This is a genomic window from Streptomyces sp. NPDC012466 (genome assembly GCF_042955215.1).
Taxonomy (GTDB): domain Bacteria; phylum Actinomycetota; class Actinomycetes; order Streptomycetales; family Streptomycetaceae; genus Streptomyces.
In genome coordinates this window covers 1-115,343 of the sequence record NZ_JBIBEQ010000009.1, presented here as the reverse complement: position 1 = coordinate 115,343, position 115,343 = coordinate 1, and the positions used below count along the sequence as shown (strand labels likewise).

General features: G+C 71.6%; 97 protein-coding genes and 1 riboswitch (1 of these 98 running past the window's edge). Of the genes, 67 read left to right on the top strand and 30 right to left on the bottom strand.

What is annotated here, in order from left to right; all coding sequences use genetic code 11:
- The 9 genes from lepB (ACFY9E_RS30485) to ACFY9E_RS30445 form a co-directional block, all read left to right on the top strand.
- On the top strand, positions 1 to 139 hold the final stretch of the coding sequence (lepB, locus tag ACFY9E_RS30485; RefSeq protein WP_390989342.1) for a signal peptidase I. 824 nt of this gene lie to the left of the window's left edge; 139 of the gene's 963 nt are visible here — the last part of the coding sequence; the start codon falls outside the window, past its left edge; the stop codon is at positions 137 to 139.
- Between the two features lie 51 nt (positions 140 to 190).
- Positions 191 to 970 (top strand): signal peptidase I, encoded by a 780-nt coding sequence (gene lepB / locus ACFY9E_RS30480; RefSeq protein WP_390989340.1) that lies wholly within the window; start codon positions 191 to 193, stop codon positions 968 to 970.
- Positions 960 to 1,484 carry an NUDIX domain-containing protein gene (locus ACFY9E_RS30475; RefSeq protein ID WP_390989338.1) on the top strand — a complete coding sequence of 175 codons (525 nt, stop codon included), beginning with the start codon at positions 960 to 962 and terminating at the stop codon, positions 1,482 to 1,484. Before lepB (ACFY9E_RS30480) ends, ACFY9E_RS30475 begins: the two co-directional genes overlap by 11 nt.
- 56 nt (positions 1,485 to 1,540) lie before the next feature.
- Positions 1,541 to 1,849, top strand: coding sequence for a DUF2469 domain-containing protein (locus ACFY9E_RS30470; protein WP_003993268.1), 309 nt, complete (start codon positions 1,541 to 1,543; stop codon positions 1,847 to 1,849).
- Between the two features lie 100 nt (positions 1,850 to 1,949).
- Complete coding sequence (locus tag ACFY9E_RS30465; RefSeq protein ID WP_390989336.1) at positions 1,950 to 2,351, top strand: YraN family protein; 402 nt, start codon at positions 1,950 to 1,952, stop codon at positions 2,349 to 2,351.
- Entirely contained in the window at positions 2,352 to 3,977 is a 1,626-nt protein-coding gene (locus ACFY9E_RS30460; RefSeq protein ID WP_390989334.1) for a YifB family Mg chelatase-like AAA ATPase, read from the top strand.
- Entirely contained in the window at positions 3,974 to 5,134 is a 1,161-nt protein-coding gene (gene dprA / locus ACFY9E_RS30455) for a DNA-processing protein DprA (protein WP_390989332.1), read from the top strand. Before ACFY9E_RS30460 ends, dprA begins: the two co-directional genes overlap by 4 nt.
- 272 nt (positions 5,135 to 5,406) lie before the next feature.
- A complete protein-coding gene (whiG, locus tag ACFY9E_RS30450; protein ID WP_283970281.1) occupies positions 5,407 to 6,249 on the top strand; it encodes an RNA polymerase sigma factor WhiG in 843 nt (280 codons plus the stop codon).
- A 93-nt stretch (positions 6,250 to 6,342) separates the two neighbouring features.
- Complete coding sequence (locus tag ACFY9E_RS30445; protein ID WP_390989609.1) at positions 6,343 to 6,900, top strand: TetR family transcriptional regulator; 558 nt, start codon at positions 6,343 to 6,345, stop codon at positions 6,898 to 6,900.
- Between the two features lie 96 nt (positions 6,901 to 6,996).
- Here the strand turns inward: ACFY9E_RS30445 and ACFY9E_RS30440 are convergent, their stop codons facing one another.
- On the bottom strand, positions 6,997 to 7,566 hold the full coding sequence (locus ACFY9E_RS30440) for a peptidoglycan DD-metalloendopeptidase family protein (protein WP_390989331.1): 570 nt from the start codon (positions 7,564 to 7,566) through the stop codon (positions 6,997 to 6,999).
- Between the two features lie 273 nt (positions 7,567 to 7,839).
- Between ACFY9E_RS30440 and rpsB the strand changes: the two genes are divergently transcribed.
- From rpsB to ACFY9E_RS30410, 6 genes are all read left to right on the top strand, one after another.
- Positions 7,840 to 8,760, top strand: coding sequence for a 30S ribosomal protein S2 (gene rpsB, locus ACFY9E_RS30435; RefSeq protein ID WP_390989330.1), 921 nt, complete (start codon positions 7,840 to 7,842; stop codon positions 8,758 to 8,760).
- 181 nt (positions 8,761 to 8,941) lie between these two features.
- Positions 8,942 to 9,778: a translation elongation factor Ts gene (tsf, locus tag ACFY9E_RS30430; protein ID WP_390989328.1), complete on the top strand. Its 837-nt coding sequence runs from the start codon at positions 8,942 to 8,944 to the stop codon at positions 9,776 to 9,778.
- 184 nt (positions 9,779 to 9,962) lie between these two features.
- Positions 9,963 to 10,721 (top strand): UMP kinase, encoded by a 759-nt coding sequence (gene pyrH / locus ACFY9E_RS30425; protein ID WP_003993277.1) that lies wholly within the window; start codon positions 9,963 to 9,965, stop codon positions 10,719 to 10,721.
- A gap of 166 nt (positions 10,722 to 10,887) precedes the next feature.
- The gene (gene frr / locus ACFY9E_RS30420) at positions 10,888 to 11,445 is read left to right on the top strand and encodes a ribosome recycling factor (RefSeq protein WP_031120910.1); all 558 of its coding nucleotides are present in this window, start codon (positions 10,888 to 10,890) and stop codon (positions 11,443 to 11,445) included.
- The gene (locus tag ACFY9E_RS30415) at positions 11,445 to 12,572 is read left to right on the top strand and encodes a phosphatidate cytidylyltransferase (RefSeq protein WP_390989326.1); all 1,128 of its coding nucleotides are present in this window, start codon (positions 11,445 to 11,447) and stop codon (positions 12,570 to 12,572) included. Before frr ends, ACFY9E_RS30415 begins: the two co-directional genes overlap by 1 nt.
- Before the next feature lie 116 nt (positions 12,573 to 12,688).
- On the top strand, positions 12,689 to 13,138 hold the full coding sequence (locus tag ACFY9E_RS30410; RefSeq protein ID WP_390989324.1) for an SRPBCC family protein: 450 nt from the start codon (positions 12,689 to 12,691) through the stop codon (positions 13,136 to 13,138).
- 34 nt (positions 13,139 to 13,172) lie between these two features.
- On the opposite strand, the gene ACFY9E_RS30405 is transcribed toward ACFY9E_RS30410, so the two are convergent.
- Positions 13,173 to 13,328, bottom strand: a complete 156-nt coding sequence (locus ACFY9E_RS30405; protein ID WP_390989322.1) for a hypothetical protein — start codon at positions 13,326 to 13,328, stop codon at positions 13,173 to 13,175.
- Positions 13,329 to 13,422: 94 nt separating this feature from the next.
- On the opposite strand from ACFY9E_RS30405, the gene rlmN reads away from it, so the two are divergent.
- The 5 genes from rlmN to ACFY9E_RS30380 all read left to right on the top strand — a co-directional run bounded on the left by rlmN (position 13,423) and on the right by ACFY9E_RS30380 (position 19,319).
- Positions 13,423 to 14,529 (top strand): 23S rRNA (adenine(2503)-C(2))-methyltransferase RlmN, encoded by a 1,107-nt coding sequence (rlmN, locus tag ACFY9E_RS30400; protein ID WP_390989320.1) that lies wholly within the window; start codon positions 13,423 to 13,425, stop codon positions 14,527 to 14,529.
- Positions 14,530 to 14,568: 39 nt separating this feature from the next.
- Positions 14,569 to 14,675: riboswitch (TPP riboswitch) on the top strand.
- Positions 14,676 to 14,799: 124 nt separating this feature from the next.
- Complete coding sequence (locus ACFY9E_RS30395; RefSeq protein ID WP_390989607.1) at positions 14,800 to 15,837, top strand: thiamine ABC transporter substrate-binding protein; 1,038 nt, start codon at positions 14,800 to 14,802, stop codon at positions 15,835 to 15,837.
- Between the two features lie 38 nt (positions 15,838 to 15,875).
- Positions 15,876 to 17,477: an ABC transporter permease subunit gene (locus tag ACFY9E_RS30390; RefSeq protein ID WP_390989606.1), complete on the top strand. Its 1,602-nt coding sequence runs from the start codon at positions 15,876 to 15,878 to the stop codon at positions 17,475 to 17,477.
- Positions 17,477 to 18,496: an ATP-binding cassette domain-containing protein gene (locus ACFY9E_RS30385; RefSeq protein ID WP_390989318.1), complete on the top strand. Its 1,020-nt coding sequence runs from the start codon at positions 17,477 to 17,479 to the stop codon at positions 18,494 to 18,496. Before ACFY9E_RS30390 ends, ACFY9E_RS30385 begins: the two co-directional genes overlap by 1 nt.
- Positions 18,497 to 18,521: 25 nt before the next feature.
- A complete protein-coding gene (locus ACFY9E_RS30380) occupies positions 18,522 to 19,319 on the top strand; it encodes a maleylpyruvate isomerase N-terminal domain-containing protein (RefSeq protein WP_390989316.1) in 798 nt (265 codons plus the stop codon).
- A 60-nt stretch (positions 19,320 to 19,379) separates the two neighbouring features.
- On the opposite strand, the gene ACFY9E_RS30375 is transcribed toward ACFY9E_RS30380, so the two are convergent.
- The 7 genes from ACFY9E_RS30375 to ACFY9E_RS30345 all read right to left on the bottom strand — a co-directional run bounded on the left by ACFY9E_RS30375 (position 19,380) and on the right by ACFY9E_RS30345 (position 26,363).
- Complete coding sequence (locus tag ACFY9E_RS30375) at positions 19,380 to 20,060, bottom strand: LAETG motif-containing sortase-dependent surface protein (protein ID WP_390989604.1); 681 nt, start codon at positions 20,058 to 20,060, stop codon at positions 19,380 to 19,382.
- A 155-nt stretch (positions 20,061 to 20,215) separates the two neighbouring features.
- Complete coding sequence (locus ACFY9E_RS30370) at positions 20,216 to 21,337, bottom strand: LOG family protein (protein ID WP_390989314.1); 1,122 nt, start codon at positions 21,335 to 21,337, stop codon at positions 20,216 to 20,218.
- Between the two features lie 24 nt (positions 21,338 to 21,361).
- Positions 21,362 to 21,769 (bottom strand): VOC family protein, encoded by a 408-nt coding sequence (locus tag ACFY9E_RS30365; RefSeq protein ID WP_390989312.1) that lies wholly within the window; start codon positions 21,767 to 21,769, stop codon positions 21,362 to 21,364.
- Between the two features lie 117 nt (positions 21,770 to 21,886).
- A complete protein-coding gene (locus ACFY9E_RS30360) occupies positions 21,887 to 23,503 on the bottom strand; it encodes a hypothetical protein (RefSeq protein WP_390989310.1) in 1,617 nt (538 codons plus the stop codon).
- Complete coding sequence (locus ACFY9E_RS30355) at positions 23,485 to 24,234, bottom strand: ATP-binding cassette domain-containing protein (RefSeq protein WP_390989308.1); 750 nt, start codon at positions 24,232 to 24,234, stop codon at positions 23,485 to 23,487. Before ACFY9E_RS30355 ends, ACFY9E_RS30360 begins: the two co-directional genes overlap by 19 nt.
- Positions 24,235 to 24,442: 208 nt before the next feature.
- Positions 24,443 to 25,804 (bottom strand): aspartate aminotransferase family protein, encoded by a 1,362-nt coding sequence (locus ACFY9E_RS30350; RefSeq protein ID WP_390989306.1) that lies wholly within the window; start codon positions 25,802 to 25,804, stop codon positions 24,443 to 24,445.
- A gap of 19 nt (positions 25,805 to 25,823) precedes the next feature.
- Entirely contained in the window at positions 25,824 to 26,363 is a 540-nt protein-coding gene (locus tag ACFY9E_RS30345) for an Lrp/AsnC ligand binding domain-containing protein (protein WP_390989304.1), read from the bottom strand.
- Between the two features lie 164 nt (positions 26,364 to 26,527).
- Here ACFY9E_RS30345 and ACFY9E_RS30340 point away from each other — a divergent pair, with 164 nt between their 5' ends.
- From ACFY9E_RS30340 to ACFY9E_RS30330, 3 genes are all read left to right on the top strand, one after another.
- Positions 26,528 to 27,967 carry an aminobutyraldehyde dehydrogenase gene (locus ACFY9E_RS30340; RefSeq protein ID WP_390989302.1) on the top strand — a complete coding sequence of 480 codons (1,440 nt, stop codon included), beginning with the start codon at positions 26,528 to 26,530 and terminating at the stop codon, positions 27,965 to 27,967.
- 111 nt (positions 27,968 to 28,078) lie between these two features.
- A complete protein-coding gene (locus ACFY9E_RS30335) occupies positions 28,079 to 28,603 on the top strand; it encodes a hypothetical protein (protein WP_390989301.1) in 525 nt (174 codons plus the stop codon).
- A gap of 128 nt (positions 28,604 to 28,731) precedes the next feature.
- Positions 28,732 to 30,378: a sigma-70 family RNA polymerase sigma factor gene (locus ACFY9E_RS30330; RefSeq protein ID WP_390989299.1), complete on the top strand. Its 1,647-nt coding sequence runs from the start codon at positions 28,732 to 28,734 to the stop codon at positions 30,376 to 30,378.
- Here the strand turns inward: ACFY9E_RS30330 and ACFY9E_RS30325 are convergent.
- Both ACFY9E_RS30325 and ACFY9E_RS30320 read right to left on the bottom strand, forming a co-directional pair.
- Positions 30,323 to 31,048, bottom strand: coding sequence for a glycerophosphodiester phosphodiesterase family protein (locus ACFY9E_RS30325; RefSeq protein ID WP_390989297.1), 726 nt, complete (start codon positions 31,046 to 31,048; stop codon positions 30,323 to 30,325). The genes ACFY9E_RS30330 and ACFY9E_RS30325 overlap by 56 nt on opposite strands.
- On the bottom strand, positions 31,045 to 32,106 hold the full coding sequence (locus ACFY9E_RS30320; RefSeq protein WP_390989295.1) for an adenosine deaminase: 1,062 nt from the start codon (positions 32,104 to 32,106) through the stop codon (positions 31,045 to 31,047). Before ACFY9E_RS30320 ends, ACFY9E_RS30325 begins: the two co-directional genes overlap by 4 nt.
- Before the next feature lie 231 nt (positions 32,107 to 32,337).
- On the opposite strand from ACFY9E_RS30320, the gene ACFY9E_RS30315 reads away from it, so the two are divergent.
- Positions 32,338 to 32,967, top strand: a complete 630-nt coding sequence (locus ACFY9E_RS30315; RefSeq protein WP_390989293.1) for a DUF4190 domain-containing protein — start codon at positions 32,338 to 32,340, stop codon at positions 32,965 to 32,967.
- Between the two features lie 68 nt (positions 32,968 to 33,035).
- On the top strand, positions 33,036 to 33,500 hold the full coding sequence (locus tag ACFY9E_RS30310; protein WP_030852235.1) for a DUF4190 domain-containing protein: 465 nt from the start codon (positions 33,036 to 33,038) through the stop codon (positions 33,498 to 33,500).
- 51 nt (positions 33,501 to 33,551) lie between these two features.
- On the opposite strand, the gene ACFY9E_RS30305 is transcribed toward ACFY9E_RS30310, so the two are convergent.
- Positions 33,552 to 34,127 carry an NADAR domain-containing protein gene (locus ACFY9E_RS30305; RefSeq protein WP_390989291.1) on the bottom strand — a complete coding sequence of 192 codons (576 nt, stop codon included), beginning with the start codon at positions 34,125 to 34,127 and terminating at the stop codon, positions 33,552 to 33,554.
- A 199-nt stretch (positions 34,128 to 34,326) separates the two neighbouring features.
- On the opposite strand from ACFY9E_RS30305, the gene ACFY9E_RS30300 reads away from it, so the two are divergent.
- The 7 genes from ACFY9E_RS30300 to ACFY9E_RS30270 all read left to right on the top strand — a co-directional run bounded on the left by ACFY9E_RS30300 (position 34,327) and on the right by ACFY9E_RS30270 (position 42,243).
- Entirely contained in the window at positions 34,327 to 35,871 is a 1,545-nt protein-coding gene (locus ACFY9E_RS30300) for an aminobutyraldehyde dehydrogenase (RefSeq protein ID WP_390989289.1), read from the top strand.
- 210 nt (positions 35,872 to 36,081) lie between these two features.
- Positions 36,082 to 37,329 carry an extracellular solute-binding protein gene (locus tag ACFY9E_RS30295; RefSeq protein WP_390989287.1) on the top strand — a complete coding sequence of 416 codons (1,248 nt, stop codon included), beginning with the start codon at positions 36,082 to 36,084 and terminating at the stop codon, positions 37,327 to 37,329.
- Positions 37,330 to 37,334: 5 nt separating this feature from the next.
- Positions 37,335 to 38,480, top strand: coding sequence for a polyamine ABC transporter ATP-binding protein (locus ACFY9E_RS30290; RefSeq protein ID WP_390989286.1), 1,146 nt, complete (start codon positions 37,335 to 37,337; stop codon positions 38,478 to 38,480).
- Positions 38,480 to 39,409: an ABC transporter permease subunit gene (locus ACFY9E_RS30285; RefSeq protein WP_390989284.1), complete on the top strand. Its 930-nt coding sequence runs from the start codon at positions 38,480 to 38,482 to the stop codon at positions 39,407 to 39,409. Before ACFY9E_RS30290 ends, ACFY9E_RS30285 begins: the two co-directional genes overlap by 1 nt.
- Entirely contained in the window at positions 39,410 to 40,210 is an 801-nt protein-coding gene (locus tag ACFY9E_RS30280; protein WP_390989282.1) for an ABC transporter permease subunit, read from the top strand.
- 18 nt (positions 40,211 to 40,228) lie between these two features.
- On the top strand, positions 40,229 to 41,647 hold the full coding sequence (locus ACFY9E_RS30275; protein ID WP_390989280.1) for an FAD-dependent oxidoreductase: 1,419 nt from the start codon (positions 40,229 to 40,231) through the stop codon (positions 41,645 to 41,647).
- A gap of 140 nt (positions 41,648 to 41,787) precedes the next feature.
- Positions 41,788 to 42,243: a hypothetical protein gene (locus ACFY9E_RS30270; protein ID WP_390989278.1), complete on the top strand. Its 456-nt coding sequence runs from the start codon at positions 41,788 to 41,790 to the stop codon at positions 42,241 to 42,243.
- 4 nt (positions 42,244 to 42,247) lie between these two features.
- Here the strand turns inward: ACFY9E_RS30270 and ACFY9E_RS30265 are convergent, their stop codons facing one another.
- Positions 42,248 to 42,910 (bottom strand): phosphatase PAP2 family protein, encoded by a 663-nt coding sequence (locus ACFY9E_RS30265; protein ID WP_390989276.1) that lies wholly within the window; start codon positions 42,908 to 42,910, stop codon positions 42,248 to 42,250.
- 55 nt (positions 42,911 to 42,965) lie between these two features.
- On the opposite strand from ACFY9E_RS30265, the gene ACFY9E_RS30260 reads away from it, so the two are divergent.
- Complete coding sequence (locus ACFY9E_RS30260) at positions 42,966 to 43,712, top strand: acyltransferase (RefSeq protein ID WP_390989275.1); 747 nt, start codon at positions 42,966 to 42,968, stop codon at positions 43,710 to 43,712.
- Between the two features lie 279 nt (positions 43,713 to 43,991).
- Here the strand turns inward: ACFY9E_RS30260 and gabT are convergent, their stop codons facing one another.
- Positions 43,992 to 45,326, bottom strand: a complete 1,335-nt coding sequence (gene gabT / locus ACFY9E_RS30255) for a 4-aminobutyrate--2-oxoglutarate transaminase (RefSeq protein ID WP_390989273.1) — start codon at positions 45,324 to 45,326, stop codon at positions 43,992 to 43,994.
- Positions 45,327 to 45,578: 252 nt separating this feature from the next.
- Between gabT and ACFY9E_RS30250 the strand changes: the two genes are divergently transcribed.
- The 3 genes from ACFY9E_RS30250 to ACFY9E_RS30240 all read left to right on the top strand — a co-directional run bounded on the left by ACFY9E_RS30250 (position 45,579) and on the right by ACFY9E_RS30240 (position 51,067).
- Positions 45,579 to 47,711: an ATP-binding protein gene (locus ACFY9E_RS30250; RefSeq protein WP_390989271.1), complete on the top strand. Its 2,133-nt coding sequence runs from the start codon at positions 45,579 to 45,581 to the stop codon at positions 47,709 to 47,711.
- Positions 47,712 to 47,825: 114 nt separating this feature from the next.
- A complete protein-coding gene (locus tag ACFY9E_RS30245; RefSeq protein ID WP_390989270.1) occupies positions 47,826 to 49,499 on the top strand; it encodes a PucR family transcriptional regulator ligand-binding domain-containing protein in 1,674 nt (557 codons plus the stop codon).
- Positions 49,500 to 49,621: 122 nt separating this feature from the next.
- Entirely contained in the window at positions 49,622 to 51,067 is a 1,446-nt protein-coding gene (locus ACFY9E_RS30240) for an aldehyde dehydrogenase family protein (RefSeq protein ID WP_390989268.1), read from the top strand.
- A gap of 119 nt (positions 51,068 to 51,186) precedes the next feature.
- Here the strand turns inward: ACFY9E_RS30240 and ACFY9E_RS30235 are convergent, their stop codons facing one another.
- Entirely contained in the window at positions 51,187 to 54,024 is a 2,838-nt protein-coding gene (locus tag ACFY9E_RS30235; protein WP_390989267.1) for a glycoside hydrolase family 3 C-terminal domain-containing protein, read from the bottom strand.
- A gap of 326 nt (positions 54,025 to 54,350) precedes the next feature.
- On the opposite strand from ACFY9E_RS30235, the gene ACFY9E_RS30230 reads away from it, so the two are divergent.
- The 7 genes from ACFY9E_RS30230 to ACFY9E_RS30200 all read left to right on the top strand — a co-directional run bounded on the left by ACFY9E_RS30230 (position 54,351) and on the right by ACFY9E_RS30200 (position 65,292).
- Positions 54,351 to 56,042, top strand: coding sequence for an extracellular solute-binding protein (locus tag ACFY9E_RS30230; protein WP_390989265.1), 1,692 nt, complete (start codon positions 54,351 to 54,353; stop codon positions 56,040 to 56,042).
- A 26-nt stretch (positions 56,043 to 56,068) separates the two neighbouring features.
- On the top strand, positions 56,069 to 57,112 hold the full coding sequence (locus ACFY9E_RS30225; RefSeq protein WP_390989263.1) for an ABC transporter permease subunit: 1,044 nt from the start codon (positions 56,069 to 56,071) through the stop codon (positions 57,110 to 57,112).
- Positions 57,109 to 58,044 carry an ABC transporter permease subunit gene (locus tag ACFY9E_RS30220; protein WP_390989261.1) on the top strand — a complete coding sequence of 312 codons (936 nt, stop codon included), beginning with the start codon at positions 57,109 to 57,111 and terminating at the stop codon, positions 58,042 to 58,044. The genes ACFY9E_RS30225 and ACFY9E_RS30220 overlap by 4 nt, the downstream gene beginning before the upstream one ends.
- Before the next feature lie 127 nt (positions 58,045 to 58,171).
- On the top strand, positions 58,172 to 60,376 hold the full coding sequence (locus ACFY9E_RS30215; RefSeq protein ID WP_390989260.1) for a WD40/YVTN/BNR-like repeat-containing protein: 2,205 nt from the start codon (positions 58,172 to 58,174) through the stop codon (positions 60,374 to 60,376).
- Positions 60,376 to 62,358, top strand: a complete 1,983-nt coding sequence (locus ACFY9E_RS30210) for a beta-galactosidase (protein WP_390989258.1) — start codon at positions 60,376 to 60,378, stop codon at positions 62,356 to 62,358. The genes ACFY9E_RS30215 and ACFY9E_RS30210 overlap by 1 nt, the downstream gene beginning before the upstream one ends.
- Positions 62,355 to 64,544, top strand: coding sequence for a glycoside hydrolase N-terminal domain-containing protein (locus ACFY9E_RS30205; protein ID WP_390989256.1), 2,190 nt, complete (start codon positions 62,355 to 62,357; stop codon positions 64,542 to 64,544). Before ACFY9E_RS30210 ends, ACFY9E_RS30205 begins: the two co-directional genes overlap by 4 nt.
- 34 nt (positions 64,545 to 64,578) lie before the next feature.
- Positions 64,579 to 65,292 carry a hypothetical protein gene (locus tag ACFY9E_RS30200; RefSeq protein WP_390989254.1) on the top strand — a complete coding sequence of 238 codons (714 nt, stop codon included), beginning with the start codon at positions 64,579 to 64,581 and terminating at the stop codon, positions 65,290 to 65,292.
- A 31-nt stretch (positions 65,293 to 65,323) separates the two neighbouring features.
- Here the strand turns inward: ACFY9E_RS30200 and ACFY9E_RS30195 are convergent, their stop codons facing one another.
- The 3 genes from ACFY9E_RS30195 to ACFY9E_RS30185 form a co-directional block, all read right to left on the bottom strand.
- Positions 65,324 to 66,511, bottom strand: coding sequence for a sulfotransferase (locus ACFY9E_RS30195; RefSeq protein WP_390989252.1), 1,188 nt, complete (start codon positions 66,509 to 66,511; stop codon positions 65,324 to 65,326).
- A 110-nt stretch (positions 66,512 to 66,621) separates the two neighbouring features.
- Complete coding sequence (locus ACFY9E_RS30190) at positions 66,622 to 68,664, bottom strand: TIM-barrel domain-containing protein (RefSeq protein WP_390989251.1); 2,043 nt, start codon at positions 68,662 to 68,664, stop codon at positions 66,622 to 66,624.
- An 87-nt stretch (positions 68,665 to 68,751) separates the two neighbouring features.
- Positions 68,752 to 69,765: a substrate-binding domain-containing protein gene (locus ACFY9E_RS30185; RefSeq protein WP_390989249.1), complete on the bottom strand. Its 1,014-nt coding sequence runs from the start codon at positions 69,763 to 69,765 to the stop codon at positions 68,752 to 68,754.
- Between the two features lie 348 nt (positions 69,766 to 70,113).
- On the opposite strand from ACFY9E_RS30185, the gene ACFY9E_RS30180 reads away from it, so the two are divergent.
- The 7 genes from ACFY9E_RS30180 (at position 70,114) to ACFY9E_RS30150 (ending at position 79,522) form a co-directional block, all read left to right on the top strand.
- Positions 70,114 to 72,054: an acyl-CoA dehydrogenase family protein gene (locus ACFY9E_RS30180; RefSeq protein WP_390989247.1), complete on the top strand. Its 1,941-nt coding sequence runs from the start codon at positions 70,114 to 70,116 to the stop codon at positions 72,052 to 72,054.
- A 95-nt stretch (positions 72,055 to 72,149) separates the two neighbouring features.
- The gene (gene dxr, locus ACFY9E_RS30175; RefSeq protein ID WP_390989245.1) at positions 72,150 to 73,406 is read left to right on the top strand and encodes a 1-deoxy-D-xylulose-5-phosphate reductoisomerase; all 1,257 of its coding nucleotides are present in this window, start codon (positions 72,150 to 72,152) and stop codon (positions 73,404 to 73,406) included.
- 8 nt (positions 73,407 to 73,414) lie between these two features.
- On the top strand, positions 73,415 to 74,707 hold the full coding sequence (locus ACFY9E_RS30170; protein WP_390989603.1) for a site-2 protease family protein: 1,293 nt from the start codon (positions 73,415 to 73,417) through the stop codon (positions 74,705 to 74,707).
- Between the two features lie 168 nt (positions 74,708 to 74,875).
- On the top strand, positions 74,876 to 76,033 hold the full coding sequence (ispG, locus tag ACFY9E_RS30165; protein ID WP_352114685.1) for a flavodoxin-dependent (E)-4-hydroxy-3-methylbut-2-enyl-diphosphate synthase: 1,158 nt from the start codon (positions 74,876 to 74,878) through the stop codon (positions 76,031 to 76,033).
- 182 nt (positions 76,034 to 76,215) lie between these two features.
- Positions 76,216 to 77,064 (top strand): GNAT family N-acetyltransferase, encoded by an 849-nt coding sequence (locus ACFY9E_RS30160; protein WP_390989243.1) that lies wholly within the window; start codon positions 76,216 to 76,218, stop codon positions 77,062 to 77,064.
- A 118-nt stretch (positions 77,065 to 77,182) separates the two neighbouring features.
- Positions 77,183 to 77,713: a GNAT family N-acetyltransferase gene (locus ACFY9E_RS30155; protein WP_390989241.1), complete on the top strand. Its 531-nt coding sequence runs from the start codon at positions 77,183 to 77,185 to the stop codon at positions 77,711 to 77,713.
- Between the two features lie 108 nt (positions 77,714 to 77,821).
- Positions 77,822 to 79,522 carry a proline--tRNA ligase gene (locus ACFY9E_RS30150; protein WP_390989239.1) on the top strand — a complete coding sequence of 567 codons (1,701 nt, stop codon included), beginning with the start codon at positions 77,822 to 77,824 and terminating at the stop codon, positions 79,520 to 79,522.
- Positions 79,523 to 79,633: 111 nt separating this feature from the next.
- Here ACFY9E_RS30150 and ACFY9E_RS30145 read toward each other — a convergent pair whose 3' ends face one another.
- Genes ACFY9E_RS30145 through ACFY9E_RS30135 form a run of 3 tightly spaced genes read right to left on the bottom strand, consistent with a single transcriptional unit; the run spans position 79,634 to position 81,606 of the window.
- Positions 79,634 to 80,533, bottom strand: coding sequence for an aminoglycoside phosphotransferase family protein (locus ACFY9E_RS30145; RefSeq protein WP_390989238.1), 900 nt, complete (start codon positions 80,531 to 80,533; stop codon positions 79,634 to 79,636).
- A gap of 48 nt (positions 80,534 to 80,581) precedes the next feature.
- Positions 80,582 to 81,046, bottom strand: coding sequence for a DUF4439 domain-containing protein (locus ACFY9E_RS30140; protein ID WP_390989236.1), 465 nt, complete (start codon positions 81,044 to 81,046; stop codon positions 80,582 to 80,584).
- Complete coding sequence (locus ACFY9E_RS30135; protein ID WP_390989235.1) at positions 81,043 to 81,606, bottom strand: hypothetical protein; 564 nt, start codon at positions 81,604 to 81,606, stop codon at positions 81,043 to 81,045. Before ACFY9E_RS30135 ends, ACFY9E_RS30140 begins: the two co-directional genes overlap by 4 nt.
- A 217-nt stretch (positions 81,607 to 81,823) precedes the next feature.
- On the opposite strand from ACFY9E_RS30135, the gene rimP reads away from it, so the two are divergent.
- The 9 genes from rimP to ACFY9E_RS30090 all read left to right on the top strand — a co-directional run bounded on the left by rimP (position 81,824) and on the right by ACFY9E_RS30090 (position 93,621).
- Complete coding sequence (gene rimP, locus ACFY9E_RS30130) at positions 81,824 to 82,321, top strand: ribosome maturation factor RimP (protein WP_390989233.1); 498 nt, start codon at positions 81,824 to 81,826, stop codon at positions 82,319 to 82,321.
- 2 nt (positions 82,322 to 82,323) lie between these two features.
- Positions 82,324 to 83,322, top strand: a complete 999-nt coding sequence (gene nusA / locus ACFY9E_RS30125) for a transcription termination factor NusA (RefSeq protein ID WP_306930432.1) — start codon at positions 82,324 to 82,326, stop codon at positions 83,320 to 83,322.
- Positions 83,323 to 83,424: 102 nt separating this feature from the next.
- Complete coding sequence (locus tag ACFY9E_RS30120; RefSeq protein WP_390989232.1) at positions 83,425 to 83,721, top strand: DUF448 domain-containing protein; 297 nt, start codon at positions 83,425 to 83,427, stop codon at positions 83,719 to 83,721.
- A gap of 145 nt (positions 83,722 to 83,866) precedes the next feature.
- The gene (infB, locus tag ACFY9E_RS30115) at positions 83,867 to 86,986 is read left to right on the top strand and encodes a translation initiation factor IF-2 (protein ID WP_390989230.1); all 3,120 of its coding nucleotides are present in this window, start codon (positions 83,867 to 83,869) and stop codon (positions 86,984 to 86,986) included.
- A gap of 131 nt (positions 86,987 to 87,117) precedes the next feature.
- Positions 87,118 to 87,411 carry a DUF503 domain-containing protein gene (locus tag ACFY9E_RS30110; RefSeq protein ID WP_030853207.1) on the top strand — a complete coding sequence of 98 codons (294 nt, stop codon included), beginning with the start codon at positions 87,118 to 87,120 and terminating at the stop codon, positions 87,409 to 87,411.
- Between the two features lie 32 nt (positions 87,412 to 87,443).
- Positions 87,444 to 87,896 carry a 30S ribosome-binding factor RbfA gene (gene rbfA / locus ACFY9E_RS30105; protein WP_390989229.1) on the top strand — a complete coding sequence of 151 codons (453 nt, stop codon included), beginning with the start codon at positions 87,444 to 87,446 and terminating at the stop codon, positions 87,894 to 87,896.
- Positions 87,893 to 88,798: a tRNA pseudouridine(55) synthase TruB gene (gene truB, locus ACFY9E_RS30100; RefSeq protein WP_390989228.1), complete on the top strand. Its 906-nt coding sequence runs from the start codon at positions 87,893 to 87,895 to the stop codon at positions 88,796 to 88,798. Before rbfA ends, truB begins: the two co-directional genes overlap by 4 nt.
- 262 nt (positions 88,799 to 89,060) lie before the next feature.
- On the top strand, positions 89,061 to 92,498 hold the full coding sequence (locus ACFY9E_RS30095; protein WP_390989227.1) for a trypsin-like peptidase domain-containing protein: 3,438 nt from the start codon (positions 89,061 to 89,063) through the stop codon (positions 92,496 to 92,498).
- Between the two features lie 169 nt (positions 92,499 to 92,667).
- Positions 92,668 to 93,621, top strand: a complete 954-nt coding sequence (locus ACFY9E_RS30090; RefSeq protein WP_390989225.1) for a bifunctional riboflavin kinase/FAD synthetase — start codon at positions 92,668 to 92,670, stop codon at positions 93,619 to 93,621.
- A gap of 57 nt (positions 93,622 to 93,678) precedes the next feature.
- On the opposite strand, the gene ACFY9E_RS30085 is transcribed toward ACFY9E_RS30090, so the two are convergent.
- The 7 genes from ACFY9E_RS30085 to ACFY9E_RS30055 all read right to left on the bottom strand — a co-directional run bounded on the left by ACFY9E_RS30085 (position 93,679) and on the right by ACFY9E_RS30055 (position 104,649).
- Positions 93,679 to 94,689, bottom strand: coding sequence for an oligopeptide/dipeptide ABC transporter ATP-binding protein (locus ACFY9E_RS30085; protein ID WP_390989223.1), 1,011 nt, complete (start codon positions 94,687 to 94,689; stop codon positions 93,679 to 93,681).
- Positions 94,686 to 95,771, bottom strand: a complete 1,086-nt coding sequence (locus ACFY9E_RS30080; RefSeq protein ID WP_390989221.1) for an oligopeptide/dipeptide ABC transporter ATP-binding protein — start codon at positions 95,769 to 95,771, stop codon at positions 94,686 to 94,688. Before ACFY9E_RS30080 ends, ACFY9E_RS30085 begins: the two co-directional genes overlap by 4 nt.
- Complete coding sequence (locus ACFY9E_RS30075; protein WP_390989219.1) at positions 95,768 to 96,679, bottom strand: ABC transporter permease subunit; 912 nt, start codon at positions 96,677 to 96,679, stop codon at positions 95,768 to 95,770. Before ACFY9E_RS30075 ends, ACFY9E_RS30080 begins: the two co-directional genes overlap by 4 nt.
- A complete protein-coding gene (locus ACFY9E_RS30070; RefSeq protein ID WP_390989217.1) occupies positions 96,676 to 97,725 on the bottom strand; it encodes an ABC transporter permease subunit in 1,050 nt (349 codons plus the stop codon). Before ACFY9E_RS30070 ends, ACFY9E_RS30075 begins: the two co-directional genes overlap by 4 nt.
- Positions 97,726 to 97,743: 18 nt before the next feature.
- Positions 97,744 to 99,597, bottom strand: coding sequence for an ABC transporter substrate-binding protein (locus ACFY9E_RS30065; RefSeq protein WP_390989216.1), 1,854 nt, complete (start codon positions 99,595 to 99,597; stop codon positions 97,744 to 97,746).
- A 296-nt stretch (positions 99,598 to 99,893) separates the two neighbouring features.
- On the bottom strand, positions 99,894 to 103,883 hold the full coding sequence (locus ACFY9E_RS30060; protein WP_390989215.1) for an SCO5717 family growth-regulating ATPase: 3,990 nt from the start codon (positions 103,881 to 103,883) through the stop codon (positions 99,894 to 99,896).
- A 469-nt stretch (positions 103,884 to 104,352) separates the two neighbouring features.
- Positions 104,353 to 104,649, bottom strand: coding sequence for a DUF397 domain-containing protein (locus ACFY9E_RS30055; RefSeq protein WP_390989213.1), 297 nt, complete (start codon positions 104,647 to 104,649; stop codon positions 104,353 to 104,355).
- Between the two features lie 267 nt (positions 104,650 to 104,916).
- Here ACFY9E_RS30055 and rpsO point away from each other — a divergent pair, with 267 nt between their 5' ends.
- The 5 genes from rpsO (at position 104,917) to ACFY9E_RS30030 (ending at position 110,337) form a co-directional block, all read left to right on the top strand.
- On the top strand, positions 104,917 to 105,204 hold the full coding sequence (gene rpsO, locus ACFY9E_RS30050; protein WP_003993372.1) for a 30S ribosomal protein S15: 288 nt from the start codon (positions 104,917 to 104,919) through the stop codon (positions 105,202 to 105,204).
- A gap of 287 nt (positions 105,205 to 105,491) precedes the next feature.
- Entirely contained in the window at positions 105,492 to 107,711 is a 2,220-nt protein-coding gene (locus tag ACFY9E_RS30045; RefSeq protein ID WP_390989211.1) for a polyribonucleotide nucleotidyltransferase, read from the top strand.
- Entirely contained in the window at positions 107,708 to 109,087 is a 1,380-nt protein-coding gene (locus tag ACFY9E_RS30040; RefSeq protein ID WP_390989209.1) for an insulinase family protein, read from the top strand. Before ACFY9E_RS30045 ends, ACFY9E_RS30040 begins: the two co-directional genes overlap by 4 nt.
- Positions 109,088 to 109,115: 28 nt before the next feature.
- A complete protein-coding gene (dapB, locus tag ACFY9E_RS30035) occupies positions 109,116 to 109,868 on the top strand; it encodes a 4-hydroxy-tetrahydrodipicolinate reductase (RefSeq protein WP_390989207.1) in 753 nt (250 codons plus the stop codon).
- A gap of 13 nt (positions 109,869 to 109,881) precedes the next feature.
- On the top strand, positions 109,882 to 110,337 hold the full coding sequence (locus tag ACFY9E_RS30030) for a hypothetical protein (protein WP_390989205.1): 456 nt from the start codon (positions 109,882 to 109,884) through the stop codon (positions 110,335 to 110,337).
- 73 nt (positions 110,338 to 110,410) lie between these two features.
- On the opposite strand, the gene ACFY9E_RS30025 is transcribed toward ACFY9E_RS30030, so the two are convergent.
- Positions 110,411 to 110,962, bottom strand: coding sequence for a hypothetical protein (locus ACFY9E_RS30025; RefSeq protein WP_390989203.1), 552 nt, complete (start codon positions 110,960 to 110,962; stop codon positions 110,411 to 110,413).
- 112 nt (positions 110,963 to 111,074) lie between these two features.
- On the bottom strand, positions 111,075 to 111,314 hold the full coding sequence (locus ACFY9E_RS30020; RefSeq protein ID WP_390989201.1) for a hypothetical protein: 240 nt from the start codon (positions 111,312 to 111,314) through the stop codon (positions 111,075 to 111,077).
- Between the two features lie 173 nt (positions 111,315 to 111,487).
- Here ACFY9E_RS30020 and thyX point away from each other — a divergent pair, with 173 nt between their 5' ends.
- From thyX to ACFY9E_RS30005, 3 genes are all read left to right on the top strand, one after another.
- Positions 111,488 to 112,228: an FAD-dependent thymidylate synthase gene (thyX, locus tag ACFY9E_RS30015; protein ID WP_033313015.1), complete on the top strand. Its 741-nt coding sequence runs from the start codon at positions 111,488 to 111,490 to the stop codon at positions 112,226 to 112,228.
- Positions 112,229 to 112,439: 211 nt separating this feature from the next.
- The gene (dapA, locus tag ACFY9E_RS30010) at positions 112,440 to 113,339 is read left to right on the top strand and encodes a 4-hydroxy-tetrahydrodipicolinate synthase (protein ID WP_390989199.1); all 900 of its coding nucleotides are present in this window, start codon (positions 112,440 to 112,442) and stop codon (positions 113,337 to 113,339) included.
- Between the two features lie 152 nt (positions 113,340 to 113,491).
- Positions 113,492 to 115,177: an RNase J family beta-CASP ribonuclease gene (locus tag ACFY9E_RS30005; protein ID WP_390989198.1), complete on the top strand. Its 1,686-nt coding sequence runs from the start codon at positions 113,492 to 113,494 to the stop codon at positions 115,175 to 115,177.
- Positions 115,178 to 115,343: the final 166 nt, after the last annotated feature.

Sequence of the window (115,343 nt, the reverse complement as noted above, 5' to 3'; positions counted from 1 at the left end):
CACCCTGCCGGTCCCGGACACCTTCGACCAGGCCGGCCTCAACGCCCAGCCGGCCGCCGGTGGCCTTCCGGTCGCGCCGCAGGGGATCGCGCTCCTGGGTGTGGTGCCGGTGGTGCTCTGGCGTCGCCGGAAGCAGTGATCCCGGCCATGGGCTGACCCCGGCCGGTACCCCCGGGTAGGGTGCGGACCCATGGGTGGCGAGAGCATGACGCACACGGCCCCGCGCAGCGGTGGCCCGAGCACGGGCCCGGTGGGCAGCCGGACCGGACAGCGGTTGTCCGGGCTGGCCGTCGCGCTGGGCCTCGTGCTGTTCCTCGGCGGTTTCGCCTGGGGAGCGGTGGTCTACCGGCCGTACACGGTTCCCACCAGCTCCATGACCCCGACGATCGACGCCGGCGACCGGATCCTGGCGCAGCGCGTCGACGGCTCCGAGGTGCGCCGCGGTGACGTCGTCGTCTTCAAGGACGCGACCTGGGCCAACGCTCCGATGGTCAAGCGCGTGGTCGCCGTCGGCGGTGACACGGTCTCCTGCTGCCAGGACGGCAAGCTGAAGGTCAACGGCAAGGAGATCGACGAGACGTACCTGCCCGAGGGCACCCCGGCCGAGATGAGCAACTTCCCGACCGTGACCGTCCCCAAGGGCCGTCTCTTCCTGCTCGGCGACGAGCGCGGCAACTCCGTGGACTCCACCGCCCACCTGACCGACGCCGCCAGCGGCACGGTGGCCCGCTCCGCCGTGGACGCCCGCGTCGACACCGTCGTCTGGCCCATGAAGGGCATGCTGGAGCGGCCCACCGGCTTCGAGCCGCTCGGCGCCCTCTCCTCGCCCGGCCCGCTGCGCACCATCACTCTGCTCGTGATCGCGGGCGCCGTGCTCGTCCTGGGCGGAGGCGCCTACGGGCCCATCGCCAAGCGCACCGCGGCCGCCCGGGCCCGGCGGGCGAGCTCGGAGCCCGCAGGTGTCCGCTGAGGCCGTGACGCCGGGCCAGGACACCTACCGGGGCGGACTGCGCAGGGTCGCCCGGGTCGTGCTGCTCGACCCGCAGGACCGCATCCTCCTGCTGCACGGACACGAGCCCGACGATCCGGCCGACGACTGGTGGTTCACGCCCGGCGGGGGAGTGGAGGGCGACGAGACCCGTGAACAGGCCGCCCTGCGGGAACTCGCCGAGGAGACGGGCATCACCGAGGTGGAGCTCGGGCCGGTGCTGTGGCGGCGGAGGTGCTCCTTCCCGTTCGCGGGCCGCCGCTGGGACCAGGACGAGTGGTACTACCTGGCTCGCACGGACCGCACGACGGTCGCCGCCGCCGGGCTGACCGAGCTGGAACGGCGCAGTGTCGCCGGAGCGCGCTGGTGGACGTGTCCGGAACTGAGCCGGGCACATGAGACGGTGTATCCGACCAGACTCGCCGGGCTGCTGCGCACGCTGCTCGACGAAGGTCCCCCGGCCAGGCCTGTGATCCTTGACCCGGAAATCGTCTAGGGGCTCACGGGACTGGCGCACAATGGGGGGATCGCACGGCTGAAGGGGAACATGCCATGAGCGCCGAGGACCTCGAGAAGTACGAGACCGAGATGGAGCTGAAGCTCTACCGGGAGTACCGCGATGTCGTCGGTCTGTTCAAATACGTGATCGAGACCGAGCGGCGCTTCTACCTCACCAACGACTACGAGATGCAGGTGCACTCGGTCCAGGGTGAGGTGTTCTTCGAGGTCTCCATGGCGGACGCCTGGGTGTGGGACATGTACCGGCCGGCGCGGTTCGTGAAGCAGGTCCGGGTCCTCACGTTCAAGGACGTGAACATCGAGGAGCTGAACAAGAGCGATCTGGAGCTGCCGAGCGGGTGAGCCCGCCCCGTCATCGCGGCATCCGGTCACCCGGGTGGGTGGCGAGGTTGTCCACAGCCGCCGAGCTGTCCACCAAGATCCACTTCGGGGTGGCGGGTGCGTGATCGTTGGCGCCGGAGGTGGTGCCGACATGAACGCACATCTGGCCCGCAGCGCCATGGGCAGGTACGGGGAGAGCCTGGCCGCACGGCGGCTGGCCGAGGCCGGTCTGACGGTCCTGGAGCGCAACTGGCGCTCCGGCCGCGCCGGCGAGATCGACATCGTGGCCAGGGACGGGGACGTCCTGGTCGTCTGCGAGGTGAAGACCCGCAGGGAGAGCCCCTTCGAGCACCCGATGGCGGCCGTGACCCCGCAGAAGGCGGAGCGGCTGCGGGATCTGGCGGAGCGGTGGATCCAGACACACGGGGGCGCCCCGCCCGGCGGGGTCCGCATCGACGTGGTCGGTGTGCTGCTGCCCGCCCGCGGCGCCGCCGTGGTCGAGCACGTGCGGGGGGTGGCCTGAATGGCATTCGCCCGTACGTGTTCGGTCGCCCTGGTGGGTGTCGAGGGCGTCGTCGTCGAGGTCCAGGCCGACCTCGAACCCGGCGTCGCGGCGTTCACGCTGGTGGGGCTGCCCGACAAGAGCCTCACGGAGAGCCGGGACCGGGTGCGCGCCGCGGTCGTCAACTCGGGCGCGGCCTGGCCCCAGAAGAAGCTCACGGTCGGCCTGAGTCCGGCCTCGGTGCCGAAGTCCGGCAGCGGCTTCGACCTGGCCGTCGCGGCGGCGGTCCTCGGTGCGGCGGAGCGAATCGACCCGCGGGTCCTCGCCGACATCGTGATGATCGGCGAGCTCGGGCTGGACGGGCGGGTGCGGCCGGTGCGGGGAGTGCTGCCGGCGGTGCTGGCGGCGGCCGACGCGGGGTATGAGCAGGTGGTGGTGCCGGAGTGTGCCGCCGCCGAGGCCTCCCTCGTGCCCGGGGTGTCGGTGCTGGGCGTGCGCAGTCTGCGGCAGCTGATCGCCGTCCTGGCGGACGAACCCCTGCCCGACGAGGAACAGGACGAGCTGGGCCGCCCGGACCCGCTCCTCGCCGGTCTCCGGGTCCCGGGCACGGGCGCGGCCACGGGCATGCACAGCCTCGGTGCGGCCCAGCACGACCACGGTCACGACTTGGCGGACGTCGTCGGGCAGACGTCGGCGCGCACGGCGGTGGAGGTGGCCGCGGCGGGTGGGCACCACCTCTTCCTCGAAGGGCCGCCCGGCGCCGGCAAGACGATGCTCGCGGAGCGGCTGCCGGCCATCCTGCCCCGGCTCGGCCGGCAGGAGTCACTGGAGGTCACCGCGGTCCACTCGGTGGCCGGGCTGCTGCCGCCGGGCAAGCCGTTGATCGACGTCGCCCCCTACTGCGCCCCCCACCACTCGGCCACGATGCAGGCACTCGTCGGCGGCGGCCCGGGCATCGCCCGGCCCGGGGCGGTGTCGCTGTCTCACCGCGGCGTGTTGTTCCTGGACGAGACGCCGGAATTCAGCAGCCATGCGCTGGACGCCCTGCGACAGCCGCTGGAGGCGGGCCATGTCGTGATCGCGCGCAGTGCGGGTGTCGTGCGCTTCCCGGCGAAGTTCCTGATGGTCCTCGCGGCCAACCCCTGCCCGTGCGGCCGGTTCTCGCAGCGGGACGACCTGTGCGAGTGTCCACCCTCGGCGATCCGCCGCTACCAGGCCAGGCTGTCCGGCCCGCTGCTCGACCGGGTCGATCTGCGCGTCGAGGTGGACCGCGTCACCCGCACCGAGCTGACCGCCTCCGGCGCCAGGGGCGAGTCGACCGCGACGGTCGCCGACCGGGTGCGGGCGGCCCGGCAACGGGCTGCCGAGCGCCTCGCCGGGACCCCTTGGTGCACGAACAGCGAGGTGCCCGGCCGTGAGCTGCGCAGCCGCTGGTACGCGGTGCCCGGCGCGATGGACGAGGCCGAGCGGAGCCTGGAACGCGGCGTCCTGACCGCCCGCGGACTCGACCGCGTCCTGCGCGTGGCCTGGACCGTCGCCGACCTCGTCGGCCACGACCGGCCCGACGCGACGGACGTCGCCCTCGCGCTCCAGCTGCGCACCGGAGTACCGCGAGGCGTCCCCATGGCCATCGGGGCGCTGACGTGAACGCCGCCGGCGAACCGGACGACGACCTGCTCGGCCGTGTCCTGCTCACCCGGGTCATCGAGCCCGGTGACGAGATCGGCGGGCGGTGGGTGCGGGAGTCCGGGGTCGGGGGAGTGGTGCGGCGGCTGAGGGAGGGCGGGGCCACGCCTCCGGGGGTGAGCGCCAAGCGGTGGGCCGGGATGGTGGCCAGGGCCGAGGCCGCCCGGCCGCACCGGGACCTGGAGGCCGCCCGGGCCGCCGGGGTGCGGTTCGTGTGTCCCGGAGGAGCGGAGTGGCCGGGGCAGCTCGACGATCTCGGGGATGCCCGGCCCCTGGGGCTCTGGGTGCGCGGGCGGCCCAGTCTGCGCATGTGGGCGCTGAAGTCCGTCGCCGTGGTCGGCGCCCGGGCCTGCACCGAGTACGGGGCCCACATGGCCGCGACCCTCGCCGCCGGCCTCGCCGAACAGGGCTGGGTGGTGGTGTCCGGCGGCGCCTATGGAGTCGACGGCGCAGCCCACCGCGGAGCGCTGGGGGCCGGTGGCGCCACCGTCGCCGTCCTCGCCTGCGGCGTCGACCGGCCCTACCCCCGCGGCCACACCCAGTTGATCAGCAGGATCGCGGAACAGGGACTGGTCGTCGGCGAGTTGCCGCCCGGCGACCACCCGACGCCGAGCCGGTTCATCCTGCGGAACAGAGTGATCGCGGCGCTCACCCGCGGCACCGTGGTCGTCGAGGCCGCCCACCGCAGCGGCTCCCTGGTCACCGCGCGGGCGGCGCAGCGCCTCGGCCGGCACACGATGGGCGTCCCGGGCCCGGCCACCAGCGGACTCTCCGCCGGAGTGCACGAGCTGCTGCGGGGGGAGGCCGCCCTGGTCACCGACGTCGCGGACGTCGTCGAACTGGTCGGTGACATCGGGGAGCTGGCGCCCGACCGGCGCGGCCCGGTCCTGCCCCGCGACCTGCTGGAACCGGCCACCCGGCAGGTGCTCGCCGCGCTGCCGGGGCGCGGGACGGCCCGGCCGGACGAGATCGCCCGCTCCGCCCAGACCGCACAGGACGACGCGATCGCGAGACTGTACGAACTCCGAGCACTCGGTTACGTCGAACGACACGGCGACGGCTGGAAGTTGACACGCCAGGCGGTGATGTCGGTCCGGGATCGTCACGGACCGTGTTGACCATCCGCGTTCGGCCGTCCGGGGGAACCCCGAGAACCCTTGGAAATGCGCCCAGTTGAGCTTCTCCGGTGATCACACCGAGCGACCGCGCCGCCTCGGTAGGGCGTCCCCCGGAACGTATCTGCGCCCACCTCGGGCTCCGCCCTTCGCGCACCGCGACACCGCAGTCACGCTACGCTCACGAGGATCCCGACACGGACAGGCAACTCGACATCAGACAGACAGCTCACCCCAGCAGCACCCCTCCGCAGCAGAACGGCACAAGGCGACGAATGCCCCAGCACACCTCCGGGTCCGACCGGGCGGCGATCCCCCCAGCCGCCCGTGACGGTGGCAGCGTGCGGCCGCCCGCTCCCTCGACGCTCGACGAGCTGTGGCGGTCGTACAAGGCGACGGGGGACGAGCGGCTGCGGGAGCAACTGATCCTGCACTACTCGCCCCTCGTGAAGTACGTCGCGGGACGGGTCAGTGTGGGCCTGCCGTCCAACGTCGAGCAGGCGGACTTCGTCTCGTCCGGGGTGTTCGGGCTGATCGACGCCATCGAGAAGTTCGACATCGAGCGGGAGATCAAGTTCGAGACGTACGCGATCACCCGCATCCGCGGCGCGATGATCGACGAACTGCGGGCGCTGGACTGGATCCCCCGCTCGGTGCGGCAGAAGGCACGCAATGTGGAGCGGGCGTACGCCACGCTGGAGGCACGCCTGCGGCGGACGCCGACCGAGGGCGAGGTGGCCTCCGAGATGGGCATCGCCGTCGAGGAACTCCACGCGGTGTTCAGTCAGTTGTCGCTGGCCAACGTGGTGGCCCTGGAAGAGCTGCTGCACGGGGGCGGTGAGGGCGGAGACGGGCTCAGCGTGATGGACACGCTGGAGGACACCGCCGCCGACAACCCCGTCGAGGTCGCCGAGGACCGGGAACTGCGGAGGTTTCTGGCACGGGCCATCAACACCCTGCCCGACCGGGAGAAGACCGTGGTCACGCTCTACTACTACGAGGGCCTCACCCTGGCCGAGATCGGGAACGTCCTGGGCGTGACCGAGAGCCGGGTCAGCCAGATCCACACCAAATCGGTGCTGCAGCTCAGAGCGAAACTGGCGAGCTTCGGCCGCTGACCTGGCCGGATGTCGTCGGGTCGGCATCAACCACTCCCGTCCGGCGGGACGCGTCCGTAGAGTGTTGACGTGCCAAGGATTCGAGCGGCCTCCGTGGCCGAGCACCGGTCGATGCAGCGAGCCGCCCTGCTGGACGCGGCTCGTTCCTTGTTGTCCGAGGGCGGTACGGAGGCGCTGACCTTCCCGGCCCTCGCCGAGCGGACAGGCCTCGCGCGCTCGTCGGTCTACGAGTACTTCCGGTCTCGGGCGGCCGTCGTCGAGGAGCTGTGCGAGGCCGACTTCCCGGTCTGGGCGGCGGACGTGTCGGCGGCGATGGAGCGGGCCGGGACGGCCGAGGCCAAGGTCGAGGCGTATGTGCGCCGGCAGCTGGAGCTGGTCGGGGACCGGCGGCACCGGGCCGTGGTCGCGATCTCCGCGAGTGAGCTCGACGCGGGGGCGCGGGAGAAGATCCGGGCGGCGCACGGCGGGCTGGTCGCGATGATCGTCGAGGCGCTGGCCGAGTTGGGGCACGCGGAGCCCCGGCTGGCGGCGATGCTGCTGCAGGGCGTTGTGGACGCGGCCGTGCGGAGGATCGAGCTCGGGGCCGCGGAGGAGCCGGCCGCCATCACCGACGCGGCTGTTTCCATGGCCCTGCGGGGCGTGCGGGGCTGAAGGCGCCGGGACCGGGGCCGGGGCGTTTGGCGGCCCGGGGAGCCGGGTGCCGCTGTGCCCACCCGTACGGCGACCGGGCGGCGCGCGGGCCCGCGGCTATGCGAGCGGCAGCAGCCTCGACGGGCCCCGGTGCAGGAGCCACGGCGGCAGGAGCGACAGCGGGTTCAGGTAGGTCTCGCCGCGGCGCAGGCCCCAGTGCACGCAGGGGGCCGTGCAGTGCGAGCCGCCCGGGTCCACCGTGCCGAGGACCTCGCCCGGTTCCACCTCCTCGCCCTCCTCGACCGAGGCCGTCACCGGTTCGTAGGTCGTGCGCAGGGGCGAGTCGCCCGTTCCCGTGAGGTCCACCGAGACGACGCCCTTGCCCGCCACCCGGCCCGCGAAGGAGACCCGGCCCGCGGTCACCGCCCGAACCGGTGTTCCAGGAGTCGCCGCCAGGTCCACGCCCCGGTGGCCGGGCCCGTAGACCGTCGCCGGGGGTTCCCAGCCCCGCAGGACCGTCGGGCGCAGACCGACGGGCCAGGTGCGGCCGATCGCCGGCACGGTGGCGCCCGCGGGGGGCGCATCCGCCGCGAACAGCGGTGGCGGCGGCGCCAGCAGGGCCGTCACCGTGACGATCAGCAGCAGGATCAGGCGCGTACAGACACGCACACATCGGTTCGCTCGCATGCGGAAAGCGTCCCGGAGCGCCGCCATCACCGCTCGCCGCTGTGGACCGCCGCCCGGTTGTGGACAACGGCGTCACCCGGCACCCCGCGGGTCCCGTACACTTCTGGTGGCGACCCGAGCCATCGGGTCGACTTCGCACGCCCCGACACGAACCCCGGCAAAGGGCCCGTGTCAGCGCCCCTCGGTCCCTCGTGGAACGGCGCGCAGTGGGCGTCAGGCGCGGAAGCCGTCCGGCATCCGCGGCACAACCGAGAACTTCAAGGAGATACGGCCATGGCCGTCGTCACGATGCGGGAGCTGCTGGAGAGCGGCGTCCACTTCGGTCACCAGACCCGTCGTTGGAACCCGAAGATGAAGCGCTTCATCTTCACGGAGCGCAACGGCATCTACATCATCGACCTGCTCCAGTCGCTGTCGTACATCGACCGCGCCTACGAGTTCGTCAAGGAGACCGTCGCCCACGGCGGCACGGTCATGTTCGTCGGCACGAAGAAGCAGGCGCAGGAGGCCATCGCCGAGCAGGCCACCCGCGTCGGCATGCCCTACGTCAACCAGCGCTGGCTGGGCGGCATGCTCACCAACTTCTCGACCGTCTACAAGCGTCTGCAGCGCCTCAAGGAGCTCGAGCAGATCGACTTCGAGGACGTCGCCGCGTCCGGTCTGACCAAGAAGGAGCTTCTCGTGCTCTCGCGCGAGAAGGCCAAGCTGGAGAAGACCCTCGGTGGTATCCGCGAGATGCAGAAGGTGCCCAGCGCCGTCTGGATCGTGGACACCAAGAAGGAGCACATCGCCGTTGGTGAGGCCCGGAAGCTGAACATCCCGGTCGTCGCGATCCTCGACACCAACTGCGACCCCGACGAGGTCGACTACAAGATCCCGGGCAACGACGACGCGATCCGCTCCGTCACGCTGCTCACCCGTGTGATCGCGGACGCGGTCGCCGAGGGCCTCATCTCCCGCTCCGGTGTCGCCACCGAGGGCAAGGGCGAGAAGGCCGCGGGCGAGCCGCTGGCCGAGTGGGAGCGCGACCTGCTCGAGGGCGAGAAGAAGGCCGACGAGGCTGCCCCCGCCGCTGAGGCCGCTCCGGCTGCCGAGGCCGCCCCCGCCGCCGAGGCTGAGGCTGAGGCTGCTCCGGCCGCCGAGGCTGCTCCGGCCGCCGAGGGTGAGAAGCCGGCCGAGGCCGAGCAGGCCTGACCCGTCAGTCCGAGTTGACGGCGGGAGCGGTATCGCATCCACCAGCGCCTTCGGCGCGGTGAAGTCCGCTCCCGCCGTTCACCCGTAGGTCAGCGGAAGGACAGCGCCTTCCGGCTCCATGGGGCGCATCCGCATCCGCAGATCTTCGATCTTCCAGACTTCGAGAGAGATTCACAGACTCATGGCGAACTACACCGCCGCCGACGTCAAGAAGCTCCGTGAGCTCACGGGCGCCGGCATGATGGACTGCAAGAAGGCGCTGGACGAGGCCGAGGGCAACGTCGAGAAGGCCGTCGAGGCGCTCCGCATCAAGGGCCAGAAGGGCGTCGCCAAGCGCGAGGGCCGCTCCGCCGAGAACGGTGCCGTCGTCTCGATCATCGCCGACGACAACTCCTCCGGTGTCCTGGTCGAGCTGAAGTGCGAGACGGACTTCGTCGCCAAGGGTGACAAGTTCCAGGCCGTGGCCAAGACCATCGCCGAGCACGTCGCCAAGACCTCCCCGGCCGACCTCGAGGCCCTGCTCGCCTCCGAGATCGAGGCCGGCAAGACCGTCCAGGCGTTCGTGGACGAGGCCAACGCCAACCTGGGCGAGAAGATCGTCCTGGACCGCTTCGCGCAGTACGCCGACGGCTACGTGACGGCGTACATGCACCGCACGATGCCCGACCTGCCCCCGCAGATCGGTGTCCTCGTCGAGCTGGACAAGCCGAACGCTGAGATCGCCAAGGGCGTCGCCCAGCACATCGCCGCCTTCGCGCCGAAGTACCTCTCCAAGGAAGACGTGCCGGCCGAGGTCGTCGAGTCCGAGCGCCGCGTCGCCGAGGAGACCACCCGCGCCGAGGGCAAGCCCGAGGCCGCCCTGCCGAAGATCGTCGAGGGTCGCCTCAACGGCTTCTTCAAGGACGCCACGCTGCTCGGCCAGCCGTACGCGCTCGACAACAAGAAGTCCGTCCAGAAGGTCCTGGACGAGGCCGGTGTCACCCTGAAGCGCTTCACGCGCATCAAGGTCGGCATCTGAGTCCGTACCGCGCTCGACGCCCGGCCCCGATAGGGTCGACAGCAGTCGTCCGCGTACGCCGTCACATGAGTGGCGGACGACATCAGATCTGACGAGGAGGCCATTGCCGCATGGGATGCGAAACACGCCCCACCGGCAATGGCCTTCTTGGTATGTGCAACACGTGAAAGAGGCGGGATCCCCCATGACCACCAAGGCCCAGAAGAGCGACGACGGCAAAGTACGCGGCCGGTTTCTGCTGAAGCTGTCCGGAGAGGCCTTCTCCGGTGGCGGCGGCCTTGGCGTCGACCCCGACGTGGTGCACAAGATCGCCCGCGAGATCGCTGCCGTCGTGCGTGACGGTGCGCAGATCGCGGTCGTCATCGGCGGAGGCAACTTCTTCCGCGGTGCCGAACTCCAGCAGCGCGGCATGGACCGGGCCCGCTCCGACTACATGGGCATGCTCGGCACGGTCATGAACTGCCTCGCCCTCCAGGACTTCCTGGAGAAGGTGGGCGTGGACTGCCGGGTGCAGACCGCCATCACCATGGGCCAGGTCGCCGAGCCGTACATCCCGCTGCGCGCCGTACGGCACCTGGAGAAGGGCCGCGTGGTCATCTTCGGCGCCGGGATGGGCATGCCGTACTTCTCCACCGACACCACCGCCGCCCAGCGCGCCCTGGAGATCGACGCCGAGGCACTGCTGATGGGCAAGAACGGTGTGGACGGGGTCTACGACTCCGACCCCAAGACCAACCCGGACGCGGTGAAGTTCGACCACCTCGGCTACGGCGAAGTGATCACGCGCGATCTGAAGGTCGCCGACGCCACGGCCGTGACGCTGTGCCGCGACAACAAGCTCCCGATCGTGGTCTTCGAGCTGCTGGCGGAGGGCAACATCGCACGCGCCGTCAAGGGTGAGAAGATCGGCACGCTGGTGGGGGACCCCGGCAGCCGGGACTGACCTCCCGGGAACAACCCCGTCCGGGGGACGGACGGGACGGAGCCGGGCCGGGGGATGGACAATGTCCTGCCGGTCGGGAACCGTGCAGGAAGAAGACGCGACGCAGCCGGCCGCCGCCCCACATGGAACCGCAGCCGGGCCTACTCAAGACACGCAGGAGCAAGTGGTGATCGAAGAGACCCTCCTCGAGGCCGAGGAGAAGATGGAGAAGGCCGTCGTGGTCGCCAAGGAGGACTTCGCCGCGATCCGCACCGGCCGTGCGCACCCGGCGATGTTCAACAAGATCGTGGCCGACTACTACGGCGCGCCGACCCCGATCAACCAGCTGGCCTCGTTCTCGGTGCCCGAGCCGCGCATGGCCGTGGTGACCCCGTTCGACAAGAGCGCGCTGCGCAACATCGAGCAGGCCATCCGCGACTCCGACCTGGGCGTCAACCCGAGCAACGACGGCAACATCATCCGGGTGGTGTTCCCCGAGCTGACCGAGGAGCGCCGCCGCGAGTACATCAAGGTGGCCAAGAGCAAGGGTGAGGACGCCAAGGTCTCCATCCGCTCCGTGCGCCGCAAGGCCAAGGACGCCATCGACAAGCTGATCAAGGACGGCGAGGTCGGCGAGGACGAGGGCCGCCGTGCGGAGAAGGAGCTCGACGACACCACCGCGAAGTACGTCGCGCAGGTGGACGAGCTCCTGAAGCACAAGGAAGCGGAGCTGCTCGAGGTCTGATGAACGACTCTTCCTGGGGGGCGCCGCCACAGGCCGGGTACTGGGGGCCCACCGACCAAGGGCATGGTCAGGGGCACGTCCAGGGCTCAGGCCACGGGCACGTCCAGGGGGCCGCCCCGGCGGGCCCCGCATACGATGCGTATGAAGCGCCTCAGACTCGCCCCATGCCCATCGTGCCCGACGTGACCGAATTCGGCGGAAACCAGGATGACGACCGGGGGGCTGCTCGACTGAGCGGCCCACCGGTCCGAAACGACACGAATCCGGAGCCCATGCCCGACGCCTCGCAGCCGGCGCCCAAGCCGCCGAAGAAGAGCGCGGGTCGCGACCTGAGTGCCGCGATAGGGGTCGGCGTCGGGCTCGGTGCGGTGATCGTCGCGTCGCTGTTCGTCGTCAAGGCCGTCTTCGTCGGCGTCGTAGCGGTGGCCGTCGTGGTGGGCCTGTGGGAGCTGACCAAGCGGCTGGAGGAACGCAAGGGCATCCGGGCGCCCCTCGTGCCGCTCGCGCTCGGCGGTGCCGCGATGGTCGTCGCCGGGTACGTCCGGGGTGCCGAGGGTGCGTGGGTGGCGATGGCGCTCACGGCGCTGGCCGTCCTGGTCTGGCGCATGACGGAACCGCCCGAGGGCTACCTGAGGGATGTCACCGCGGGCGTCTTCGCGGCGTTCTACGTGCCGTTCCTCGCGACGTTCGTGGCGATGATGCTGACCGCGGACGACGGGCCGCAGCGGGTGCTCACCTTCCTGCTGCTCACGGTCGTCAGCGACACCGGGGCCTACGCCGTCGGCTGGCGGTTCGGCCGGCACAAGCTCGCCCCGCGCATCAGCCCCGGCAAGACCCGCGAGGGCCTGCTCGGCGCGGTCTCCTTCGCCATGGTCGCGGGGGCGCTGTGCACGCAGTTCCTCATCGACGACGGTGCCTGGTGGCAGGGTCTGGTGCTGGGCCTCGCGGTCGCGGTCACCGCCACGCTCGGCGACCTCGGCGAGTCCATGATCAAGCGGGACCTCGGTATCAAGGACATGGGCACGCTGCTGCCGGGCCACGGCGGCATCATGGACCGGCTCGACTCGCTGCTGCCCACGGCTCCGGTGGTGTGGCTGCTGCTCGTGCTGTTCGTCGGGTCCGGCTGAGGCGATCTCTGTCGGCGAGCCCCTGCCCTGCCGGGCGGGGGCTCGCTGCCGTCTCGGGAAGACGCCCGCGGGGCCGAAGTGGGACGATGCAGATGTACCTCCCAAAGGAGGCCATCATGGCCATCATCCGAGAGAGCATCGACGTCGACTGCCGGCCTGAGGAGGTCTACCAGTACGTCATGGACGCTTCGCGCATGCCGGAGTGGCAGCTGAGCGCCGTGTCCGCGGAGCGTCTCGACGAGGGGCCCGTCGGCGTCGGCACCAAGGTCCGCGTGACCCGGCACGTCGGCCGCCGCGTCATGCCGATGACCATGGAGGTCACCGAGTACGACCCGCCCCGCAGCTGGGGCATGCGCGGCGTCGACGGCCCCGTCCGTGCCCACGTGCACGGAGAGGTCGAACCCTACGACCAGGGCCGCCGCTCGCACGTCACGATCGACATGCACTTCGAGGGCCACGGCATGGGCAAGGTCATGGTCCCGCTCGTCGTACGCCCCCAGGTCCGCAAGGAACTCCCGCGCAACGAGCAGCTCCTCAAGGACCGGCTGGAGCACACGGGCGGGTAACGCGCTTCGCCCTCGGCGGCTCCGACGGCTCCGCTCAGCGCCGCCGGGGGAACTTCCAGCCGTTCTGGCGCAGCTTGAACAAGACGAACACCCCGCACAGGGCCCACACTCCGAGGAAGGCCCACTTGAACCACGGGGGGCCCTGCCACTTTTCCGCCAGCTGCACCGATGCCGCGTAGAAGGACGTCATCCCTCGCGCGTGCCCTGCGGTATGGGCAGGAACACTCGGTTCCGCCGGCCGGGGCCGCGGGTCACATGAATCGATCTGCGACACTGGTACAGCCATGCCTAAGCCCGGAGAACTCACTTTCGTCGCCCCGCGCGGAGCCAAGAAGCCGCCGCGGCATCTCGCCGATCTCACTCCTGCCGAGCGCAAGGAGGCCGTTGCCGCTGTCGGGGAGAAGCCGTTTCGTGCCAAGCAGCTCTCGCAGCACTACTTCGCGCGGTACGCGCATGATCCGGAGCAGTGGACCGACATTCCGGCCGGTGCTCGTGGGCGGCTGCAGGAAGCGCTGCTGCCCGAGCTGATGACCGTCGTGCGGCATCTGTCGACCGACCAGGGCACCACCCGCAAGACGCTGTGGCGGCTGTTCGACGGGACACTCGTCGAGTCCGTGCTGATGCGTTACCCGGACCGCGTGACCATGTGCATCAGCTCGCAGGCCGGATGCGGGATGAACTGCCCGTTCTGTGCGACCGGGCAGGCCGGTCTGGACCGGAATCTGTCCACCGCCGAGATCGTGCACCAGATCGTGGACGGCATGCGGGCCCTGCGGGACGGGGAGGTCCCCGGCGGTCCCGCGCGGCTCAGCAACATCGTCTTCATGGGCATGGGTGAGCCGCTCGCCAACTACAACCGGGTCGCCGGCGCCATCCGGCGGCTCACCGACCCCGAGCCCGACGGGGTGGGCCTCTCGCAGCGCGGCATCACCGTCTCGACGGTCGGGCTCGTGCCGGCCATCCACCGGTTCTCCGACGAGGGCTTCAAGTGCCGCCTCGCCATCTCGCTGCACGCCCCCGACGACGAGCTGCGCGACACCCTCGTGCCGGTGAACACGCGCTGGAAGGTCCGCGAGGTGCTGGACGCCGGCTTCGAGTACAGCGCCAAGTCCGGCCGGCGGCTGTCCATCGAGTACGCGCTGATCAGGGACATCAACGACCAGGCGTGGCGTGGTGACCGGCTCGGCCGGATGCTCAAGGGCAGGCCGGTGCACGTCAACCTGATCCCGCTGAACCCGACGCCCGGGTCGAAGTGGACGGCTTCCCGGCCCGAGGACGAGAAGGCGTTCGTGGAGGCCATCGCCGCCCATGGTGTGCCGGTGACGGTCCGGGACACCCGTGGTCAGGAGATCGACGGGGCGTGTGGTCAGCTGGCGGCCACCGAACGGTAGTCTGACCGTCGTAAGCACACCCTCGTATTCGACATCTGCATATTCCGACAGGGGAGCGCCACAGCGCTGAGAGTGCGGCACACGGCCGCAGACCCTCCGAACCTGGCCCAGGTCATTCTGGGTAGGGAGATCGGTCACCACTCGAGCTGTTGCGCCCTGCCCGGGACCCCGGAAGTCCCGGGCAGGGCCGCGTCTTCTCCTGGTCACTCCAGGAGGAATCCAGTGAGCATCAACGCAAAGCGGCTGACGGCGGCGGTCGTCGGGCTCGGCATGGCCGGCACACTCGCCGCGTGCGGGTCGTCCGACGGCGGTCAGGGGTCCGGCGACTCCAAGACCGTGACGCTCGTCAGCCACGACTCGTGGGCCGCGTCCAAGGACGTCATCGCGGCCTTCGAGAAGCAGTCCGGTTACAAGGTCGACTTCCTGAAGGACGGCGACGCCGGGCAGGCCGTCAACAAGGCCATCCTGACCAAGGACAACCCGCAGGGCGACGTCTTCTTCGGCGTCGACAACACCCTGCTGTCCCGCGCCCTCGACAACGGCCTCTTCCAGTCCTACGCGCCCAAGGGTGCGGACCGGATCAAGGCCGAGTACCGCGTCGACCAGGAGCAGCACCGGGTCACGCCCATCGACACCGGCGACATCTGCGTCAACTACGACAAGAAGTACTTCGCCGACCACAAGCTGCGGCCGCCGCGCACCTTCGACGACCTGATCAAGCCGCAGTACAAGAACCTGCTCGTGACCGAGAACGCCTCCGCCTCCTCACCCGGGCTCGGCTTCCTGCTCGGCACGGCCGCCAAGTACGGCGACGACGGCTGGGAGAGCTACTGGAAGAAGCTCAAGGCCAACGGTGTGAAGGTCGTCGACGGCTGGGAGCAGGCCTACAACGAGGAGTTCTCCGGCTCGGCCGGCGGCAAGAAGGCCAAGGGCGACCGGCCGCTCGTCGTGTCCTACGCCTCCTCGCCGCCCGCCGAGGTCGTCTTCGCCGACCCGAAGCCGAGCACGGCGCCGACCGGGGTCGCCGAGGGCACCTGCTTCCGGCAGGTCGAGTACGCGGGGCTGCTCAGCAACGCGAAGAACACCAAGGGCGGCAAGGCGTTCCTGGACTTCCTGCTCACCGAGCGGTTCCAGCAGGACATGCCCATGAACATGTTCGTGTACCCGGTACGCGAGGGCGCCCAGGTGCCCCCGGAGTTCGTGAAGTACGGGCCGCAGGCGAAGGACCCCGAGACCATGGACGCGGCGAAGATCGCCGACCACCGCGACCAGTGGGTCAAGTCGTGGACCTCACTCGTACTGAAGTAGCCGTTCGGCGGCGGGGCGCGGCGGCGCGGTTCGGTCTGCTGGCCGTGCCCGTCGCGTTCTTCGCGGTCTTCTTCGCCTATCCCGTCGCCGCGATCGTCGCGCGCGGCCTGAAGGCCGACGGGACCTGGCACCTCGGGCGGATCGGGGACGTGCTGGCGCAGTCCGACGTCCGGCACGTCCTGTGGTTCACCACCTGGCAGGCGGTGGTCTCCACCGCGCTCACGTTGCTCGTCGCGCTCCCCGGCGCGTACGTCTTCGCGCGCTTCGACTTCCCCGGCAAGCAGGTCCTGAGGGCGGTCGTCACCGTCCCGTTCGTGCTGCCGACGGTCGTCGTCGGTACGGCGTTCCTGGCGCTGGTCGGGCGGGGCGGGCTGCTCGACGAGCTGTGGGGCGTACGTCTGGACACCACGGTGTGGGCGATCCTGCTCGCGCACGTCTTCTTCAACTACGCGGTCGTCGTCCGCACCGTCGGAGGGCTCTGGGCGCAGCTCGACCCCCGGCAGGAGGAGGCCGCACGGATGCTCGGGGCGTCCCCGCTGAAGGCCTGGCGGCAGGTCACCCTGCCCGCGCTCGCCCCGGCCGTGGCCGCCGCCGCGCTCATGGTCTTCCTGTTCACCTTCACCTCCTTCGGCGTTGTGCAGATCCTCGGCGGGCCCACCTTCTCCACCCTGGAGGTGGAGATCTACCGGCAGACGTCCGAGATCTTCGACCTGTCCACCGCGGCCGTGCTGACCATGATCCAGTTCGTGGCGGTGGGCGCGATCCTCGCGGTGCACGCCTGGACCGTGCGACGGCGGGAGACCGCGCTGCGGCTGGTGGACGCGTCCGCGACCGCGCGCCGGCCCCGTGGCGCGGGGCAGTGGGCGATGCTCGGCGGGGTGCTCGGCACCGTCGCCTTGCTGCTCGTGCTCCCGCTGGCCGTGCTGGTGCAGCGGTCTCTGGATGCGCCGGACTTCGGCTACTACCGGGCGCTGACCCGCGAGGACGGGGGAGTGTTCCTGGTCCCGCCGATCGAGGCGATCGGCAACAGCCTGTCGTACGCCGTCGCCGCCACGCTCATCGCCGTGGTGATCGGCGGTCTCGCCGCGGTCGCGCTCACCCGCCGGGACGCCGGGCGGTTCGTGCGAGGCTTCGACGCGCTGCTGATGCTGCCGCTCGGGGTGTCCGCGGTGACCGTCGGCTTCGGGTTCCTGATCTCCCTCGACGAGCCGCCGCTGGACCTCAGGTCCTCCTGGATCCTGGTGCCGCTCGCGCAGGCGCTGGTCGGGGTGCCGTTCGTGGTGCGGACCATGCTGCCCGTGCTGCGGGCGGTGGACGTGCGGCTGCGGGAGGCGGCTTCCGTGCTCGGGGCCTCGCCCTGGCGGGTGTGGCGGGAGGTGGACCTGCCGATGGTGCGGCGGGCGCTGCTGATCGCGGCCGGGTTCGCCTTCGCCGTGTCGCTCGGGGAGTTCGGCGCGACGGTGTTCATCGCACGGCCCGACCGGCCGACGCTGCCGGTGGCCGTGGCCCGGCTGCTGGGGCGGCCCGGGGACCTCAACTACGGTCAGGCGATGGCCCTTTCGACGATTCTGATGGTGGTGTGCGCCGTGGCCCTGCTGGTGCTGGAGAGGCTCCGCACGGACCGGACGGGGGAGTTCTGATGCTGCTGGCTCTGCGGGGGGCGACGGTTCGCTTCGGAGGGCGTGCCGTGCTGGACGCCGTCGATCTGGAGGTCGCCGAGCACGAGGTCGTGTGTGTGCTCGGCCCCAGCGGCAGCGGCAAGTCGACCCTGCTGCGGGCGGTGGCCGGGCTGCAACCCCTGGACTCCGGGCGGGTGGTGCTCGACGGGCGCGACCAGGCGGGCGTGCCCGCGCACAAGCGGGGCGTCGGGCTGATGTTCCAGGATCACCAGCTGTTCCCGCAGCGGGACGTGGGCGGCAATGTGGCCTTCGGGCTGCGGATGCATGGCGAGCCGAAGCGTCAACAGACCGAGCGCGTGCGGGAGTTGCTGGACCTCGTGGGGCTGCCGGGGGCGGGCCGCCGGGCCGTCGCCGCGCTGTCCGGCGGGGAGCAGCAGCGGGTGGCGCTGGCCCGGGCCCTGGCGCCGAGCCCCCGGCTGCTGATGCTGGACGAGCCGCTCGGACAGCTCGACCGGTCGCTGCGGGAGCGGCTGGTCGTCGAACTGAAGGAACTGTTCGGCCGGTTGGGCACCACCGTGCTCGCGGTGACGCACGACCAGGGGGAGGCCTTCGCGCTGGCCGACCGGGTCGTGGTGATGCGGGACGGACGGATCGCCCAGTCCGGGACGCCCCTCGAGGTGTGGCAACGGCCCGCCGACGCGTTCGTCGCCCGTTTCCTCGGCTTCGAGAACGTGGTCGAGGCGACGGTCGGGGCGGAGGCCGCGGACACGCCGTGGGGCAAGGTGCCGGTGCCGGAGGGCGCCCCGCACGGGACGCGCACGCTGCTCGTACGCCCCGCCGGAGTGCGCCTGGTGCCCGCTGACACGGGCCTGCGCTGCACGGTGACCGCCCGCACCTTCAGGGGCACCCACGTCGCCGTCCACCTCCAGCCGGAGGAGGCCCCACGCCTGGAGGCGGCGTGCGCGCTGCGGGCCGCGCCGGAGGTCGGGGACGCGGTCGGCGTGGAGTTCGACCCGGCCGAAATCGTGGTGCTCGGCTGATCGCTTCCGGCTTAGGGTGCCGGACATGACGCTGCTCGCGCACGACCGCTATTGCGACGAGATCGCCCACCAGGTCGACCTGTTGAGGTCTGTCGTGACCTCGGGCGCCGATCTGTCCGGCACCGTGCCCACCTGCCCCGACTGGTCGCTGGAGGACCTGGTCCGGCACACGGGCGGTGCCCTGCGCTGGGTGGAGTTCATCGTGCGGACCCGGGCCCAGGAGGAGGTTGCCGAGGAGCGGGTGCCGCACCTCGCGGGACCGGCGGCCCGGGGCGACGCCGCGGTGCTGGACGCGTGGCTGGCGGAGAGCGGCGAGCAGGCCGTCGCGGCGCTGCGCGAGGCCGGGCCGGACACCGAGGTGTGGGCCTGGGCGGGAATCCGCAGCACCGGGTTCTGGGCCCGCCGGGTGACGCACGAGATCACCGTGCACCGCGCGGACGCCACGCTCGCCGCGGGGCTGCCCTACGAGGTCGCGCCCGAGGTGGCCGCCGACGCGGTCGACGAGTGGCTGCAGATCGTCCAGCACGTGCAGCGGACCGCGCCGGACGACGAGGTGAGGGACCTGCGCGGCCCGGACCGCAGCATCCATCTGCACGCCACCGACACCGGGCCCGCACTGAACGCCGAGTGGCTCGTCGAGCTCACCGAGGACGGTGTCTCCTGGCGCCGGGGCCACGAGAAGGCCACGGTCGCCCTGCGCGGACCGCTCACCTCCGTGCTGCTGGCGTTCTACCGCCGGCTCCCGCTGGACGCCGGGGAGTTGCAGGTGCTCGGCGACAGGGAGCTGCTGGAGTTCTGGCTGGAGCGGGCGACCTTCGGATGAGACGTGACGTGGCCCGCCCCCCGGGTCGGGGGACGGGCCACGTCACGGTGTGCGCGGGCGTCAGCTGTCGCTGTTCGCCCCGCGACGGCGCATGCCGAAGAACACCGCACCGCCACCGACGACGACCAGGGCCGCCGCGATGCCGGCGATGAGGCCGGTGTTGGAGTCGGCGCCGGTCTCGGCGAGGTTGGAGTCACCGGCCGGGGCGGGCACGTTGCCCGCCGGCGAGGTGCTCTGGCTCTCCGACGGCTCCGGAGCCGGGGTCTCGGTCTCCTCGGCCGGCTTCGACGGGGAGGCCGACGGGGTCGGCGTCGCCGGGGGAGTCGAAGCCGGGGGCTCCTCCTCCTTCTTGCAGGCCGTGGCCGGGGTGACGAGGTTCGGCTTGATGTCCTCGTCGACGTAGCGAGCTGCCTTGACGTGGATGCGGTACTCGGCGTTCGGCTTCCAGTCGTCGGCGAAGGTGATGGTGGTGCCCTCGCGCGAGCCCTTCACCTCCTGCTCGCCGATCTTCTTCACGTCGGCGCCGTTGTTCTCCAGGTACACGGTGACCGTCGCCGGGATGCCGGCGGGGTCCACGTCGGTGACGGTGATGACGCCCTTGTCACCGTCACACTTCGCCTCGGCGGAGAACTCGCTGATGTCGCAGGCGAGTGCGTTGCCGGCGGTGCCGAGCGCGAGCGCGGCCGAGGCGGAGACGACACCGAGGACGCGCACGGCGCGTGCGCGGCGGGATACGGACAGAACTGCCACGTTTGTCCTTCACAGGATTGCTAAAGCGGGGGGTTGAGGCAGTGTTGACTGAACATCAGCACCACCGGGAGACTCACAGGTCTATAAGCGCTGCATAAGTAGTGTCAACGCATATGCAGCCTGCAAGCACTTGCTTTGCCTTCTTATTAACCGCCGAGACGTTTCAACGCCCCCGGCGCCTCCTCGATCCGCTCCACCAGCGCGATGCGCGCCTCCATCGAACGCTCCCGGGCCAGCGACCGGAGCAGCGGCCACGCGGGCAGCTTCTCCGTCCAGTGCGCGCGGTTCACCAGCACCATCGGCGTCGGCTCGCCGCGCGACTCGTAGTAGTTGGGCGTCGCGTTGTCGAAGATCTCCTGCACGGTCCCGGCGGCGCCCGGCAGGAACACCACACCCGCGTTGGACCGGGCCAGCAGGCCGTCCTCACGGGTGGCGTTGGCGAAGTACTTGGCGATGTGGGAGGCGAAGGCGTTGGGCGGTTCGTGGCCGTAGAACCAGGTGGGGATGCCGACCGAGCGGCCGCCGCGGGGCCAGCGGGTGCGCACCTCGAAGGCGGCCGAGGCCCAGTGGGTGATCGAGGGGGTGAAGTGCGGTGCCTTCCCGAGGAGTTCCAGTGACTCGGTGAGCATCTCGTCGTCGAACGGGGCCGCGTACGCGCCGAGGTTCGCCGCCTCCATCGCGCCCGGTCCGCCGCCGGTGGCGATCGTGAAGCCGGCGCGGGCCAGCTCCCGGCCGAGCCGTGCGGCGCCGGCGTACTCCTCGGTGCCGCGCGCCATCGCGTGGCCGCCCATCACCCCTACGACCCGGGCGCCGGACAGGAGTTCGTCGAGCGCGTCCGAGACGGAGTCGTCGTGGACCGCGCGCAGCATGGAGGCGTAGATGTCGCCGTCCGCCTTCGTACGCTGGAACCAGGCGTAGGCCAGGGCGTCGGGCGTGGCCTCGTAACCGTCGGCCAGCGACGCGAAGAGTTCGTCCGGGGAGTAGACCAGCCCGCGGTACGGGTCGAACGGCAGGCCCGGGACCGGGGGGAAGACCAGGGCGCCCTCCCCGCGGATCTTCGCGGCCGCCTCCTCGCGCATCGCGCAGCCGAGGAAGACCGCGCCCGCCGTGTCCGTGCCGAGCAAGTCGCGCGTACGGTCCGTCAGGTCGACGGACTGGACGCGGTATCCGGCGAGTGAGCCGCGCGCCGAGACGGTCGCGTCGAACTCCTCGAGGGTCTCTATCTCACGGTCGTCGTGGTGGGCCGCATGGGCGGGCATCGTCTGCACTCGCCCATGCTGGCACAGCGCCGCTCAGCCCTGGACGGCCGCCGGGTCCATCCACACGACCTCGAAGGTGTGGCCGTCGACGTCGTCGAACGCGCGGCCGTACATGAAGCCGTGGTCCTGGGTCTCGCCCGAGACGGAACCGCCCGCCGCGACCGCCTTCTCGACCAGTTCGTCGACCTTCTCGCGGCTCTCGGCGCTCAGCGCGAGCAGCACCTCGCTGGTCGTCGTCGAGTCCGCGACCTCCTTCTTGGTGAACTGGAGGTACTTCTCCTTGGTGTGCACCATGACCACGATGGTGTCGCTGATCACGACCGAGGCGGTCGTGTCGTCGCTGAACTGATCGTTGATCGTGAAGCCCAGCTCGGTGAAGAACTTCTTCGAGGCACCCAGGTCGCCGGTGCACAGGTTCACGAAGATCATCTGCTGGTACATGCGAGGTCGCTCCCATCAAGTCCGGGTCGTTACACGGGGACAGACCGGGTGCCGGTCCGGAACTCATCGCCGTACGACGATTTTTTTCGTACGAGTTTTCCGCGGCTGCCGTGCGCCTCAGCGCGCCAGGGGCAGCGCCGCGAGTTCCGCGACCGTCAGGGAGAGGGGGCCGAACAGGGCGAGCAGCGCGCCCGCGCGCAGGGCGGCGGCGCTGCGCAGCACCGTGGCAGGGGCGCCGAGGCGCAGCAGCGCGGCGGTGGTGCCGGCGCGGGCCTGCCGGGCCTCGACGGCGGCCGTGAGGAGCGTCGCCACGGTGCAGCCGGCCACGAGGAGCACGCCGAGGGTGGTGAGCGGGCCGAGCGAGAGCCCGTCCGGGGCGTGCAGCAGCGCCATGGCCCACGCGGCGGACACGACCGCGCAGACGACGCCCAGGGGACGCCCGATGCGGACGGACTCCGCCATGAGGATGCGGCCGGCCAGGAGCCGCAGGGCGCCCGGGCGGGCCGACTGGAGCAGCCGTCCGCACAGGTGGGTCAGGCCCGGCCCGGCCAGAGCCAGGCCGACGGCGGCCAGCGCCCAGCCCGCCATCACGCCGGGGGAGGCACCGGAGAAGCTGAGGTCGGGCGGGGTGGGGGCGGTGCGGCTCGTGTAGGTCTCCACGGCCAGGCCCGCGGCCAGCACGGTGATGCCCCAGGGGAGACCGGAGGGGGCGGCGGTGCTGTCCGGCAGGGTCGCCTCGGGGGCCGGGCCGTCGGGGGCGTCGGGTGCGACGGCGGTCGGGCCGGTGTGCCGAGCCAGGGCCCCGGCGGGGCTGATGGCACCGGCCGCGTCCGGCGCCGCCGCGCGCGGGCTGAGCCCCTGAGCGGATTCTCCGGCCGGGCCCCTCGCCCCCGTCGGCTCCGGTGAGGCCGGGCGCGGGGTGGCCGGCGGAGTGACGTCCGCGGCCGGGTCACCGGCGCCCGGGTGCGCCGTGGGTGGCCGAGGGGGGTCCGCGACCGCGCTCACCGGCCCGCCGGAACCGTCGACCGCGGCCGGGACCGACCCGCTGGTCCGGGCCGCCGGCGGGCCGCTCTTCGTGACGGACCCGGCGGTGCGGCCGTTCGCGGGGCGGGCGAGCTGCCGGCCGAACCGGCCGTACGCCCCGAAGGTCTCGCGGGTGCTGGTGCGCCGGTAGGCACCGAAGCGGCCGTACATCCGGGTCGCCCCGGACCCGGCGGGCACCGCCTCGCGCGGCCGCAGGTCCAGCGCCACCGCCACGGACGCGCCCACGGGCACGAGCGCCAGCAGGGTCAGGGCGGCCGGCAGCGGCAGGGGCCGGTCCGCGGCGAGCCACTCGGCGGCGGCGCCGTCGAAGGGCATGCCCGTCAGGTCGCCCCGCAGGTGGAGGAAGGCGAACAGGGCCAGCATCGAGCCGAGGGTGCAGGACAGGGCGGTCGTCGTCGCCGAGACGGCCATCATGCGCACCGGCCCGAGACCGATCGCCGAGAGGCCGGGGCGGGGCTTGGTGCCGGGGTCGGTACGGGCCACCGCGACCGCGAAGTACACCGTGGCGGCCAGTGGGGCCGTGCACCAGGCCAGCCGCAGCAGGGCGGAGCCGGGGGCGCCGGGGTGGCCCAGCGCGTAGCCGAGGGCGCAGAGCAGCAGGAAACCCGTGCCCGCCGAGGCGGCCGCGACCAGGAGGCGGCGCAGCTGGACGGCGGGGTGGGCGCCGCGGGTCAGACGGAGAGCGAACACGCTGCCCGGCCTTCCGGCTCGGCGTTCTCGCTGACCGGAGGCAGGTGCACCGTCTGCACGCGCCGCCCGTCCAGCAGGGACACCGTGCGGTCGGCGAGGGCCGCGGTATCCGCGTCGTGCGTGGCCAGGACGACGGTGATGCGGTGGGAGCGGGCCGCCGTGGTGAGGGTGCGCAGCACATGGGCGCGGTCGGCGCGGTGCAGGGGCGCCGTGGGCTCGTCGGCGAACAGGACCGAGGGCGCGGGGGCGAGGGCGCGGGCGATGCAGACCCGCTGGCGCTCGGCCTGCACCAGTTGGTGCGGGCGTTTGCGGGCGCTGTCGCCGATGTCCAGGCGCTCCAGCCACTCCAGGGCCGCGATCTTGGCGCGGCGCCGGCTGGTGCCGCGCAGCATCAGCGGCAGGGCGGTGTTCTCCCAGACGTTGAGCTCCGGGACCAGGGAGGGGGCCGGGTCGATCCAGCCGAAGCGGTCGCGGCGCAGCCGCTCGCGGGTGAGGGGGCCCATGGTGTGCACGGGCACGCTGTTGAACCAGACCTCACCGCGCCGGACGGGCACCAGACCGGACAGGCACCGCAGCAGGGTCGTCTTGCCGCTGCCGCGCGGGCCGCCGATGGCGAGGATCTCGCCCTCCCGCACGCCGAGCGAGACGCCGCTGAGCGCGGGCGAGCCGTCGTCGTGCTGGAAGTGCAGGGCGCGTGCCCAGAGCACGTCGTTGTCCGGCGGGGCCTCCATGCGCGTACACCTCGGTTCAGATCCGTAGTTCCCGTGCTCATCCCCCGTGCGGGGGAACGAAGGCAGGGCCGATCGGTCACTGGGCACGCTAGGCAGACGGCGGCGGGACGCCGGACAGCACGCGGCCCCGGGCCGCCGTTTCTCACTCGAACGGGCGGCACCGGGGCCGGTGTTGATCATCCAGAAAGACGATCTGAGCGACGAGGCGTCAGAGCTTCGTCCACGCCTCCGAGAGGGTGGCGCGCAGGATCTGCTCGATCTCGTCGAACGTCGACTGGTCGGAGATCAGCGGCGGGGCGAGCTGGACGACCGGGTCGCCGCGGTCGTCGGCGCGGCAGTACAGGCCGTTGTCGTACAGCGCCTTGGAGAGGAAGCCGTACAGGACGCGCTCGGTCTCCTCGTCGTTGAAGGACTCCTTGGTGTGCTTGTCCTTCACCAGCTCGATGCCGTAGAAGAAGCCGTTGCCGCGGACGTCGCCGACGATCGGCAGGTCGTGGAGCTTCTCCAGGGTGGCGCGGAAGTTGCCCTCGTTGTCCAGGACGTGCTGGTTGAGGTTCTCGCGCTCGAACAGGTCGAGGTTGGCCAGGCCCACGGCGGCGGAGACCGGGTGGCCGCCGAAGGTGTAGCCGTGCAGGAAGGTGTTGTCGCCCTTGTAGAACGGCTCGGCCAGGCGGTCGGAGATGATGCACGCGCCGATCGGGGAGTAGCCCGAGGTCATGCCCTTGGCGCAGGTGATCATGTCCGGCACGTAGTCGAACTTGTCGCAGGCGAAGTAGGTGCCCAGGCGGCCGAAGGCGCAGATGACCTCGTCCGAGACGAGCAGCACGTCGTACTGGTCGCAGATCTCGCGGACCCGCTGGAAGTAGCCGGGCGGGGGCGGGAAGCAGCCGCCCGCGTTCTGCACCGGCTCCAGGAAGACCGCCGCGACGGTGTCGGGGCCCTCGAAGAGGATCTGCTGCTCGATCTGGTCGGCGGCCCAGCGGCCGTAGGCCTCGGGGTCGTCGCCGTGGATCGGGGCGCGGTAGATGTTGGTGTTGGGGACCTTGTGGGCGCCCGGGACCAGCGGCTCGAAGGGGGCCTTGAGGGCCGGCAGGCCGGTGATGGACAGGGCGCCCTGCGGGGTGCCGTGGTAGGCGACCGCGCGGGAGATGACCTTGTGCTTGGTGGGCTTGCCGACCAGCTTGAAGTACTGCTTGGCGAGCTTCCAGGCGGTCTCGACCGCCTCACCGCCGCCGGTGGTGAAGAAGACCTTGTTCAGGTCGCCCGGCGCGTGCCCGGCGAGACGCTCGGCCAGCTCGACGGCCTTGGGGTGGGCGTAGGACCACACCGGGAAGAACGCGAGTTCCTGCGCCTGCTTGAAGGCGGTCTCGGCGAGCTCGACCCGGCCGTGTCCGGCCTGCACCACGAAGAGGCCGGCGAGGCCGTCCAGGTAGCGCTTGCCCTTGTCGTCGTAGATGTACGTGCCCTCGCCCCGGACGATGGTGGGAACGGGGGCCTTCTCGTACGACGACATGCGCGTGAAGTGCATCCACAGGTGGTCGTACGCGGTCTGGGAGAGGTCCTTGCTCACGGCTATCGGGTCCTCACGGTTATCGGGTTCCCCACATGTAGGTCTGCTTCTTGAGCTTGAGGTAGACGAAGCTCTCGGTGGAGCGCACTCCGGGCACGGCCCGAATGCGTTTGTTGATGACGTCCAGCAGGTGGTCGTCGTCCTCGCAGACGATCTCCACCATCAGGTCGAAGGAACCCGCGGTCATCACCACGTACTCGCATTCGGACATGGCCGACAGCGCGTCGGCGACCGACTCCACGTCGCCCTCCACGTTGACGCCGACCATCGCCTGTCTGCGGAAGCCCACGGTGAGCGGGTCCGTGACGGCGACGATCTGCATCACGCCCTGATCGAGCAGCTTCTGGACGCGCTGGCGCACGGCCGCCTCCGACAGGCCCACGGCCTTGCCGATGGCGGCGTACGGCCGGCGGCCGTCCTCCTGGAGCTGCTCGATGATGGCGAGGGAGACGGCGTCCAGCTGCGGCGAGCTGCCGTTCCTGGACTCGCGGGAGGACTCGCGGTGCTCCCGCGTGCCCTTCTGGTCTGCGCTTCGACTGGCCACGAGGTCACTGTGCACGAGGTCTCGACACTTCCGCAAGCCTCGATCGATGAAATCCGTTGTCTGAGTCCCTGATACCTGCGGATTCCGCACGATCGAAGGGAGCGGGGGTGTTGAAAACGTGGGTCGGCCGACTAGGGTGGGTGTCTCAAGTACTGGACATCCGAACTGGAGGGCCGGCAGTGAGCACCGAGCTGCGTCGCTTGCGCAACTACATCGGCGGTGAGTTCCGGGACGCCGCCGACGGACGGACCACCGAGGTGGTCAATCCCGCGACGGGCGAGGCGTACGCGACCGCTCCGCTGTCCGGGCAGGCGGACGTGGACGCCGCGATGGCGGCGGCCGCCGAGGCCTTTCCCGGCTGGCGCGACACCACGCCCGCCGAGCGTCAGAAGGCCCTGCTGAAGATCGCGGACGCCTTCGAGGAGCGCGCCGAGGAGCTGATCGCGGCCGAGGTGGAGAACACGGGCAAGCCGGTCGGGCTGACCCGCTCCGAGGAGATCCCGCCGATGGTCGACCAGATCCGCTTCTTCGCGGGCGCGGCGCGGATGCTCGAGGGCCGCTCGGCCGGCGAGTACATGGAGGGCCTGACCTCCATCGTGCGCCGCGAGCCGGTCGGCGTCTGCGCGCAGGTCGCGCCGTGGAACTACCCGATGATGATGGCTGTGTGGAAGTTCGCCCCGGCGATCGCGGCGGGCAACACCGTCGTCCTGAAGCCGTCCGACACCACCCCGGCCTCGACGGTCCTCATCGCCGAGATCATCGGCTCGATCGTCCCCAAGGGCGTCTTCAACGTCATCTGCGGCGACCGCGAGACCGGCCGCCTGATGGTCGAGCACGACACCCCGGCCATGGCCTCCATCACCGGTTCCGTGCGCGCCGGCATCCAGGTCGCCGAGTCCGCCGCCAAGGACGTCAAGCGTGTCCACCTGGAGCTGGGCGGCAAGGCGCCGGTCCTGGTCTTCGAGGACACCGACATCGCCAAGGCCGTCGAGGACATCTCGGTCGCGGGCTACTTCAACGCCGGCCAGGACTGCACCGCCGCCACGCGCGTGCTCGTCCACGAGTCCATCCACGACGAGTTCGTCTCCGCGCTCGCGAAGGCCGCCTCCGAGACCAAGACCGGGCAGCCGGACGACGAGGACGTGCTGTTCGGCCCGCTCAACAACCCCAACCAGCTCAAGCAGGTCGAGGGCTTCATCGACCGGCTGCCCGCGCACGCGCGCGTGGAGGCCGGCGGCAAGCGGGTCGGCGACAAGGGTTACTTCTACGCGCCGACCGTCGTCTCGGGCCTGAAGCAGGACGACGAGATCATCCAGAACGAGGTCTTCGGCCCGGTCATCACCGTGCAGTCCTTCTCCGACGAGGAGCAGGCGGTGCGGTGGGCCAACGGCGTCGACTACGCGCTGGCCTCCTCGGTGTGGACCAAGGACCACGGCCGCGCCATGCGGATGTCCAAGAAGCTCGACTTCGGCTGTGTGTGGATCAACACGCACATCCCGCTGGTCGCCGAGATGCCGCACGGCGGCTTCAAGAAGTCCGGCTACGGCAAGGACCTGTCCGGGTACGGCTTCGAGGACTACACGCGGATCAAGCACGTGATGACGTCGCTGGACGCGTAGTCACGCGGTGACGTGCCGACGGCCCCGGGCGGACTTCCGCTTCGCCCGGGGCCGTCGTGCTGCGCGCGGCATCATTTTTGAACATGTTCAATACTGGCGTAGAGTGCCTCCATGAGCGAGAGAGCCGCCCTGGTGAAGGGCATCCGCGCCTGGCTGGTGTTCTTCGTCGTGTGCCTGGTGCTGAGCGGCGCCACGGCCTTCCCCCTGGTGCATGAGCTGCGGTGGACCGAGGACTTGTTGCGCGCGCTGTCCATGGGTGAGCACCTGCCCGGGCTGATGGACTGGATCGCACGCGTCCGGGCCGGTCTCGACCGGGCCGACGCCGAGTACCCCTTCCTCCTCTACGGCACGGACTGGCTGGCCTTCGCGCACCTGGTGATCGCGGTCGCCTTCTACGGGCCCTACCGTGATCCGGTCCGCAACATCTGGGTCGTCGAGTTCGGGATGATCGCCTGCGCGGGCATCGTCCCGCTCGCCCTGATCTGCGGACCGCTGCGTGGGATTCCCTTCTGGTGGTCGGTGATCGACGTGGCCTTCGGGGTGTTCGGGGTGATCCCGCTGTACGTCGTACGGCAGCGGATCAAGCGGCTGGAGGCGCTGACCGCGCCGGTGGCCACCCCGGTGCTCAGCGGCTGAGGAAAACTGTTATCCCGAGAACCTTCATGCCGTCTCCCCGCATGTGATCCCGCGCATAGCCAAGACCCCCGTGCCGCCTGAGAGGGTGCGTGCCAGGACGTACCGACCCCAGCCCGCGAGAGGCCCCCGTGGACAGTGAGCACCGGCGTGCCGTCATCACGGCGGCGCAGGCCGGGGACCGGCGGGCGCTGGACGAGCTGGTCGCGGGCTGGCTGCCGCTGGTCTACAACATCGTGGGCCGGGCCCTGAACGGGCACGCCGACGTCGACGACGTCGTCCAGGAGACGATGCTGCGCGCGGTCGGAAACCTCGGCTCGCTGCGCGACCCGGACAGCTTCCGGTCCTGGCTGGTGGCGATCGCCATGCGGCAGATCCGCGACCGGGCCCGGCGGCGGACCCCGGACCGGCTGGAGGAGGCGGCGGCCTCCGACTTCGCCGAACTGACCGTGCTGCGGCTTCAGCTGGAAGGGCAGCGGCGCGAGGTCGCCGCGGCGGTGCGCTGGCTCGACGAGGAGGACCGGCAGCTGCTGTCGCTGTGGTGGCTGGAGGTCGCGGGCGAACTGACCCGGCGCGAACTGGCCGACGCCGTCGGCATCACCCGGCAGCACGCCGCCGTGCGCGTGCAGCGGATGAAGGAGCGCCTGGAGACCTCGCGCGGCATCGTCCGCGCCCTGGACGGCGCCTGCCCCGGCCTGCCGGAACTCACCGGCCGCTGGCACGGGCGGCCCGACTCGGTGTGGCGCAAACGGCTGGCCCGGCACATCCGCGGCTGCGGCTACTGCGGCGACACCCGCGAGTCCGTCGTCCCGGCCGAACGCCTCCTGGTGGGCATCGCCCTCGTCCCCCTGCCCGTCGGCTTCACCCTGTCGCTCGCCCTCGGCGGCAAGACCGCCGCGGCCGCCGCCTCCGCCGGCTGGTCCGTCAAGCTGCTCGGCGCGCTCACCAAGCCGGCCGTCGCGATGACGGCGGGCGCGACGATCGTCGCGGGCGGCGCCTACGTCGTCACCCAGCCGCCGGACGCCCCGCCGCCCCGGGCCGCCGCCACCCCCACCCCCACCGCGTCGGCCGGCTCCACACCGCCGCGGTTCGCCGCACCGCCCGCACCGACCCCCAGGTCGTCGCCGTCGGCGACGAAGACGGCCGACCCGTACGGCACCGTCGTCGACGCCGTCGACCGTGCCCCCGCCCCGGACACCCGGCCCGCCGCCCTGCCGCGTCGCCCCGAGTCCGGCATCACCAGCACCGGCGGCCCGAAGGCGGTGATGCAGCACCGCGGGGACAGGGTGACCCTCACCGGCCGGGGCTACGTCCTGGTCCGCTGGCAGATCTCGCCCGCGTCCCGGCCCGGCGCGCTCGTCATGCCCTCCTGGACCGGCCTGAAAGGCAAGCTGTTCCACGTGGCGTCCGGCGGCTGGCGCCGGATGGACGACCCGCTGCCCGGCGCCCCGAACGGCTACGCCACCGGCATGGGCGGCCCCGGCATCGGCTACGCCGTTCTTCCGCCCGGCACCCAGCAGATGTGGCAGAACGAGTACTTCTACCTCGACGGGACCGTCACCCTCACCCAGAACGAACGGGGCTGCGACTACGGCCTGGCCGTCTTCCCGTCGAGCTGGGAGGCCGTGGACAAGGACGTCAACGAGGGGCCCGGCCAGGGCGCCCTCCGCTACGGCCTCGTCCGCGACACCGGCACGGACAGCGCGCCGGTGCCGCAGTACGTCACGCGTGCGACGCCGGCCGATCCGGCGACGGTGCCGCAGCGCTCGCGCGTGTAGCGCACAGCACGTCGACCCGGTTCGTCGTGATCGAGTCCACGCCCGCCCGAAGCAGCCGTCGCATGGAGCGGCGTGTGTCGGGGGTCCAGACGGACAGCAGGTGGCCGTCGCGGTGCACACGCTCGGCGAGGGGGCGGTCCACCAGCGAGAAGCGGTAGTTGAGCCAGCGCGGGCGGATCGCCTCCAGCAGGACCGGCCGGGGCGGGGCCAGCGTCGTCCAGGTGAGGGCGATCTCGGCGGCCGGGTCCGCCGCGCGCACGGCGAGCATGGCGTCGGCGCCGGCGCAGTAGTAGACGCGGTCCGCCGCACCGGCCTCCGCCACGACACCCATGATCCGGCGCACCGCCCGCACGTCGGGCGAGCCGGGCAGATCGATCATCACCCGGTGTCCGTCGGTCGCGGTCAGTGCCTCGGCCAGGGTGGGCACCCCGCCGCCGGTCAGCCCGCGCACATCCTCCGAGGACAGGGCGCCCACCGGCCGCTCGTGCTCCCAGAGCCGCTTCAGCGTCGCGTCGTGCAGCAGCACCGGCACGCCGTCCCGGGTGAGCCGTACGTCGATCTCCACCGCGTCCGCGCCCCGGCGCAGCGCGGAACGCAGCGAGGCGACGGTGTTCTCGCGGACGCGGTAGGGGTCGCCCCGGTGGGCCACGGCGACCGGGGCGGGCGTCACCGGGAGAGCCACTGCGCGGTGTACGAGTCGATCTCGTCGGTGATGCGGGCCTTGCCGGGCGCGTCAAGGAAGGACGCCTCGACGGCGTTCTTCGCCAGCTCGGCCAGGCCGTGCTCGTCGAGGTCCAGCAGCCGGGCGGCGACCGCGTACTCGTTGTCCAGGTCGGTGCCGAACATCGGCGGGTCGTCGGAGTTGACGGTGACGACGACCCCGGCCCGCACGAACTCCCGGATGGGGTGCTCGTCGAGGGTGCGCACCGCGCGGGTGGCGATGTTCGAAGTCGGGCACACCTCCAGCGGGATGCGGTGCTCGGCGAGGTGTGCGAGCAGCTTCGGGTCCTGCGCGGAGCTGGTGCCGTGGCCGATGCGCTCGGCCCGCAGATGGGTCAGCGCGTCCCACACGGTCTGCGGGCCGGTCGTCTCGCCGGCGTGCGGTACGGAGTGCAGCCCGGCGGCGATCGCCCGGTCGAAGTACGGCTTGAACTGCGGCCGTTCCACACCGACTTCCGGCCCGCCGAGGCCGAAGGAGACCAGGCCCTCGGGGCGCAGCCGGTCGTCGGTGGCCAGCCGGGTCGTCTCCTCGGCGGCCTCCAGGCCCGCCTCGCCGGGAATGTCGAAGCACCAGCGCAGCACGGTCCCGAAGTCGGCCTCGGCGGCCTTGCGGGCGTCCTCGATCGCGTCCATGAAGGCACGCTCGTCGATGCCGCGCCGGGTGGACGAGAAGGGGGTGATGGTCAGCTCGGCGTACCGCACCTGCTGCCGGGCCATGTCCCGGGCCACCTCGTACGTCAGCAGCCGGACGTCCTCCGGGGTGCGGATCAGGTCGACGACCGACAGGTACACGTCGATGAAGTGCGCGAAGTCGGTGAACGTGAAGTAGTCGGCCAGCGCCTCGGGGTCGGTCGGCACCTTCGAGTCGGGGTGCCGCGCGGCCAGTTCGGAGACGATCCGGGGGGAGGCGGAGCCCACGTGGTGCACATGCAGTTCGGACTTGGGCAGTCCGGCGATGAACGCCGTGAGGTCGCGCGGGGCGCGGGGGTCGACGAGATGCTGGGTCAAGGTTCCTCCCCGGAACGGCGCTCCGGCCGGCGCAGGGCGGGCGGGCGCGGGTGATCGGCTGATCGATGACTCGGATGCATCGTATGCGGTGGGGCGGCGCCGCTTCCCGGGGGCGCGGGACCTCGCGATCCGTGGCCGCGCCGGGGCGCTACCGGCCGCCGCACCCGCCCTGTGGCCCGCATCGAACGGCCCCGTAGCATGGCGGCACGATCGACCCAGGGGGGATGCACGATGACGGACGCGACGCAGCCAGACGGCGGCAGCCACGACCCGTGGGCGCCACCGGAGAGCAAGCCCTCGCTCGACAAGCACCCGGCGCCGCAGCCACCGTCCGTGCACGACCAGGCCACGGTCACCTCCATGCCGGGGTTCACCCCGCCCACCGGCACGCCGCAGTACGACCCGTCCGGCCCCGGCACCGGCGCCGTCCCGCCCCCGCCCGCGGCCCCCACCGGCCCGGGAGCACCCGGCGGCTACGGCTACCCCGGATATCCCCAGTCCGGCTACGGCTGGCCCGGCATGCCCATGGCCCCTCAGAACGGCATGGGTGTCGCCGCGATGGTGCTCGGCATCATCTCCTGCGCCCTGTTCTGCCTCTACGGCGTGGTCTCCCTGGTCACCGGCATCCTCGCCGTGGTCTTCGGCATCAAGGGCCGCAAGCGCGCCGAGGCCGGAGTGGCCACCAACCACGGTCAGGCCCAGGCCGGTCTGATCATGGGCATCATCGGGATCATCCTCGGCATCACCGTCATCGTCCTGATCGCCGTCGGCATCACGGCCGCGATCAACAGCGACGATCCCGACGACGACCCGTACTACGGGACCCTCGGCCCGGTGGCCACCGCTCCGTCCCACCGCTGAAACTGCGGCTCTGCGCGGCCTGGTTGGCCACTACGATGCCCTGGTCTGACAACGGAGGGGAGATCGTCATGTCCAACACCAATCCGCCCCCGGGTGGTTTCGGCCCACCGGCCCAGCCGCCGCAGCAGCCGGCCCCGGGATACGGCTATCCGCAGCAGCCCGGCCCGGGCTATGGCTACCCCCAGGGCAGCCCCGGCTACCCGGCGGCGCCGCCCGTGGGCTACCCGCAGGCGCCCGGTTACGGGATGCCCGCGCAGCCGAGCAACGGCATGGGAACCACGGGACTGGTGCTGGGCATCATCGGCGTGGTGTGCAGCGTGACGTTCATCATGTGGTTCTTCGGCGTGATCCTGGGCATTCTCGCGATCATCTTCGGCGCCATCGGCCGCGGCAGGGCCACCCGCGGTGAGGCCACCAACAAGGGCGCGGCGACCGCGGGCCTGGTCTGCGGCATCATCGCCACCGTGATCCTGCCGCTGCTGGGCTTCCTGCTGTTCGCCAGCATCATGGGCGGACTCGGCGCGGCTTCCTGAACGGAGCTCCCGGAGTTCACCAGGGGCCGGTCCCGAGGACCGGCCCCTTGCTCATGCGCCTGTCGTCCGCAGCCGCTCCCGCGCCTCCATCAGCGCGAACCCCAGCAGGTTGGGCCCCCGCCACCGCTCCGGATCGGCCGCCGCCTCGTCGTCCGCGGCCAGTCCGATGCCCCACACCCGGTCCACCGGGCTCGCCTCCACCAGCACCCGCTCGCCCGTGCCCAGCAGATATCCCTGGAGCTCCGGATGCGCGCCGAACTTGTGGACGCTGCCCTCCACGACGATCCGGAACCGCTCCCGCCGCCAGGTCGCCTCGTCGAAGCCGCGTACCAGCCGCCCGGCCTTCTTCGCCTCGGCGGGATGCGCGGCGGCCAGCACGGCACGCTCCGCCGCCGCGTCCTCGAAGAGCCGGGCCTTGGCGGCCATCATCCAGTGCTCGGCCGTCGCGTACGCCACGCCGTCGACCGTGAACGGCGCCGGCCACCACTGGCTCAGACAGCTCGCCCCGATCCGGCCGTCCGGCCGCGGCCGGTGCCCCCAGAAGTGCAGGTACTTGATCCTGGCCCCCGCGCGGACCGCCCTGATCAGGGCCTCCTGCGAGCTGACCGCCCCCGTGATCTTCTCCATGCACGCGAGTGTGGCACGCACCACTGACACAGCGTCCTGCCTTTTCGCGGCGGACTCGACACCTGGTCGACAGATTCCGTCGCGTAACCAAAAATCAACAACGGAATCACTTGTTGGAGTGGCATACCTCTGTCAGGATCGGCACTCAAATCGAGCCTGAGCCACGCCGGCCCCATCAGGGGACACGGAGGAGAGCGACATGCACAACCCGGGCATTGCCACCCCGGACCGATTTCCGGCCGAGGAACGCTTCGCAGAGGGCGCGCAGTACATCGCGGGCCGTCTGACCAGGGGCACCTCCGGCCGCACGCACGCGGTCGTCGACCCGGCGTCGGGCGAGGAGGTCCTCACCTACGAGCTGGCGGGCCCGGCCGACGTCGACCGGGCCGTCGCCGCCGCCCGCGCGGCTTTCCCCGGCTGGGCGGGAGCGACGCCCGGCGAGCGTTCCGACGCCCTGCACCGGTTCGCCGCGGTCCTCGCCGACCGGGCGGAGGACTTCGCCCGCGCCGAGTCGCTCCAGTGCGGCAAGCCGCTCAAGCTGACCCGCGAGTTCGACGTCCCCGGGACCATCGACAACACGGCCTTCTTCGCCGGTGCCGCACGGCATCTGCAGGGCCAGTCCGCCGGTGAGTACTCCGGCGACCACACCTCCTACGTCCGGCGCGAGCCCATCGGGGTCGTCGGGTCGATCGCCCCCTGGAACTACCCCCTCCAGATGGCCGCCTGGAAGATCCTCCCGGCGATCGCCGCGGGCAACACCATCGTCCTGAAGCCCGCCGAGCTCACCCCGCTGACCTCGCTGCTCTTCGCGCAGGCGGCGACGGACGCCGGGATCCCGGACGGGGTGATCAACATCGTCACCGGCACCGGCACGGAGGCCGGGGAGCACCTCGTCGGTCACCCCGACGTGGCCATGACCTCCTTCACCGGATCCACCGCCGTCGGCAAGCGCGTCGCCGAGGTCGCCACCGCCACCGTCAAGCGCCTCCACCTGGAGCTCGGCGGCAAGGCGCCCTTCGTGGTCTTCGACGACGCCGACCTGGAGGCCGCCGCCCACGGCGCGGTCGCGGGCTCCCTCATCAACACCGGGCAGGACTGCACGGCCGCCACGCGCGCGTACGTGCAGCGGCCGCTGTACGAGGCCTTCGTGCAGCGGACGGCGGCGCTGATGGAGACGGTCCGGCTCGGCGACCCCTTCGCCGCCGGCACCGACCTCGGCCCCCTGATCTCGCACGTGCAGCGGGACCGGGTCGCCGGCTTCGTGGACCGGGCGCGTGCCTACGCGCGCGTGGTGACCGGCGGCGAGGCCCCCGAGGGGGAGCTCGCCAAGGGCGCCTACTACCGGCCCACCCTGATCGCCGACGCCGCCCAGGACAGCGAGGTCGTTCAGTCGGAGATCTTCGGACCGGTCCTGGTCGTGCTGCCGTTCGACACCGACGACGAGGGCCTCGCGCTCGCCAACGACACCCCGTACGGGCTGGCCGCCTCCGCCTGGAGCCGGGACGTGTACCGCGCGAACCGGGCCACCCGGGAGATCAAGGCCGGCTGCGTCTGGATCAACGACCACATCCCGATCATCAGCGAGATGCCGCACGGCGGCTACAAGTCCTCCGGCTACGGCAAGGACATGTCCGCGTACTCGTTCGAGGAGTACACCCAGATCAAGCACGTCATGTTCGACAACACCGCGGTGGCGGCCAAGGACTGGCACCGCACCGTCTTCGGGGACCGAGGGGGTTCCTGATGGATCTCCGCGGCGTCACGACGCCCGGCACGCACGCTCGCCGCACGCCGTGAACGGGCAGGTGGCTCGGCCACATGACCGTTCCCGCCGCACGCCGATCGCCCGCACCGGACGCCGCTCCTTCTTCCACGGATATCCATCAGAAGCCCCCTAGCCGTATGCAGGCCGCCTGACCAACGGCCGTCCACCCTCCGAAAGGGCACCACGCGCATGGAGCAGTACGAGCCCGACCGCCTGTCCGCGGCCCAAGTGGCCGCCGTGCGGCGCAGTTTCAGGAACGGCAGGGCCGCCCTCACCCGGCGGTCGCTGCTGCGCGCCTCCGCGGGCGGGGCGCTCGCAGCCGGCGGACTCGGGACGCTGAGCGCCTGCGGCATCCCGGCAGCAGGTCAGTCGCAGGGCGGCGTCTCGGCGCAGGACCACTCGGCCAAGGAGAAGACGGTGAGCTTCTCCAACTGGACCGAGTACATGGACGTCGACGACAGCGGCAAGCACCACCCCACGCTGGACCAGTTCGCCGAGCGCACCGGCATCAAGGTCAAGTACACCGAGGACATCAACGACAACAACGAGTTCTTCGGCAAGATCAAGCCGCAGCTCGCCGCGGGCCAGGACACCGGCCGCGACCTGATCGTCCTCACCGACTGGCTGGCCGCCCGCCTCATCCGCCTCGGCTGGGTGCAGAAGCTCGACCCGGCCAACCTGCCGCACGCCTACGCCAACCTGTCGGCCCAGTTCCGCAGCCCCGACTGGGACCCGGGCCGCGCCTACTCGTACGTCTGGCAGGGCATCTCCACGGTCATCGCGTACAACAAGAAGGCCCTCGACGGCGTCGAGGTGAAGTCGATATCCGACCTGCTGGACAACCCCAAGCTCCAGGGCCGGGTCGGATTCCTGTCGGAGATGCGCGACAGCATCGGCATGACGCTGCTCGACATGGGCAAGGACCCGGCCGACTTCACCGCCGACGACTACGACGCGGCCATCGCCCGCCTCCAGAAGGCCGTCGACAAGGGCCAGATCCGCCGCTTCACCGGCAACGACTACACCTCGGACCTGACCAGCGGCGACTTCGCGGCCTGTGTCGCCTGGGCCGGGGACGTCGTGCAGCTCAAGGCGGACAGCCCCGACATCGACTTCCTCATCCCGGACAGCGGCTACGTGACGTCGACCGACAACCTGCTGATCCCCAACAAGGCCCGGCACAAGACCAACGCCGAGCGGCTGATCGACTTCTACTACGAGCCGAGGGCGGCCGCCGAACTCGCCGCGTACATCAACTACGTGTGCCCCGTCGACGGTGTGAAGGCCGAACTCGCGAAGATCGACGAGGACGCGGCGAACAACCCGCTGATCATTCCCGACAAGGCCATGGCCGCCAAGTCCCATGCCTTCCGCTCGCTGAGCTCGAAGGAAGAGACCGAGTTCGAAGCGAAGTTCGCGAAGCTGACGGGGGCGTGACCACCATGACGAACAAGACGGACCCCAGCGGCGACGTCCGCCTCACGGGCATAACCAAGACCTACGGCGCCTTCACCGCCGTGCACCCGCTCGACCTGACCGTGCCGCAGGGCTCCTTCTTCGCCCTGCTCGGCGCCTCCGGCTGCGGCAAGACCACCACCCTGCGCATGATCGCCGGTCTGGAGGAGCCCTCCGCCGGCACGGTGTTCCTGGGCGACCAGGACGTGACCGCGCTGCCGCCGTACAGGCGGCCGGTCAACACGGTCTTCCAGTCGTACGCCCTCTTCCCGCACCTGGACATCTTCGAGAACGTCGCCTTCGGCCTGCGCCGGCGCGGCCTGAAGTCGGTGAAGAAGCAGGTCGAGGAGATGCTCGACCTGGTCCAGCTCGGCGAGCAGGCCCGCAAGAAACCGCACCAGCTCTCCGGCGGCCAGCAGCAGCGCGTCGCCGTGGCCCGCGCCCTGATCAACCACCCCAAGGTGCTGCTCCTCGACGAACCGCTCGGCGCCCTGGACCTCAAGCTGCGCCGCCAGATGCAGCTGGAGCTCAAGCGCATCCAGACCGAGGTCGGCATCACCTTCGTGCACGTCACGCACGACCAGGAGGAGGCCATGACCATGGCCGACACGGTCGCCGTGATGAACGCCGGACGCGTCGAGCAGCTGGGCGCGCCGACCGACCTCTACGAGAACCCGCGCACCACGTTCGTCGCCAACTTCCTCGGCACCTCCAACTTCATCGAGGCCGAGGTCGACTCCAAGAGCGGTGACGAGATCGTGCTGAAGGCGGGGGGCGGCAAGCTCGTCCTGCCCGCGGCGCGCTGTTCCGCCTCCACGACGACCGGTGGCAGAGTGCTGGTCGGTGTCCGCCCGGAGAAGATCTCCCTCACCCACGCGGACGACGCCGGCGAGATTCCCGAGGGCCGCAACCGCATCACGGGCCGGATCGCCGACTCGAGCTTCATCGGCGTCTCCACGCAGTACGTCGTCGACAGCCCGGTCTGCTCCGACTTCGGGGTCTACGCCCAGAACATCGACCGCGACCCCCGCCTGGTGCCCGGCGCCGAGGTGGTCCTGCACTGGAACCCGGCCCACACCTTCGGTCTGGACGCCGCCCAGGACGCCGACGCCGGAGTGGAAGAGGCGGCCTGATGAGCACACTCACCGAGGCGCCACCGCCACTCGTGCCCCAAGCACCCGAACCGAAGCCCCGAAAGCGCAGGGGCCGCTGGACGCCGTACTGGCTGCTGCTGCCCGGCATCCTCTGGCTGGTCGTCTTCTTCGCGCTGCCGATGATCTACCAGGCCTCCACGTCCGTGCAGACGGGCTCCCTGGAGCAGGGCTACAAGGTCACCTGGCACTTCGCCACCTACTGGGACGCGCTGACCGCGTACTGGCCGCAGTTCGTCCGCTCGGTGCTCTACGCGGGCACGGCGACGATCCTGTGCCTGCTGCTCGGCTACCCGCTGGCGTATCTGATCGCCTTCCGCGCGGGCCGCTGGAAGAACCTGATCATGATCCTGGTGATCGCGCCCTTCTTCACCAGCTTCCTGATCCGCACCCTGGCCTGGAAGACGATCCTCGCCGACGGCGGCCCGGTCGTCGGCGCGCTCAACACCCTGCACGTCCTGGACGTCACCAACTGGCTCGGCATGACCGCGGGCGACCGCGTCCTGGCCACGCCGCTCGCGGTGGTCTGCGGCCTGACGTACAACTTCCTGCCGTTCATGATCCTGCCGCTCTACACCTCGCTGGAGCGCATCGACGGCCGGCTCCACGAGGCGGCGGGGGACCTGTACGCCCGCCCCGCGACGACCTTTCGCAAGGTGACCTTCCCGCTGTCGATGCCGGGTGTCGTCTCCGGCACGCTGCTGACCTTCATCCCGGCGGCCGGTGACTACGTGAACGCCGATCTCCTCGGCTCCACCGACACCCGCATGGTCGGCAACGTCATCCAGACGCAGTTCCTGAGAGTGCTCGACTATCCGACGGCCGCGGCGCTCTCCTTCATCCTCATGGCGGCCATTCTGCTCATGGTCACCCTCTACATCCGCAGGTCCGGGACGGAGGATCTGGTCTAAATGCCCTTCGTCAACTGGCTCAAGAGAAATCTCGTCGTCCTGGCGGGACTGCTGACCCTCGGCTATCTGCTCCTGCCGAACGTCGTCGTGACGGTGTTCTCCTTCAACAAACCGAAGGGGCGCTTCAATTACGCGTGGCAGCAGTTCTCGCTGGATGCCTGGAAGGACCCGTGCGGGGTCTCCGGACTGTGCGACTCGCTGTCCCTCAGCCTCCAGATCGCGTTCTGGGCGACGCTCGGCGCCACGCTCCTCGGCACCCTGATCGCCTTCGCCCTGGTCCGCTACCGGTTCCGTGCCCGGGGCGCCGTGAACTCGCTGATCTTCCTGCCGATGGCGATGCCCGAAGTCGTCATGGCCGCCTCGCTGCTCACCCTGTTCCTCAACATGGGCGCCCAGCTCGGCTTCTGGACGATCCTCATCGCCCACATCATGTTCTGTCTGAGTTTCGTGGTCACGGCCGTCAAGGCACGCGTGATGTCGATGGACCCGAAACTGGAGGAGGCGGCACGGGATTTGTACGCGGGCCCGTTCCAGACCTTCGTCCGGGTCACGCTGCCCATCGCGGCGCCCGGAATCGCGGCGGGCGCCCTGCTCGCCTTCGCGCTCTCCTTCGACGACTTCATCATCACGAATTTCAACGCCGGCTCGACCGTCACGTTCCCCATGTTCGTCTGGGGCTCGGCGCAGCGCGGAACGCCCGTTCAGATCAATGTCATCGGCACCACCATGTTCGTGGTCGCCGTGCTGTTCGTCCTGGCTTCCATGATCGCCGGGAACCGCCGCAACAGGCACAAGGCATAACCGTAGGGAGTTGACATCATGGCCCCGAGCGCCATGAATCAGTGGACCCGTTCGCTTTCCGACGTCCAGCCGGTCCCGTACTGGCTGGACGACCCCGGCCGGCCCCGCCCCGAACCCGCCCTCACCACCTCGGAGACCTGCGACCTGCTGGTCGTCGGGGGTGGCTACAGCGGGCTGTGGACGGCGCTGATCGCCAAGGAGCGCGACCCGCGGCGGGACGTGGTGCTGGTGGAGGGCCGCGAGGTGGGCTGGGCCGCCTCCGGCCGCAACGGCGGATTCTGCGCCGCCTCCCTCACCCACGGCCTGCCCAACGGCCTCACCCGCTGGCCCGACGAGATCCACCGGCTCCAGGAACTGGGCGCCCGCAACCTCGACGCGATCGAGGCGGCGGTCGCCCGGCACTCCCTCGACTGCGACTTCGAACGCACCGGCGAGATCGACGTCGCCACCGAGCCCTACCAGGCGCGGGAACTGCGCCAGTGGCACGAGGAGACGTCCCGCCGCGGCCTGGCCGAGGGCGTCGAGTACCTGGACGCCGACGCCGTACGGGAACAGGTGAACTCGCCCACCTTCCAGGCGGGTCTCTGGGACCGCAGGGGCGTCGCCATGCTCCACCCGGCGAAGCTCGCCTGGGGCCTGAAGCGGGCGTGCGTGGAGCTGGGCGTGCGGGTCTACGAGCACACCCCCGCCCTGACCCTGAAGCCGTACGGCCCCGGCATGGCCGTACGCACCCCCTACGGCGGGATCCGCGCCCGTCAGGTCGCCCTCGGCACCAACATCTTCCCGAACCTGGTCCGCCGGGTCCGCTCGTACACCGTCCCGGTCTACGACTACGCCCTGATGACCGAGCCGCTGAACGCCGAGCAGCTCGACTCGATCGGCTGGAAGAACCGCCAGGGCCTCGGTGACAGCGCCAACCAGTTCCACTACTTCCGCCTGTCGGCCGACAACCGCGTCCTCTGGGGCGGCTACGACGCGATCTACCCCTACGGCGGCCGCGTCCGCGCCGAGTACGACGACCGCCCCGAGACCTACGCCAAGCTGGCCGGGCACTTCTTCACCTGTTTCCCGCAGTTGGAGGGCGTCCGCTTCAGCCACGCCTGGGGCGGCGCGATCGACACCTGCTCCCGCTTCTCGGCGTTCTTCGGCACCGCCCACCAGGGCAAGGTGGCCTACGCGGCCGGATACACCGGCCTCGGGGTCGGCGCCACCCGCTTCGGCGCCGAGGTGATGCTGGACCTGCTGGCGGGGGAGCGCACGGAGCGCACGGAGCTGGAAATGGTCCGCAAGAAGCCCCTGCCCTTCCCGCCGGAGCCGTTCGCCTGGACCGGCATCGCGCTCACCAAGTGGTCGCTGGCCCGCGCGGACGCCCAGGGCGGTCGCCGCAACCTGTGGCTGCGCACGATGGACCGGCTGGGGCTGGGATTCGACAGCTGAACGACCAGGCGTGATCCGGTTCACTCCAACGAGGTGCCGGAACCCGCGTAATGACCGGGGGACACCCCCTTCTCCCTCGTGATGGCCTCCGGACGCCCCGCGCGTCCGTGAGATCCGCGAGAGAGAAGGGGGTCTTTCCGATGACCGGTGCGAAGACGGCGGTCGAGTGGCTCGCATCCGTCGCACCCGATCCCGAGGCCTGCCGCTGGGAATGGGAGCGCAACCCGCTCGGAGTCGCGCTGCTGCCGGCCGGCAGCGCCTGGGACGTGCTCATCCTGCCCGGCGAACTCGGTTACGCCACGCTCGACGTGCTCACCCGCGTCCTCGACCGGCCGGGTCCCGTGCTCGTCGACTTCGGTGACGCCCGCATGGGGTTCTTCGTGCCGCCGGGCACCGCGGCCCGCTGGCTCGGCACCGGCATCCGCACCGCGGGCGCCGGCACCTGGATCGTCGTGCCGTACCCGGGCCGCTCCTCACCCGGCGGCGTGCGCTGGCTGGTCCCCCCGGACGGTTCGGGCATGCTGACGGACCCGGCCCTGCTGGAACTGGCGATGCACGAGGCGGCGGCGGGCCTGGCGACGGGAAGCGACGGTTAGGGTCCTACCGCCGCGGCTGATCCGCCGCCGTCGTCCGCCGGAGGAACAGCCACAGCGACGCGAGCAGCACCGCCCCCAGACACCAGCTCGCCACCACGTCGAGGGGCCAGTGGTAGCCGCGGCGGACCAGGCCGTAGCTCGTACCGAGGACGAGTGCGGCGCACAGGGTGATCAGCGCGCGCCGGGCGAGGTCCGTGCCGAGCCGGGGAAGCAGCAGCAGGGTCGCGGAGCCGTAGGCGACGGCGGCCGTGGCGGTGTGGCCCGAGGGGTAGTAGCCGGTGCCGGGCGGTTCGGCCGGGGTGCCCGGGCGGGCCAAGAGCGCCTTCAGCGGGACGATCAGCGCCGGGACCAGGGCCATGAGCAGGACCGCGGCGGCGACGGGCAGCCACCAGCGGCCCGCACCGGCGCGCCGGTCGCGTACGGCGACGTACCCGAGCGCGACGGCGAGGACCGGGACCGCGACCTGGACGTTGCCCAGATCGGCGAGGAGTTCGGAGCAGCGGTCCGGGTTCACGAGGAGACGGCTCAGGCGCTCGTCGAGCCGGACGAGCGGGCCGTCGGCGGCGACCTGCCAGGTGATCAGGGCGAACAGGAGGGCCGGAAGGGCGAGCAGGAGGGCGACGGGGCCCGGGAGGGTGGCGCGTTCCTGGTTCGCGGTGATCGGCATGGGGCACAGCTTGGCACGAGCGCACACGCCCACTCGCCGCCCCGCGGAGGACCACGTGAACCAGCCGTCGAACGACGCCGGCCTCTTCGGCCACTGCCCCTGGCTCTTCGCCGAGCAGGCCTCCGACGGGCAGCGCGCGGCACAGGAGGCGCGGCGGAAGCGGCTGCTCGCGGGCCCGGGGGAGGTGCGCCTGGGCGAGGGCTGCTTCGTGGCGGAGACGGCGGCCGTGCATCCGGACGTCCTGCACCTGGGCGACCGCTCCTACATCGCGGCCCACGCCTGCGTCACCGGCGAAATACGCACGGGCGCCGACTGCACGGTCAACCCCTTCACCGTGGTGCGGGGCACCGTCACCCTCGGGGACGGGATGCGCATCGGCGCCCACAGCTCGCTGCTCGGTTTCCACCACGGCTCCGCGCCCGAACTGCCGGTCCATCAGCAGCCGGTCACCAGCCGGGGGATCACGGTGGGCGACGACGTGTGGATCGGCTCGCAAGTGATCGTCGTGGACGGGGTCACCATCGGCGACCACTGCGTCATCGTGGCTCGCGATCATCTGGCTGCTCGCGGACGTTCTCGGCCTGGCCGACGTCCTGGGCTACCGCCCGCGGGGGATCCACCGCCCGGAGCCGGCACCGGCCACGGAGAAGCCGGACTGAACACGGCGCACGCGGCGCCACGCCAAGGGGCGGAAAGGGAGGTCGGCCGCCCCGGAACAGGGGGGGTGGTTCCGGGGCGGCCGTCCGGACCGGAACGTCGCGCGCCCCGGGGGGTTTGGGGCGGGCGACTGTCCGATCGGTGAGGAGATCCAGAGCCTCAGGCTCCGGTTGTGTGCGCGAGGGCACGACCAGGCCGAAGCTGGGGAGGCCCCGGCCTGATGTCACCCACAGTCCCCTGTGGGCGGGGTGTATCTCTCATCTGGGTAGAACCTACGACAGGGGCAGGACGCGGGACAGTCCGCAGGGCCGCCTGTCATCCACCTCGCACACCTTCTTCACACGCCCTGCCGCTCACCACCCCGGTAGTGGAACCGGGGTGGCTCACCTGCCCGGACGACGGCTCAGATGCGCGCGCCGGGGGTTCAGATGCGGGAGAACGCCTGCTCGATGATGTCGAGGCCCTCGTTCAGCAGGTCCTCGCCGATCACCAGCGGGGGCAGGAAGCGGAGCACGTTGCCGTAGGTGCCACAGGTCAGGACCAGCAGGCCCTCGGCGTGGCAGGCCTTGGCGAGCGCGGCGGTCGCCTCCGGGTTGGGCTCCTTGGTGGCGCGGTCCTTGACCAGCTCGATGGCGATCATCGCGCCGCGGCCGCGGACATCGCCGATGATCTCGAACTTCTCCGCCATGGCGCCGAGGCGGGCCTTCATGACCGTCTCGATGTTCTTCGCCTTGGCGTTGAGGTCCAGCTCCTTCATCGTCTCGATGGAGCCGAGCGCGCCGGCGCAGGCGACCGGGTTGCCGCCGTAGGTGCCGCCCAGGCCGCCGGCGTGCGCGGCGTCCATGATCTCGGCGCGCCCGGTGACGGCCGCGAGCGGCAGACCGCCGGCGATGCCCTTGGCCGTGGTGATGAGGTCCGGGACGATGCCCTCGTCCTCGCACGCGAACCACTGGCCCGTGCGGCAGAAGCCGGACTGGATCTCGTCGGCGACGAAGACGATGCCGTGGTCCTTGGCGAACCGGCTGATCGCCGGCAGGAAGCCCTTGGCCGGCTCGATGAAGCCGCCCTCGCCCAGCACCGGCTCGATGATGATCGCGGCGACGTTCTCCGCGCCGACCTGCTTGCTGATCTGGTCGATGGCCTGCGCGGCGGCCTCGGGGCCGGCGTTCTCGGGACCGGTCGGCCAGCGGTAGCCGTACGCCACCGGCACGCGGTACACCTCGGGCGCGAACGGACCGAAGCCGTGCTTGTACGGCATGTTCTTCGCGGTCAGCGCCATCGTCAGGTTGGTGCGCCCGTGGTAGCCGTGGTCGAACACCACGACGGCCTGCCGCTTGGTGTACGCCCGCGCGATCTTCACGGCGTTCTCGACGGCCTCGGCGCCGGAGTTGAACAGGGCGCTCTTCTTGGCGTGGTCACCGGGGGTCAGTTCGGCGAGCGCCTCGGCGACCTCGACGTACCCCTCGTACGGCGTGACCATGAAACAGGTGTGGGTGAAGTCGGCCAGCTGCGCCGACGCCCGCCGCACGACGGCCTCGGCGGAGGCGCCCACGGACGTCACGGCGATGCCCGACCCGAAGTCGATCAGCCGGTTGCCGTCGACGTCCTCGATGATCCCGCCGCCCGCGCGCGCCGTGAACACGGGCAGCACGGAGCCCACGCCCTGCGCGACCGCGGCGGTACGGCGGGCCTGCAGTTCCTGCGACTTCGGGCCGGGAATGGCGGTGACGACGCGGCGCTCCTGCGGAAGTGCGGTCATGCGGGGCTCCTGGGGTGGTGCGGATGGTCTCTGACAGACGCTCGGCTTCTTTTCTCGCAGGCTAGGGCGGGGGAAGGGGGGTGGGCATGCTCCATGTGGGCGTTGTCGGCGCGGCGCCTTGTCCGGGGTGGACATGGCAGTCTCGTGGACCGGTGCCCACGACCCGGCCGTGTAAGCGGTGAACTCCCCAGGAGAGGGCGTTAGATTGGCTCGCTGATGGTGGACGGAGCGGCTGGTCAGGGGGCAAGGGCGATGGACAGCGACGGGACGCAGGACCCGCGGGGTACGCATGCGAGTCCCGTGCCGCGTCCGGCGGGGCCTCCGGAGGTGCCGGCGATGCCTCCCCGGCCGCCCCGGGCACCGGCGACACCGCCGCTGCCGGACGGGTCGGCCTTCCTCGCCTGGCTGCGCGCGCCGCGGCCCGACGCCGCGCCGGGCGTGTGGCGGTTCGGGCACCGGCCGCGGCCGGCGGAGGAACCCGAGGAGATCCCCACCCGGCAGCTGCTGAGCGGGGCGCTGATCGCCTTCCTCGTGGGATGGCTGATCTGGTCGATGCTGCAGAACGGCTACCTCGGAACCTGGTGGTGGGTGCCGTTCGACCTGATCGTCCCCGACGCCTGGCGGGGCGGCGACAGCGACCTCGGCGAGACCGGGACGTTCGTCGTCTACCAGGGGTACGAGCTGCTCGTCGCCCTGGCGATCATGGTCGGGGCGGCCCGGCTCGGCCGCTGGGGCGAGCTGTGGCGCCGCTTCGTCACCCCCCGCTTCCGCCGTCAGGAGGCCCAGGAGGCCCGGACGACCCCCGAGGACGACCCGGCCCAGTGGAACGAGCTGCGCGCGGCCGGGGCCGTCGACGCCGCCGAACGCCTCACCGCCGAGGCCCGGTCCGGGCTGATGCGGGACGTCGACCACGCCCGGATCACGCGCGCCTGGCAGGGCGTGCGCACCGGACGGCACAGCCTCGCCACCTTCAGCGGCGCCGTGCTCAAGGACGGCGCCGCCGCGTGCCTGCACCCCTCCGGCGAGCGCGACCTGCCCGCCCGGCTCGCCCGGCACGACCTCGTCACCGGCCAGGTGCGGCTCGGGACCACGGTGGACGACGCTCGCAACCCCTACAGCTACCGCGGCACCGGCCTCGCCCTCGGGCCCGACCTGCTCGGAACCTCGCTCGTGGCCGTCGGCCCCGCCGGCTCCGGCAAGACCGGAACCGTCGTCCGGCCCCTCGCCGAGTCGCTGTGCCTGCACGCCCTCGCCGGACGGGCCGCCGTGGTCGTCGTCGGGGCGGCCGGGGCGGGGCTCGGGCCGGCCGACGCGTACGACGTGGTCGTGCGGATCGGGAACCAGGAGTCCGAGTACGACCTCGATCTGTACGGCGGCACCACCGACCCGGACGAGGCAGCGGCCGTGCTCGCCGAGGCGCTCGTCGGGGATCTCGCCGACCCGCATCCCGGCAGCGACAGCCGGCGCTCCACCACCGTCCTCGCCCAGCTGCTCGGGCCGTTCCGGGCCGTGCACGGGCGTTTCCCCTCCGTACCGGAGCTGCGGCAGCTGCTCGACGGCGCGCCGGGGCCGTTCGCCGCGCTGCGGCAGGGGCTCCAGGAGGCCGGGCAGGAGTCGCTGCTGCGCGAGCTCGACGCCCGGGAGCGGCAGATGGGGCAGCCCGGGGACGTCGGCGGGGTGCTCGGCGACCGTGTCGCGCTGCTCGACCGGCCCGCGTTCGCCGGGTTCTTCGACACCTCCGGGCAGTCCCGGCCCTTCACGCTCAAGGCCCTCGACCACCCGGTGCGGGTGCGCATCGACCTGCCCCAGCGCGGCCACGCCGACGCCTCCCGGATGCTGGCGCGGCTGGTGCTCGCGCAGTTCACGGCGAGCGTCGCCGTACGCGAGGACCGGTCGCTGTTCGCCTGCCTGCTGCTGGACGACGCCACGGGAGTGGTGACGCCCGAGGCGGTGCGCGGCATCCAGCGGCTGCGGTCCGGCAACGCCGGGGTCGTGCTCACCCTGCGGACCCTGGACGACGTGGCCCGGCCGCTGCGCGGGCCGCTGCTCGGGGCGACCGGCTGCCGGATGGCCCTGTCGGGGCTCACGCCGTGGGACGGGCAGGACTTCGCCGAGGTGTGGGGCAAGGAGTGGACCGAGGCCCGCGACGTCACGGACCGGCAGATCATCGCCGAGACCCCGGCGGGCAAGGCCGTGCACATGCTGCGCCGGGTGATCACCGGCAAGGCCCCGACCGCGCGGGCGGTGACCGTGCGGCAGGTCGAGCGGGAGCGCTGGTCCGCCTCCGAGCTGGCGCACGCCGTGCCGGCGGGGCACGCGGTGCTGTCGCTGACCGACGTCAAGGGCGAGCACGCGCCGCCGCTGCTGGTCGATCTGCGGGGCTGAGCCCGCCCGTGCGGGTACGCGGGGACCGTACGGTGAGGCAGAATCGTCACAGGTCGTTCATACGCGGCGGCCAAAAGACCACAGCGATCACACAGCCCTGACGCAGAAGGCCTCATGCCCCCGACGCTCGCCTCGCTCGTCCACCACTCCGCGCTGAAACTGACCGTGCGGGCGGGCCGGGACCGCCTCGACGTGCCGGTCCGTTGGGCGCACCCCAGCGAGCTCGCCGACCCCGTGCCCTACATGGAGGGCGGGGAACTGCTGCTGATCACCGCGCTCAAGCTGGACGCCGAGGACCCGGAGGCCATGCGCCGCTACGTCCGGCGGCTGACCGGGGCCGGAGTGGCCGGACTCGGCTTCGCCGTCGGCGTCAACTACGAGGAGATCCCCAAGGCGCTCGTCGACGCGGCCGAGGAGGAGGGCCTGCCGCTGCTGGAGGTGCCGCGCCGCACGCCGTTCCTCGCCATCAGCAAGGCCGTGTCCGCCGCGATCGCCGCCGACCAGTACCGGGCCGTCACCGCCGGGCTCGCCGCCCAGCGCGAGCTGACCCGGCAGGCCCAGACCGGCGGCCCCGAGGGGGTGCTGGCCGCGCTGGCCGCACAGGTCGACGGATGGGCGGCGCTGTACGACGCCTCCGGCGCGGTCGTCGCCACGGCACCGGAGTGGGCGGTGCGGCGTGCCGCACGGCTCACCGGTGACGTGCAGAAGCTGCGGGACCGCCCCGCGCCCGCCTCGTCGGTGGTCGGCGGGCCGGAGAACGAGGACCGGGTCGAGCTGCACACCCTCGGCACCGGCCGGCGTCCCCGGGCGGCCCTCGCCGTCGGCACGGCCGCCGCCCCGGGTACCGCCGAGCGCTACGCCGTCCACTCGGCCATCGCGCTGCTGACCCTGACCACGGAACGCTCCCGCTCCCTCCAGGCGGCCGAGCAGCGGGTCGGTGCGGCGGTGCTGCGCATGCTGCTGGCCGGGGAGCCGGACCACGCCCGTGCGGTCGCCGGGGACCTGTACGGCGAGCTGCTGGACGCGCCGTTCCGGATGCTGGTCGCGGAGCGGGTGCCGGTGTCGGCGTCGGCCGCGATGGCCCGTGCCGAGTCCCGCAAGGGCGCCCCGGCCGTGGACCGGCCGTCGGCCGCCGCGCTGGCCGCGGCCGACACGGGCGGGGATCCCCTCGCGGCGCTCGCGGACGTCGTGGAGTCCGCGGCGGCCCGCGCCGGCGAGGCCGTGCTGGTGGTGCCGGAGGGGGAGCGGCTGGTGGTGCTGGCCGCGGACGGCGGTGCCGCCGCGGCGGCCTGCGGGGAGTACGCGGCCGCCCTGGAGACGGCCCGCGCCGGCATACGCGAGAAGGTGCCGGGCGGCGAGGAGGACGAACTGGTCGTGGGCCTGTCGGCACCGGCCGGTCCCATCGCCGCGTCCGCCGCCTACAAGCAGGCCGAGCAGGCGCTGTCGGTGGCGCGGCGGCGCGGGCGCGTCCTCGTGGAGCACGAGCGGATGGCGGCCGGATCGGTGCTGCCGCTGCTGGCGGACGACGCGGTGCGGGCCTTCGCCGACGGCATGCTGCGGCCGCTGTACGAGCACGACGCCACCGGCCGGGGTGACCTCGTCGCCTCCCTGCGCGCCTGGCTCTCCAAGCACGGCCAGTGGGACGCGGCGGCGGCCGACCTCGGCGTCCACCGGCACACCCTGCGCTACCGCATGCGCCGGGTCGAGGAGATCCTCGGCCGGTCCCTGGACGACCCGGACGTCCGGATGGAGCTGTGGCTGGCCCTGAAGGCGGTCGGCACCGAGTAGCCAAACCGTAGTGTCCGCGTCCCTCACTGCTACGGCTCGGACAAACGCCCTTCGGTCACCTCGCGCCTACCGTTGATCCCGTAGCTCAGGATCACCCCCAACGCCGAAGGGCCGGAACCCCTATGACCTCCACCCACGCCTTCTGGCTCGCCGGCCGCCAGGCCACCGGCGAGGACACCTTCGACGTCACGTCCCCGTGGGACGGGCGGCTCGTCGGCAAGGTGAGCGTGCCGACGGACGCGCAGGTCGAGGAGGCCGTGGCCGCCGCGCACGCCGTACTGGACGAGTTCGCCGCCACCCCGGCCCACGTCCGGGCCGCCGCCCTCGACCACGTCAGCAAGCGCCTCGTCGAGCGCACCGAGGAGATCGCGCGGCTGATCTCCGCCGAGAACGGCAAGCCCCTGAAGTGGGCGCGCGGCGAGGTCGGGCGGGCCGTGTCGGTGTTCCGGTTCGCGGCCGAGGAGGCCCGGCGGTTCAACGGCGGCGAGGCCCAGCGCCTCGACACCGACCTCGGCGGCCAGGGCCGGCTCGCCCTCACCCGCCGCTTCCCGAAGGGTGTCGTGCTCGGCATCGCGCCCTTCAACTTCCCGCTGAACCTCTGCGCCCACAAGGTCGCCCCGGCCATCGCCGCCGGCGCCCCGATCATCCTGAAGCCGGCCCCGGCGACCCCGCTGTCCGGCCTGATCATCGGTGAGCTGCTGGCCGAGACCGAGCTGCCGGCGGGTTCCTGGAGCATCCTGCCGGTCGCCAACGACAAGATGCCCGCCCTCGTGCAGGACGAGCGCCTGCCCGTGATCTCCTTCACCGGCTCCGAGAAGGTCGGCTACGCGATCATGGACTCGGTGCCGCGCAAGCACTGCACCCTGGAGCTGGGCGGCAACGGCGCGGCCGTCGTCCTCGCCGACTGGGCGAGCGACGAGGACCTGGACCGGGCGGCGAACCGCATCGCCACCTTCTCCAACTACCAGGGCGGCCAGTCCTGCATCTCCGTCCAGCGGGTCATCGCCGACGCCTCGGTGTACGACCGGCTGCTGCCGCGTATCGTCGCCGCCGTCGAGGCCCAGGTCACCGGCGACCCGAGCGACGACAAGACCGACGTCGGCCCGCTGGTCAGCGAGGACGCCGCCCGGCGCGTCGAGACGTGGGTCCAGGAGGCCGTGGACGCCGGGGCGCGGCTGCTCACGGGCGGCAAGCGCGACGGCGCCTCGTACGCGCCGACCGTCCTGGCCGAGGTCCCGGCCGACGTCACGCTCTCCTGCGAGGAGGTCTTCGGGCCGGTCCTCACGGTGCAGAGGGCGGACGGTGAGGCCGAGGCCTTCGCCGCCGTCAACGACTCCAAGTACGGCCTCCAGGCGGGCGTGTTCACCCACGACCTGCAGACCGCCTTCCGGGCCCACCGTGCCCTGGAGGTCGGCGGCGTCGTCATCGGCGACGTGCCGTCCTACCGCGCCGACCAGATGCCGTACGGCGGCGTCAAGCAGTCCGGTGTGGGCCGCGAGGGCGTGCGCTTCGCCATGGAGGACTACACCTACGAGCGTGTGCTGGTCCTCACCGGCATCACCCTCTAGGGCCCCCGGCGCACACCCCTAGCTTATGGAAACCATTTTCATATAGGCTCTGCGAAGGGGCCCGGCACCGATGCCTTCCGGTGCCGGGCCCCTTCTCTGTGCCGGCCTGCTCCGGACCCTCAACCGGAGAAGCCGACGTGCGCGAGCCGCAACGGGCCGCGCAGCCTGAGGTGCACGTCGTGCACGCCCGCGGCGACGACGGACGCGCTGAGGGAGACGTAGTCGTACGGGCCCGGGGTCGGTGCGGCGGGAGACAGCACCGCGAGGACGGGGCCGCCGTCGAGGGACAGCTCGACCGTGCCCTCGCCGGCCACCTCCACCGTCACCTCGGCGACGCCCCGCCCGAAGTCACAGGCCCGGTAGACCAGTTCGCCCGGCTCCGCGCCCGCCGGTGTCACCGCGTCGCCCGAGACCTTCGTCCGGTCGACGATCTCGATGCCGCTGTGCTCGTCGAACCCGGCCGCCGGGAGGCCGTCCGTGACGACCGCGCGCGGCAGGGCCGGCTCGCCGTCGAGCGTGACGGTCGTCCGCAGCCGGACGTCCTCGCTGGACGCCCCGGCCAGCAGCTCGTACCCGCCCGGCTCCACGCGCCACCGGTCCTGGGCCACGTCCCAGAACCCGAAAGCCGTCAGCGGGACCTCGAAGTCCAGCTCGGCCGTCGCCCCCGGGGCGAGGGTGACGCGACGGTGGTCCAGCAGCTCGCGGCGCGGACGCGGCACGGACGCGTCGACGGCCCGGGCGTAGAGCTGCGCCACCTCGTCGGCCGTGACGTCACCGGTGTTGGTGACGGAGAAGGAGACCCGCACCGTCGCGTCCTCGACCCGGACCCTCAGGTCGCCGTACGCGAACGAGGCGTACGACAGGCCGTGCCCGAAGGGGTACAGGGGCGTCCCCTCGAAGTAGAGGTACGTCTGGCGGGCGCCGATCACGTCGTAGTCGAGGAGATTCGGCAGGTCGGCGTCGTCGGCGTACCAGGTCTGCGGGAGGCGGCCGGCGGGGGAGACGTCGCCGGCCAGGACGCGGGCCAGGGCGATGCCGCCCGCCTGGCCGCCGTGCGCGGTCCACAGCACGGCGGGCAGCTCGGCCGCGTCGACGGCGTACGGGTAGGCGGAGACCAGCGCCAGCACGGTGGCGGGGTTCGCCGCGCGGGCCGCCCGCAGCAGCCGCTCCTGCTGGCCGGGCAGGCGCAGAGTCGTGCGGTCCTCGGTCTCGCGGCCGTTGATGTGCGGATCGTTGCCCGCGACGACCACGACCACGTCGGCCCCCGCGGCGGCACGCGCCACCGCCTCCTCGCCCCGCTCGGCGACGACCAGCTCGAAGATCTCCGGATCCTCGTCGGCAACCTTCACGCCGTCGGCGGAGACAGACACGTGCCGACCCGTCCCCAGGTGCTTCAGGAGGTACCCGTTCCCGTGCGGTTCCAGGCGGAACGTCTCCTGCACGAACCAGCCGCCCGGCTGGTCCGCGGAGGCGCGCAGACAGCCGTCGTCGGCGACCGAGAGATAGCGGCCGTCGGGGGCGCGCAGGGTCAGGACGCCGTCGCCCCAGTCCACCAGCGCCAGTTCGGTGCCGGCGGCGTCGGTCGTGAGCGCGGGCAGGTCGGTGCGGCCCGCGAGCAGCGCCGGGTCGAGCGCGCCCTCGGCGCCGCGCACCACGTCGGCGGCCCCCTCGGCCACCGGCACGTGCAGGAACGCGCCCGTGGAGGTCTTCAGCCGGACCCGGTCCACGCCCTCCGCGAACTCCACCCGCTCCGCGCCGAACCGCTCGTACAGGCCGTCCAGCGGGGTGGAGCGGTGCAGGAGCGTGCCGCTGTACCAGTCGAGCTTGCACTCGTCGGCGAGCAGCCCGACCACCGCGATCCGGGCGTCCGGGGCGAGCGGCAGCGCCCCTTCGTTCTTGAGCAGCACGATCGCCTGCTCGGCGGCTTCCTGGGCGAGGGCGCGATGCGCCGGGGTGTCGAACTCGGCGGTCGCCTCGTGCGGGTCGTCCTGCGGGTCGAACTCCCCGAGCCGGAAACGGACCGAGAGCTGCCGGCGGACGGCCCTGTCGAGATCGGCCTCGGTCAGCAGACCGCGCTCCAGAGCGCCGCGCAGCCGCCCGGTCATCTGCGAGGAGTCCGTGCCGTGGTCGGTGAAGCTGTCGACACCGGCGACGAGGGCGGCGGCGGTGGCCTCCTCATGGGTGTCGAAGTAGTGCTCCGAGTCGACCAGGTTGCTCGGTGCGCCCGCGTCCGAGCAGACCAGCAGTTCCTCGCCGGTCCAGGTCCGCAGGTGCTCGGACAGGTACGGGGAGACGTGGTTGGGGCGGCCGTTGACCAGGTTGTAGGCCGGCATCACCCCGGCCACCGCCCCCGCCTCGACGGTCTCGCGGAAGGCCCGCAGGTCGTACTCGTGCAGCACGCGCGGACGCACCGAGCTCGACGTGGTGGAGCGGTCCGTCTCGTTGTTGTGGGCCAGCCAGTGCTTCAGCACGGGTGCGGTGCGCCAGTAGATGGGGTGGTCGCCGCGCAGACCGTGCGTGTAGGCGGTGGCGATCGCCGAGGTGAGCTTCGGATCCTCCGAGTAGCCCTCCTCGTTGCGCCCCCACAGGGGATGGCGCAGCAGGTTGACCGTCGGGGCCCAGACGTTGAGGCCGACCCGGTCGTCCTTGGCGCGCATCGCGCGGACCTCCTTGGACACCGCGTCGCCCACGCGCCGCACCAACTCCGGGTTCCACGTGGCGCCGAGGCCCACCGCCTGCGGGAACACCGTTGCCGGGCCCATCCACGCCACGCCGTGCAGGGCCTCCTGGCCGGTGCGGAACGCTCCGACCCCGAGCCGCTCCACGGCGGGCGCGAACTGGTGCAGGAACGCGGTCTTCTCCTCGGTCGTGAGCCGCGACAGGAGGTCGTCGATCCGCTTCGCGAACGGCAGCTGCGGATCACGAAACGGTTCGGTGGGCGGTGTGTGTGCGGTCACGTGGGGATCCCCCTGCGATGGATCGGTGCGGCGCTTTCGAAGCGCTTCGATGCTGGGTTGCCGACGGGCCGAGTGTCAAGGGATCAGCGCCGCCACTTCAAGCAGTGCATGAGGAAAGGTCCCTTCCCGTACCGCGGAGGAAGTTTGGGAACGACCCTTGTGCGCCCTGGGGTGTTCACTTAACCTCACAGCAACATCGAAGCGCTTCGACTACGAAAAGTCCCTGATGGGTCGAAAGCCCGCTTCAGCTCAGCCAGTTCCACTCGAGACACCGCAGCCGACGGCCCTCCGCCGGGTGTCCTGGTGCGCCATGAAGGGTTGACGCAATGACGCCGAACGCCGCCTCCGCCTCCTCCGGACCGAGCCGGAGAAGTTTCCTCGCCTCCACGGCGGTCGCCACCGCAGCGGTGGCGGGTGGGATGCCGCTCCTCGCCGCGTGCGGCGGTTCGGACGGCGGGTCGAAGGACGGCACCACGTCGGGCAAGGACGCCAAGAAGATCCTGCCGGCGTACGTGGCCAGCAACGTGGTGACGCCGGACATCCCGTCCAAGAACGGCTCGGCCATGGGCTTCACCGGCAAGCTCGACCTGGCCGACCTGAAGACCGCGGTGTCGAAGAAGCTCGGCAAGGGCGGCAAGGTCACCATCATGGCGCCGTTCTGGGGCTCGCCGCCGAAGCAGAACAACGCCTACTACAAGGCGATGAACGACCTGATCGGCGTCGACGTCGCCTGGCAGAACCAGGACGGCAACACCTACGACCAGAAGCTCGGCGCGGTCCTCGCCTCCAGCGACGTCCCGGACGTCGTGGTGGTCCCCGGCTGGAACATGGGCGGGAAGATACCCAGCGCCATCATCAGCAAGTTCGCCGACCTCGGCCCCTACCTCTCCGGCGACAAGGTCAAGGAGTACCCGAACCTCGCGGCGATCCCGACGGACGCCTGGCGGCGCTCCATCTTCGGCGGCAAGCTGCGCGGCCTGCCGATGCCGGCGCCGTCCGCTCCCTCCATGGTGCCCCTGTACCGGCAGGACATCTTCGAGAAGGAGGGCTACGAAGTCCCGAGGTCCTGCGACGAGTTCATGGCCCTGGCCAAGGAGATCACCAACGCCAGGGCCAAGCGGTGGGCCTGCCTGGACATGAAGTGGACCGCGTTCCAGGCCTTCGGCGTGCTCTCCGGTGCGGAGAAGCCGCTCGGCTGGAACCTCGTCGACGGCAAGCTCGTCAACCGCATCGAGACCGACGAGTTCCTCGAAGCGCTGGAATGGTCCCGCAAGCTCTTCGCCGCCGGAGTGGTCCACCCCGACTCGAAGCTGGGAAAGAACGCCCCCGACCCGGGCCCCAAGTTCGCGGCGGGCGAGTTCCTGATCTACCCCAACAACATCTCCCAGTGGTGGGGCCGCACCGCTGAACAGGCCACCCAGAACCCGGACTTCAAGATCTGGGGCATGGACGTATGGGGACACGACGGCGGCGATCCCATCCTGTGGGCCGAACAGCCCGCCGGCATCTTCGCCTTCGTCAACAAGAAGGCCTCCGAGTCGGTCATCCGCGACGTGCTGGCCGTCGCCAACGTCACCGCGGCGCCGTACGGCACCAAGGAGTACATGATGACCAACTACGGCGTCGAAGGCACCCACTACACCGTCAAGGACGGCGTCCCCCTCAAAACCGACAAGGGCAACAACGAGGTGATGAACGCCTACGTCATGGTCGCGAGCCCCGCCGCGACCCTCGCCCACCCCGACTTCCCCGAGGTCGCCAAGGGCCAGGTCGAATGGCAGCAGCGCATGGGCGCCTTCGCCAAGAAGTCCTCCTTCTGGGGCATGCAGATCACCGAGCCCGCCCGGTACACCAACCTCTCCAACGACTTCGAGCAGCTCGAGGACGACATCGTCCGCGGCCGCAAGAAGATCAGCGACATGCAGCAGGCTGTCGCCGACTGGAAGAGCAAGGGCGGTGACGAGCTGCGCGACTGGTACCAGAAGATCCTCGACGACAACGGCAGCGCGGCCAACTGATCCGGGTTCGAGGCGAGGAGAAGGCCGTGTCCCACAGCACGGTGCCTCGGAGCAGGGCCGAGGCCAAGAGGAAGACCACGCGGGACGAGACCCCGCCGGCGCAGGACGGTCCCGACGGATCCCCGGGGACGCGTCCATCGGGGAAGCTGAGCCTCAAGGTCCGTCTCAGACGCGACCGGCTGCTGCTCCTGATGACCCTGCCGGCCGTACTGCTGGTGCTGGTGTTCAACTACATACCGATCCTCGGCAACGTCGTCGCGTTCCAGGAGTACGACCCGTACATCAGTGACAACGGCGTCATCTCCATGCTGAACAGTCCCTTCGTGGGCCTGGAGAACTTCCAGCGGATCTTCGCGGACTCGGACTTCTGGAACGCCGTCGAGAACACCCTGGTGCTGTTCTTCCTCCAGATCGTGCTGTTCTTCCCGATCCCGATCCTGCTCGCGCTGCTCATCAACAGCGTGATCAGGCCCCGGGTGCGGGCGGTCGCGCAGGCCGTGCTCTACCTGCCGCACTTCTTCTCCTGGGTGCTGGTCATCGCCGTCTTCCAGCAGCTCTTCGGCGGGGCCGGAATCCTCTCCCAGCTGCTGCGGCAGAACGGGTACGACGGTCTCGACATCATGACCAACCCGGGCACCTTCCCGCTGCTGGTCACCGCGGAGAGCATCTGGAAGGACGTCGGCTGGGGGATCATCGTCTTCCTCGCCGCGCTCGCCTCGGTCAGTCCCGACCTTTACGAGGCCGCCGCCATGGACGGCGCGAGCCGCTGGCGCCGGATGTGGCACGTGACCCTCCCCGCGCTGCGCCCGGTGATCGCTCTGCTGCTGGTGCTGCGCGTCGGTGACGCCCTCACCGTCGGCTTCGAACAGATCCTGCTGCAGCGCGACGCCGTCGGGCCCGGGGCGGGGGAGGTGCTCGACACCTTCGTGTGGTGGAACGGCGTGCGCAACCAGGACTTCAGCTACGCGGCCGCGGCCGGTCTGATCAAGGGTGTCGTGAGCCTCGGACTGGTCCTCGTCGCGAACAAGGTGGCCCATCTCATGGGCGAGCAGGGGGTGTACAAGAAGTGACCGCCGTCGTCGACAAACCCGTGAGCAAGCCGCGCCGGTGGCAGGCCCCGCCCCGGCCTGCCTGGGAGGAGAAGCCGTCCAGGGCCGGCCTCGCGGGCAAGGGCCTCGCACTGTCCCTGGCCTGCCTCGCGATCCTCTTCCCGCTGTGGATCGTCGTCGTGACGAGCCTGTCGTCGCGGAAGACCATCGACGAGGCCGGCGGGCTGGTGATGGTGCCCAAGGGGATCACCTTCATCGCGTACAAGGAACTGCTGAGCGGCGGCCAGGTCACCCGGGCCACGATCGTCAGCCTTCTCGTCACCCTGATCGGCACGCTGTTCTCGATGACCGTGTCCGTCCTGTGCGCGTACGGGCTGTCCCGGACGGGGTCCCTGGGGCACCGCTGGATCCTGATGACGCTGCTGGCGACGATGTTCTTCAGCGCCGGGCTCATCCCGACGTACCTGCTGGTGCAGACCCTCGGGCTGACGGACACCTATCTGGCACTCATCCTGCCCAGTGCGGTGAGCGTGTTCAACATCCTCGTGCTGCGCGGGTTCTTCATGGGGATATCTCAGGAACTCGTCGACAGCGCACGCATCGACGGCGCCGGTGACTTCAGGATCCTGTGGCAGATCGTCGTGCCGCTGTCCCGGGCCGTGATCGCGGTCATCACGCTCTTCTACGCCGTCGGATACTGGAGCGCCTGGTTCAACGCGTCGCTGTATTTGAACGACCAGGACATGATGCCGCTGCAGAACGTCATGATCCAGCTGGTGCAGAAGCAGGAGGCGCCGGTGGGGCTGGGGCAGGCCATCAAGACGGGGCAGCTGTCGGGGCTGGCGGTGCAGATGGCCGTGATGGTGATGGCACTGCTGCCCGTCGCCGTGCTGTCCCCCTTCGTCCAGAAGCACTTCAAGAAGGGCATGCTCACCGGGGCCGTCAAGGGCTGATCGACGCCAACTCGGTGGGGTGCTCCGGTTGTTCGGATACCGCGGGCGGCGTGTGGCCGTTCGCGCGGTTCCCCGCGCCCCTTTCGGGGCGCTTCCCCCCTCCTTTCAGAACGACGAGGTGTGTGTCATGCATGCGTCCAGCCTCAGCAGACGTGCCGTTCTCGCCGGGACCGCTGCCGCCGCCGCGGCCGTCTCCCTGCCGCTGACCCAGGGGCGGGCGCAAGCCGCCGCCACCCCCGCGAAGGGCGGATACCGCTGGCGCAACGTGGTCCAGGGCGGCACCGGATTCATCACCGGCGTGCTGTTCCACCCCTCCGTACGCGGGCTCGCCTACCTCCGTACCGACATCGGCGGTGCCTACCGGTGGGACGACCGGACCGGCCGGTGGATACCGCTGACCGACCACCTCGGGTGGGACGACTGGAACCTGCTCGGCGTGGAGGCCATGGCCGTCGACCCGGCGCATCCGAACCGGGTGTACCTCTCCCTCGGCACCTACACGCAGTCCTGGGCCGGCAACGGGGCCGTGCTGCGGTCCGACGACCGTGGCGCGACCTGGCGGCGCACCGACCTCGGCGTGAAGCTCGGGGCCAACGAGGACGGGCGCGGCTGCGGTGAGCGGCTGCTCGTCGACCCGCGGGACAGCGACACCCTGTGGCTCGGCACCCGGCACGACGGGCTGCTCAGGTCCACCGACCGGGGCGCCAGCTGGCAGGCCGTGAGCTTCCCGGCCACACCGAGCGCCACCGGCCAGGGCGTCACGCTCCTGGTCGCCGCGGGTCGCAGCGTCTACGCCGGCTGGGGCGACTCCGACGGTACCGCCGGGCAGCCCAACCTGTACCGCACGTCCGACGGCACGACCTGGGAGGCCGTCCCCGGGCAGCCCACCGGCGCCGCCGCCAAGGTCCCGGTCCGGGCCGCCTACGACAAGCACACGCGCGAGCTGTACGTGACGTACGCCGACGCCCCCGGTCCCAACGGCCAGTCCGACGGCAGCGTGCACAAGCTGCGGACGGCGAACGGGAAATGGAGCGAGGTCACGCCCGTGAAGCCCGGCGGGGCGACGAGCGACGGCGGGACCGACTCCTTCGGCTACGGCGGCGTCGCTGTCGACGCCCGACGCCCGGGCACCGTGGTCGTGTCCACCAACAACCGCTGGTCGCTGGTGGACACCCTGTACCGGACGACCGACGGCGGCCGCACCTGGAGGTCCCTGAAGGACAGGGCCGTCCTCGACGTCTCCGAGACGCCGTACCTCAACTGGGGCGGCGACGAGCCCAAGTTCGGCTGGTGGATCCAGGCCGTCGGGCTCGACCCGTACGACTCCCGGCACATCGTGTACGGCACCGGCGCCACCCTCTACGGCACCCGCGACCTCAAGCACTGGGCCCCGCAGATCCGCGGCGTGGAGGAAGCGTCCATACGGCAGCTGATCTCGCCCCCGAGCGGCGAGGCGCATCTGCTCAGCGGGTCCGGGGACATCGGCGTGATGTACCACGAGCGGCTCACCGCATCACCGTCGCGCGGCATGGCGTCGAACCCCGTCTTCGCCTCGGCCACCGGCCTGTCGCTGGCCACGGCCAAGCCGTCCTACGTGGTCCGGGCCGGCTGGGGGGACAACGGCAACGGCGCCTTCTCGAACGACGGCGGCAGGAGCTGGGCCCCCTTCGAGACCCAGCCGTCCGTGGCCAAGTCCGCCCCGGGACCCATCGCCACCAACGCCGACGGCAGCGCGCTCCTGTGGTCCTTCGGCACGGCCGCCCCGGGCTACCGCTCGGCGGACAACGGCGCCACCTGGTCCGAGGTCGCCTCCTTCCCCAGGGGCGCGACACCGGTCGCGGACCCGGTGGACCCGGCCCGCTTCTACGCCTTCGACACCACCACCGGCACGCTCTTCGCCAGCACCGACAGCGGCCGGACCTTCACCGCGCGGGCCACCGGATTGAGCTCGGGCGACGCCGAGTTCCAGGTGGTCGCGGCGCCCGGGCGCGTCGGCGACCTGTGGCTGAGCCTGAAGGGGAACGGGCTGTACCGATCGACCGACGGCGGGGCGGCCTTCACCAAGGTCGCCGGCTGCGGGGCCTCGCACACCCTCGGCTTCGGAAAGGCCGCCGAGGGCGCCTCCTACCCGGCGATCTACCTGGTCGGAGCCACGGACACCATCACCGCCGTGTACCGCTCCGACGACGAGGCGAAGACCTGGACGCGGATCAACGACGACCGGCACCAGTGGGGCTGGATCGGGGCCACCGTCACCGGCGACCCGCGTGTGTACGGACGCGTGTACATCGCCACCAACGGACGCGGCGTGCAGTACGGGGAGCCCGTCTGATGCCCGAGAGGAAGCGGCCCGGCCTGGGCGACGCCACCCGGGGCCGTCTCCTGTTCGGCGGGGACTACAACCCGGAGCAGTGGCCGAAGGAGACCTGGAACGAGGACGTCCGGTTGATGAAGGCCGCCGGCGTCAACTCGGTCACCCTCGGGGTCTTCTCCTGGTCGACCCTCGAACCGGAGCCCGGCGCCCGGGAGTTCGGCCTCATGGACACGCTGATGGACCTGATGCACGCAAGCGGCATCGGCGTCGTCCTCGCCACCCCGACCTCCTCGCCGCCGCCCTGGATGGGCCGGCTGCACCCCGACACCCTGCCCGTCACCGAGGACGGCCGCACCGAGTGGTGGGGCGGCCGGCAGCACTTCTCGCACTCCAGCGCCACCTACCGGCGCTACGCCGCCGCCATCACCGAGGACCTGGCCGCCCGCTACGGCGGCCACCCGGCCCTCACCATGTGGCACATCAACAACGAGTACTGCACCGTCGACTACGGCGACCAGGCCGCGGTCGCCTTCCGCCGCTGGCTGCGCGAGAAGTACCGCACGCTCGACGCCCTCAACGAGGCCTGGGGCACCGCCTTCTGGAGCCAGGGCTACGACACCTGGGACGGCATCCTGCCGCCCCGGCTGCCGCACTACATGCGCAACCCCGGCCAGGTCCTCGACTTCCGCCGCTTCACCTCCGACATGCTCCTGGAGTGTTACACCGCCGAGCGGGACATCGTCCGGCGGCACACCCCGCACCTGCCGGTCACCAGCAACTTCATGCCGCTGTGGTTCGGGCAGGACGCCTGGCGCTGGGCCGAGGAGGAGGACGTCGTCTCCGTCGACCTCTACCCCGACCCGCGCGACCCGCTCGGCGCCCAGAACGGCGCCCTGGTCCAGGACATGACCCGCTCCCAGGCGCGCGGGCCCTGGATGCTGATGGAGCAGGCGGCCGGGCCGGTCAACTGGCGTGGGGTGAACCACCCCAAGCCGCGCGGCCTCAACCGGCTGTGGTCCCTGCAGGCCGTGGCCCGGGGAGCCGACGCCGTCTGCTACTTCCAGTGGCGGCAGTCCCGGCAGGGCGCGGAGAAGTTCCATTCCGGCATGGTCAGCCACGCCGGAGAGGAGGGCCGGACGTACCAGGAGGTCAAGCGGCTCGGCGCCGACCTGGAGCGGATCGCGCCCGAGGTGGCCGGACGGCACCTCACCGCGAACGTCGCCGTCCTGCACGACTGGCACGCCTGGTGGGCCGGCGCCCACGACGGCCGCCTGTCCGGCCGGGTGGAGTACCCCGACATCCTGCGCGCCTGGCACCGGGCCCTGTGGCAGGCGCACCTCACCACCGACTTCGCCCACCCCGAACACGACCTGACGCCGTACCCGCTCGTCGTCGTGCCGCAGTTGTACGCCCTCACCGACACCGCGATCGACAACCTCCTCGCCTACGTACGGCAGGGCGGCACCCTCGTCTGCGGCTTCCAGACCGGCGTCGCCGACGAGGACGACCGCGTGCGCCCCGGCGGCATGGACGCCCGGCTGCGCGAGCTGTTCGGCATCCGCACGCTGCACGAGTGGTGGCCGCTGGACGAGGGCGAGACCGTCACCTGCGAGGGCTTCAGCGGCACCCTGTGGTCCGAGGAACTGGAGGGCGACGGCACCGCCGAGGAGACCGTCCCCTACCAGGGCGGCGAACTCGACGGATTGCCCGCCGTGCTGCGCAAGGGCCGGGCCTGGTACGTCTCCACGCTCCCCGAGCCCGGGGCGCTGCGCGGCCTGCTGGCCTCGATCGCCGCCGGAGCGGGCGTCCGGCCGGTGCTCGACGGGCTCCCCGAGCAGGTCGAGGCCGTACGCCGGGGCGAGGTGCTGTTCGTGCTCAACCACGGCCGCGAGCCGGTGACCGTCGAGGTGCCCGGCACCCACCGCGACCTGCTGACCGGGGCGGACGTCACCGACCGGGTCACCCTCGGCCGCTACGAGGCGGCGGTGCTCCGGCCATGACCGCCTCCGCCCCCGTCCACGGCACCTGGGAGCCGCACCCGGCCACCCGCTGGGAGGACGCCTTCCTCAGCGGCAACGGCCGGCACGGCGCCCTGGTGTTCGGCGGCCCGCACGCCGAGCGGGTCGTCGTCACGCATCACACCCTGGTGCGGCCGGGCGGCAGGGACCCCCGCCCACCGCAGCTCGCCGGCCGGCTGCCCGCGCTCCAGGACCGCCTCCTCGCGGGCGACACGACCGCCGCCGAGGACTTCACGGACGGCCGTCCGCTCCAGTGGGTGCAGCCCTTCCACCCCGCCTTCCAGGTCCGGCTGGACCGCCCCGCGGACAGCACCCACGGCTACCGCCGGGACGTCGACTTCACCACCGGCGAGGTGAGCGCGACCTGCGCCGGCTGGACCAGCCGCGTCTTCGTCTCCCGCGCCGACGACGTGATCGTCCAGCACATCGGCGGACCCGCCCTCACCCTCGGTATCGACCTCGACCCCCGGCTGCCCGGCGCCCCCACCCGCCTGGGCATCGGACACGGAGCCGTCCTCACCCCCGAGGGCGCCCTGCTCAGCCTGCGCGCCCGCTACCCGGACAGCGACCGGGCCTGCACCGGCCTCACCCAGGTCACCGTCTCCGGCGGCACCACCACCCTCGTGCCCCCGGGCGTGCACATCGAGGGCGCCCGGTCCGTGCTGCTCCTGACCCGGGTGCACCGGCACACCGGAGAACTCGACGTGGTCGCCGAGGGCCGAGCCCTGCGCGACCTGTCCGGTGAGTACGACGAGCTCCTCGACCGCCACGCCGCGCTGCACCGCACCGCCTACGAGCGCGTCACACTCGACCTGGCCGCCGACCCCGCCGAACGGGCCCTGCCGGGATCGGAGTTGCTCGAGCGGCCGCGCAGCGCCGCCCTGCTGGAGCGCCTCTTCGCCGCCGGGCGCTACCACCTGCTCTCCGCGAGCGGGATCTTCCCGCCCCGCCTGACCGGGCTGTGGACCGGCGACTGGAACACCGCCTGGTCCGGCGCGTTCACGCACGACGCCAACCTCAACCTCCAGACCGCCTCGGCCGCCGCCGCAGCCCTCCCCGAGGTCACCGAGGCGCACGCGAACCTGATCCACCGTCTGCTCCCCGACTGGCGCGACAACGCCCGCGCGGTCTTCGGCACCCGGGGCGTCGTCGCCCCGGCCCACTCCGACGGTGAGTCCGGCCACTCCTACCACTACAGCCGCGAGTACCCGCTGCACCTGTGGACCGCGGGCGCCGACTGGCTGCTCAAGCCGCTCGTCGACCACGACGAGACGTACGGCACCCGCGACCCGCGCACCGCCGCCGCACTCGCCGAAGTCGCGCTGTTCTACGAGGACTTCCTCACCAGGACGGACGAGAACGGCCACCTCGTCGTCGTCCCCTCCTACTCACCCGAGAACCGGCCGGCAGGAGCGAGCTGGGGCACCCTCAACGCGGCCATGGACCTCTCCGCGGCCCGCCACGCCCTGCGCACCGCCGCCGCCTACCACCCGGGCCCCGACGCCGACCGCTGGAACGCCCTGGCCGACCGGCTCCCGCCGCACCGGATCAACGAGGACGGAGCCCTGGCCGAATGGGCCTGGCCCGGCCTCGAGGACTCCTACGACCACCGCCACCTCAGTCACCTCTACGGCGTCTGGCCCCTCGACGAGATCACCCCCCACGACACCCCCGGACTCGCGGCCGCCGCGCACCGCGCCCTCGAACTGCGCGGCGCCGAGAACGACTCCGCGCACGGCCACCTCCACCACGCCCTCGTCGCGGCCCGGCTCCGGGACGCAGGCCGCGTCGCCCACGCCCTCGGCCAGGTCCTGGACGGCGACTTCTTCCACGCCTCCCTGATGAGCGCGCACTACCCCGGCCGCGACGTCTACAACGCCGACGCCGCGCACACCCTGCCCGCCGTGCTGATCGAGATGCTCGTCCAGTCGACCCCCGACCGGCTGGTCCTGCTGCCCGCGCTGCCCGCGGCCTATCCCGACGGCGCCCTGCACGGGGTGCGCACCCGCTTCGGGGCCGAGCTGGACCTCACCTGGACGCGGGACGGCGCCGTCGTCGTCATCAGGCCCGGCCGCACCCACCGCGTCGAACTGCGGACTTCCTCCGGCGCAGAATCCCTCCACCTGGTCGCCGGAGAAGACCACGTCCTCACCCTGAGGTCGTGGTAGTTCCCCCCTCCCCCCACCCCATGGAAGGGACACCATGGCATCACGCACGCTGAGCAGGGTCACCAAGGCCCTGCTGGCTCCCGCCCTGGCACTCGGCGCCACGGTCGGCCTCGCCTCCGCTCCCGCCTCCGCCGCCGTCTGGAACTCCTGCGACCAGTGGGCCCAGACCAACCTGAACGGCTACACGCTCTACAACAACATCTGGGGCGGCGGCGCCGGCAGCCAGTGCATCTGGGCCAACTCGGGCACCAACTGGGGCGTCTGGGCCAACCACCCCAACACCGGTGGCATCAAGTCCTACCCGAACCAGACGAAGGCGATCAACAAGTCGATCACCTCGCTGGGCTCGCTCTCCAGCAGCTACAACGTCAGCGTCCCGTCGTCCGGCGCGTACAACACGTCGTACGACATCTGGGACACGGACCACGACTACGAGATCATGCTCTGGGTCAACAAGACCGGACCCGTCGGCCCGATCGGCACCTCGCAGGGCAGCGTCAGCCTCGGCGGCCACTCGTGGAACGTCTTCAAGGGCACCAACGGCGCCAACGAGGTGTTCTCGTTCATCCGCACCTCCAACTCCAGCTCCGGCACCGTGAACATCCTGCCGATCCTGAAGTGGATCAAGGACACCAAGAAGTGGATGGGCAACGAGACGATCGGTGACGTCCAGTTCGGTTACGAGGTCACCTCGTCGTCCGGCGGGCTGAACTTCACCACCAACAACCTGACGGTCAGCAGCAGCTGACCGTCGTGCGGGCCGGGGGCCGGCCGCCCCGTCAGGCGCGGTCGACCTCGGCCCGCAGCGCGTTGTACCCGGCGAAGGCCGACTCGACCTCGTCGCGGGTCAGGCCGTAGCGGGACAGGTCATAGGTGTGCTTGCGGGCGCCCCGGGGGCGGGCGACGGCCGCGGGGAGCCGGGCCGCGTCGGCCTCGGTCCACCGGGCGCCGACGGCGGCGTAGAGCTTCGGGGCGCCGGCCGCGGGATCGGAGCCGAGCCAGGAGTACGGGGCGTCCACCAGTTGCTCGGCGGGGATCGCGTCCCGGGCCGCGAGGCCGCGGGTCATGGCACGGCTCAGCAGGCCGAGCCAGGTGGCGCCGATGCCGGTCAGGTCGAGGGGGCGGGTGCTGACGGCCATGCCGTGCTCGATCAGGGAGCAGAAGGACGCCACAACGGTGACCGGGTCGCGGTGGCACCACACGATCGTGGCGTCCGGGAAGACCGTGCGCAGCGCGTCCAGGTTCTCCAGGTGCATGGGGGACTTCAGCATCCAGCGCCGCCGCGGACGGCCGAACTGGAGCACCTGGTAGACCTGCTTGAGGTAGCGGTAGTCGGCGGTGAAGTCCCGCGCGCAGTGCCATCGCCGGTACTCCGGGATACGGGCCTGGGAGAACGGCATCAGGGCGTGCGGCAGGGCGAACGTGCACTCCTCGGGGCCCTCGGCGGCCATCGCGTGGATGTCGCGGAAGCGCGGCGCGAACAGGTCCGTGCCCTGCACCATCCGGCGTCCGGCCGTGATCGCCCTGCGTCGCTGCCGCGGCGGTAACTCCAGGTCGGGCGCCAGCAGTTCCCACAGCAGGGGACATCGGTGCCCGTCCGATATCGACAGCACCGAGTGCGTGACGGTGGTCGCGGTGCGGGGCAGCCCCACGACGAACACCGGCTTGTCGATCGGCTCCCGCTCGATCTCCGGGTGCTCGGCGATCAGCCGCCGCACCCGCGCCCGGTTGGCGAGATGCCGCCGCACGTGGCCCTGCGCGGCCTGCCAGCCGACCGGGGTGAGGTGCTCGGCCTTCGCCCACCAGCCCAGCAGGGCCCGGAAGTCGTCGACGAACTCCCGGTCTCCCGGCGCCTCACCGGCCTCCACCACGATGCGGTCGAAGATCCGGCCGGGGTTCCGGCGGGAGCCGAAGGAGGGCCGCAGCGCCAGGTTGGCGAGGGTGAGGGCGAGCGGAGTCGAGGGCACGCGGGAAACCTACCTTCTGGAACTTCGTTGCGCTGGAGGGAAGTTGGCCGTACGAGCGCAAGGGGGTGGCCGGAAGACCTCCATCGATCCGGCCACCCCCTTCGACGCGGCTACTCCGCTACAGGCAGCCGCGCCCCGTCCCGCAGGAACAGCGGGATGCGGTCCAGCGGGGCGTCGACCGTCACGGCCCGGCCGCCCTCGTACGTCTCACCCGTCCACGCGTCCGTCCAGCCGGCCCCGGCCGGCAGGTACGCCGTACGGGCGGTGGCGCCGGCCGTCAGCACCGGGGCCACCAGCAGGTCCGGGCCGAACAGGTAGGAGTCGTCGACCGACCAGGTGGCCGGGTCGTCCGGGAACTCCAGGAACAGCGGCCGCATCACCGGCAGACCCTCCTCGTGGGCCGCCCGCATGACGTCCAGCACATACGGCTTCAGCCGTTCGCGCAGCCGCAGGTACCGCTCCAGGATCGCCCCGGCCTCCTCGCCGTACGACCACACCTCGTTGGGGCCGCCGGTCATCTCCGGGCCCAGCGGCATGCCCGGGTCGCGGAAGCCGTGCAGGCGCATCAGCGGGGACAGCGCGCCGAACTGGAACCAGCGGACCATCACCTCCCGGTAGGCCGGGTCGTCCGGGTCGCCGCCGTGGAAGCCGCCGATGTCGGTGTTCCACCACGGGATGCCCGACAGGGCCGTGTTGAGGCCGGCCGCGATCTGGCGGCGCAGGGTCGGGAAGTCCGTGCCGATGTCACCGGACCACAGGGCGGCACCGTAGCGCTGACTGCCCGCCCACGCCGAGCGGTTGAGGGTGACGATCTCCTCCTCGCCGGTGGCGAGCAGGCCCTCGTAGAACGTGCGGGCGTTCTCCGCCGGGTAGGCGTTGCCGACCTCCAGGCCCGGACCCGCCCAGTAGCGCAGGTTCTCCTGGAAACCGGGCTTCAGCTCCGGCTCGCAGGCGTCCAGCCAGAACGCCGTGATGCCGTACGGGTCGAGGTAGTTCTCCTTCACCTTCGACCACACGAAGTCCCGGGCCTCCGGGTTGGTGGCGTCGTAGAAGGCCACCTGGACCGTGGAGGCGACCTCCTTGTCGGGCCAGTCGGCGTGCGCCATCGGCCCGTACTGGGTGCCGATGAACCAGCCGCGCTGCTCCAGGACCGGGTGGTTCTCGCTCAGCGGCGACACCGACGGCCACACGCTCACCACCAGCTTGATGCCGAGCTCCTCCAGCTCGCGCACCATCGCCGCCGGGTCCGGCCACTCCTTCGGGTCGAACTTCCAGTCGCCCAGGTGCGTCCAGTGGAAGAAGTCGCAGACGATCGCCGAGATGGGCAGGCCGCGGCGCTTGTACTCCCGGGCCACCTCCATCAGCTCGTCCTGGGTGCGGTAGCGCAGTTTGCACTGCCAGAAACCCGCCGCCCACTCCGGCAGCATGGGGCTGCGGCCGGTCACCGCGCTGTAGCGGCGCTGGCCGCCGGCCGGATCGCCCGCCGTGATCCAGTAGTCGATCTGCCGGGCCGAGTCGGCGACCCACCGGGTGCCGTTGTGCGCCAGCTCCACGCGGCCGATCGCCGGGTTGTTCCACAGCAGGGTGTAGCCGCGGCTGGAGGTCAGCACCGGGATGCCGACCTCGGCGTTGCGCTGGATCAGGTCCAGGACCAGGCCCTTCTGGTCCAGCCGCCCGTGCTGGTGCTGGCCGAGGCCGTACAGCTTCTCGTCGTCGTAGGCGGCGAAGCGCTGCTCCAGGCGGTGGTGGCCGTTGCCGACGGCCGTGTAGAGGCGGGAGCCGGGCCACCAGAAGTGGGCGCGGTCCTCGGCGAGGATCTCGGCGGAGTCCTCCGTCCGCAGGAACCGGATCAGGCCCTCTGCGCTCACCTCGACGGTGAGCGCGCCGACGGTCAGCAGTCCCCGGCCGTCCTCGATCTTCACCGAGGCCGGCGTCGCGGGAGCCTCGTCGAGCAGGGCGCCCGGGAGTCCTTCGAGGACCGGGCCGCCGAGCCGGGCCCGCACCCGGACGGCGTCCGGGCCCCACGGCTCGATCCGGAGGGTCTCCTGGCGGCCGCTCCACTCCAGAGCGCCGTCCCGCTCGCGGAAGGTGCCGACGGTGGGGGAGGACTGCGCCAGGCTCACCTGGGGCTGGGTTTCGGCATGCTGATTCACGCGTGCTCCTGTGCTCCTGGAGGAGTGCAGACATGGGGGTGCCCCGAGAGGAGGGCGGTGTTGACGACGGTCGGGGAGAAGGGGCGCTTACGACCGGCTCGGCGCCGGCCCCGTGCTCCCTCGTACCGTCAGCTCGGGCGCGATCAGCACGACCTCGTCGCTGCCGCGCCCCTCGAGCTTGGCGACCAGGTGCTCCACGGCGTGCCGGCCCATCTCCTGGGCGGGGATGGCGACCGACGTGAGCCGCACCGAGGCCTGCGTCGCGACCTGGTCGGGGCAGATCGCGACCACCGACACGTCCTCGGGCACGGCCCGGCCCTGCTGCCGCAGCAGTGCGAGCAGCGGCTCGACCGCCGACTCGTTCTGCACGATGAGCCCCGAGGTGTCCGGGCGTTCGTCGAGGATCCGGGCGAGTGTGGTGGCCATCGCGTCGTACCCGCCCTCGCACGGCCGGTGCAGCAGGCGCACGCCCAGCTCCCGGGAACGCGACCTGAGTCCGTCGAGGGTGCGTTCGGCGAAGCCGGTGTGCCGCTCGTAGACGGCCGGGGCCTCCCCGATGACAGCGATGTCCTGGTGCCCCTGTTTGGCCAGGTGCTCCACGCACAGCGCGCCGGTCGCCCTGAAGTCGAGATCGACGCAGGTCAGGCCGGAGGTGTCGGCGGGCAGTCCGATCAGCACGGAGGGCTGGTCCGTCGCGCGCAGCAGCGGCAGCCGCTCGTCGTCGAGTTCGACGTCCATCAGGATCATGCCGTCGGCGAGCCCGCTGCCCGCCACCCGGCGTACCGCGTCGGGGCCCTCCTCGCCGGTGAGCAGCAGCACGTCGTACCCGTGGGCTCGGGCGGAGGTCGCCACGGCGATGGCGATCTCCATCATCACGGGCACGTACATGTCCGTGCGCAGCGGGACCATCAGCGCGATGATGTTCGACTTGCTGCTGGCCAGGGCGCGGGCCCCGGCGTTCGGGTGGTACCCGAGCTCGCGGATGCTCCGCTCGACCCGCTGCCGGGTGTTCGCGGAGATGGACCGCTTGCCGCTGAGGACATAGCTCACCGTGCTCGCCGAGACTCCGGCGTGCTGGGCGACCTCGGCGAGGGTGACCATCCAGCTCTCCAAGCTCTTGTGAAGCGCTTCGACAGTGCGCGTTGCTGATATGTGTGGGTGGGGGTGGTCCGACAGTAGCCCCAGCACGGGTGGGTGTCCATAGGTTGTCGAAGCGCTTCGATGCAGATTTCCCGGAGCGCTCTCAGGCCCGGAAACCGCCACCGGGACGACACCTCGATGCAACACCGTCGTCAGGCCCGCGACAAGGGGCGCGAGCACTCCGCCCCCTTCGGCTGAACGGACGCGCGAAGACTGGTGGGAGCGTCCGGATTCGGGTACCAACGATCCAGTAGCACTGGTCGGTAACGAAACGGTCCTCCATCTTCTAGTTGCGGCGAGGTGCCCCTCATGTCCGCTTCCACCACTCCCTCTTCCCGTCCCGCCGTCACCGAGCGGGAGGCCCGCGAGGTGGCGGAGGCCGCCCGGGAACAGCACTGGCGCAAGCCCAGCTTCGCCAAGGAGCTGTTCCTCGGCCGCTTCCGGCTGGACCTCATCCACCCCCACCCCCTGCCGGACGACGAGGCGGCCCAGCGCGGCGAGGAGTTCCTCGCCAAGCTCCGCGACTTCGTCGAGACGAAGATCGACGGGGCCCTGATCGAGCGCGAGGCCAGGATCCCCGACGAGGTGATCGACGGGCTGAAGGAGCTCGGCGCCTTCGGCATGAAGATCGACACCAAGTACGGCGGACTCGGCCTCGGACAGGTCTACTACAACAAGGCGCTCTCCCTGGCCGGCTCCGCGAGCCCCGCGATCGGCGTGCTGCTCTCCGCGCACCAGTCGATCGGCGTGCCCCAGCCCCTGAAACTGTTCGGCACCCAGGAGCAGCGGGAGCGCTTCCTGCCGCGCTGCGCCCGCACGGACATCAGCGCCTTCCTGCTCACCGAGCCCGACGTCGGCTCCGACCCGGCCCGCCTCGCCACCACCGCCGTGCCCGACGGCGACGACTACGTCCTCGACGGCGTGAAGCTGTGGACCACCAACGGCGTCGTCGCCGACCTCCTGGTCGTCATGGCCCGGGTCCCGAGGAGCGAGGGCCACCGCGGCGGCATCACCGCTTTCGTCGTGGAGACGAACTCGCCGGGCGTCACCGTCGAGAACCGCAACGCGTTCATGGGCCTGCGCGGCATCGAGAACGGCGTCACCCGCTTCCACCAGGTCCGCGTCCCCGCGGCCAACCGCGTCGGCGAGGAGGGCCAGGGCCTGAAGATCGCCCTGACGACCCTCAACACCGGGCGGCTCTCCCTGCCCGCGTCCTGCGTCGCGGCCGGCAAGTGGTGCCTGAAGATCGCCCGGGAGTGGTCGGCGGCCCGCGAGCAGTGGGGCAAGCCCGTCGCACACCACGAGGCGGTCGGCTCCAAGATCTCCTTCATCGCGGCCACCACCTTCGCCCTGGAGGCCGTGACGGACCTGGCCTCGCAGATGGCCGACGAGGACCGCAACGACATCCGCATCGAAGGCGCCCTCGCCAAGCTGTACGCCTCCGAGATGGCCTGGACGATGGCCGACGACCTCGTCCAGATCCGCGGCGGCCGGGGCTTCGAGACGGCCGACTCCCTGCGCGCCCGAGGCGAGCGCGGCGTCCCCGCCGAGCAGGTCCTGCGCGACCTGCGCATCAACCGCATCTTCGAGGGCTCCACCGAGATCATGCACCTGCTGATCGCGCGCGAGGCCGTCGACGCCCACCTCTCGGTCGCCGGCGACCTGATCGACCCCGAGAAGTCCCTCGGCGACAAGGCCAGGGCGGGCGCGAACGCGGGCGTCTTCTACGCCAAGTGGCTGCCGAAGCTGGTCGCCGGACCGGGCCAGCTGCCGGCCTCCTACGGCGAGTTCAAACACGAGGTGGACCTCTCCGGCCACCTGCGCTACGTCGAGCGCACCGCCCGCAAGCTGGCCCGCTCCACCTTCTACGCCATGTCCCGCTGGCAGGGCCGGATGGAGTCCAAGCAGGGCTTCCTCGGCCGGATCGTCGACATCGGCGCCGAGCTGTTCGCCATGAGCGCCTCCTGCGTCCGGGCCGAGCTCCTGCGCGGCCAGGGCGACCACGGCCGTGAGGCCTACCAGCTCGCCGACGTCTTCTGCCGCCAGGCCAGGATCCGCATCGAGGAGCTCTTCACCCGCCTGTGGACCAACACCGACGACCTCGACCGCAAGGTCGTCAAGGGCGTCCTGTCCGGCACCTACGAGTGGCTGGAGCAGGGCATCGTCGACCCGTCGGGCGAAGGCCCCTGGATCGCGGACGCGACACCGGGACCGTCGCAGAAGGAGAACGTCCACCGGCCGATCCGCTAGCCCGGCCCTCCTGGGGGCGCGAATCGCTGCGGCGCGCGCCCCCAGGAAGGGGATGCGCTGTCCTCACACACCGGCCTTACGGCAACAATGGAGCAATGAGCGACAGTCCAGCCCCCCTCGCCGACCCGCACCGCGTCCACGACCCCGTAGCGGGAGACGGCCCCAAGGACGTGGTGATCCTCGGCTCCACCGGGTCCATCGGCACCCAGGCCATCGACCTCGTGCTGCGCAACCCCGACCGGTTCCGCGTCACCGGCCTCTCGGCGAACGGCGGCCGGGTCGCCCTCCTCGCCGAGCAGGCGTACCGGCTGCGGGTGCGGACGGTCGCCGTGGCCCGCGAGGACGTCGTACCGGCCCTGCGCGAGGCGCTCACCGCGCAGTACGGCACGAGCGAGCCGCTCCCCGAGCTCCTCGCCGGCCCGGACGCGGCCACCCGGCTGGCGGCATCCGACTGTCACACCGTCCTGAACGGCATCACCGGCTCCATCGGCCTCGCCCCGACCCTGGCCGCCCTGGAAGCGGGCCGCACCCTCGCGCTCGCCAACAAGGAGTCGCTCATCGTGGGCGGCCCGCTGGTCAAGGCCCTCGCCAAGCCCGGTCAGATCATCCCCGTCGACTCCGAGCACGCCGCGCTCTTCCAGGCCCTGGCCGCGGGCACCCGCGCCGACGTCCGCAAGCTGGTGGTCACCGCCTCCGGCGGCCCCTTCCGCGGCCGTACGAAGGCCGAGCTCGCGGGCGTCACCGTCGAGGACGCCCTCGCCCACCCCACCTGGGCCATGGGCCCGGTCATCACGATCAACTCCGCGACCCTCGTCAACAAGGGCCTGGAGGTCATCGAGGCGCACCTCCTCTACGACATTCCCTTCGACCGCATTGAGGTCGTCGTGCATCCCCAGTCGTATGTCCACTCGATGGTTGAGTTCACGGATGGATCGACACTGGCCCAGGCGACCCCGCCCGACATGCGCGGGCCCATCGCCATCGGCCTCGGCTGGCCCGAGCGCGTCCCCGACGCGGCGCCCACCTTCGACTGGAGCAAGGCCTCGACCTGGGAGTTCTTCCCGCTCGACAACGAGGCCTTCCCCGCGGTGAACCTCGCCCGGCACGTGGGCGAGCTCGCGGGCACCGCCCCGGCGGTGTTCAATGCGGCCAACGAGGAGTGCGTGGAGGCGTTCCGCCAGGGCGCACTGCCCTTCAACGGGATCATGGAGACCGTCACCCGGGTCGTCGAGGAGCACGGCACCCCGCGTACGGGAACCTCGCTCACCGTGTCGGACGTCCTCGAAGCGGAGACCTGGGCGCGGACCCGGGCCCGGGAACTGGCGGCACAGACGGCGGAGGCCCGTGCATGACAACCCTGATGTTCATCCTCGGCATAGTCGTCTTCGCGGTCGGCCTGCTGTTCTCGATCGCGTGGCACGAGCTGGGGCACCTGTCCACCGCCAAGCTCTTCGGCATCCGCGTGCCGCAGTACATGGTCGGGTTCGGTCCCACGATCTTCTCGCGCGACAGAGGCGAGACGGAGTACGGCATCAAGGCCATCCCGTTCGGCGGCTACATCCGCATGATCGGCATGTTCCCGCCCGGCCCGGACGGCCGCATGGAAGCCCGCTCCACCTCCCCGTGGCGCGGCATGATCGAGGACGCCCGCACCGCCGCCTACGAGGAGCTCAAGCCGGGCGACGAGAGCCGCATGTTCTACACGCGCGCCCCCTGGAAGCGCGTGATCGTGATGTTCGCGGGCCCCTTCATGAACCTGGTCCTGGCGGTGGCGCTGTTCCTCACCGTCCTGATGGGCTTCGGCATCACCCAGCAGACCACCACGGTCAGCTCGGTCTCCCAGTGCGTCATCGCGCAGAACGAGAACCGCGACAAGTGCGAGAAGGGCGACCCGGCCGCCCCCGCCGCCGCGGCGGGCCTCAAGGCGGGCGACAAGATCGTCTCCTTCGACGGGGTGAAGACCGACGACTGGAACAAGCTGTCCGACCTGATCCGCGCCACCCCCGGCAAGGAGGTGCCGATCGTCGTCGACCGCAAGGGCCAGGACGTCACCCTGCACGCGAAGATCGCCACCAACCAGGTCGCCAAGAAGGACGCGAGCGGCCAGATCGTCGAGGGCCAGTACGTCCAGGCCGGCTTCCTCGGCTTCAGCGCCGCCACGGGCGTGGTCAAGCAGGACTTCGGCGACTCCGTGACCTGGATGGGCGACCGGATCGGTGAGGCCGTCGACTCCCTCGCCGCCCTGCCCGGCAAGATCCCGGCCCTGTGGAACGCGGCCTTCGACGGCGCCGAGCGCGAGGCCGACTCCCCGATGGGCGTGGTCGGCGCGGCCCGCGTCGGCGGCGAGATCTTCACGCTCGACATCCCGCCCACCCAGCAGCTGGCCATGGCCCTGATGCTGGTCGCCGGCTTCAACCTCTCCCTGTTCCTGTTCAACATGCTCCCGCTGCTGCCGCTCGACGGCGGTCACATCGCGGGCGCCCTGTGGGAGTCGCTGCGCCGCAACATCGCCAAGGTGCTGCGCCGTCCGGACCCGGGCCCCTTCGACGTGGCGAAGCTCATGCCGGTCGCCTACGTCGTCGCCGGGATCTTCATCTGCTTCACGATCCTGGTCCTGATCGCCGACGTGGTGAACCCGGTGAGAATCTCCTAGTCATACGGAGTTCACGGCGGCCCGGCAGGCTTTGTGCCGGGCCGCCTCCCATCGAGTGGCAACGCGGGTGGGATGTGCCCGCGCCCGGGCCGGTGCCGTAATCTCGAAGCTCGGAGCCCGCTGCTCACGGGACCGGACCTTGATCCACGACTTGGGGTTGCACAGCAGATGACTGCGATTTCTCTCGGCATGCCGTCCGTTCCGACCAAGCTCGCCGAGCGCCGGAAGAGCCGCCAGATCCAGGTCGGGTCCGTGGCCGTCGGCGGGGACGCCCCGGTCTCGGTACAGTCGATGACCACGACGCGCACGTCGGACATCGGCGCGACCCTCCAGCAGATCGCCGAACTCACCGCCTCCGGCTGCCAGATCGTCCGTGTCGCCTGCCCGACCCAGGACGACGCCGACGCCCTCGCGACCATCGCCCGCAAGTCGCAGATCCCCGTCATCGCCGACATCCACTTCCAGCCGAAGTACGTGTTCGCCGCGATCGAGGCGGGCTGCGCGGCGGTCCGCGTCAACCCGGGCAACATCAAGCAGTTCGACGACAAGGTCAAGGAGATCGCCAAGGCGGCCCGGGACCACGGCACCCCGATCCGCATCGGCGTCAACGCCGGCTCCCTCGACCGGCGCCTGCTCCAGAAGTACGGCAAGGCGACCCCCGAGGCCCTGGTCGAGTCGGCCCTGTGGGAGGCGTCCCTCTTCGAGGAGCACGACTTCCGCGACATCAAGATCTCCGTCAAGCACAACGACCCGGTCATCATGATCGAGGCGTACAAGCAGCTCGCCGCCCAGTGCGACTACCCGTTGCACCTCGGCGTCACGGAGGCCGGTCCCGCCTTCCAGGGCACGATCAAGTCGGCGGTCGCCTTCGGCGCCCTCCTCTCCCAGGGCATCGGCGACACGATCCGGGTGTCGTTGAGCGCGCCGCCCGCCGAGGAGGTCAAGGTCGGCATCCAGATCCTGGAGTCCCTGAACCTCAAGGAGCGCGGCCTGGAGATCGTCTCCTGCCCGTCCTGCGGCCGGGCCCAGGTCGACGTCTACAAGCTGGCCGAAGAGGTCACCGCCGGCCTCACCGGCATGGAGGTCCCGCTCCGCGTCGCCGTCATGGGCTGCGTGGTGAACGGCCCCGGCGAGGCCCGCGAGGCCGACCTCGGCGTCGCCTCCGGCAACGGCAAGGGCCAGATCTTCGTCAAGGGCGAGGTCATCAAGACCGTCCCCGAGTCCAAGATCGTGGAGACCCTCATCGAAGAGGCCATGAAGCTGGCCGAGCAGATGGAGAAGGACGGCGTGACCTCGGGCGAGCCGTCGGTGGCGGTCGCGGGCTGAGCCTCCTCGGACCGGCGGTGGCCCCGCGCCCTGTCTTCGACGGGCGCGGGGAACTGCGCGCCCGGCCACGGACGCCCCGCAGCCGCCCACAAAGCAGTACCCCCGAGCTCCCAGGCGCCCCGCCCAAGCAGCGCAGCTATAGTGCGGGGATCAGCCGACCCCAGTGTGTGAGGCCCCCGCACGTGTTGACCCAGACGACCTCACGGGTCCTCGAACCGAGCGACCTGGACGCCGCGCTCGCCGTCCTCGACCGCGAGCCGGTCGCGAACGCCTTCGTGACGTCCCGCGTGCAGATCGCCGGACTCGACCCGTGGCGGCTCGGCGGCGAGATGTGGGGCTGGTACGAGGACGGCAATCTCACATCCCTCTGCTACGCCGGAGCCAACCTCGTCCCCATCTGCGCCGGCCCGCGCGCCGTCCGCGCCTTCGCCGACCGCGCCCGCCGCGCCGGGCGCCGCTGCTCCTCCATCGTCGGCCCCTCCGGCGCGACCTCCGACCTGTGGCGGCTGCTGGAACCCCAGTGGGGCCCGGCCCGCGAGGTCCGCCGCCACCAGCCGCTCATGGTCACCGACCACCTCCCGGCCGACGTCACCCCGGACCCCTACGTCCGCCGCGTCCGCAAGGACGAGATGGAGACGATCATGCCGGCGTGCGTCGCGATGTTCACCGAGGAGGTCGGCGTCTCCCCGCTGGCCGGCGACGGCGGCCTGCTCTACCAGGCCCGCGTCGCCGAACTCGTCGGCTCCGGCCGCGCCTTCGCCCGCTTCGACTCGGACGGCAAGGTCGTCTTCAAGGCCGAGATCGGCGCGGCGACCGACCGCGCCTGCCAGATCCAGGGCGTGTGGGTGGCCCCCGAATACCGGGGCACCGGCCTGGCGGCCCCCGGCATGGCGGCCGTACTGCGCTACGCCCTGGCCGACGTCGCCCCCGTCGTCAGCCTCTACGTCAACGACTTCAACACGGCGGCGCGCAGGACGTACCGCAGGGTGGGCTTCGAAGAAGTCGGCGCCTTCATGAGCGTCCTCTTCTAGGGCCCGGGCGCGAACCGGCCTCCCGGGGGCGCGGGAGGTGATGTGCGACTCGGCGTGCGAGCAACCACATCGACCAGCACCCGGACGACAACGGAAACCCCCCTGTAGGCTCCCCGCCATGGACCTGGTGATCGGCCCCCTCGACCTCTCCGCCCACGTAGACGAGGCCCTGGCCGTCCAGGCCGTGGCCTTCGGGCTCGGCCCCGACGAAGTCGCCGTCCGCCGCCAGATCGTCCTCCGCCACATCACCTACCCCGGCGCCCGCGCCCTCGGCGCCACCGCCGGCGGCGACCTGGTCGGGTTCGTCTACGGCATGCCCAACGACCGCACCCACTGGTGGTCCACCGTCGTGGAGCCCTACCTGCGCGACCGGCACAACGACCACTGGCTCGACGACTCCTTCGTGATCACCGAACTGCACGTCCACCCCGCGTACCAGAACCGCGGCCTCGGACGCTCCCTGATCACCACGATCACCGACAGCGCCGCCGAACCCCGCTCGATCCTCTCCGCGATCGACACCGACAGCCCCGCCCGCGCCCTCTACCGCTCCCTCGGCTACCAGGACCTGGCCCGCCAGGTCCTCTTCCCCAGCGCGCCGAAGCCGTACGCCGTGATGGGCGCCCCGCTGCCCCTGCGCCGCGGATAACCGATTTCCACCGCCGCGCACCCCCCGGCTAACCTCCTGCCATCACCTTCCCCCGCTCCCGGCTCCGCCCGAGAGCGGAGGACCCCCAGCAGCAGGAGCAGAGGAACCATGGCGAACGTACCGGTCCAGCGCATGTCCCAGTTGTTGGCGAAGACGTTGCGCGACGACCCGGCCGACGCCGAGGTCCTCAGCCACAAGCTCCTCGTCCGCGCCGGCTACGTGCGCCGCACCGCCGCCGGCATCTGGAGCTGGCTGCCCCTCGGCAAGAAGGTGCTGGCCAACGTCGAGCGGATCGTCCGTGAGGAGATGGACGCCGTCGGCGCCCAGGAGGTCCTGCTCCCCGCCATCCTGCCGCGCGAGCCCTACGAGGCCACCGGCCGCTGGGAGGAGTACGGCCCCGAGCTGTTCCGTCTCCAGGACCGCAAGGGCGGCGACTACCTCCTCGGCCCCACCCACGAGGAGATCTTCACCCTCCTGGTGAAGGACCAGGCGTCCTCCTACAAGGACCTGCCGGTCATCCTCTACCAGATCCAGAACAAGTACCGCGACGAGGCCCGCCCCCGCGCCGGCATCCTGCGCGGCCGCGAGTTCCTGATGAAGGACTCCTACTCCTTCGACACCGAGGACGAGGGCCTCGCCAAGTCGTACGCCCTGCACCGCGAGGCCTACCAGAAGATCTTCGCGCGCCTCGGCCTCGACTACCGCATCTGCGCCGCCACCGCCGGCGCGATGGGCGGCTCCAAGTCCGAGGAGTTCCTCGCCCCCGCCGAGGCCGGCGAGGACACCTTCGCCGACTGCCCGAACTGCGACTTCGCCGCCAACACCGAGGCGATCACCTACGAGTTGAAGCCCGTCGACGGCTCGGGCGTCCCGGCCGCCGAGGACATCCCGACCCCCGACACCCCGACCATCGAGACCCTCGCCGCCTCCCTCGGCGTCCCCGCCTCGGCCACGCTGAAGAACCTCCTCGTGAAGGTCGACGGCGAGATCGTCGCCGTCGGTGTCCCCGGGGACCGCGAGGTCGACATGGACAAGGTCGAGGCGCACTTCGCCCCGGCCACCGTCGAACTGGTCACCGAGACGGACTTCGCCGCCCGCCCCGACCTGGTCCGCGGCTACGTCGGGCCGCGCGGCCTGGACAAGGTCACCTACATCGCCGACCCGCGGGTGGCGCCGGGCACGGCCTGGATCACCGGTGCCAACAAGGCCGGCACGCACACCAAGAACGTCGTCGCGGGCCGTGACTTCGAGGTCGACCGTTACGTCGACGTCGTGGTCGTGCAGGAGGGCGACCCCTGCCCGAAGTGCGGCACGGGCCTCGTCCTCGACCGCGCCATCGAGATCGGCCACATCTTCCAGCTGGGCCGCAAGTACGCCGACGCCCTCAAGCTCGACGTCCTCGGCCAGAACGGCAAGCCGGTCCGCGTCACCATGGGCTCCTACGGCATCGGCGTCTCCCGCGCGGTGGCCGCCCTGGCCGAGCAGAGCGCCGACGACAAGGGCCTGTGCTGGCCCAAGGAGGTCGCCCCGGCCGATGTCCACGTGGTCGCCGCCGGCAAGGCCCTGCAGACCGAGCTGGCCCTCGACATCTCCGGGAAACTGGCCGCCGCCGGAGTCCGCGTCCTGGTCGACGACCGCCCCGGCGTCTCCCCGGGCGTCAAGTTCACGGACTCCGAGCTGATCGGCGTACCGCAGATCCTGGTGGCCGGCCGGCGCGCCGCCGACGGCGTGGTGGAACTGAAGGACCGCCGCACCGGCGAGCGCGAGGAACTCACGGTCGAGGAGGCCGTCGCCCGCCTCACGGCGTAGCACTGACGGCGCCGGGCGGGCCGACCTGTCCCGTCCGCCCGGCGCTTCAGGGCACGGGCGGAACCGGCGGCCCGGGGGCACGGCCCCCGGCCCCTCGACATCACCGGCGCCCTACAGCCACCCGGCGAACTCCAGCAGCAGCTCCGCGTCCCGGGGCCGCCCCACCCGGCCCGCCCGCACCCCGGACTCCACGGCCCGGAACAGCGTCCAGCCCCGCAGCCGGCCCTGGTCCACGTCCAGGGACTCGGCCAGCCGCTTCACCCGCCGCCGGGTCGTGGCCGCGCCGGACGGCTGGGCGATCAGGTCCTCCACCCGGTCCCGGACCAGCCGGGCCAGATCGAACGCGCACTCGCCGACCACCGGGTCCGGCCCGACGGCCAGCCACGGCATCCGCTCCCCGGCGAGCACCTTGCTCTGCCGGAAGGTGCCGTGCAGCAGCCGGTGTTCGGGCGGCGCGGCCAGCAACTCCTCGCGCGCCGCGAGCGCCAGGTCGACCAGCGGGGCCACCTCGGGATCGGCCTGCGCCCGGGCCCGCATCGCCTCGGCCTGCCGCCCGGTCCGTTCGGCCACGGTCTCGAAGGGGAAGCCGGCGGGCGGCTCCACCCACAGCCGCCGCAGCGTCCCAGCCGCCTCCAGCAGCGCCTTCGCCTCCGGCAGCGACCGCACCGACACGTCCGGATGCAGCCGCTCCAGCAGCAGGACGCCCTCGGTCGAGAAGGGTTCCAGCAGTTGTACGGCGCCCCGCCCGGCCCAGTGCGCGAGCGCGGCCCGCTCGGCCTCCGGACGGGCCCGGCCCGGCGCCAGCTTCAGCACGGCGGGCGTCCCGTCGGCCGCCCGCACCAGCACCACCAGACTGCTGCGCCCGCCGGGCACCTGCACCCGCTCCACGGTCAACTCGCGCAGCGCGACGGCCTGCTGCGCCGCCACGGGCAGCTTCTCCAGCCAGTCGTCACCGTCCGGCGCCGTCTCACCGAGTGCCCTGACCAGGCGCTCAGGCGGTTCGAAAACCATGCGCGAGTCGTTCCCTTCGTGCTGTCCGCGGTGCGTGCCCTGAGCGGGTCACGCCGTCGGCGCCGCCGAGGGCGGGGCCGTGCCGGCCCGCTCGGCGAGCCCAGGGAAGGCTACGCTCCCGCCGCGCCAGCGCACCGCCCGCACCGCCGCCTCCCGCAGCGCCTCGGCGGCCAGGGCGCGCCGTCCGCCGCCCGCCGCGCGCACCAGGTCGGCGTACACCCCGGCCACCCGGTCCTCCAGCTCGGCGGCGAACCGCACGGCCGCCGCCGCGTCCGGCACCGCGAACGGCAGCGCGTACCCGGCGGACGCGGCCACCGGCCGGCCCCCCAGGTCCTTCACCTCGCGCACCAGCGCATCGCGGCGCGCCCGGTGCGCGTCGTACGCCGTGAGTGCCTCGGCGCGCTGCCCGTCGCCGATCTTCCCGCCGACGACGCCGTACCCGTACACCGCCGCGTGCTCGGCCGCCAGTGCCGCCTGCAGGGCCCTGAGTTCCCGGTCCTTCGCCTCGCTCACGCGTCCCCCTCCGTCAGCAGATACACGTGCGCCGCCCCGGCCGCCGCCACCGACGCCAGCAGCCGCGCCAGCTCACCGGGCACCCCGCCCAGCGCCTTGGCCCGCCGGTCCGCGAGCTCCCGCTCCGCGGCGGCGAGCCCGGCGAGGGCGTCCTTGTCGTTCCCCGGCACAGCCGCGGACGGGGCGGACGACACCGAAGCGGACGCCGACGGAGAGGCAGGAGGGGACACCGATGCGGATGCCGCAGGAGAGGCCGGGGGCGAGGACGTCCGGCCCCCGCCGAACGCCTGCGCGTGCCGCACCACCTCCTCGCGCAGCGGTCGCAGCCGCCCCGCGAGCCCGGGCCGGGCGGCGATCACCGCGTCGTACCGCTCCACCAGCCCCTCGCTGTCCCGGGCCGCACGCGCGCGTGCCCGGTCGGCGGCCGACGGGCCGTCGCCGGCCGGCCCGCCGGAGTCCCCGCCGGTGCAGCCCGACAGGGCGTAAGCCGCCGGGGCGACGGCGAGCAGACTCCTTCTGCGCGGCCCCGAGCGGGCACGCGGCGATGGGGGGAACGGCACGTCAGACGTCCTCGGGGGCTCGTTTCGAGAAACATTCGAGAAAGAAGGGACGGCAAGGGCTGCACGCCCGTGATCACGGTACCCGGGCCCCCGCCCGGCATCACTCAGCGGCACCGTTCGTGACCGGGTGGACGGCAACACTCCCCGCGACCGGATACCCTTTGACCAGACACGCGCCCCATCCCACAACAGCACACGCGGCCGAGGAGTCACCCGGATGAGCACCACCCAGAGCGAGAGGCTGCGAGGACTGCTGGAGCCGCTCGTCACCTCTCAGGGCCTGGACCTCGAAGAGATCGAAGTGGACTCCGTCGGACGCAAGCGTGTGCTGCGGGTCGTCGTCGACTCGGACACGGGCGCCGATCTGGACCAGATCGCCGATGTGAGCCGCGCGCTCTCGGCGAAGCTCGACGAGACGAACGCGATGGGCGAGGGCGAGTACACCCTCGAGGTCGGCACCCCGGGCGCGGAGCGCCTGCTCACGGAACACCGGCACTACGTCCGCGCCACGGACCGGCTGGTGAAGTTCCAGCTGGCCGAGGGCGGCGAACTGGTCGCCAGGATCCTGAAGGTCGACGACGAGGGTGTCGACACCGAGGTGCCCGGGGTGAAGGGCCGCAAGGCCACCGCGCGCAGACTCGTCTTCGACGACATCGTCCGGGCGCGTGTCCAGGTCGAGTTCAGCCGCAAGGACAAGAAGGAAGAGGAGGCGTAGCCGTGGACATCGACATGAGTGCCCTGCGGGGCTTGGTTCGGGAGAAGGAGATCTCCTTCCCCCTGCTGGTCGAGGCGATCGAGTCGGCCCTCCTCATCGCCTACCACCGCACCGAGGGAAGCCGCCGCCACGCGCGCGTGGAGCTCAACCGGGAGACCGGCCATGTGACCGTGTGGGCGAAGGAGGACCCCGACGACCTCGAGGAGGGCCAGGAGGCCCGCGAGTTCGACGACACCCCGTCCGGTTTCGGCCGGATCGCCGCCACCACGGCCAAGCAGGTCATCCTGCAGCGCCTGCGCGACGCCGAGGACGACGCGACGCTCGGCGAGTACGCCGGCCGTGAGGGCGACATCGTCACCGGCGTGGTCCAGCAGGGCCGCGACCCGAAGAACGTGCTCGTCGACATCGGCAAGCTCGAGGCCATCCTGCCGGTGCAGGAGCAGGTGCCGGGGGAGACCTACCAGCACGGCATGCGCCTGCGCAGCTACGTGGTCCGGGTCGCCAAGGGCGTCCGCGGCCCGTCCGTGACGCTGTCGCGCACGCACCCCAACCTGGTGAAGAAGCTCTTCGCCCTGGAGGTGCCGGAGATCGCCGACGGTTCGGTGGAGATCTCCGCGATCGCCCGTGAGGCCGGTCACCGCACGAAGATCGCCGTACGGTCCACCCGCTCCGGCCTGAACGCCAAGGGCGCCTGCATCGGCCCCATGGGCGGCCGCGTGCGCAACGTCATGGCCGAGCTGAACGGTGAGAAGATCGACATCGTGGACTGGTCGGACGACCCGGCCGACATGGTGGCGAACGCGCTGTCCCCGGCCCGGGTCTCCAAGGTGGAGATCGTGGACATGGCGACCCGGTCGGCCCGGGTGACTGTGCCCGACTACCAGCTGTCCCTGGCCATCGGCAAGGAAGGGCAGAACGCCCGCCTCGCGGCCCGGCTGACCGGCTGGCGGATCGACATCCGCCCGGACACGGAACCGGCCGGTAACCACTCCGAGGAATAGATCCAAGCCGCGGGCCGTTCAGATCACGACAGGTTCATGCGCGCCAACTGTTCGAATCCTGCCCCAAAGGGATGAGGCGCGCACGGGGAGGTAGACTTAACGGTGTCTGGCCGGACGCGCGACCAAGCATGCCCTGAACGCACGTGTGTGGGGTGCCGGGAGCGAGCGGCCAAGACGGAACTGCTGCGGATCGTGGCGATCGAGGACGCATGCGTCCCTGATCCACGCGGTACGCTGCCCGGCCGGGGTGCGTACGTTCACCCCGCACCGGTCTGTCTCGACCAGGCGGTACGCCGCCGGGCGTTCCCGAGGGCACTGCGCGTCCCGGGACCGCTCGACACAAAGGCGTTGCGCCGATACGTCGAGCAGACGACAGTTGCCGAGCAGGCAACACGGTAAGACGTGCCGTACGGAACCCCGTGCGGCTAGGTACCTCGCGAGTCGAAAGCAGGTCGAGATTGCGATGAGCACTCGATGAGTACGCGATGAGTACGCCCATGAACTAGCGACGGTCCGGACGCAACCCGGACCTCAAAGGAGCGAAGTGGCTAAGGTCCGGGTCTACGAACTCGCCAAGGAGTTCGGTGTCGAGAGCAAGGTCGTCATGGCCAAGCTCCAGGAACTCGGTGAATTCGTCCGTTCGGCGTCTTCGACGATCGAAGCGCCTGTTGTACGCAAGCTGACGGACGCCCTCCAGCAGGGCAGCGGAGGCGGCAAGTCCGCCCCTGCCCGCAAGGCTGCCCCGGCGAAGCCGGGCGCCCCCTCACCCGCGCAGGCTGCCCGTCCGGCCGCCCCGCGCCCGCCGGCCCCCAAGCCGGCCGCCGCAGAGAAGCCCGAGGCTCCGGCCGCGCCGGCTGCTCCCGGCCCCCGTCCCACCCCGGGCCCGAAGCCCGCGCCGCGGCCCGCCCCGGCGTCCCCGGCTCCGACCACGCCCGAGTTCACGGCACCCCCGTCGGCTCCCGCCGCACCGTCCTCGCCCGCCTCGTCCCAGGGGTCCCAGGGCTCCGGTCCGCGTCCGGGCGCCCCGCGTCCGGCCGGCCAGGCGCCGCGTCCGGGTGCTCCGCGCCCGGGTGGTTCCGGCCAGGGTGGCCAGGGTCGCGGTGACCGTGGCGACCGTCCCGGCGCTCCGCGCCAGGGTGGCGGCGCCCCGCGTCCCGGTGCCCGTCCGGCGGGTCCCCGTCCGGGCAACAACCCGTTCACCTCTGGTGGTTCCACCGGCATGGCGCGCCCGCAGGCGCCCCGTCCGGGTGGTGCCCCGCGTCCCGGCGGCCCCGGTGCGCCCGGCGGCGCCCCGCGTCCGCAGGGCCAGGGCCAGGGCGGTCCCCGTCCGCAGGGTGCCGGCGGCGGTCCTCGTCCGCAGGCTCCGGGCGGCGCGCGTCCGACCCCGGGCGGCATGCCCCGCCCGCAGGGTGGCGGCCCCCGTCCCGGCGGCGGTCCCGGCGGTCCGCGTCCCAACCCCGGCATGATGCCGCAGCGTCCGGCTGCCGGCCCGCGTCCCGGTGGCGGTGGCCCCGGCGGCCGCGGTCCCGGTGGCGGCGGTCGTCCCGGTGGCGGCGGCGGTCGCCCGGGTGGCGGCGGCTTCGCCGGTCGTCCCGGTGGCGGCGGTGGCGGTTTCGCCGGTCGTCCGGGTGCTCCCGGTGCCGGTGGCGGCGGTTTCGCCGGTCGTCCCGGTGGTCCCGGTGGCGGTGGCCGTCCCGGCTTCGGTGGTCGTCCCGGTGGTCCCGGTGGCCGTGGTGGCACGCAGGGTGCCTTCGGCCGTCCCGGCGGTCCGGCGCGTCGTGGCCGCAAGTCGAAGCGGCAGAGGCGCCAGGAGTACGAGGCCATGCAGGCCCCGTCGGTCGGCGGTGTGATGCTGCCTCGCGGCAACGGCGAGACCGTTCGCCTGTCGCGCGGTGCCTCGCTCACCGACTTCGCGGAGAAGATCAACGCCAACCCGGCGTCGCTCGTCGCGGTCATGATGAACCTCGGCGAGATGGTCACGGCCACGCAGTCCGTCTCCGACGAGACGCTGCAGCTCCTCGCCGACGAGATGAACTACACGGTTCAGATCGTCAGCCCGGAGGAGGAGGACCGCGAGCTCCTCGAGTCCTTCGACATCGAGTTCGGCGAGGACGAGGGCGACGAGGAGGACCTGATGGTCCGCCCGCCGGTCGTCACCGTCATGGGTCACGTCGACCACGGTAAGACCCGGCTCCTCGACGCCATCCGCAAGACGAACGTCATCGCGGGCGAGGCCGGCGGCATCACCCAGCACATCGGTGCCTACCAGGTCGCGACCGAGGTCAACGAAGAAGAGCGCAAGATCACCTTCATCGACACCCCGGGTCACGAGGCGTTCACCGCCATGCGTGCCCGTGGTGCGAGGTCGACCGACATCGCGATCCTGGTCGTCGCGGCCAACGACGGCGTCATGCCGCAGACGGTCGAGGCGCTCAACCACGCCAAGGCGGCCGAGGTCCCGATCGTCGTCGCGGTCAACAAGATCGACGTCGAGGGTGCCGACCCGACCAAGGTGCGCGGTCAGCTGACCGAGTACGGCCTGGTGGCAGAGGAGTACGGCGGCGACACGATGTTCGTCGACATCTCCGCCAAGCAGGGTCTGCACATCGACTCCCTGCTGGAGGCCGTGGTCCTCACGGCCGACGCCTCGCTCGACCTGCGGGCCAACCCGAACCAGGACGCGCAGGGCATCGCGATCGAGTCCCGTCTCGACCGCGGCCGTGGTGCCGTGTCGACGGTCCTCGTCCAGCGCGGCACGCTGCGGGTCGGCGACACCATGGTGGTCGGCGACGCGTACGGCCGAGTCCGGGCGATGCACGACGACAACGGCAACAGCGTGGCCGAGGCCGGTCCCTCGACGCCGGTGCAGGTCCTGGGCCTCACCAACGTCCCGGGTGCGGGCGACAACTTCCTCGTCGTCGACGAGGACCGTACGGCCCGCCAGATCGCGGAGAAGCGCGCCGCCCGTGAGCGGAACGCCGCGTTCGCCAAGCGCACGCGCCGTGTGTCGCTGGAGGACCTGGACAAGGTGCTCAAGGCCGGCGAGGTCCAGCAGCTGAACCTGATCATCAAGGGTGACGCTTCCGGATCCGTCGAGGCCCTCGAGTCCTCGCTGCTCCAGCTGGACGTCGGCGAAGAGGTCGACATCCGCGTGCTGCACCGTGGTGTCGGTGCGGTCACGGAGTCCGACATCGACCTGGCCATGGGCTCCGACGCCATCGTCATCGGCTTCAACGTGCGCGCCGCGGGGCGTGCGCAGCAGATGGCCGAGCGCGAGGGTGTCGACGTCCGGTACTACTCGGTCATCTACCAGGCGATCGAGGAGATCGAGGCGGCCCTCAAGGGCATGCTCAAGCCGGAGTACGAAGAGGTCGAGCTCGGTACGGCGGAGATCCGCGAGGTCTTCAAGTCGTCCAAGCTGGGCAACATCGCGGGTGTTCTCATCCGCTCCGGCGAGGTCAAGCGCAACACCAAGGCGCGCCTCATCCGCGACGGCAAGGTGGTCGCGGAGAACCTCAACATCGAGGGTCTGCGTCGCTTCAAGGACGACGTCACCGAGATTCGCGAAGGGTTCGAGGGCGGTATCAACCTCGGCAACTTCAACGACATCAAGGTCGACGACGTCATCGCGACGTACGAGATGCGCGAGAAGCCGCGCGTCTGACCTGAGCCACGATCGGGGCCGATCGGCGGGACTTATTCCGTCGATCGGCCCCGGCCGTTGCGTGTACGGTTCCCGTATCGGCGTCGAAGCGTGGCGCCCGTACCCCGAACCGGCGGGACATCCGGATACACATGTATGTGGGGACTCTGTCCTTCGATCTGCTCCTCGGCGACGTCCACTCGCTCAAGGAGAAACGCTCTCTCGTCCGTCCGATCGTGGCCGAACTCCAGCGCAAGTACGGGGTGAGCGCGGCGGAGACGGGTAATCAGGACCTCCACCGCAGGGCCGAGATCGGGCTCGCCGTGGTCTCAGGGGAGACGGGACACCTCACCGACGTACTGGACCGCTGTGAGCGGCTGGTCGCCGGGCGGCCCGAAGTCGAACTGCTCTCGGTTCGACGCAGGCTCCACAGCGACGAAGACTGAAGCAACAAGTAAGCACTTAAGGAGACGGACCAGTGGCCGACAACGCGCGGGCTAAAAGGCTGGCGGACCTCATCCGAGAGGTGGTGGCCCAGAAGCTGCAGCGCGGGATCAAGGACCCGCGGCTCGGCTCGCACGTCACCATCACGGACACCCGCGTCACGGGTGACCTGCGGGAGGCGACCGTCTTCTACACGGTGTACGGGGACGACGAGGAGCGCGCGGCGGCCGCGGCCGGCCTGGAGAGCGCCAAGGGCGTTCTGCGCTCCGAGGTGGGCCGGGCCGCCGGGGTGAAGTTCACGCCCACCCTGGCCTTCGTCATGGACGCCCTCCCGGACAACGCCCGCGCCATCGAGGACCTCCTCGACAAGGCGCGCCAGTCCGACGAGAAGGTGCGCGAGGCGTCCGCGGGCGCGAAGTACGCCGGCGAGGCCGACCCGTACCGCAAGCCCGAGGACGACGACGAGACGGACGACGCCGCCGAATGACCCAGAAGCACACCACGCCCGACGGCCTCGTCATCGTCGACAAGCCGTCGGGCTTCACTTCGCACGACGTCGTCGCCAAGATGCGCGGCATCGCCAGGACCCGACGTGTCGGGCACGCCGGCACGCTCGACCCGATGGCGACGGGCGTCCTGGTCCTCGGCGTCGAGAAGGCCACCAAGCTCCTCGGCCACCTCGCGCTGACCGAGAAGGAGTACCTGGGCACCATCCGGCTCGGGCAGAACACCCTCACGGACGACGCCGAGGGGGAGATCACCTCCTCCACCGACGCCTCCGGGGTCACCCGCGACGCCGTCGACGCCGGCATCGCCAAGCTGACCGGCGACATCATGCAGGTGCCGTCCAAGGTCAGCGCCATCAAGATCAACGGCGTGCGCTCCTACAAGCGGGCCCGGGAGGGCGAGGAGTTCGAGATCCCGGCCCGGCCCGTCACGGTCTCCTCCTTCGGCGTGTACGACGTCCGGGACGCCGTCGCCGACGACGGCACGGCCGTACTCGACCTGGTCGTTTCGGTCGTCTGCTCCTCCGGCACCTACATCCGGGCCCTGGCCCGCGACCTGGGCGCCGACCTCGGCGTCGGCGGCCACCTCACCGCCCTGCGCCGCACCCGCGTCGGCCCCTACAAGCTGGACGCGGCCCGCACGCTCGACCAGCTCCAGCAGGAGCTGACCGTGATGCCCATCGCCGAGGCCGCCACGGCCGCGTTCCCCCGCTGGGACGTCGACACCCGGCGGGCCAAGCTGCTCATCAACGGCGTACGGCTGGAGATGCCCGAGACGTACGCGGGCTCCGGCCCCGTCGCCGTCTTCGACCCGGAGGGCCGCTTCCTCGCCCTCGTCGAGGAGCAGCGGGGCAAGGCCAAGAGCCTGGCCGTCTTCGCCTGACGGAGGAACCGGGGGACCGGGAGCCGCCCGTGGAGCGGCGGCCACGGGGTACCTCCACTTCCGCCGCTCCACGGTCCCCCCTCGGTTCCCCCACCCCTAGGGTGTATCCAGCCGCCCCGGTTCCTTCACCCGTCCGTGCGGGCGCTCGGAGTGAACCGGGGGAGCGGAAGGGGGCGCTTTCGCAGAGCAGCCTGTCCCGCTGATCATCCCGCCCCTACCGTCGAACACGAGGGCACGGGTGTACGGCGGGGAGGCTCGACGAATGGCGTCGCGGAACCGGTCCCGGGAGGCGGACGACAGCCCACAAGGCTCCCAGGATCGCCCCGGAACAGCGGGGCACGAGGACAGGGCGATCCCCGAGGACGCCCTCGTCCGTATCCACGATCCGGCCGGCCGCCCCCGCGGCACCGGCTTCCTGGCCGACCACCACGGCACGCTGATCACCAGCCACGAGGCCGTCGACGGGCTGCCCCGGCTCGTGCTGCACGGGGCCGGGGACCGCCGCCGGGTCGTGACCGCCGACGCGGTCGTCCCGCTGCCCGCGCTGGACCTGGCCCTCGTGCGGACCGAGGGCCTCGGCGTGCCGCCCCTGCCCGTCACCGTGCGGGACGGCGTCGGGACCGGCGCCTATGTGCGGATCGCCGCCGGCGGCTGGCGCGAGGCCCGGGTACTGGGCCCGGCCGCCGTGACGTACACGGCCACGGACCGCTCCCACCGCCTCGACGCGCTGGAGCTGGCGGTGGGCACGGCGGGGCGGGACGCGCTGCGGCCGGGCGGCGGAGCGGCCGGCGGACCCGTGCTCGACGCCGAGACGGGCGCCGTCGTCGCCGTCCTCGGCACCGCGCTCAGCTCCGGCCACCGCGACGTCGGATTCGCCGTACCGCTGCACTCCCGGGTCCCCGGAGCGGGGGGCCCGCTCGCCGAACTGCTCGCCGAGAACGCGGCGACGGTCCCCGCCTACGGGCCCGATCTCAACCTGGCCGGGGTGCTGGAGCTGACCGGCACCTCGGTGGGGCTGGACGGTCCGCCCGGCGGGGCCGGGGTACCGGAACCGGTCGAACGGGCCGAGACCGCGGCCGAGTTGGACGCCTTCGCGGCAGGCCGGACAGCGGTCCTCGGTCTCGTCGGGGCGCCCGGCAGCGGTCGTACGACGCAACTCGCGGCGCTTGCCGCGCGCCGTGGCCGCGCCGGGCATCCCACCCTGTGGCTGCGCGGCTGCGAACTGCGGGACGACGACACATCGGTGGCGGACGCCGTACGCCGCGCGCTCACCCGGGCCGCTCCCGTCGTCGCCGCCGCCCGGACGCTCCCGCCCTCTCTGCCCTCCCCGGCCGGCCTGGGGGACACCACGCCCGAGCGCCTGGCCCGCCTCGCCGGTTCCCTCGATCGGCCCCTGCTGCTCCTCCTGGACGGCCCCGAGGAGATGCCACCGGCGGTCGCCCGCCGCCTGGCCGACTGGGCGGACGCAACCGTGCGCTGGCTGCGGGAGACGGGAGTGCGGCTGGTGGTGGCGTGCCGCCCGGAGTACTGGGAGGAGATGCCGCTGCGCCGACCCCCGTGCGTACGACTCGGCGACCTCACCGAGGACGAGGCCCGCGAGGCCCGGCTGCGGCACGGCATCGCCGAGGGCGCCCTCGTCGGCGCCGACGCCCGGCACCCCCTCACCCTCCGTCTGCTCGCCGAGATCCGGGACGAGCTCGGCGACGCCGCCGACCCTCCGGTCGCCCTCACGGCCCCCGTCGACCGGGACGACGTCTTCTCCGCCTACCTGGACCTGATGGCCCTGCGCATCGCCAGGCGGCTGGCCGCCGCCAACGGCCTGCGCGGCAGCGCCGTACGCCGGCTGGCCGCCAAGGTGGCCGGGCAGGTGCACGAAGCCGCCCGGCGCAGCCTCGGCCCGGGCCCGGGGGACCTGGACCGGGAGGCGTTCGAGGCGGTGTTCCCGTGGGGGCCCGCCCCGGCGCGGCTCGGCGGCTGCCCCGGCTGGGCGTCGGCCGTACTCGCCGAGGGTCTGCTCGTGCCCGCGGGGCCCGGCTACCGCTTCGCGCACGAGGGGCTCGCCGACTGGCTCCAGGGCACGCACCTCGACCTCGACGATGCCCTGCACGTCCTCGTCCACCGCGGTGAGGACGACCGGCCGGACCCGGTTCCGCACCACCGCATCGGGCCGGTCGTCCAGGCCCTGCTGTACCTCGCCCGCCAAAGCGGCGCCGGTGAGCTGGCCTCCCGCCTGGCCGACCTGGTGCACGCCCTGGACGCCGATCCACGCTCCTGGTGGGCCGCCCGGCTGCTCGCCGGGACGCTCCCGGCCCTGCCCGACGCGACGCCGTACGCCGAGGTGCTGCGGCTGCTCGCCGACCGGATCGTGGCCTGGCGGCGACAGGAGCGGCCCGTGCCGCGGGAGCTCGGGCCCGCTTTCTGGACCGGCGTGCGGCTGCCCGAGGAGGCGCGCTGTGCGCTGCTGCGGCGGCTGGTGCACGCCGACGGGCCGCCCTGCGAGGCCGGGCCCCGCTTCCTGGACGCCGCCGCCGGACTCCTCGTCACCGACCCCACCACCGTGCAACCGCAGCTCGCCCGCTGGTTCGACGACGAGCAGCCGCTGCCCGCCACCCCGCACGCGACCGTGGCCACCGCCGCACAGGCGCTGCTGTACACCCACCGCCACGGTGCCCTGGACGAACTGACGGACGTGCTCGTCGACCGCGCGCACCGGCGGGCCGACGAACTCCTCGCCGTGCTGGCCGAGGAGGAGCCGTCGGCGGTGTGCCGGGCCGTCGACCGGTGGGCGCGCGACGAGCGGCCGCAGCGCAGGGGCGCCGCGGTGGCGCACGGACTGAGCGTCGTGCCGCACGTGAGCGCGGGAGACGACCGCGCCCTCCTGCGCTACGCGGCCCTCACCCTGCTCGCCCGCCCCGCCGACCGCGCCCTGCACGGTGGCGCGCTCGCCCTCCTCGTCCAGGACCCCCACACCCGGGCGCGCTACCTCCCGAGGGCGCTGGAGCACTTCGCGGCGGGCGACCCGCAGTTCTCACCGGACGCGCTGGCCGGGGCTCTCCCGACCGACCCCGAGCCGGTTCTCGGGGCCTTCGCCGTCCGGCTGGAGCGGCCGGACGCGGAGGAGGCGCTGCGGGCACTCGCCGACGCCACCCCGCCCGGCCTGGCCCGGCGGATCGCCGCACTGGTGTGCCGGGCGGCACGGCAGCAGCCGGAACTCGCCGGGCAGGTGGCCGCGTACGCGGACCAGCGGCTGGACCGCGGCTCCGCCGCCCGGCCCGTGCTCGTGCCGCTGGTCACCGGCCTGCTGGAGGACGGTGATGTGCGCCTGCGCTGCGCCCTCGCCGCCGTCCTGTCGCCGCCCGGCATCCCCGCCTCGCGTCCGCTGCGCCGCGAACTGCGCGACGCCCTTCTGGCCAGGGAGCACGACACCGACGTCCTCGACGCGCTGCTGCACGCCGCCGCCCGCAACGGCGGCGACGACCTGCGCGAGCTCGTCCACCGCGTCGGACGGCTCCTCGTGCGCACCCCCGAGGGCGCCGCCCGCTTCGACCGCGCCCTGGTGGACCTGGGCCGGCACGTGCCCGGCTTCGCCGCCCGTGCGGCCGGCTGGCTGGCCGACGCGCCCGAGCAGTGGGCGGCACTGGTCGGGCCCAGCTCCCGCCGGATGATCGAGAACCTGGCGGGCGCCGGCGTCCCCGCGTGACCGGCCTCCCGGGCACCGGGCCGCGGTACGGTGCCGTGCGCCCTGTCACAGCCCCCATGCCGATGCGGGCGGGAGGCACCCGGCATGGCACCCTTAGACCTGCGCACGAGGCAACCACGGACAACGACCGGACACGGGTTCGACGAGCTTTCGACAAGGAGCAGGCACAGTGCAGCGCTGGCGTGGCTTGGAGGACATCCCCCAGGACTGGGGGCGCAGCGTCGTCACCATCGGCTCCTACGACGGAGTCCACCGCGGACACCAGCTGATCATCCGGCATGCGGTGGACCGCGCCCGGGAACTGGGCGTGCCCGCCGTCGTCGTCACCTTCGACCCGCACCCCAGCGAGGTGGTCCGCCCCGGCAGCCACCCGCCGCTGCTCGCCCCGCACCACCGCCGCGCCGAACTCATGGCCGGCCTGGGCGTGGACGCGGTGCTCATCCTCCCCTTCACCACCGAGTTCTCGAAGCTGTCCCCGGCCGACTTCGTCGTCAAGGTCCTGGTCGACAAGCTGCACGCCAAGGCGGTCGTCGAGGGCCCCAACTTCCGCTTCGGCCACAAGGCCGCCGGGAACGTGGAGTTCCTGTCCACGCAGGGCAAGATTTACGACTTCGAGGTCGAGGTCGTCGACCTGTTCGTGACCGGTGAGGCGGGCGGCGGCGAGCCGTTCTCCTCCACGCTGACGCGACGGCTGGTCGCCGAGGGCGACCTCCAGGGCGCGGCGGAGATCCTGGGACGTCCGCACCGGGTCGAGGGTGTCGTCGTCCGGGGCGCGCAGCGCGGGCGCGAACTGGGCTTCCCCACGGCCAATGTCGAGACCCTGCCGCACACGGCCGTCCCGGCCGACGGTGTGTACGCCGGCTGGCTGCACGCCCAGGGCGAAGTGATGCCGGCCGCGATCTCCGTGGGGACGAACCCGCAGTTCGAGGGGACCGAGCGCACGGTGGAGGCGTACGCCATCGACCGGGTGGGGCTCGACCTGTACGGGTTGCATGTCGCGGTCGACTTCTTGGCGTTCGTGCGGGGGCAGGCGAAGTTCGACACGCTGGACGCGCTGCTGGTTCAGATGGGGCAGGACGTCGAGAAGTGCAGGGAGTTGGTGGCGGCCGAGGGGGCTGCCTAGTCTCCTTGTGGGCCGGCCGCGGGTGAGTTGTGGCTTGTCGCGCGGTTCCCCGCGCCCCTAGGGGCGCGGCAGAACCGCCCAATGGCAAGCAACCTGCGATTCACCGCCCCCGCACAGGATCTCCAGGTCCTGGCTCCGGCAGGCGTCCGCCACACCCGCCCGTTCCGCCTCGCCGCTCGCGAGGACCTGGCAGCGGGCGTGGAAGCGGCAGCCCGACGGGACGCGGGAGGGGTCCGGGGGCTCGCCCGTGAGGACCACCGGGGTGCCCGGGGCCTCGGGGAGGACGGACAACAGGGCCTGGGTGTACGGGTGCCGGGGGGCCGTGAGGACCTGCTCGACCGCGCCCGTCTCCACGATCCGGCCCAGGTACATCACGGCGACCCGGTCGGCGATGTTCCACGCGAGACCCAGGTCGTGCGTGACGACCAGCGCGGACAGGCCCAGTTCGGCGCGCAGCCGTAGCAGCAGCGCGAGGATCTCGCCGCGTACCGAGGCGTCGAGGGACGCCACCGGTTCGTCCGCGACGAGGAGTTCGGGTTCCAGGACGAGCGCGCCGGCGATGACGACACGCTGGCGCTGCCCGCCGGACAGTTCGTGCGGGTAGCGCAGGAAGAAGCGCTCCGGGGGACGCAGACCGGCCCGGGACAGGGCCTCGGCGACCGCAGTGCGCTCGTCGCCGCCGTAGCCGTGGATGCGCAGGCCCTCGGCGACCGCGTCGTACACCGTGTGGCGGGGGTTGAGGGAGCCGCTCGGGTCCTGGAGGACCAACTGGACGCGTTTGCGGTAGGCCTTGAGGGACCGGCCGGAGTAGTCGAGCGGGCGTCCGTCGAAGGTGACCCGGCCCGCCGTCGGCTCGACCAGCCCCAGCAGACTGCGGGCCAGGGTCGTCTTGCCGCAGCCGGACTCGCCGACCAGCGCGACGATCTCGCCGGGGCGGATGTCGAGGTCGACGCCGTCCACCGCGCGCGCCCGGGGGCCGCCGTGCCGGCCGGGGAAGGTGACGTGCAGACCCTGGACGCTCAGCAGCGGGGCCGTGGTGACCTCGGGGGCCGTGGGGGAGATGGTCATGGCGTGCTGGGCCTCGCTTCCTCCAGGGCTTCCGGCTCCTCGGCCGGCCGCTCACCACGGGCCTCCGGATCCGGGACCGCCTCACGGGACTCGCATTGCGTCGCCGCCCGCTCCTCGACGGCCGCCGCGCCCGGCGGGCCGACCAGCACGCACGCCGCCCGCCGCTCCGGTCCCGCCGCGCGCAGCGCCGGATCCTCCTCGGCGCAGGACTCCAGCGCCACCGGGCACCGGGGATGGAAGGTGCAGCCGGACGGCAGCGCCGCCGGGTCCGGTGGGTCGCCCGCCAGCCCCTGCGGCGCGAACCGGGACGCCGGGTCGCCGATGCGCGGGAACGCGGCGGAGAGGGCCTTGGCGTACGGGTGCCGGGCGTCCTCGTACACCTGGGCGGCCGGGCCCTCCTCGACCACCCGGCCCGCGTACATCACCGCGAGCCGGTCGCAGGTGTCGGCGAGGACCGCCAGGTCGTGGCTGATCATGATGAGGCCGAGGTCCTGGTCCGCGACCAGCTGCTCGATGAGCCGGAGGATCTGGGCCTGGATCATCACGTCCAGGGCGGTGGTCGGCTCGTCGGCGATGACCAGCCGGGGGTCGCAGGCCAGCGCCATGGCGATCATGACGCGCTGGCGCTGTCCGCCGGACAGCTCGTGCGGGTAGGCGTCCGCGCGGGCCGCCGGCAGGCCGACCTGCTCCAGCAGTTCGCCGGTCTTCCGCTTCGCCCCGGCGGCGGTGGCCTTCCTGTGCAGCAGGATCGGCTCGGCGATCTGGTCGCCGATGCGGTGCACGGCGTTCAGGGAGTGCATCGCGCCCTGGAAGACGATGGAGGCCCCGGCCCAGCGGACCGCCCGGACCCGGCCCCACTTCATGGTCAGCACGTCCTCACCGTCGAGGAGCACCTCCCCGGTGACCCGGGCGCCCGCCGGCAGCAGCCGCAGCAGGGCCAGCGCCAGCGTGGACTTGCCGCAGCCGGACTCACCGGCGAGGCCGAGCTTGTGGCCCGCCTCCAGGCGCAGGTCCACCCCGCGCACGGCGGCCGCCCCGCCCGCGTACGTCACGGTCAGGTTCCTGACGTCGAGCAGACTCAACGCGACACCCCCAGCCTGGGGTTGAGGACGGACTCCACGGCCCGCCCGCACAGCGTGAACGCCAGCGCCACCACGGCGATGGCGATGCCCGGCGGCACCAGGTACCACCAGTCCCCGGCACTGACCGCGCCCGCCTCGCGCGCGTCCTGGAGCAGCCCGCCCCACGACACGACCGTCGGGTCGCCCAGGCCGAGGAAGGCGAGGGTCGCCTCGGCGAGGATGGCCGAGGAGATGATCAGCGTCGTCTGGGCCAGCACCAGCGGCATCACGTTGGGCAGGACGTGCCGGGACATGATGTGCCGGTGGCCGCCGCCGAGCGCCCTCGCCCGCTCGATGTACGGCCGGGTCTCCACGGCGAGGGTCTGGGCGCGCACCAGCCGGGCCGTGGTCGGCCAGGTGGTCACGCCGATCGCGACGACGGTCGTGGTCAGCGAGCGGGACATCACGGTCGCGAGGGCGATGGCCAGCACCAGGGTCGGCATGACCAGGAACCAGTCGGTGATCCGCATCATCACCGTCGCGTACCAGCCCTTGAAGTGCCCCGCCGTCACCCCGATCAGGGTGCCGATCGCCACCGACAGCACGGCGGCGAGCAGCCCGACCAGCAGCGACACCCGCGAGCCCCAGATCACCAGGCCCAGCAGGTCCCGCCCGAACTGGTCGGTGCCGAGCGGGAACTCGGCGCTCGGGCTCTGCATCGGACGCCCCGGCGCGGTGGTCACGCTGCTCACGTCGGAGCCCACGAACAGCGGCGCGAACAACGCCAGCAGCGCGCACAGCGACAGCGCGGTCAGGCCGTACAGCCCGGCCCGCTGGGAGCGGTACTGCCGCCAGAAGCGGGCGACGGACGCCCGGCGCCGCTGCCGGGCGAGGGCGCGCGGGCTCGGGGCCGTCTCGGTCGTCGTCATCGGGCCACCCGGGGGTCCAGCAGTGGATAGACCAGGTCGGCGAGGGTGTTCATCAGGATCACCGCGGCGGCGAACACGAAGAACAGGCCCTGCACGAGCGGCAGATCGGGCACACTCAGCGCCTGGTAGAACAGCCCGCCGAGGCCGGGCCAGGAGAACACCGTCTCCACGAGGATCACGCCCGCCACCGTCCGGCCGAGGTTGATGAAGATCAGCGTCACGGTCGGCAGCAGCGCGTTCGGCACGGCGTGCCGGCGGCGCACGAGGTCGTCGCGCAGCCCCTTGGCCCGCGCGGTCGTCAGATAGTCGCTGCCCATCTCGTCCAGCAGCGCCGACCGCGTGACCAGCAGCGTCTGCCCGTACTCCACGGCCACCAGCGTCACCACCGGCAGCTCCAGATGGTGCGCCACGTCGAGGACGTACGCGAAGCCCTCCTCGCCGCCCGACTCCATGCCGCCGGTCGGGAACATGCCGGGCAGCGGGCCGATGCCCACCGACAGCACGATGATCAGCAGCAGTCCCAGCCAGAAGGACGGGATGGAGTACAGCGTCAGAGCGAGGCCCGTGTTGACGCGGTCGCCGAGCTTGCCGTGCCGCCAGGCCGACCGGGTGCCGAGGAGGATGCCCAGCGCCGTGTAGAGGACGAACGCGGTCCCGGTGAGCAGCAGGGTGTTCGGCAGCGCCTCGGTGATCTTGTCGACGACGGGGGCGCGGAACTGGTACGACGTGCCGAAGTCGCCCGTGAGGGCCTTGCCGCAGTAGTCGGTGAACTGCCGCCACAACGGCAGGTCGAGCCCGAACTCCTCGCGGTAGGCGGCCAGCTGCTCCGCCGACACCTGACGGCCGCCCGTCATGGTCTTCACCGGGTCGCCGGGAATCAGCCGGAAGAGGAAGAAGCTGGTCACGAGCACGGCCAGCAGCGACACGGCGGCACCGGCCACCTTGCCCGCCAGGTACCGCGGGTACGCGGAGCCCTTGCGTACCCGCGGCCCTGCGGTCGTCTGCTGCTTGTCCTCGACCAGCGCGGGGGTCGCGTCAGCGGTCATGAGTACCCGCTCGCCGCCCTACTCGCGTTCCTCGGCGGTGGCCCGCCGCCGCATCGCCGCGAAGACACCGAGCCCGGCCAGGACCACGACACCCGCGGCGATCCCGACCACGACCCCCGTCGACGACGCGTTGTCGGAGGAGCCGCCGGAGTCCGCGGGGACCGCCGACCACCAGCTCCAGTAGCCGTCCTGGCCGTAGATGTTGCCCGCCTTCGCCGGCATGGTCGTGATCGACTTGATCTGGTCCGTCCGGAAGGCCTCGACCGCGTTCGGATACGCCATGACGTTCATGTACCCGAGGTCGTACAGCCGCGACTCCATCTGCTTGACGATGTCCGCCCGTTTGGCGGGGTCGTACTCGGTGAGCTGCCGGGCGTAGAGCTCGTCGTACTTCTTGTCGCAGATGAAGTTGTCCGTCGCGCCCGTGTCCTTCGGGGTCGCCGGAAGCGCCCCGCAGGTGTGGATGGACAGCACGAAGTCCGGGTCGGGGTTGACCGACCAGCCGTCGAACGCCAGGTCGTACTTGCCGGCCAGCCAGGGGTCCGTCACGTTGTCCAGGCAGTTGAGCCGGACGCCGATGCCGAGCTCGCCCCACCACTCCTGGAGGTACTTGCCGACCGCCTTGTCGTTCGGGTCGGTGGCGTGGCACAGCACGCGATAGGTGATCGGCTTGCCGTCCTTGCCGACGCGCTTGCCGTCGCCGTTCTTCTTGTACCCCGCCCGGTCGAGCAGCCGGGCGGCCTCGGCCGGGTCGTACGCCAGCTTCCGGCTCGCGGAGGGCTTCCAGAAGTAGTCCCGGAAGCGCGGCGGGATGTAGCCCTCGCCCTCGACGGCGTGGCCCCGGAACACCTTGTCGATGATGGCCTCGCGGTCCACGGCCCGGAACAGGGCGTTGCGCACCCGCTGGTCGAGCAGGGACGGGTGGCCGTCGCCGAACTTCTCACCGTTCTTCGCCTTCGCGCCCGGGTTGGTGGCGAGGGCGTAGAAGCGGCGGCCGGGGGCGTCGTTGACCTGGATGTCGTCCGCGCCCTCCAAGGACTCCGCCTGAGCGGGCGTCAGGGACGGGGACCCGGCGACGAAGGACACCTCGCCCTTGCGCAGCGCCGACACGGCCGCGTCCTGGTCCTTGTAGTAGCGGAAGACCAGCTCGTCGAACTTCGGCGATCCGCGCCAGAAGCTCTTGTTGGCCTTGAGCCGGACATAGCTGTCGGCCTTGTAGCCGCTCAGCACGAACGGCCCGTTCCCCACCACGGGGAAGCTCTTGTCGTTGTTGAACTCGGAGAAGTCCGAGACCTTCTCCCAGACGTGCTTCGGCACGATCGGCACGTCCAGAGCGGCCATCGTGGCCTGCGGCTTCTTCAGCTCGATGACCAGCTTGGTGGGGCTCGGGGCGGTCACCTTGCGGAAGTTCCCGACGTAGCTGCCGTTCGCCGTGGCCGCGCCCGTGTCGGTCATCATCTTGTTGAACGTCCAGGCCGCGTCCTCGGCGGTGGCCTGCCGCCCGTCCGACCACGTGGAGTTGTCGCGGATCGTGTAGGTCCAGGTCAGCTTGTCCGGCGACGGCTCCCACTTGGTGGCCAGGCCCGCGATGGCGTGGTTGTCCTTGGGGTCGTAGTTGGTCAGGTACTCGTACGTGAGCCGGTGAATGCTCGTGCTGAGCAGCCGGACCGCGAGGAACGGGCTGAGCGAGTCCACGCTCTGCGCCACCGCGACGGTCAGCACCTTCTTGCCGTCGTCGGCCGCCCGGGCCCGCTGGGGCGCCGGGTCGAGCGGGGTCGCGAGACCGGCGGTGAGGGTGAGCGCGGCCGCCCCGGCCAGGGCGGCGAGCCGGAGGCCGTGCGGGAGGCTGCGTTTCTGATCGTTCGTGCCCATGGTCGGACCTCGCGTCATCGCTCGGACGGGAAGGACGGGTTGATCAGCTGTCAGATGCGTGATGTGTGTGTACCAGCGGCCGTCTCCACCCGTCAACGGCGTGTTCACCCCTTGTGGCCTGCGGAAATAACGAATTGGCGAGCTTTTCGCACCCATTGGTCGAGACCACTGACGCGCCCCTGGCCAGGGCCTGGCAACGGAATTCACCCCTGAACGCGCCGAGGCCCGCGCCGAGTCGGAACGGCGCGGGCCTGTCGGGGATCGGCTCCTCGAAAGGGGCCGATCGGGTGAGGCGATTACTGCGTCGGGGGCGGGGGCGGGGGCGGCGGAGTCTGCCCGTCGGGCTGGGCCGGGTGGCCGGGCTGACCCGGCTGCGGGTAGCCGTAGCCAGGCTGCGGGGGAGCGGCCGGGGGCTGACCGGGCTGGGGGTACGGCTGCCCGGGGTGGGCCGCCGGTTGCCCGGGCTGCTGTCCCGGCTGTCCCGGCTGGCCGGGCTGCGGGTAGGGCGACTGGCCAGCGGCCTGCGGGTACGGCTGCCCGGGCTGGGCCGGGGGCTGGCCCGGCTGGGCGTAGGGCTGACCGGGCTGCGGATACGGCTGCCCGGGCTGGGCGTACGGCTGGCCGGGCTGCGGCTGCTGCGGGTACGGGCCCGGCTGCCCGGGGGCCGGCTGCTGCTGCCCGGGGTACGGAGCCTGGCCCGGCTGGGCATAGGGCTGGCCGGGCATGGCATGGCCGGGCATCGGCGGGGCCGCGACCGGCGGCGGATTGCCGTCGGAGGTCCACAGGCCGTGCGCCTGCTGATGGCGGGTGAAGTCCTCGGCGACCATCGCCGCGAGGTTGAAGTACGCCTCCCGCACCTTCGGCCGCATCATGTCGAGGTCGACCTCGGCGCCCGCGGCGAGATGCTCGTCGAACGGCACGACGATGACACCGCGGCAGCGCGTCTCGAAGTGCGTCACGATGTCCTCGACCTTGATCATCTTGCCGGTCTCGCGCACTCCGGAGATGACGGTGATGGACCGCGAGACGAGGTCGGCGTACCCGTGCGCCGACAGCCAGTCCAGGGTCGTGCTGGCACTGCTCGCACCGTCCACGGACGGCGTCGAGATGATGATGAGCTGGTCGGCCAGGTCCAGCACACCGCGCATGGCGCTGTAGAGCAGGCCGGTACCGGAGTCGGTGAGGATCACCGGGTACTGCTTGCCCAGCACGTCGATCGCGCGCCGGTAGTCCTCGTCGTTGAAGGTCGTGGACACGGCCGGGTCGACGTCGTTGGCGATGATCTCCAGACCCGAGGGGGCCTGCGAGGTGAACCGCCGGATGTCCATGTACGAGTTGAGGTACGGGATCGCCTGGACGAGGTCACGGATGGTGGCCCCGGTCTCCCGCCGTACCCGGCGCCCGAGGGTGCCCGCGTCCGGGTTGGCGTCGATCGCGAGGATCTTGTCCTGCCGCTCGGTGGCGAGCGTGGAGCCGAGCGCGGTGGTCGTGGTCGTCTTGCCGACACCGCCCTTGAGGCTGATCACGGCGATCCGGTAGCAGGACAGCACGGGCGTGCGGATCAGGTCCAGCTTCCGCTGCCGCTCGGCCTCCTCCTTCTTCCCGCCGATCTTGAACCGACCACCACCGGCCGCCGGACGGCTGCTCTTCGCCTTCTGCTTCTTGCTGTTGAGCAGCCGGTCGGACGACAGCTCCACGGCAGCGGTGTACCCGAGCGGCGCGGCCCCCGGGTTGGTGGGCTGCCGCTGGTCGTGCTGCATCGGCTGCGGCCAGGCGGCACCGGTGCGCGGGTCCACCGGCTGCGGGAGCTGCCCGGGGTGCGGCTGCCCGGGCTGACCCGGATGGACCGGCTGACCCGGCTGCTGCTCGTGCGGCCCGGCGTGCGGAGGCTGGGCCCCGGGCTGCGGCTGGGCATGCGGTTGGGCCTGCGGGGGTACGGCGGGCTGGGGCTGGGGCTGCTGGCCGGGCGGCTGGGGGAAGCCGTAACCGCCCTGGGCGTGGAGCGTGCCCGGCTGCGGGAAGCCGTAGCCGTCCTGCGGGGTCGGCGTGGGTGCGGCGGGCTGCTGGGCCGGGGGCTGCTGCTGTGCTGCCGGGGCCTGGGCGCCCTGCTGCGGGAAGCCGTAGCCGCCCTGCGTGGGAGGCAGGGGCGGGCCGTCCGGCTGCTGGACCGGCGCCGGGTGTTGTGCCGCCTGTGCAGGGGCGCCGGGGTGGGGGAAGCCGTAGCCGCCCTGGGCGTTCGGCCCGGCCGGGGGCTGGGCTCCCGGGTGCGGGAAGCCGTAACCGGGCTGCGGTGCGGGCTGGGCGGGCGGCTGGTTCCACGCGGCAGGCGCGGGCTGCGGAGCCTGCGGCTGGAACGGCGGCTGCTGGGCCGGCTCAGACGGCTGCGGCGGCACCGGCGGCTGCCCCTGCGCCGCCGTCGGCTGCGCGGGCACGTTCGGAGCCGCGGGCTGGGCCTGCGGCTGGGGCTGCTGCTGCGGCTGTGCGGGCCAGTGGCTCGCGGGCGCCGGGGCGGCCGGCTGGTACGACGGCGGCAGCGGCGGCACACCCTGGGGGGCCGGGGGAGCCCAGGCCGGCTGGGCGTCGCCCGCACCCGGCCCGGCGGCATCCTCGGGAACGCTGTCCTGGGGAACGCTGTCAACGGGCTCGGCGTCGGAAGGCACCGCGTCGGAAGGCACCGCGTCGGAAGGCACCGCGTCGGAAGGCACCGCGTCGGCGGGCTCGGCGCTCACAGGCTCGGCATCCGCGAGAGGAGCGCCGGAAACCTGCGAGTCGACGGGCTCGGCAGCAGCCGCACCGGCGTCCTCATGCCGGTGCTCAGCTTCGGCCGGTACGGCGTCCACAAACTCCTCAGCCTCGGGCTGGGCGTCCCCGGGCTGGGCGTCCTCAGGCTCGGCGTCCTCGGATCCGGCGTCCTGCGCCCCGGCGTCGTCGGGCGCGGAGTCCTGGACATCGGCTTCTTCGGACGGGGTGTCCTCGGGCGCCTCGACCTGCGGCTCGGGGAGGCCGGATGCCACGTCCTCGGCTTCCGGCCGCGTGTCCGCCGACTCGGACTCCTCGGCCGGCGGCACGTCGGTGAACGCGTCCGCGTCCAGCGCGTACTCCGAGACCACGTCGGAGGTGTCGTCGGCCTCCGCGCCGGAGCCGTCGTCCTCCGCGTCATCGGTACGGGTACCGCTGGCGGCCCCGTCGGCGTCCTCGCTCTCGGTGTCACCGTCGCCTTCGCCTTCGCCTTCGGCGCCCGGCACCCCGGGGGCGTCGGGGGCGTCGGGGGCGTCGGCGGTGTCGGGCGTGGAAACCGCCTGCGCCGCGGCACGCTCCTCGATCTCCCGCTGCAGGGCCACGGCGGAGAAGCGCATGGTGGCGCCACTCTCGAGGTCACCGGCGCCCGGCTCTCCGGCGTCGTCGGCAACCGGACCGGCCGAAGCGTCGGGAGCGGTCGGGGCCTCAGGGGCGGCAGGAGGAGCGGCAGGGGGAGTCGCCGGAGCTTCGGGAACGGCCGGGGCCTGTGGCGGAGCCGGCGGGGTCCACTGCGCCTGGTACCCGCTCATGGGGATGTTCGGCACGGCCGTGGGAGAGGCCGGGCTCCCCGCGGGTGCCTCGCTCTGCCCCGGCGGCTGAGCCGCCGGCTGCGCCCCCTGCGGCTCGAAGCCGCTGCCCATCGGAAGCCTGGGCACGGCGGAGGGGCTCTGGGAAGGGGGTGCGGGCGGCGTCGGTGGCGTGAAGGGCGCACCGGGCGCGGGCGCGGGAGGCGTGAACGGAGCGCCCGGAGCCGGCGCCGGCGCGGGAGGGGTGAAGGGCGCCCCGGGCGCCGCAGCCGGGGCGGAGGCCTGCCCCGGCAGGGACGTCGGAAGGGACGAAGGACCACCGGAAGGGTTGGCATGCGGAGGCGGGGTGAGCCCGGGCAGCGGCGGCACCGGCCCCTTCGGCATCCCGGAACCACCGGGCACCCCAGCAGCCCCCGGAGCTCCCGCGCCGCCGGCCGCACCGGAAGCCCCGTGCACCCCGGGACCTCCGGGCACGCCGGAAGCGCCCGGCGACCCCGGACCCGAGGGTGCCCCCGAAGCACTGGAGTCCTCGGACGCCCCTGCCCCCTGCCCCGCACTCGAGCTCCCCGAGGCGTTCTGCGTGTACCAGGCGGGCGGCGCGTAGTCGATGGTGAACTCGCCCGTCACCTCTGCCGCGGACTCCGCGTCGGGCTGGTCATCGCCGGGTGTCGCCCAGCCCCCGCGGATCCCGTCCCGATCGCTGCTCACAGTGTTCCTCCTGGTGTGGTCGAGCACCCTCATGGCGTGCTGGGGCGACCCTTGCTTGTCGTCCGACGTCGTGCGTAGTCGCTTGAGGCGAATCGAGGTCGTCCGAGGTCGTCCGCTCCACAGGCTCCCCCGCCTTCCCCCTGGGACGCCGACACCTGCCACGGTTCCGACGGCGCGCCCCGTCCCAGCCTAATCACCACAAGCCCCGCCCCGGCAGGCCCGTCCACCCCCGAGCAGCTGTCCGTCGCGTCACAACCTGCCCAGAAGGTGCCCGTAAGTGACGTATACGGCACGCACTTTGGTGAACAAACTGGACGATAAGCGTGAAGAATCGCGAACCGCCTTGCAGCGCCGCCGTCTTGAGGCCATGAGGAAGCAGTCGCCCTGAGGCGCACGAGACATGCGAAGCACGAGGCATGCGAAGCACGAGGCATGCGAAGCACGAGGCATGCGAAGAGGGGCGGCCGTTCACCGGCTCACCCCTCGTCGTCCACCGCGGCGCTTACCGCCCGGCTTCGGGCCCCCCGCCGCGCGCCCCCGGCTCAAGATCGAACTCCCCGTCCCGCGCCCCCAGCACGAACGCCCGCCACTCCGCCTCCGTGTACCGCAGCACCGTCTCCGGGTCGAGTGACGAGCGCATCGCCACGGCCCCCTCGGGCAGGTACGCGATCTCGACCCGCTCCTCGTGGCCCTCGGTTCCCGGCGCGCTGTGCCACTCGACACCGGAGATGTCGAGGGCGTAGAGCTCGTCCCGCTCCCGCTCCTTGCGTGCCTTGATCTCCTCAGCCGTCTCCGCCATGCCGCAGCGACCCCTTCCCGACGTACGAACGATCCGAATCTGCTCACCCTAGTGGCCTCCTCCCCTCCGGCCGGAGGTTCGAAGGACCAGGGCAAAGAGGACCCCGACCGCCTGATACCCTGGACGACGGCCGTTTGTGTACGCACCCCCGGAGCTCACCGCTCTGGAGGCCGCGCCCAGCGGATCCCCGCCTTCCGAGTCATGGAAGCTCCCCCGAGACACAGACCGGGGGCACTCGGTGGCCATCACAGACTACGAGGAGTACGCGTGCCGCTCGACGCCGCTACGAAGAAGCAGATCATCACCGAGTTCGGCCAGAAGGAGGGCGACACCGGCTCCCCCGAGGTCCAGGTCGCCATGCTCTCGCGCCGCATCTCGGACCTGACCGAGCACCTCAAGACCCACAAGCACGACCACCACTCCCGCCGTGGCCTGCTGATCCTGGTGGGTCAGCGTCGCCGCCTTCTCCAGTACCTGGCGAAGAAGGACATCCAGCGCTTCCGTGCGCTGGTCGACCGCCTCGGCATCCGCCGTGGTGCGGCGGGCGCCAAGTAAGACGCCGTGAGGGGAGCGGTTCCCGAAGGAAAGGGGACCGCTCCCTTTGCTGTACGTGCGGAGTGTCACCACTGCTTTGTAGTGTGGTAGCACAACGCAAGACGAACGACACAGCACGACAAGAAGAGGAGAGGCGCACCTAGCCGCCGCCGGTCCTCGGTAGTGGCCCCCGGGGGAAGCGAGCCCGGGTGCTTCGATCGAAGACCGGCCCGCACAGCCCGGAGCGCTTCTCCGCAACCGTCTCCCCGCCACACGGGCCGGGAGACGAGGACGAGGAGAAAACACTAGTGGAGAACGAGACCCACTACGCCGAGGCCGTCATCGACAATGGCGCCTTCGGCACCCGCACCATCCGCTTCGAGACGGGCCGCCTGGCCAAGCAGGCCGCCGGCTCCGCCGTGGCGTACCTGGACGACGACACCATGGTGCTGTCGGCCACCACCGCTTCCAAGAACCCCAAGGACCAGCTCGACTTCTTCCCCCTCACGGTGGACGTCGAGGAGCGGATGTACGCCGCCGGCAAGATCCCCGGCAGCTTCTTCCGCCGTGAGGGCCGCCCCTCCGAGGACGCGATCCTCACCTGCCGCCTGATCGACCGCCCGCTGCGCCCCTCCTTCAAGAAGGGCCTGCGCAACGAGATCCAGGTCGTCGCCACGATCATGGCGCTCAACCCCGACCACCTGTACGACGTCGTGGCGATCAACGCCGCGTCCGCGTCCACGCAGCTGGCCGGCCTGCCCTTCTCCGGCCCGATCGGCGGCGTCCGCGTCGCGCTGATCAACGGCCAGTGGGTGGCCTTCCCGACGCACACCGAGCTCGAGGACGCCGTCTTCGACATGGTCGTCGCGGGCCGCACCCTGGAGGACGGCGACGTCGCGATCATGATGGTCGAGGCCGAGGCCACCGAGAAGACCATCCAGTTGGTCAAGGGCGGTGCCGAGGCGCCGACCGAAGAGGTCGTCGCCGCCGGTCTGGACGCCGCGAAGCCCTTCATCAAGGTGCTCTGCAAGGCCCAGGCCGACCTCGCCGCGAAGGCCGCCAAGCCCACCGGTGAGTTCCCGATCTTCCTCGACTACCAGGACGACGTCCTGGAGGCGCTCACCGCGGCCGTCAAGCCCGAGCTCGCCCAGGCGCTCACCATCGCCGGCAAGCAGGAGCGCGAGGCCGAGCTGGACCGCGTCAAGTCTCTGGCCGCCGAGAAGCTCCTCCCGGAGTTCGAGGGCCGCGAGAAGGAGATCTCCGCCGCGTACCGCTCGCTCACCAAGCAGCTGGTCCGCGAGCGCGTGATCAAGGAGAAGAAGCGCATCGACGGCCGCGGCGTGACGGACATCCGTACGCTCGCCGCCGAGGTCGAGGCCATCCCGCGCGTGCACGGCTCCGCGGTGTTCGAGCGTGGCGAGACCCAGATCCTGGGCGTCACCACCCTCAACATGCTCCGCATGGAGCAGCAGCTGGACACCCTCTCCCCGGTGACCCGCAAGCGCTACATGCACAACTACAACTTCCCGCCGTACTCCACCGGCGAGACCGGCCGCGTCGGCTCCCCGAAGCGCCGCGAGATCGGCCACGGCGCCCTCGCCGAGCGCGCCCTGGTGCCGGTCCTGCCGACGCGCGAGGAGTTCCCCTACGCGATCCGCCAGGTCTCCGAGGCGCTGAGCTCCAACGGCTCGACGTCCATGGGCTCGGTCTGCGCCTCCACCATGTCGCTGCTGAACGCCGGTGTGCCGCTGAAGGCCCCCGTCGCCGGTATCGCCATGGGCCTGATCTCCCAGGAGATCGAGGGCGAGACGCACTACGTCACCCTCACCGACATCCTCGGTGCGGAGGACGCCTTCGGCGACATGGACTTCAAGGTCGCCGGCACCAAGGAGTTCGTCACCGCCCTCCAGCTCGACACCAAGCTGGACGGCATCCCCGCCTCCGTCCTGGCCGCCGCTCTCAAGCAGGCCCGTGACGCCCGCCTCCACATCCTCGACGTGATGATGGAAGCGATCGACACGCCGGACGAGATGTCCCCGAACGCCCCGCGGATCATCACCGTCAAGATCCCCGTGGACAAGATCGGCGAGGTCATCGGCCCCAAGGGCAAGATGATCAACCAGATCCAGGAGGACACCGGCGCCGACATCACGATCGAGGACGACGGCACGATCTACATCGGCGCGGTCGACGGACCGTCCGCCGAGGCCGCCCGCACCACGATCAACGGCATCGCCAACCCGACCATGCCGGAGGTCGGCGAGCGCTACCTGGGCACGGTCGTGAAGACGACCACCTTCGGTGCGTTCGTGTCGCTGCTCCCGGGCAAGGACGGTCTGCTGCACATCTCGCAGATCCGCAAGCTCGCCGGCGGCAAGCGCGTGGAGAACGTCGAGGACGTCCTCGGCGTGGGCGCGAAGGTCCAGGTCGAGATCGCCGAGATCGACTCCCGCGGCAAGCTCTCCCTGATCCCCGTGATCGAGGGCGAGGAAGGCTCTGACGAGAAGAAGGACGACGCCGACCAGTGACGTCCCAGCGCTCCCAGGCGACGGCCCGCACCTCCTCGGAGGCGCGGGCCGTCGCCCGTACCCAAACCCTCATCAAGGGCGAGAACGGCATCGGCACGGTTCGCAAGACCACCCTCCCGGGCGGCCTGCGCATCGTCACCGAAACCCTGCCCTCGGTCCGCTCCGCGACCTTCGGCATCTGGGCACACGTCGGGTCCCGCGACGAGACCCCGGCCCTGAACGGCGCCACCCATTACCTGGAGCACCTGCTCTTCAAGGGCACGAACCGCAGGTCCGCCCTGGACATCTCCTCCGCCATCGACGCGGTCGGCGGCGAGATGAACGCGTTCACGGCGAAGGAGTACACGTGCTACTACGCACGCGTGCTCGACGCCGACCTGCCGCTCGCCATCGACGTCGTCTGCGACATGCTGACGGGTTCCCTCATCCTCGAGGAGGACGTGAACGTCGAGCGGGGCGCGATCCTCGAAGAGATCGCCATGACCGAGGACGACCCGGGCGACTGCGTGCACGACCTGTTCGCGCACACGATGTTCGGTGACAACCCCCTCGGCCGCCCGGTCCTCGGCACGGTCGACACGGTCAACGCCCTCACCGCCGACCGCATCCGCCGCTTCTACAAGAAGCACTACGACCCGACCCACCTGGTCGTCGCCTGCGCCGGCAACATCGACCACAACAAGGTCGTACGGCAGGTCCGTGCCGCCTTCGAGAAGGCCGGCGCCTTCAAGGACCTCGCCGCCGACCCCGTCGCCCCGCGCGGCGGCAAGCGTGCCCTGCGCACCGCGGGCCGCCTCGAGCTGATCGACCGCAAGACCGAGCAGGCACATGTCGTGCTCGGCATGCCGGGCCTGTCCCGCACGGACGAGCGTCGCTGGGCCCTGGGCGTGCTGAACACCGCCCTCGGCGGCGGCATGTCCTCCCGGCTCTTCCAGGAGGTACGCGAGAAGCGCGGCCTGGCCTACAGCGTGTACTCGTACACCTCGGGCTTCGCCGACTGCGGCCTGTTCGGCGTGTACGCCGGCTGCCGCCCGTCGCAGGTGCACGACGTGCTGAAGATCTGCCGCGACGAGCTCGACCAGGTCGCCGAGCACGGCCTCTCGGACGACGAGATAGGGCGTGCGATCGGCCAGCTCCAGGGGTCCACGGTCCTCGGCCTGGAGGACACCGGCGCGCTGATGAACCGTATCGGCAAGAGCGAGCTGTGCTGGGGCGAGCAGATGTCCGTCGACGACATGCTGTCCCGGATAACGTCGGTCACCCCCGACGACGTCCGCGAGGTGGCCCGCGAGATCCTGGGACGGCGGCCCTCCCTGTCGGTCATCGGCCCGCTGAAGGACAAACAGGCGGCCCGTCTGCACGACGCCGTCGCCTGACCACCCCCTGGTGAAGGAAGCACAAGAGATGAGCAAGCTGCGCGTGGCGGTCCTCGGCGCCAAGGGCCGGATCGGCTCGGAAGCCGTACGAGCCGTCGAAGCCGCCGAGGACATGGAACTGGTCGCCGCCCTCGGCCGGGGCGACAAGCTGGAGACGCTGACCGACTCCGGTGCCCAGGTCGCGGTCGAACTGACCACGCCCGACTCGGTCATGGCCAACCTCGAGTTCTGCGTCGGTCATGGCATCCACGCGGTCGTCGGCACCACCGGCTGGACCGACGAGCGCCTCGCGCAGCTGAACGGCTGGCTGTCCGCCTCCCCGGAGACGGGCGTGCTCATCGCGCCGAACTTCTCCATCGGGGCCGTCCTCACGATGAAGTTCGCGCAGCTCGCCGCCCCCTACTTCGAGTCCGTCGAGGTCGTCGAGCTGCACCACCCGAACAAGGTGGACGCCCCCTCCGGCACCGCCACGCGCACCGCCCAGCTCATCGCCGAGGCCCGCCGCACCGCCGGCACCGCCCCGGCCCCCGACGCCACGGCCACCGCCCTCGACGGTGCCCGCGGCGCCGACGTCGACGGCGTCCCGGTCCACGCCGTCCGGCTGCGCGGTCTGCTGGCCCACCAGGAGGTCCTGCTCGGCGCCGAGGGCGAGACCCTCACGGTCCGGCACGACTCGCTCCACCACAGCAGCTTCATGCCGGGCATCCTGCTCGGCGCCCGCCGCGTGGTGAGCACCCCGGGCCTGACCTTCGGCCTGGAACACTTCCTGGACCTGAACTGAGCCCCTGACCGTCATGCGCGCGAAGCTCACCTACGCCCTCACCGCCGCCGTCCTGGTCGTCTACTTCGTCCTGGTCGGCAGCCGCGGCGTCCTGCTCATCGAAGCCGGCACGGCCCTCACCGTCACCTTCGGTGTCGCCGTGCTGATCCTGCCGGTCATCGGCCTGTGGTTCCTGTGGAAGAACACCCAGTTCGCCCGCAAGGCCGGCCAACTCGCCGCCGAACTCGACGCCGAGGGCGGCCTGCCCGTCGACGAACTGCGGCGCACCCCCAGCGGGCGCATCGACCGGGACTCGGCCGACGAGGTCTTCGCCAAGCGCAAGGCCGAGACGGAGGACGCTCCCGACGACTGGCGCACCTGGTTCCGCCTGGCCGTCGCCTATCACGACGCCCGCGACACCCCGCGCGCCCGCAAGGCGATGCAGCGCGCGATCGCCCTGCACGACGGCAAGCAGCCCGAAGCCGCCTGAACCAGCCCCCACTCATGCCGGCGGGGCCGGACCGTTCGCACGGTCCGGCCCCGCCGGCATGAGATCGAGGACGTCAGCGCGGGCCGTACTCCTCGGCCCACGCCTCGACCGAGTCCGCCGCCCGGTCGAAGGCCTCCGTGCGGCCGAGGAAGTCCGCGTCGTGCGTGGTCAGCAGCGGCGAAGGGCCGGTGTCCCGGCCCTGGCGTCCGAGCAGCAGCGCCTGCCCCTGCACGGTCCGCGGCAGTCCCAGCCAGCGCACCGGCTGCTGCACCGTACGCACGGAGGCGACCTGCTCCCAGGACGCCGTACGCGTCGTGAGGAAACCCACGTGCCGCAGCCCGCGCGCACTGACCCACACGCCCACGCGCAGCAGCCGCAGCGCCGCGGCGATGACGAGCAGCGCGAGGGCGAACACCACCGCGGCCGACGTCAGTTGGGCCGTCACGGCGATGATGACCGCCGCGAACAGCACGAACGAGGCGAGCAACAGCGCGAGCGCCGCAGTTCCGACTCGCCACGGCCCGGGCCGGTACGGACGCCGCCAGCGGTCACGGTCGTCGTAGGGCAACGGAACGTCGTCCGCCGCCTCGAAAACGCGGTCGGCCGTCAGGAAGGGCAGGGGCACGGCTGGTCCTCACTCGATCCATGCGTGGGCTGTGCCCGGTGAGGCTACCGATCTGTGTCCCCGGTCACCACCGGCGGGGGGCCGGATGGAGTCACCGCCGGTGGGGTGCGGTTCAGCGCTTCTCGGACGCCTGCGACTGCTGAGGCTGATCAGCGGTCTTGGCGGGCGTCAGCGCGGGCGTCCCGATGACCAGGGACCCCACGAGCCCCGCCACGATGGTGAGCCCCAGCAGCCAACGGCCGGCCATCTGACCGACGGACGACCGCTCGCGCGGTGGGGGAGTGACATTGCTGCGGAACCTGTCGGCCTCGGCTACGAAGGCAAACGGTACGGGTTCACGCCGACCGAACATCAGGGGTGCTTCTCCTTCTGGGGGTGGAACGGATGTCGTCTGTAGAGACGAACGAACTCCCTCAGAGGTGCCCTGTTTCACCGACTTCATTGCGGCACGCCACCGATCGCGCTGATTTCGGCGGGCCGTAGAGTGGCGTCGCCACACGACGAGATGGGAAGGCCCTGCCAACCGTGACCGACACCCCCGCCGACGACCTCAAGCCCAGCTACCGCAGCGACGTCACCGTCGAGCTGGTCAAGCACACCGCGTCCGACGCGGACGTCCTCTTCGCCGCCCGCGTCTCGACCCTGGGCGAGCAGTCCCTGGACGAGCTGAAGAAGGACCCCGAGCGTTCCAAGGGCCTGATCAACTACCTGATGCGGGACCGGCACGGCAGCCCCTTCGAGCACAACTCCATGACCTTCCTCATCAGCGCCCCGATCTTCGTCTTCCGCGAGTTCATGCGGCACCGCGTCGGCTGGTCGTACAACGAGGAGAGCGGCCGCTACCGCGAGCTCCAGCCCGTCTTCTACGTCCCCGACGAGTCCCGCAAGCTGGTCCAGGAGGGCCGCCCCGGCAAGTACGTCTTCGTCGAGGGCACCCAGGCCCAGCAGGAGCTGGTCGGCCGTGTCATGGAGGACTCGTACCGCCAGGCGTACGAGGCCTACCAGGAGATGCTCGCCGCCGGTGTCGCCCGCGAGGTCGCCCGTGCGGTCCTCCCGGTGGGCCTTTACTCCTCGATGTACGCCACCTGCAACGCCCGCTCGCTGATGCACTTCCTCGGGCTGCGCACCCAGCACGAGCTGGCCAAGGTGCCGTCCTTCCCGCAGCGCGAGATCGAGATGGTCGGCGAGAAGATGGAGGCCGAGTGGTCCCGGCTCATGCCGCTCACCTACGCCGCCTTCAACGCGAACGGACGTGTGGCGCCGTAACGCGCCCCGAGTCCCCGGTCAGGTACAGATGTGCGGTTCAGCCGCGCGAAGTGTCCGTATTGCGGCATTTGGAGAAGTTCATCTAGCCTGATCAAACGGGTCCGGCACTGCTTGAACCCCCGAGCAGGCAGTGCCGGGCTCCACCTTTGTCACGACTTGTCGCCCGCCCCGCGGGCAGACCCGGTCCTGAGCAACGAGTAGCGTGTAACCCATGGCTCCGACCTCGACTCCGCAGACCCCCTTCGGGCGGGTCCTCACCGCCATGGTCACGCCCTTCACGGCGGACGGCGCACTCGACCTCGACGGCGCGCAGCGGCTCGCCACCCACCTGGTGGACGCAGGCAACGACGGCCTGGTCATCAACGGCACCACGGGCGAGTCCCCGACCACCAGCGACGCGGAGAAAGCGGATCTCGTACGGGCGGTCCTGGAGGCGGTCGGAGACCGAGCCCACGTGGTGGCCGGAGTCGGCACCAACGACACACACCACAGCATCGAACTCGCCCGTGCGGCCGAGCGCACCGGCGCACACGGCCTGCTCGTGGTGACCCCGTACTACAACAAGCCTCCGCAGGAAGGCCTCTACCGGCACTTCACCGCGATCGCCGACACCACCGGCCTCCCGGTGATGCTCTACGACATCCCCGGCCGCAGCGGCGTCCCGATCAACACCGAGACGCTCGTCCGCCTCGCCGAGCACCCGCGGATCGTCGCCAACAAGGACGCCAAGGGCGACCTGGGCCGCGCCAGCTGGGCCATCGCCCGCTCCGGCCTCGCCTGGTACTCCGGCGACGACATGCTCAACCTGCCCCTGCTCTCGGTCGGCGCGGTCGGCTTCGTCTCGGTCGTCGGCCACGTCGTCACCCCTGAGCTGCGCGCCCTGGTCGAGGCGTACACCTCCGGCGACGTCCAGAAGGCCACCGAGATCCACCAGAAGCTGCTCGCCGTCTACACGGGCATGTTCCGCACCCAGGGCGTGATGACGACCAAGGCGGCGCTCGCCCTTCAGGGACTGCCGGGCGGGCCCCTGCGCGCCCCCATGGTCGAGTGCGCGCCCGAGGAGATCGAGCAACTCAAGATCGATCTTGCCGCCGGCGGGGTACAGCTCTGACATCAGACTTCGCGCGGGCCCCCGCGCAAATGCTTCACAACTGAATAAGCGGGCCACGCGCTCGCACCACCACACACACAACTGCTCATGCACGAACGTCACGCGCGCCACGTGCCCCACCGGTACGTGGCGTGTGTGGTGAGGAGAGTCTTTTGAGTCATCCGCATCCCGAACTCCGCACGCCCCCGCCGCTCCCCGAGGGCGGCCTGCGTGTCACCCCGCTCGGCGGCCTCGGCGAAATCGGCCGGAACATGACCGTGTTCGAATTCGGCGGCCGTCTGCTGATCGTCGACTGCGGAGTGCTCTTCCCCGAGGAGGAGCAGCCCGGAATCGACCTGATCCTGCCGGACTTCTCGTCCATCAGGGACCGCCTCGACGACATCGAGGGCATCGTGCTCACGCACGGGCACGAGGACCACATCGGTGGCGTCCCCTTCCTCCTGCGCGAGAAGCCGGACATCCCGCTGATCGGCTCCAAGCTGACCCTCGCCCTCATCGAGGCCAAGCTCCAGGAGCACCGCATCCGCCCGTACACCCTCGAGGTGGCGGAGGGACACCGCGAGCGCATCGGCCCCTTCGACTGCGAGTTCATCGCGGTCAACCACTCCATCCCGGACGCGCTGGCCGTGGCCATCCGCACTCCTGCGGGCATGGTGGTGCACACCGGCGACTTCAAGATGGACCAGCTCCCGCTGGACAGCCGCCTCACGGACCTCCACGCGTTCGCGCGTCTGAGCGAGGAGGGCATCGACCTCCTCCTCTCGGACTCGACGAACGCCGAGGTGCCCGGGTTCGTCCCGCCCGAGCGGGAGATCTCCAACGTCCTGCGTCAGGTGTTCGCCGGAGCCAGCAAGCGCATCATCGTCGCGAGCTTCGCGAGCCACGTGCACCGCATCCAGCAGATCCTGGACGCGGCGCACGAGTACGGCCGCCGCGTGGCCTTCGTCGGCCGCTCCATGGTCCGCAACATGGGCATCGCCCGGGACCTGGGCTATCTGAAGGTCCCGCCGGGCCTGGTCGTGGACGTCAAGACGCTCGACGACCTCCCGGACAGCGAGGTGGTCCTGGTCTGCACGGGCTCCCAGGGCGAACCGATGGCGGCCCTGTCCCGCATGGCCAACCGCGACCACCAGATCCGCATCGTCCAGGGCGACACGGTGATCCTGGCGTCGTCCCTGATCCCCGGCAACGAGAACGCGGTCTACCGCGTGATCAACGGCCTCACCCGCTGGGGCGCCCACGTGGTCCACAAGGGCAACGCCAAGGTCCACGTCTCCGGCCATGCCTCCGCGGGCGAGCTGCTGTACTTCTACAACATCTGCCGGCCCAGGAACCTGATGCCGGTGCACGGCGAATGGCGTCACCTGCGTGCCAACGCCGAGCTGGGGGCCCTGACGGGTGTCCCGCACGACCGCATCGTCATCGCCGAGGACGGCGTCGCCGTCGACCTCGTCGAGGGCAAGGCCAAGATCTCCGGCAAGGTCCAGGCGGGCTACGTCTACGTCGACGGCCTCTCGGTCGGTGACGTGGGCGAGCCGGCCCTCAAGGACCGCAGGATCCTCGGCGACGAGGGCATCATCTCGGTCTTCGTGGTCATCGACTCGTCCACCGGGAAGATCACCGGCGGCCCGCACATCCAGGCCCGCGGCTCGGGCATCGAGGACTCCGCCTTCAGCGATGTCGCGCCCAGGATCACGGAAGTGCTCGAACGCTCCGCGCAGGACGGCGTGGTCGAGCCCCACCAGCTCCAGCAGCTCGTGCGCCGCACGCTGGGCAAGTGGGTCTCGGACACCTACCGGCGCCGGCCGATGATCCTGCCTGTGGTGGTGGAGGTCTGACGGCCCGTCGGGCCTGAGCCCACGCCAACTGGGAGCGGGGGGGGGGGGGGGGGGGGGGGGGGGGCCCCCCCCCGGGGGGGGGGGGGGGGGGGCCGGGGGGGCCCGCGCCCCCCCCGGCCCCCGCCCCGCGCCCCCCCGGGGGGCGCCAACACCCCGCACATAATGT

Excerpts from the sequence above, each read along its gene's own strand:
- lepB (WP_390989340.1), top strand. The coding sequence starts at position 191 with ATGGGTGGCGAGAGCATGACGCACACGGCCCCGCGCAGCGGTGGCCCG.
- ACFY9E_RS30470 (WP_003993268.1), top strand. The coding sequence starts at position 1,541 with ATGAGCGCCGAGGACCTCGAGAAGTACGAGACCGAGATGGAGCTGAAG.
- ACFY9E_RS30460 (WP_390989334.1), top strand. The coding sequence starts at position 2,352 with ATGGCATTCGCCCGTACGTGTTCGGTCGCCCTGGTGGGTGTCGAGGGC.
- whiG (WP_283970281.1), top strand. The coding sequence starts at position 5,407 with ATGCCCCAGCACACCTCCGGGTCCGACCGGGCGGCGATCCCCCCAGCC.
- ACFY9E_RS30440 (WP_390989331.1), bottom strand. The coding sequence starts at position 7,566 with ATGCGAGCGAACCGATGTGTGCGTGTCTGTACGCGCCTGATCCTGCTG.
- rpsB (WP_390989330.1), top strand. The coding sequence starts at position 7,840 with ATGGCCGTCGTCACGATGCGGGAGCTGCTGGAGAGCGGCGTCCACTTC.
- tsf (WP_390989328.1), top strand. The coding sequence starts at position 8,942 with ATGGCGAACTACACCGCCGCCGACGTCAAGAAGCTCCGTGAGCTCACG.
- pyrH (WP_003993277.1), top strand. The coding sequence starts at position 9,963 with ATGACCACCAAGGCCCAGAAGAGCGACGACGGCAAAGTACGCGGCCGG.
- ACFY9E_RS30415 (WP_390989326.1), top strand. The coding sequence starts at position 11,445 with ATGAACGACTCTTCCTGGGGGGCGCCGCCACAGGCCGGGTACTGGGGG.
- ACFY9E_RS30410 (WP_390989324.1), top strand. The coding sequence starts at position 12,689 with ATGGCCATCATCCGAGAGAGCATCGACGTCGACTGCCGGCCTGAGGAG.
- ACFY9E_RS30405 (WP_390989322.1), bottom strand. The coding sequence starts at position 13,328 with ATGACGTCCTTCTACGCGGCATCGGTGCAGCTGGCGGAAAAGTGGCAG.
- rlmN (WP_390989320.1), top strand. The coding sequence starts at position 13,423 with ATGCCTAAGCCCGGAGAACTCACTTTCGTCGCCCCGCGCGGAGCCAAG.
- ACFY9E_RS30395 (WP_390989607.1), top strand. The coding sequence starts at position 14,800 with ATGGCCGGCACACTCGCCGCGTGCGGGTCGTCCGACGGCGGTCAGGGG.
- ACFY9E_RS30385 (WP_390989318.1), top strand. The coding sequence starts at position 17,477 with ATGCTGCTGGCTCTGCGGGGGGCGACGGTTCGCTTCGGAGGGCGTGCC.
- ACFY9E_RS30380 (WP_390989316.1), top strand. The coding sequence starts at position 18,522 with ATGACGCTGCTCGCGCACGACCGCTATTGCGACGAGATCGCCCACCAG.
- ACFY9E_RS30365 (WP_390989312.1), bottom strand. The coding sequence starts at position 21,769 with ATGTACCAGCAGATGATCTTCGTGAACCTGTGCACCGGCGACCTGGGT.
- ACFY9E_RS30355 (WP_390989308.1), bottom strand. The coding sequence starts at position 24,234 with ATGGAGGCCCCGCCGGACAACGACGTGCTCTGGGCACGCGCCCTGCAC.
- ACFY9E_RS30335 (WP_390989301.1), top strand. The coding sequence starts at position 28,079 with ATGAGCGAGAGAGCCGCCCTGGTGAAGGGCATCCGCGCCTGGCTGGTG.
- ACFY9E_RS30315 (WP_390989293.1), top strand. The coding sequence starts at position 32,338 with ATGACGGACGCGACGCAGCCAGACGGCGGCAGCCACGACCCGTGGGCG.
- ACFY9E_RS30310 (WP_030852235.1), top strand. The coding sequence starts at position 33,036 with ATGTCCAACACCAATCCGCCCCCGGGTGGTTTCGGCCCACCGGCCCAG.
- ACFY9E_RS30305 (WP_390989291.1), bottom strand. The coding sequence starts at position 34,127 with ATGGAGAAGATCACGGGGGCGGTCAGCTCGCAGGAGGCCCTGATCAGG.
- ACFY9E_RS30300 (WP_390989289.1), top strand. The coding sequence starts at position 34,327 with ATGCACAACCCGGGCATTGCCACCCCGGACCGATTTCCGGCCGAGGAA.
- ACFY9E_RS30295 (WP_390989287.1), top strand. The coding sequence starts at position 36,082 with ATGGAGCAGTACGAGCCCGACCGCCTGTCCGCGGCCCAAGTGGCCGCC.
- ACFY9E_RS30290 (WP_390989286.1), top strand. The coding sequence starts at position 37,335 with ATGACGAACAAGACGGACCCCAGCGGCGACGTCCGCCTCACGGGCATA.
- ACFY9E_RS30285 (WP_390989284.1), top strand. The coding sequence starts at position 38,480 with ATGAGCACACTCACCGAGGCGCCACCGCCACTCGTGCCCCAAGCACCC.
- ACFY9E_RS30280 (WP_390989282.1), top strand. The coding sequence starts at position 39,410 with ATGCCCTTCGTCAACTGGCTCAAGAGAAATCTCGTCGTCCTGGCGGGA.
- ACFY9E_RS30275 (WP_390989280.1), top strand. The coding sequence starts at position 40,229 with ATGGCCCCGAGCGCCATGAATCAGTGGACCCGTTCGCTTTCCGACGTC.
- ACFY9E_RS30270 (WP_390989278.1), top strand. The coding sequence starts at position 41,788 with ATGACCGGTGCGAAGACGGCGGTCGAGTGGCTCGCATCCGTCGCACCC.
- ACFY9E_RS30265 (WP_390989276.1), bottom strand. The coding sequence starts at position 42,910 with ATGCCGATCACCGCGAACCAGGAACGCGCCACCCTCCCGGGCCCCGTC.
- gabT (WP_390989273.1), bottom strand. The coding sequence starts at position 45,326 with ATGACCGCACTTCCGCAGGAGCGCCGCGTCGTCACCGCCATTCCCGGC.
- ACFY9E_RS30250 (WP_390989271.1), top strand. The coding sequence starts at position 45,579 with ATGGACAGCGACGGGACGCAGGACCCGCGGGGTACGCATGCGAGTCCC.
- ACFY9E_RS30245 (WP_390989270.1), top strand. The coding sequence starts at position 47,826 with ATGCCCCCGACGCTCGCCTCGCTCGTCCACCACTCCGCGCTGAAACTG.
- ACFY9E_RS30240 (WP_390989268.1), top strand. The coding sequence starts at position 49,622 with ATGACCTCCACCCACGCCTTCTGGCTCGCCGGCCGCCAGGCCACCGGC.
- ACFY9E_RS30230 (WP_390989265.1), top strand. The coding sequence starts at position 54,351 with ATGACGCCGAACGCCGCCTCCGCCTCCTCCGGACCGAGCCGGAGAAGT.
- ACFY9E_RS30215 (WP_390989260.1), top strand. The coding sequence starts at position 58,172 with ATGCATGCGTCCAGCCTCAGCAGACGTGCCGTTCTCGCCGGGACCGCT.
- ACFY9E_RS30210 (WP_390989258.1), top strand. The coding sequence starts at position 60,376 with ATGCCCGAGAGGAAGCGGCCCGGCCTGGGCGACGCCACCCGGGGCCGT.
- ACFY9E_RS30205 (WP_390989256.1), top strand. The coding sequence starts at position 62,355 with ATGACCGCCTCCGCCCCCGTCCACGGCACCTGGGAGCCGCACCCGGCC.
- ACFY9E_RS30200 (WP_390989254.1), top strand. The coding sequence starts at position 64,579 with ATGGCATCACGCACGCTGAGCAGGGTCACCAAGGCCCTGCTGGCTCCC.
- ACFY9E_RS30185 (WP_390989249.1), bottom strand. The coding sequence starts at position 69,765 with ATGGTCACCCTCGCCGAGGTCGCCCAGCACGCCGGAGTCTCGGCGAGC.
- ACFY9E_RS30180 (WP_390989247.1), top strand. The coding sequence starts at position 70,114 with ATGTCCGCTTCCACCACTCCCTCTTCCCGTCCCGCCGTCACCGAGCGG.
- dxr (WP_390989245.1), top strand. The coding sequence starts at position 72,150 with ATGAGCGACAGTCCAGCCCCCCTCGCCGACCCGCACCGCGTCCACGAC.
- ACFY9E_RS30170 (WP_390989603.1), top strand. The coding sequence starts at position 73,415 with ATGTTCATCCTCGGCATAGTCGTCTTCGCGGTCGGCCTGCTGTTCTCG.
- ispG (WP_352114685.1), top strand. The coding sequence starts at position 74,876 with ATGACTGCGATTTCTCTCGGCATGCCGTCCGTTCCGACCAAGCTCGCC.
- ACFY9E_RS30155 (WP_390989241.1), top strand. The coding sequence starts at position 77,183 with ATGGACCTGGTGATCGGCCCCCTCGACCTCTCCGCCCACGTAGACGAG.
- ACFY9E_RS30150 (WP_390989239.1), top strand. The coding sequence starts at position 77,822 with ATGGCGAACGTACCGGTCCAGCGCATGTCCCAGTTGTTGGCGAAGACG.
- ACFY9E_RS30145 (WP_390989238.1), bottom strand. The coding sequence starts at position 80,533 with ATGGTTTTCGAACCGCCTGAGCGCCTGGTCAGGGCACTCGGTGAGACG.
- rimP (WP_390989233.1), top strand. The coding sequence starts at position 81,824 with ATGAGCACCACCCAGAGCGAGAGGCTGCGAGGACTGCTGGAGCCGCTC.
- ACFY9E_RS30110 (WP_030853207.1), top strand. The coding sequence starts at position 87,118 with ATGTATGTGGGGACTCTGTCCTTCGATCTGCTCCTCGGCGACGTCCAC.
- truB (WP_390989228.1), top strand. The coding sequence starts at position 87,893 with ATGACCCAGAAGCACACCACGCCCGACGGCCTCGTCATCGTCGACAAG.
- ACFY9E_RS30095 (WP_390989227.1), top strand. The coding sequence starts at position 89,061 with ATGGCGTCGCGGAACCGGTCCCGGGAGGCGGACGACAGCCCACAAGGC.
- ACFY9E_RS30085 (WP_390989223.1), bottom strand. The coding sequence starts at position 94,689 with ATGACCATCTCCCCCACGGCCCCCGAGGTCACCACGGCCCCGCTGCTG.
- ACFY9E_RS30075 (WP_390989219.1), bottom strand. The coding sequence starts at position 96,679 with ATGACGACGACCGAGACGGCCCCGAGCCCGCGCGCCCTCGCCCGGCAG.
- ACFY9E_RS30070 (WP_390989217.1), bottom strand. The coding sequence starts at position 97,725 with ATGACCGCTGACGCGACCCCCGCGCTGGTCGAGGACAAGCAGCAGACG.
- ACFY9E_RS30065 (WP_390989216.1), bottom strand. The coding sequence starts at position 99,597 with ATGGGCACGAACGATCAGAAACGCAGCCTCCCGCACGGCCTCCGGCTC.
- ACFY9E_RS30060 (WP_390989215.1), bottom strand. The coding sequence starts at position 103,883 with ATGAGGGTGCTCGACCACACCAGGAGGAACACTGTGAGCAGCGATCGG.
- ACFY9E_RS30055 (WP_390989213.1), bottom strand. The coding sequence starts at position 104,649 with ATGGCGGAGACGGCTGAGGAGATCAAGGCACGCAAGGAGCGGGAGCGG.
- dapB (WP_390989207.1), top strand. The coding sequence starts at position 109,116 with ATGAGCAAGCTGCGCGTGGCGGTCCTCGGCGCCAAGGGCCGGATCGGC.
- ACFY9E_RS30030 (WP_390989205.1), top strand. The coding sequence starts at position 109,882 with ATGCGCGCGAAGCTCACCTACGCCCTCACCGCCGCCGTCCTGGTCGTC.
- ACFY9E_RS30020 (WP_390989201.1), bottom strand. The coding sequence starts at position 111,314 with ATGTTCGGTCGGCGTGAACCCGTACCGTTTGCCTTCGTAGCCGAGGCC.
- dapA (WP_390989199.1), top strand. The coding sequence starts at position 112,440 with ATGGCTCCGACCTCGACTCCGCAGACCCCCTTCGGGCGGGTCCTCACC.